This is a genomic window from Aeromonas sp. MTB, assembly GCF_056632455.1.
This window is the reverse complement of record NZ_CP147026.1, coordinates 617,844-731,803: the sequence shown is the minus strand read 5'-3', so window position 1 is coordinate 731,803 and position 113,960 is coordinate 617,844. Positions and strand designations below refer to the sequence as shown.

The following is a 113,960-nucleotide window of genomic DNA, read 5'->3' as shown; positions in this document are numbered from 1 at the left end:
CGGATTGGAGGCGACATAGCGCTCCCACCAGCTGGCCAGCTCGCCGAGACCGCGCTCGACCCGGTTGCGCAGCAACAGGAAGTCGAACGCCGCGCGGAACTTGGGATGCTCCATGGCGCGCTCGGGGTGCTTGCCCTGACGACGGGTCAGCCGCTGTTGCAGTGCCCAGATGTCGCGGACATCTGTGGTGAAACGGCGGGGAACGGCGATGATCCGCACCTGATTGTCCAGCACCTCGTTGATCGCCAGCATGAAGGCGTCATACCAGGGCAGGCCGCTCTCGTTCTCCAGCACCCGACCACGGGCCTCGACGCAGCCCCACAGCAGGGTGGCGTAGAGGAAGGCCGGGGTGACGCGTTTATCTTCACGAACGCGGGTATCGGTATCGATCAGTGCCTGCTCGATAAACTGTTCGTAGGGCGAGTTGCCGTGCGGGGTAAACAACGCCGCTACTTGCGGGAAGAGCTGTTGGAACAGGCCATACTCGCGCAGCAGTTTGTAGGTCGCCAGACCGTCGCCAGCCAGGAACAGCTTGAGGGTCTCCTCAAACAGGCGGGCAGCCGGGATGTCTTGCAGCAGTGGCGCCAGCTCCTTGATGGGGGCGGCGGTACGCGGGCTGATGGTCATATCCAGCTTGGCGGCAAAGCGCACGGCGCGAAGCATCCGCACCGGATCTTCACGATAACGGGTCTCGGGATCGCCGATCAGCTCAAGCTTGCGCTCGGCCAGATCTTCCAGACCCCCTTCGAAATCGTGCAGGGTGAAATCTTTGGCGCTGTAGTAGAGGGCGTTGACGGTAAAGTCGCGGCGCTCGGCATCCTCTTCGATGGTGCCGTAGACGTTGTCGCGCAGCAGCATGCCTTCATCAGACTGGGCCGACACATGTTTGCTGGTATTGACCTGATGGTGGTGACCCCGGAAGGTGGCCACTTCGATCACGTCACGACCAAAGACAATGTGGGCCAGGCGGAAACGACGGCCAATCAGGCGGCAGTTGCTGAACAGCGCCTTGATCTGCTCCGGCGTCGCATCGGTTGCGATGTCGAAATCCTTGGGCGTCTTCCCGAGCAGCAGATCCCGGACTCCGCCGCCGACCAGGTAGGCCTCATAGCCCCCTTTGTTCAGGCGATAGAGCACCTTGAGTGCATTCTCGCTGATCTCTTTGCGCGAAATAGGGTGCTGATCACGGCTTAAGGTACGACGTTGACCGGCGACACGGGCTGGAATGGGGGATTCCACCGACTGCTCGCCGTCTTCCTTGCCGAGCACCTTGCGGCAAAAGTTTGCGATCTGGGAAAAAATGGTACACCTCTTCATGACTTCTAAATTGACGGGAGGCCAAAAAATAGCGGCCTATCATAGCTCACGCCTAACCAAATGAAAAACCGTGCTGACAATTGATCCCGTTTGAAACGGATCATCCCGGTAAAATCACAATCAACAGCGGCAATTTACGCTCAATCAAACAAAAATCACCTGGTCGACTCAGCAATCCGCGAGTGGGATCTTCTCGCTGGCTGGCATCCGTTCGAGCTGCCAGTTAGCAATGCCCCATTCGATGATCTCGTCGATCCGGCTTGCCATCAGCTCGGGCGGCGGGCACTGGCCGAGGAAGTGCAGTGCCTGCCACAGGGCCGGTCGCACCTCATCGAGCGCCAGCGCCGGCGCATGGTTCTGCTTGGAGAGCTTGTTGCCATCTGCCAGCACTGCCAGCGGCAAATGCACCCAGTCTGGCACCGCTGCCCCCAGGGTCTGATAAAGGGCAATCTGGCGCACCGTGGGCTCCAGCAGATCGGCGCCGCGCACTATCTCGGTGATGCCGCTGTCCATATCATCCACCACCACCGCCAGGTTGTAGGCGTAGAGCCCGTCGCGGCGACGGATAATGAAATCCTCCTCGGCGAGCGCCGCCGGTACCGCGATATGGCCCTGCAAGCGATCATCGAAGTGGTAGACCGGATGGTGCTGGCGCAGCCGGGCGGCGCAACCTTCGGCCGCAAGCCCCAGCGTGCGGCAGTGGCCGCTGTAGAGACCGCCCGCGGCCATGATTTCGCGCCGGGTGCAATGGCACCAGTAGAGATCCCCCGCCCGATAGAGCTGGTCGATGATCTCGTCATAACGGCCATGGCGCGCGCTCTGGAACATCACCTCCCCATCCCACTCGAGGCCATATGCCTCAAGGGTCTTGAGGATCAGGGCCGCAGCCCCCGCCATCTCCCGCGGCGGATCGATATCTTCGATGCGAACCAACCAGCGTCCCTGCTGCGCTCTGGCCTGCAAAAAGCTGCCGAGGGCGGCGATCAGCGAACCGAAATGAAGCGGGCCTGAGGGTGAGGGGGCAAAGCGGCCGACATAGGGGCGCACAAGGGGTGAGGACGGGGAATTCACTGGCATGACTGTTCGGGTAAGCGATTCATTGAGGCTGCATTCTGGGGCGCGACCGCCAAAAGCTCAATAAAAAAGGGAGCCCGCGAGCTCCCTTTTTCATATACCAGAGGGTCGGGATCAACCGGCCATCTGTTTTTCCTTGATCTCGGCCAGCGTCTTGCAATCGACACAGAGGTCGGCAGTCGGACGGGCTTCCAGACGACGGATACCGATCTCGATACCGCAGTGTTCGCAGTAACCGAAATCATCGTCTTCAAGCAGCTGCAAGGTCTTCTCGATCTTCTTGATCAGCTTGCGTTCACGGTCGCGGGTACGCAGTTCAAGAGCGAACTCTTCTTCTTGCGCGGCACGATCCACGGGATCCGGGAAGTTGGCAGCCTCGTCTTTCATATGGTCGACGGTACGATCAACTTCCTGCATCAGTTGGTTGCGCCAGGCACCCAGGATCTTGCGAAAATGCGCCTTTTGTTGGTCATTCATGTACTCCTCACCCGGCTTTTCCTGGTAAGGCGCGACACCCGCAATGGCCAGGGGGCCCAGAGATTTCCTGTTTTCGCCTGTTGGCATGCCCTGTCTCCTAATTCAGCACGCTACCCGTGCCATCCATAAATTGAGGGCGACATCTATAGCAGAAGGGTAACGGGTAAGCAAACGAGCCGTACCAATAATGTTACCCACTCCAATATTTATGCACTCCCCTCGGGTAACAGGTGACCAGATTCAAACGGGATAAACCCTTGAGCCACCATGCCTTGCACCCCAACATGGGGCCGATAGCATAAAATTTCAACCCCCGCCGCGATTGCCTGCTCAATTAGCAGACTATAGTGCGGATCTATATGGGTTGCAGGGCGCATCCGGCTTATTCCGGAGTGCAGCACCATAAAGAGCAGTACGGCCCTGTGGCCCGCCGCTTTCATCGCCATCAACTCGCGCAAATGCTTGGCACCACGGGCGGTGACCGCATCGGGGAAGTAGCCCATACCCGGATGTTCACGTTCGTCGAGCAGGGTGACCGATTTTACCTCGATGTAACAATTGCCCTTCTCGTCATCTTCCAGCAGCAGATCGATGCGACTGTTCTCTTCGCCATACTTCACCTCGGTGCGCAACCGGCTGTAACCCGCCAGCGGAGCGATAGCCTCCTGCTCGATCAACTCTCGGGCGATCTGGTTGGCGCGCGCCGTGTTGACGCAGATAAAGTGGCCCGCCGGGCTCTCGGCGATCTCCCAGCTGTTGGGCAGCTTGCGCTTGGGGTTATCGGAGGTGGAGTACCAGACCCGGGTGCCCGGATCGGCACAACCGGTCATGGCACCGGTATTGGCGCAGTGGATAGTGATGACCTCGCCGTTATCGAGTTGCACATCGGTCAGAAAGCGCTTGTAGCGGGCCACCAGCTGGCCCGATTGCAGGGGGGGATCAAAGATCACGGGTTAGCCCTCCGCGCATCTTCTTTTACCCGGGCGCGCAGCGGCCAGCAGGCAAGCGGCTCGTAGCGCACCCCGTCCGGGGTCGAGATGGATTGATAGAGACAGAACTCATCGGCCTGCAGCAGAAAATTTGGGACAGGCAGGATGGCAGGCGCCTTGACCGCCTTGCGCGACAGGGTGACATGGGGGCGATAACCCTGCTCGCCATTGCCAAGACGCAACTTCTCGCCGTGGCGGCGCAGCGCCTTTGCCAGCACGGTCAGCTCGTTGGGCCACTCCTTCGGGCCAATCCAGGCAGCCTTGGCCCGGCTGAACCAGCCGGTCTCATCCAGCCTGATGGAGAGCGGCGGACAGTGCTGGCGCTCTACGGCGGCGATCAGGCGGCGGGTGGTCAACTCGTCAGCCTCACCCAGAAATGCCAGGGTCAGGTGGAGGTTGGCTTGCGGCACCGGCTGACCGGGCCAGGGCTGCTGATCGCGCCAGGCGATGAGCTCGGGGGCGAGCTCCTTGACGGGCAGGGCAAAGAAGAGTTTGGCCATGTGGTGATAATGCCTTTTTCACGCTCATTGGATGGGCCCATTCTATGGCAGCCATCCGGCCATGTCTCGCCACCCTCCCACCCGAGTGACCATCTGCGCACATCCACTCACGGTGGCGCGGGTGGCTGTGGCAGAATAGGCGCCGTTTTACCGGTTGCCACAGAAGGTGCTCATCGCTTTGTCCCAGCTCCCCATCGTTTCGGTATTACCCGAACTCTTTGCCGCCCTCGACAGCCACACCAGCGTGATCCTGCAGGCGCCCCCCGGCGCGGGCAAATCGACCCTGCTGCCGCTGGAGCTGGTGCGTCAGAACCGGCTGCCCGGCCGCATCATCATGCTGGAGCCAAGGCGCCTCGCGGCGCGCAATATCGCCAGCTTTCTGGCGCGCCAGCTGGGGGAGAAGGTGGGCGAGCGCATCGGCCTGCGGGTGCGTGGCGAGAGCCGCACCAGCTCAGCGACCCGGCTCGAGATCGTCACCGAAGGGGTGCTGACCCGGATGTTGCAGCAGGATCCCGAGCTTACTGGCGTTTCGCTGGTGATCTTCGATGAGTTCCACGAACGCAGTCTGCACGCCGATACCGCGCTGGCCTTCGCTATCGAGAGCCAGCAGGGATTGCGCGATGACCTCAAGCTCCTGGTGATGTCCGCCACTCTGGATGGCATGGCACTCGAGACCTTGCTGCCGGATGCCCCTGTGGTTCGCTCCGAGGGGCGTGGTTTCCCCATCGACTACCACTACCGCCCCGCCAATCGCCAGCAGTGGCTGGAGCCGCAGGTCGGCGCCGTGGTACTCGAAGCGCTGGCTGAGCAAGATGGCAGCCTGCTGGTCTTTCTGCCCGGACAGGGTGAGATCGAGCGGCTGGCACAATGGTTGGCAGACAAACTGCCGGACGACGTGACCCTCGCCCCCCTCTACGGTCGCCTCGACATGGCGGCGCAGCAAGCGGCCATCGAACCGGCGCCTGCCGGCCGCCGTAAGCTGGTGCTCACCACCAATGTGGCGGAGACCTCCCTCACCATCGAAGGGGTCTCTGTCGTTATCGACAGCGGGCTGGAACGACGGGCCTCCTATGATCTGAAAAGCGGTGTCACCCGACTGGAAACCCGCCAGATAGCCAAATCCTCCGCCACCCAGCGGGCAGGTCGTGCTGGCCGTCTCGGCCCCGGCGTCTGCTACCGGCTCTGGAGCAGCGAGGTGCAGGAGCGGCTCGCCGAGCAGAGCCCGCCAGATATTCTCACTCAGGAGCTGACCGGCCTGCTGCTGGACGCCGCCCAGTGGGGGGCAAAGGTGGAAGATCTGCCGCTGCTGGACATGCCGCCGGCTGCGGCCGTCGCCAGCGCCCAGCAGCTGCTGGTGGCCCTTGGCGCCATGAAGCCGGAGGGTGAGCAACAACTCACTCCCGCTGGCCGCACCATGGCCGCCTTCGGTACTCACCCTCGCCTCGCTCGCATGCTGCTGCGCGCCCGCGAGCTGGAAGCTGAAGGTCTGACAGGGATTGTCGCCGATGCCGCTTATCTGGTGGCGTTGCAGGAAGAAGATCTGCGAGGAGCGGAGCGCCTCTCTGTGCTGTTCCACCGCCGTCAAAGTGCCCTGCGTCAGGGTGCGGCCCGCTGGTTTGAACGGCTTGGCGCCCGCCCTGCCAGTGCGCAGGGTCAGTGGCTGGGGCTACTCTGTGCCCTCGCCTGGCCGGATCGCATCGGCAAACTGCGCAGCGGCAGTCGCTATCAACTCAGTGGTGGGGTGAGCTGCGATCTGGTAGAAGGTCATCCCTGTCAGGGACAAGCCGCCCTTATCGCCATCGAGATGGGGCAGAACGATCGCGGCAGCCGCATCTTTATCGCCGAACCGGTCGATCTGGACGAGCTGGTACGCCTGCTGCCGGAACTGGTGAGCGAGCGCCAGTGGTTCGACTGGGATGAACGGGAAGAGCGGGTGCGCGCCGAACGCCAGCAGGTGATCGGCGAGCTGGTGCTGAGCCAGCGACCGCTAACCGAACTCTCTGACGAGCAGAAAGGGCGCTGCCTGCTGCAAGGCATTCGCCGCAAGGGGCTGCATGTACTGCCTTGGGACGAGAGCAGCGAAGGGCTGCTGGCCCGCCTGCGCTGCGCCCGCGACTGGCTGCCCGATGAGGGGTGGCCCGCGATGGATGACGAGAGCCTGCTGGCAACGCTGGAACAGTGGCTGCTGCCAGCGGTGAGCGGTATGACCCGGCTGGAGCAGCTGAAGAGGCTCTATATGAGCGACATCTTGCGCCAATCCCTGCCCTGGCCGTTGCCCAAACGGCTGGACGAGGCGCTGCCGAGCCACTTTGCGGCGCCCACCGGCAGCCGGGTGCGGATCCGCTATCAACCGGGGCAGGCACCGGTGATCCCGGTGCGCATTCAGGAGATGTTCGGTCAAGGTTCGACCCCCTGCGTGGCCGATGGCCGGGTGCCGCTGGTGGTGGAGCTGCTCTCCCCCGCCCAGCGACCGCTGCAGATCACTGCCGATCTGGCTGCTTTCTGGGCTGGCTCCTACGAACAGGTGAAGAAAGAGATGAAGGGGCGCTATCCCCGCCACTACTGGCCGGATAATCCGCTGGAGGCGATGCCGACCAAGGTCACCAAGAAGAAGATGGGCATCTAGGTTCGACGGGTTAATCCCGCTCGGGCGTTCGCGAATGCGACATAACAAGTAGAAAGGAAAGCAAAGAGGATTTATGGCAACCCAACGACGCAAGCGTGCCCCCAAGAAGGCTGCGCCCAAACGCACCATCTGGCGCAAGCTGTTCTGGCTTGGCTTCAAGCTCTCCCTGGTGGTGGCGGCCTTTATGGTGGTGTTTGGCATCTACCTCGATACCAAGGTGCGCGAGCGCTTCGATGGCGAGAAGTGGCAGCTGCCGGTGATGGTCTATAGCCGCCCGCTGGAGCTCTACCCCAGCCAGCGCCTGTCGCGGGACCAGATGCTGCGCGAGCTCAACATGCTGAGCTACAAGCAGGTGCGCCAGCCTCACACGCCGGGTGAATACACCATCAACGGCAACCGCATCGAGCTGATTCGCCGTCCGTTCGAGTTCTATGACGGCGCCGACGGAGCCCGCGGCCTGCGCCTCACCTTCAACGGCCCGCGCCTTGAGGGGATCCAGTCGCTGGAGAACCAGCGCCAGCTCGGTTACGCCCAGATGGACCCTGTGCTGCTCGATCGCCTCAATACCGAAGATCGGGAAGATCGCCTGCTGGTGCGTATCGCCGAAGTGCCCGACAGCCTGCTGGTGACCCTGCTCACCACCGAAGATCGCGACTTCTACCAGCATGGCGGCGTCTCGCCAGTGGCCATCATGCGCGCCATGTTCGCCAACCTGATCGCGGGTCGTACCGTGCAGGGGGGCAGTACCCTGACCCAGCAGCTGGCCAAAAACTTCTTCCTGACCCGTGAACGCAGCCTGTGGCGAAAACTGCAGGAAGCCTATATGGCGGTGCTGATCGACTATCGCTACAGCAAGGACGAGATCCTGGAGTCTTACCTCAACGAGGTCTATCTGGGGCAGAACTTCTCGCAAGGGGTCTATGGTTTCGGGCTTGCCTCCTACTTCTACTTCGGCATTCCGGTCAACGAGCTGGATATCGATCAGGTCGCCCTGCTGGTCGGTCTGGTGAAAGGCCCCTCCTATTACGATCCCTGGCGCTTCCCGGAGCGGGCCAAGACCCGCCGTGATCTGGTGCTGAAGCTGCTGATGGATCACGGCAGCCTGACCCAGGCCGAATATGAGCTGGCCAGCCGCCAGCCCCTCGGCATCATCGCCCGCGGCCAGATGAGCTATGGCCGCACCCCGGCCTTTATGGGACTGCTCAAGCGAGAGATCCAGAGCCGCTTCGGCGCCGATCTGCTCAAGCAGTCCGGCCTCAAGATCTTCACCAGCCTCGACCCCATCGCCCAGCATGCGGCCGAGCGGGCGGTCGAATCGGGCCTCGCCGATATCGAGAAACTGCGCGGCAAGAAAAAGCTGGAGGCGGCCATGGTGGTCTCCGACTGGCACAAGGGCGAAGTGGTGGCGCTGGTGGGTGGCCGCGATCCCCGCTACGCCGGGTTCAACCGGGCGCTGGATGCCCGCCGCCAGATCGGCTCGCTGGTGAAACCGGCAGTCTACCTCACCGGTCTCTCCAACGGCCTGACCCTGGCGACCCCGCTCAAAGATCAGCCGATCCGCATTCGCGGTCAGGATGGTCAGGTCTGGACGCCGCAAAACTACGATCGCAAGTTCCGCCAGAGCGTGCCGCTGATGGATGCGCTGGCCAGCTCACTCAACGTACCGACCGTCAATCTGGGTCTGCAGGTGGGGCTGGAAAAAGTGGTCGATACCCTGCACAAGCTGGGAGTCCAGCAGGAGATCCAGCCCTATCCGTCGCTGGTGCTGGGGGCGGTTGCCCTCTCCCCGCTGGAGGTGAACCAGATGTATCTGCCCATCGCCAATCAGGGACTGACCCAGCCGCTGTCGGCCATTCGCGCCGTGGTGAACGGAGATGGCAGCCTGCTCTATCAGCATGATCAGACCGCCAAGCGGGTCACCGACCAGCAAGCAAGCTGGCTGACCCTGTTCGCCATGACCAAGACGGTGAGTCAGGGCACGGCCCGCGCCCTCAGTGCCAAGTTCCCCGGCGCCACCATGGCGGCCAAGACCGGCACCACCAACGAGCTGCGCGACTCCTGGTTTGCCGGGATGGACAACAACGAGCTGGTCAGTATCTGGGTCGGTCGCGACGACAACACCCCGGCGGGTTTGACCGGTGCCAGCGGTGCCCTGCAGCTCTTTAGCGGCTACATGAGCCAGCGCGGCGTCAACAGTCTGGGGCTGAAGATGCCGGAAGGGGTCACCTGGGCCAACTTCTCCCGCGCCAGCGGCACCCGCGTCACCAGCGACTGCCCGGGCAGCCTGCAGGTGCCGGCCAAGGCATCCACCATGGGCTCCCCGGCCGGTTGCGCCAGCAGTGCGACGCCACGCAGTGCGCTGGATGACTGGTTCGGCGGTTTCTTCAACTAGATCAACGACACGGGCAGCGCAGGCTGCCCGTTCACTATGCTGCTGACAAGGAAACACCATGACCTTTCCGCTGTTTGACGCCATCCACCATGTGGCCATCATCGCCAGCGATTACCCACGCTCGCGCCACTTCTACCACGAGGTGCTGGGGCTGCCCATCATCGCCGAGACCCTGCGCGAAGCGCGCCAGTCGTGGAAACTGGATCTGGCCCTGCCGGACGGCAGCCAGCTGGAGCTGTTCAGCTTCCCCTCGCCTCCCGAGCGCCCCTCCAGGCCCGAGGCGTGCGGCCTGCGCCATCTCGCCTTTCGGGTCAGCGATCTTGACCGGGTCATCGCCCACCTACTGACCCATCGGGTCGAGGTAGAGCCGGTACGGGTGGACGAGCTGACCGGCAAACGCTTTACCTTCTTCGCCGACCCCGACGGCCTGCCGCTGGAGCTCTACGAAGCGCCGCGCTGAGCCTGAGTCGGTCAAACAGTCGGCCAAACAAAAAGCCGCCCGGCGAAACCGGGCGGCTTTTGTTATTGCTTCAGATTATCAGGCGGTAGTCAGCATAACGACAGCCAGCGCCATCACCATCATGCCAGCCCAGCCGATGGGCTTGAGCCGCTCACCGAAGAAGAGCAAACCGCCCAGCGCCGTACCGACGATGCCGATAGCTCCCCAGGTGGCGTAGGCAACAGCCAGGTCAATCTGACCGCCACTTACCGCTTCCGAGAGCAGGGTAAAGGCGCCGAGTACCAGCATGATCCCCAGGAATCCCCACCCCTTGTAACGAAAACCCTTGGAGCGGTTGATGGCCATGTTGGCGCCGATATCGATCAGTGCGGCACCCAGTACAATCACAAACGGACTCATGCTGTGGCCTCCGCTTCTACTGACTTGTCTGCGGGCTCATCATGGGTCTCCCCCATGGTCACCATAACAATCCCCACTATCGCGAGAGCCAGGCCAATCAGCTCCTGAACGGTCACATCGTAACCAAGGAACATGACCGACACTATGGTGATCAAGGTGATCCCGAGCCCCTCCCAGAGCGCAAACGCAATACCAATGGAGATTGTTTTGGCGGCTTTCGCCAGCAACCAGTACGAGAAACCGATCAACAGCCACATCGGGATGTAATTCATCCAGCCTGCCCCCTGCTCGGGGATCATGGCCATGCTGGAGGTACCGGCGACCTCGGTCACGATGGCGCCGGTCAAAAACAGCCGGGCCAGAAACATACGACTTAATAACATATAAGATGCCTTTGTTGCTTCGACGGGAGAGATGGTAAACGGGGATAAGCAACTCGCGACAATCGCTCAGCGTCGATTATTCCGACGCCACAGGTTTGCCTTGCCTTGGTTTGGCACGCTAAGGTGATGGTGAAAAACTCTGCCATGGCCTGTAAAACATGAAGCTATATCAGATAGAACTCTTTGTAGAGTCAGCCAATAGTGGCTCTATTGCCAACACCGCCCGTCGCCTCGGCAAAAGCCGCAGCGCCGTCAGCACCTCCATCGCGGCGCTGGAAGTTGAGCTTGGCGTCGAACTTTTTGAACGAGGTGCCAATCAGAGTCGTCTGACCGAGATCGGCGAGCTGGTGCTTGATGATTGCACTCGCCTGCTGCAGGCAGCCAACAGCCTGCAGCAGAAGTGCAAACATTACGCCTCGGGGGCCGAAGTGGCGCTGCGGGTCGCCCGCGATGACGCGATTCCCGAACCGGTGTGGCGCGAAATGCTGGCCGCCTTGCACAGCCAGTTTCCCGGCACCAGTATCTCGCTGGTGCTTGCCTCTCCGCCTGAACTGCCGGCGCTGGTGGAAGAGGGATTCGTCGATGCCGCCTTTGGCCTTATCACCGAGGATCAGGAACGCAGCGGCCTCAATATCGACGTGCTCAACCCGATCCGCACCCTGATGGTGGTGGCACCCAGCCATCCGCTGGCCGGACTGAAGCGGGTCAAACAGCAAGATCTGACCGATCACACCCAGGTCACCCTCTCGTATGTAGATGAATTTTCAGTAAAAAGCCTGCTACCTGTGGGAGGCCAGCATATCGGCCTCTCCAGCTTCGAGTTGATGCGCAATGCGGTGCTGGACGGACTGGGCTGGGCAGTGCTCCCCTCGCCGCTGATCCAGAGTCAGCTGCGACAAGGCTCCCTGCTGACCCTGAAACACAAGTTCAGCCTGCAGTGGCGGGATTACGGGGTCTATCTGGCGGAAAACGCCTATCACGGCAAGGTGTTGGCCTGGTTGAAGAAGTCGATCCAGGGGTATCTGGAACCTTTCGAGTAGCGATAAAGAGGCGGAGCCAGCTCACGATATCTACTTATCCTGATGATCCGAGCGGATGTGATCGTGCATACTGTTCACATACTCATTGAGCGCCGGAGGCGTAACCGATATGAGCAGTGCCCAAGACAAGGACGATATCTTGCTGGACGACGACATCATCGAACTCGATGATGAGGAGGTCGTGGTCCCCAAGGCACTCAACCCATGGCAAGTGCTGATCGTGGATGATGAGCCGGATATCCATCATGCCACCCGCCTGGCCCTCTCCAACATTCACTACAAATCCCGTCCGCTGGAGCTGCTCAATGCCTACAGCGGCGCCGAAGCTGGCCGCATGCTGGAGGCCAATCCCAGGATTGCACTGATCCTGCTCGATGTAGTGATGGAGACCGAAGACGCAGGTCTGCGGCTGGTGCACCGGATCCGCAACGAAATGCATAACTCGCTGGTGCGGATCGTGCTGCGTACCGGCCAACCCGGCCAAGCCCCCGAGCAGCGGGTGATCCTCGATTACGACATCAATGACTACAAGACCAAGACCGAGCTGACGGTACAAAAGCTCTACACCACTGTCATCGCATCCCTGCGCTCATACGAAACCCTCAGTGCCATCGACAAGAGCCGTCAAGGGCTCGGCAAAATTCTGGAAGGGGCGGGCGATCTCTACCATCTTCATTCACTCAAGGAGTTTGCCTCCGGCGTGCTGAAACAGATCAGCGCCATTCTCGATGTGGGCACCGAAGGGGCTATCTGCGCCGAGCGCCGTCCCGGCGAACAGGGGCTGGAGATCCTCGCCGCCACCGGCGACTACGAGACTCTGCTGGATGATGGCAAGATCACCGACTTCCCCACCCTCAATGACTCGGTCATGAAGGCACTGGCGGCGCGCTGCAACCGCTTTGAACACCCGCAGGACTCCCTCTATATCGCCGCCCAGAATGGTCGCGAGTTCGTGTTGAGTTTTACCCCGACCCAGCCTCTCGATCCCCTCGAGTGCGATCTGCTGGATGTCTTCTGTCAGCGCATCTCGGCGGCCTACGACAACCTCTATCTCTACAACCAGTTGCTGCGCGCGCAGGAGGCCACCGTGGTGGCGCTGGCGGCGCTGGCGGAGTTTCGCGACTCCGATACCGGCGAGCATGTCTTGCGGGTGCAGAAACTCTCGGATGCCATCGTGGCCGAATTGAAGCAGATGGCGGCCTATCCCGAGCAGCTGACCCCGGAGTTTGTCGAAATGATCGGCATGGCCTCCATCCTGCACGATGTGGGCAAGGTGGGCACCCCGGACCATATCCTGCACAAGCCCGGACGTTTCGACCCGGAAGAGCGGGCCATCATGGAGCAGCACGCCGGTATCGGCGCCAATATCCTGCACAAGGCGGGTGAAATGGTGGAGGGAACCAGCTACCTCTCTCTCGGCGCCGAAATCGCTCGGGGCCACCATGAACACTTCGATGGCAAGGGCTACCCGCAGCAGCTGGCTGGTCAGCAGATCCCGCTGTCGGCGCGGATTGTGGCGGTAGTCGATGTATTCGATGCCCTGCTCAGCAAGCGTCCCTACAAGGAGCCCTGGACGCTGGCGCAGACCATGGAGTATATCCAGTCCCGCTCCGGCACCCAGTTTGACCCTCATGTCGTAACAGCCCTGTCGCGACTGGTCAACGAGTCGAGACTCCCCTACTCGCTCTGACCCCCTTTGCTCGCAACTCCACATGCCCTGCCGGTGACCAAGGTCAGCGGCAGGGCATCAAAACAGCCGTTTTGTTGCATCCCGCACACATCAAAGTGCCGCAAAGCGGAAACATCCCCCTTCTTTGTTAGCGATAGCCGCTGAAATATGGTCATTTAACATCACATCGCTATAATATCGGCCTGCAAACCTGATACTAACAACGAAGGAATTATCATGAGCCTGAACCTGGTACCGGCCGGCAAGAGCCTGCCCGACGATATCTATGTCATCATCGAAATCCCGCAGAATGCCGACCCGATCAAATACGAAGTCGACAAGGACAGCGGTGCTATTTTCGTCGATCGCTTCATGTCTACCCCGATGTTCTATCCGTGCAACTACGGCTACGTGAACGCGACCCTCTCTCTGGATGGTGACCCCGTCGACGTACTGGTTCCGACCCCCTACCCGCTGCTGGCTGGTTCCGTCATTCGCTGCCGCCCGGTTGGCGTGCTGAAGATGACCGACGAATCTGGCGAAGATGCCAAGATCGTTGCTGTACCTCACTCCAAGCTGACCAAGCAGTACGACCACATCCAGGATGTAAACGATCTGCCGGAACTGCTGAAAGCCCAGATCCAGCACTTCTTCGAGCGCTACAAAGAGCTGGAAGCGGGCAAATGGGTCAAGGTGGAAGGCTGGGGCGACAAGGCGGCTGCCGAAGCCGAGATCAAGACCTCTGCCGAGCGTTACGCTGCCAAGTAAGCGTCACCCGGTATGAAAAAGGCGCCTTATGGCGCCTTTTTTGTCGGTGTTTGCGGCAGCTGACCGGCCGCATCTCCGGCAGGATTGCCCTGAATGTATATTTCACGACCATCTTTCTGGTAAGGACGATAGTAATCACCGCCACAGCGATAGCCGCCGCCAGGCTGGCTCATCAGCTCGCAGTTGACCGGCAACACCTCCAGCCACTTGATGGCCTGCTGGTAGCGCAGCCACTCCTGCCATTCGTGTTCGCGCGCCAGCTGGTCACGCAGAGCAAAGGTATCCGCAATGGACATCCCCTTGTTGACGATCACCTGACCCGCCATGGCTGGCAGGCTGAGCAGCCCAAACAGCACTATGATCCAAGGCTTCATAACCCCTCCAGAGTGACTTAATTTCACAATTAAATTAAAAGTCACATCAATCTGTTATCCAGATCACAAAACGAAACATCACCAAAGTGGTGCCGGCTCACCTAGTTGTTAATTATCGTCCACGGCAGGAAGCACCACCATGAAGCTGACCCCCGCGCTGTTGCTCAGCCTCACTCTCTGCACCACTCTTGGTGCTACAAGCAACGCCAGCGAAATCAACATGAGCTGGCAGTGGCAATCCACCGATGGCCAGCGCAAGCACTTCCAGCTGACCACCGACGATCAGGTGATGGCCGCCAGTCGCCACGAGATGAGCCTGCTGAAGGCCTCTCTCACCAATCCGCTGGAGACCCTTTACGCCTACATCAGCCCGCGGCTCTACAACAGCATCAACCTGATCAATCAGAGCAGCCCCGAGACAGCTACCAAATTTCGCAATCTGGAGCAGGCCTTCACCCTGCGGGACGACAGCATGGAGTCGATGCTGTTCTGGCAAGCCTACCAGCAGTATCAGGAGGATGCCTTCTACCAGATGAGGGTGATCCCCTGCGTCCATCCGGCCAATCGCAAACTGCCTTGCGTGCGACCCGATTACTCCCAGCTCTTCTACCACTTCAAGGGGCATCTCAAGCCGCTGGCGCAGCAGTTTGCCGCCAAGGATCTCGCCACCAGCGTCAGCCTGCTGCAGGAGTGGCTGAACGCCATCCCCACCCAGCCGGAGCAGCTGGATCACTTCGCGCCGCCGCTACAGGCACTGCAGGATAACAAGGCCGACAGCGACGAGAAGGCGCTGCTGATGGCCAGTCTGCTTGCGGAGCTGGCGCCGCAATATGTGCTCAGCATCATCTATCCGGATATCAGCATCGGCAGCGTCTCCCCTGCCTGGCTGGCCATTACGGCAGACAGCGGCGTACCCGGTGATGTGGTGGTGATCAACAATCAGCGCCATGTGTTGCTGACCGGCTCGTCCCTGCTGGCCCAGCAGATGACCATGGCCAAGATCCCCCTCATCAGCGAGTCGCTCTACTGACGCAGACAGCTCAGACCAGCAGCCAATTCATTGATTTTTATCGATGTCATGCCATCCTAGCCGCCCTTGCCAGCCAACCCCCTGACTGGCGGGGCGCCGACGCTTCTGAATTGCGATCTTATTTAACACTTTTTAAACAGATCCGATCAGTTTAGGATGAAGCTCGCCCATTCCCTCAATCCGAAACTCGTTATAACATAACAAATGGAGTGTCATCAGGATGAAACATCTCGTACTTACTTTGGCGCTGCTGCCATCTCTGGTCTTTGCTCACAACTTCAAGGATGGCAACCCGGTGCCGCTGGTCAATGTCAGCGACAAGGGTGAGCTGGTACTGAATGGCAAGGATATCGGCTACCAGCCGTGGCAGAGCACCTCGCTCACCGGCAAGGTGTTCCTGATCCAGCATATTGCCGGTCGCTCCAGTGCCAAGGAGCTGAACGCCCCGATGATCGAGGCGATCAAGGCCGCCAAGTTGCCGCAAGACAAGTACCAGACCGTTACCGTCATCAACAGCAATGACGCCATCTGGGGCACATCCGGCTTCGTGAAGAGCAGTGCCGAGGACAGCAAGAAAGAGTTCCCCTGGTCCGCCATGGTGCTGGATGCCAAGGGCATGGCGCGCAACGCCTGGGATCTGACGCCGGAAAGCTCGGCGATCATCCTGCTGGATAAAGAGGGCAAGGTGCTGTTTGCCAAAGATGGCCAGCTCGATGCCAACAACATTGCTACCGTGATGGGGCTCATCAAGTCCCATCTCTAAGTCAGAGAGAAAGGGCGCTGATGGCGCCCTTTCCATAAGGGTCTATGGGTCGTATCAAGCTGAAAATCTGGATCTTGCTGCTGGGCTGGTTATGGCTGCAGCCTGCCCTTGCCCGGCACCAGTTTGAATCCGCCCTGCCCGGCCACGACGACCATCACTGCCTGGTCTGCGCCCTCCATCTGGATGGCAAACAGGCCATCACCGCTCCCCCCTATTGTTTCCCCGGTTCGACCTCTGTTCTGCCTGCAGTTGCAACCATGCAGCGCTCGGCGGATACCGCCACGCTTCACAGCTATGCCATCCGTGCGCCGCCCGCCTCTGCTTTTCTCTATCCCTTCGTTTAATTTCGTTATTTGTTTTGAAAAAGGATTAAAGATGAAAGCAGTTACTCTGTTGCTGGCCGCAGCGGCCTTTGGCGCACACGCAAATCACGACGAACACGAGAGCCACAGCCACGGCGCCCACGAGCATGGCCACGGCCACCTCAATCTGGTGGTCGATGGCGACCAGCTGATGATCGAGCTGCAGGCACCCGCAGCCGATCTGGTAGGCTTCGAGCACGCCGCCAAGAGCGATGAAGAGAAGGCGCAATATGCCAAAGCGGTCGCCCGCCTCCAGCAGCCTGACGCCCTGTTCCGCTTCGACCCGGCCGCTGGCTGCAAACTGACCCAGCAGGAGCTGCAAGCCGCCAAAGAAGAGCATGATCACGACCATGACCATGACCATGACCATGACCATGACAAGGCTGCCAGCGACAAACATGAAGACCAGCATGATCATGACGAAGCGGGTCACGCCGACACCGGCCACGCTGATCTCGGAGCCATGTACACTTACACCTGCGCCACGCCAGCCAAACTGACCGGCCTTGAGGCGACCCTGTTCAGCGTCTATCCGAGCCTTGAGAAGCTGAGCGTGCAGGGCATCCTGCCCACTGGCCAGACCGCTGGCGAGCTGACCCCGTCCGCCAACAAGCTGAGCTGGTAACGCCATGAAAAAAGCCGTGGTTGAGATCCGCGATCTGGCCTTTGCCTGGCCAGGTGGCGACGCTGTACTCGATCTGCCCGCCCTCACTATCTGCGAGGGTGAGCGGGTCTTTATCAAGGGCCCGTCGGGCTCTGGCAAGTCGACCCTGCTCGGGTTGCTGGCCGGGATCCAGACCGCCAACCACGGCACCCTGGAGGTGCTGGGCCAACCATTGGCCCGGCTCTCTGGCCGTGCCCGTGACCACTTCCGGGCGGCCAATCTGGGTTATATCTTCCAGCAGTTCAATCTGCTGCCCTTTCTCTCGGTGCAGGACAACGTGACCGCTGCCCTCACCTTTTCGCCCGCCAAACGGGCCCGCCTGCAAGGGAGTCCGGAGCAGGAGGCGCGCCGTCTGCTGGCGGAGCTGCAACTGCCGGATGACGCACTGCATCGCCCCGTTCATGCCCTCAGCATTGGCCAGCAGCAGCGGGTGGCTGCCGCACGGGCGCTGATCGGCTCGCCGCCACTGGTGATCGCCGACGAGCCCACCTCGGCCCTCGACACCGACAACCGGGCCGCCTTTATCAAGCTGTTGTTCGAGGAGTGCGACAAGCAGGGCTCGACCCTGATCTTCGTCAGCCACGACCCTTATCTCGAACCCCTGTTCCCGCGGGTCGAAAACCTGCAACAGCTCAACCGGAGGGCATCATGCTAAAGCTCGCCCTGCAAAGTCTCTGGGCCCGCCGCCTCACCGCCGGGCTCACCCTGCTGGCCGTTGCCATCAGCGTCACCCTGTTGCTCGGGGTGGAGCGGGTGCGCACCCAGGCCCGTGAAAGTTTCTCCAACACCGTCTCGGGGACCGATCTCATCGTCGGCGCCCGCTCCGGTCAGGTGAATCTGCTGCTCTACTCGGTGTTTCGCATCGGCAACCCCACCAACAACGTGGGGTGGGACTCTTATCAAGCCATCAAACAGAAACCGGGCGTCGCCTGGACCATCCCGCTCTCCCTTGGTGACTCCCACAAGGAATTTCGGGTGCTCGGCACCAATGGCGACTACTTCACTCACCTGAAGTACGGTCAGCAACAGTCGCTGCAACTGCGGGAAGGTCGGCCATTCGACACGCCGTTTGAAGCGGTACTCGGGGCTCAGGTGGCCGAGAAGCTCGGCTATCACCTCGACCAATCCATCGTCATCGCCCACGGCGCTGGCAACACCTCGTTCAGCCAGCACGACAATCTGCCGTTCAAGGTGGTGGGCATTCTGGCGCCGACCGGCACGCCCATCGATCGCACCATCCATGTGCCGCTGGCGGGGATAGAGGCGATCCATCTGGGCTGGGATACCGGCCGCCACAGCAAGAACGTGACGCCGAAGCAGGCACTGGCGCAGGATCTCACCCCGAAAACCATCACCGCCTTTATGGTGGGGCTGAGCAACCGGATCCTGGCGTTCCAGCTACAACGTAGCGTCAACACCTATCCCAAAGAGCCGTTGATGGCGATCCTGCCGGGGGCCGCCCTGCAGGAGCTGTGGAGCCTGATGAGCGTGGCGGAAACCGCCCTCTCGGTCATCGCCGGTTTCGTGGTGGTGGCTGGCCTGATCGGCATGCTGACCACATTGCTGGCGGGGCTTAACGAGCGGCGCCGGGAGCTCGCCATATTGCGATCCCTCGGTGCGGGCCCTGCCCACCTGTTCCTGCTGCTGGCGCTGGAAGCCATGGCGCTGACCACGGTCGGCATCGCTCTCGGGGTCGCAGTGCTCTATCTGGGGCAGGGGCTTGCCTCGCCCTGGCTGCTCAGCCACTATGGCCTGCAACTGAGCCTGGGGCTGCCGAGCACCTACGAGTGGCAACTGCTGGGGGTGGTCTGGCTGGCAGGCATGATGATCGGCCTGCTCCCTGCTGCCCGCGCTTACCGCTACAGCCTGAGCGATGGCATGAGCATTCGCGTCTAGCGAGACGCCCAAAAATAGAAACAGAAGGACAGATGATGAAGTGGAAAATTGTGGCGCTGCTCGCCAGCCTGCTGGTGCTGCCCGCCCTGGCCGCCGATTACAAGACCATCGACTGGGATGTGCTCATCCCGGAAGGGGAGAAACTGCTGCCACCGCCCCAGGTCAATCACGAAGATCCCATGTCGGTTCCGCAACCGGTGGGTGGGGTGAACAAGAAGCTGGACAACCAGGATGTGCGCATTCCGGGCTTCGTGGTGCCGCTGGAGGGGGATGCCAAGAAGATCACCGCCTTCCTGCTGGTGCCCTACTTCGGCGCCTGCATCCACGTGCCGCCGCCCCCCACCAATCAGGTGATCTATGTGAGCTACCCCAAGGGTGCGCCGGTGGATGATCTGTGGGATGCCATCTGGGTGAAAGGCAAGATGCGCACGGTCAGCTCCAGTCACGAGATGGCCACCGCCTCCTACTCGATGGAAGCGGTCGAGGTGAGCGTCTACGAGGAGTAATCCTCCCATTGCAAAAAAAGCGGCCTCCACGGAGGCCGCTTTGTTATCTTGGCATCCCGGTTGGAGTAACATTCAGCTCCAGAACCTGTGCGAATGGAGTCAGCATGGCAGACCTCCCCCCCCCGAAAAAAGAGAGTTCGATCCTGAGCAGCCAGGAGCAGACCCTGCGTCTGGCCCGCAGTCGCGGCATCGACGGCATGCTCACCCGCAACACCGACAGCACCTTCGAACAGCGCGCCACCTTTCGCCATCTGGCGGATCAGGCCGCCCGCCAGCGCAATCTGGAAGCCATCATGGTGATGGCCTCCCGCCACTGCGAAGAGACCGCGGCTGGCGGCGAGATGGACAGCGACTGGCTGACCCGCTTCCTGCAACTGGCGGAAGATATCAGCATGGTGCCGATGCAACAGCTGTGGGGGCGGATCTTCGCGCTGGAAGTCGCCACGCCGGGCCGCTTCTCCATCCGGGCGCTCGCCACCCTCAAAGAGATGACCCAGCGCGAGGCCCAGCTGTTTCAGCGCATCTGTTCACTGACTTGCCACTACACCGGCAGCGACGAGCAGCGACTGCTGCTGGGGCTGCACAAGGGGGCCACCCTGCTGAGTCGCGCCAAGGCAACCCGCCTCAGCCTTGGCAAATACCGACTGCCCTACAACGCCCTGCTGCAACTGTTTGAGCTGGGGCTGCTGCATCGCGCCGAGCTGGAGTCCGGCCCGCTGCCCGCCGATGGGGTCGAGCTGGAGTTCGGCAACCAGCGCTGGCGGCTGCAGTGCAAGCAGAACAACATCACCCTGCTCTACTACCGCCTCACCCCGGTGGGCAACGAGCTCGCCCAACTGCTGCAAGAGTCGCCGCTGGAGGAGTACCTGCAGGATCTGAAAACCGTGCTGGTGCAGGGTCTCCAGATTGAAGTGATGCAGCTCGTCAGCCCCCCCTCCTCACCCGCTTCCGACCCTCTCCCCTGATCTCTGGCGGGGCAGCGGATGCCCCGTCGGTTCATGGCTCCTTCGCATCCAGCTGCTGACTTCCAGCTTATGGGCTTGTCCAGAATAGGTTGCAAATTGCAGATGCCGCAGAGGCACACCCCGTCAGATCCGTTGCATATTGCAAACAACCACGCGCTTTTCCTCTCCAAAACTCGCTAATAACACATCAATCATTAGTTTTTGCCAGCTGGCCCGCCCTTTGCACATGTCTTGGTGCAGATCAAAATTTAACCACCACAGCTCGGGAGCAAGGCCATGAGAATCAATCAACCGGTTACCCAAAGAGAACGTCTCTATCCAGACCACCAGAGCCTCATCTCCACCACGGATCTGGAGAGCCGCATCACCTACGCCAACGATGAGTTCTGCGATATTGCAGGCTTCTCGCTCGACGAGCTGAAGGGGGAACACCACAATCTGGTGCGCCATCCTGACATGCCGAAACAGGCCTTTGCCGATCTGTGGGGTCACATCAGGGATGGCAAGAGCTGGATGGGGCCGGTGAAAAATCGCTGCAAGAATGGCGATCACTACTGGGTCAGCGCCTTTGTCACCCCCATCAAGGATGCCAGCGGCCGGGTGGTGGAGTATCAGTCTGTGCGCACCGCCCCGAGCGAGGAGATCAAACAGCGGGCCGAGAAGGTCTATGCCGACCTTCGCAACAACAAGCTGCCGCTGGCGCTCAAGTTGCCCACCTTCTCCCATACCCTGGCCATCAACCTCTGTCTGCTGCTGAGCCTGCTCGCCATGTTTGCCCTGGGCTACAACCACGACATGAACTGGCAACTGGCGCTGGCCGCCCTGCCGCTGGCGATAGCGGCCATCACCCTGAATGCCCTCTCCCGCCGCCTCGGCAAGCTCAACAAGATGGCCCGCAGCCGCTTTGACAACCCGCTGATGCAGCTGCTCTACACCAACAAGGTGGACAATATCGCCGCCATCGAACTCTCGATGGTGATGAATCAGGCCGAGTTCAACGCCGTGCTGGCCCGCACCCAGCAGACCTGCAGCAAGATCCTGCAGGCCGCCGAGGGGGATCTGCGCAACGCCGAATCCATCACCGACAACCTGCAACAGCAGCAGGCCGAAACCAATCAGGTAGCGACCGCCGTGACCGAGATGTCGGAATCCATTCGCGAGGTGTCACAAAGTTCGACTGACTCCTCCAGCCTGCTGGATGAGACCGCCGTACTGTTCAAAAGTGGCAACAGCAGCGTGGCCGAAACCGTGGCCGCCGTGGCGGGCATGAACAGTGAACTGATCACCTCCAAGAGCGTGATCAGTGCGCTGGTCGGCCACTGCCGCGATATCGACGGCATCCTCGATGTGATCAACAACATCGCCAACCAGACCAACCTGCTGGCCCTCAACGCCGCCATCGAAGCGGCCCGGGCTGGCGAAGCGGGTCGCGGCTTCTCGGTAGTAGCCGACGAGATCCGCACCCTCGCCATCAAGACCCAATCCTCGACCAGCGAGATCCAGAAGATGATCACCGAGCTGCAAAACAGCTCTGGCGAGGCTGAGCAAGCGATGGAGAAGGGCTGCCAACTTGCCGACAGTTGCCAGCAGAAGGCCACCGCGACCGGCAACATTCTCCAGCAGATCAACAACATGTTGCAGCAGGTCGCCTCCGGCAGCAGCCAGATTGCCCAGGCGGTGCAGGAGCAGTCCCACGTTACCGCCGAGATCAACCGCAACGTGCTCAGCATCAAGACCCTGGCTGATGACTCCAGCGTCGGCAGCCAGCACGCCGTGCACGGCATCACCCAGCTGGTAAACCAGTTGAGCGATCTCGACCGGCTGGTACGCCAGTTCCAGAAGTGCGCTCCGGCAAGCCAGAGCCGCTACGAAGTGGCCACCACCCGCGCAGTGCCGGTTCGCCAAGCCAGATAACCACGACCCAAACAATCACCGCAGAAAAACCCTATGGGCCTTTGGGCCCATAGGGTTTTTTAGTGTCCGCCAACAAGAGGACGACATCCTCGCTTCACTGTCCGATTTTCCCCTGCACTGATGACCGCCGCTGTTGCGCGGTCATCTCACCGCCCGTTACTGATTAATTTGTTGATCTTGCTCAGAAAACCGCCCGCTTGTACTTCTCACCCCAGCCCCGTTCGGTAACATAGCCGCTTGGCAACCCCTTGTCGGAGTCAGCCATGAGCCAAGCCAGTTCCAAATCGCAGGTAAAAAGCAGCAGACTGGAGGCTGGAATTCAGGGGCGGTAGCGTGGTTTTTGTCGGTTGGCGCAGAGCTTGGCGAAGCCCAGCAGACAAGCATTCTCAGCTCAACCAGAGCGGGATAAACATGTATTGGCCCGAATGGTAAAACAAATGTGCAGATACGTTTCGCGGTAAACGTTGGGCTTCATTTCGTGTAGGTTGGCGCAGAGCGTAGCGAAGCCCAACAGACGAGCATTATTACGCCAACCAGAGCGGGATAATCATGGATCGGGTCGATCGGTAAGACAAATGTTCAGATACGTTTCGCGGTAAACGTTGGGCTTCACTTCGTTCAGCACCAACCTACGATTTTTAGCCCAACATACGAGATCAATACAGAGGTGAAATTTGAGTTTCGAGGATTTTGTAGATGTACTTAGCTCAGTGGCATCGCTTGTAGCGATTGTATCAGTCCTTATCGCTTGGTATCGAAGTAGACTTCAGCCATTGAAAATAAAAAGAGTCTTGGTGCATAAAAAGAAAGATTCTACGACATTTTTCCTCTACTTTATTAACCGCCAAGCGTATCCAGTCAAAGTTAAGAACCTTAAATGCTTCACGAAAGTGACGTTTCAAGTATCACAGAAGAATAATTATTGCCCCGAAATAGTACAGATGTTGGATTACAATGATTTTTTATTCCAAACTCAAGATGAACATGAAATAGATGCTTATGCAGACAGCTCGATAAAGATAGATTATGATAAGCCAATTAGCGTCGATTCAGATAAGCTTGTGATTTCAACTCAAACATCTCACGGTTATCACTTATTGAAAGTACGTAACATTGACATTGTTCATATAGGTACTGGCTCGGTTAGCTATCGAGTACCTTTTGAAGAAACGTTCGACAGCAAGATTAAAGCAAGGATATACCATGTATTTGCTATAGCACGATTTTATATCCGCAATATTTTCACAAAAGAGCGCTAAAAAATGTTCAAGAGTTATTTTAGTGTTCAACTTATAAAATTCTAGTTATTACCTAACACAGGCCTCAAACCGATGTCCTGTTTGCGATACTTTAGCCAGTATGTTCGAGTAGTGCAGTGTATTCGGACTATCGCGAATAAACCCGCCACCACATAAGCAAAGATCGGAAGCCCCCCTTTCGGCGTTAATATCGGCTTCGGTGAGGTGGGTCAAGGGTCAAGGGTCAAGGGTCAACATAAAGGTGGGTGTCCCAGAATTTACTGTCCCAGATTTCACTTCAACATTTTTCGTTGTCACTCCCTTAACCAAACGTTATATGTCAGAGCAAACTGAAGGAATAAAATGGCACGCCTAGCACCAAAAACTGATGTGTTGAGAGCACTCTTCGCTAGATCTGGAAATCAATGTGCCTTTCCAGGTTGCACTCAGCCATTGATCAATGACAAGAATAAATTCATTGCACAAGTTTGTCATATTGAAGCTGCCTCGGAGGGTGGGGAACGATTTAATCCAGATGGAAATGACGAGCATAGAAGAAGCTACGAAAACCTACTGATTTTATGCTATCCACATCATATTGAAACTGATGATATTGAAGAGTATCCAGTAGACAGGCTCTTACAGATAAAAAGAGAGCATGAGCAGTTATTTCTTAAGTCTGACTTCAAAATTGATGAGTCGGAACTTACAAAGCTCTCTTATGAAATGGGAAAATATTGGTCTGACATAGAACGCCTTAATAAATTTGATCACATATTTTCAGATAGCGGATTAGCGATGGATGTAAATGGCAGGAATAGTTTCTTTGATGTGATCGCTAGTGCTTATGATGCTGTTAATGGTATTGAGTTCCTTCTAGAGTCATTTCATAAGAGTGATGAGGAACTAAAATCAGACTTTGCAGCACTCTTAATTAAAAAGGGTATACCTCCTGAGTTGTTCAGTGATATTCCATATTATGAAAATCCTTTTGAAAACAGGAATTGGGAATCACATAATCTCGAAACACCAAACTGGCTTCAGCGGCTCAGAATTGATCTTGTTCATATTGAGGTTAAATTTTTAGAAGAGTATTTAAAAACTCATAGCGATGATCTCCATGCTAAAGCCAGATTCGAAAAGGCGAAAAAGGTGCTAAAAGAATATGCTGAGACTGCAATGCATGTTGACTAAAGGTATAACAAGGGGCCAATGCCCCCTTGTTTATCAAAAATGCGTCCAAACAATAGACCTTAATCGATCAACCCCCGCAGCCTTAAAGCAGTAATCAATTCCTCCACCAGATCTTCCACCGCTTTATCGGCATTAAGCAGATGGATTTCTGGATTTTCCGGTGCCTCATAGGCGGAGTCGATACCGGTAAAATTCGTAATTTCCCCCGCCCGCGCCTTTTTATAGAGCCCCTTGGGGTCGCGCTCTTCACAGATGGCGAGCGGCGCATCGACAAAGACTTCGACAAACTCCCCTTCGCCCAAGAGATTGCGTACCAGCGCCCGCTCGGCACGAAATGGCGAGATAAAAGCGGTGAGCACGATCAGGCCCGCATCCACCATCAGTTTTGCCACTTCGCCGACCCGGCGGATATTCTCCTGACGGGCTGCGTCATCAAAGCCCAAATCGCCGCACAGGCCGTGACGCACATTGTCCCCATCCAGCAGATAGGTGTGCTTGCCTTGCGCCGCCAGCGCCTGCTCCAGCGCCCCCGCCAGGGTGGATTTGCCCGCCCCCGACAGCCCGGTAAACCAGATCACCCGCGGTTTTTGCCCTTTAAGCTCGGCCCGGCTCTGTTTGTCCACGGCATGCTTGTGCCACACGATATTGCTCATCCAACACTCCTTGATTGGCACTTACGCCTCAAAACTTAAACGGTCCGGCACCACGGGGAGCCGCCTCGGGCTATCAGCCGACAACGTACTGGTGCCATGGCATTGCTCACCCAACCCCCCTTGACTGGCGCTCACGTCTTAAAACGGAAACAGCAGGGGCACCATCACAATCACCCCGAGGCTATAGGCCAGCGAGACCGGCAGGGCCAGCTTGAGGTAGTCCGGCATCTTGTAGTTGCCCGCGGCATAGACCATCAGGTTGGTCTGGTAGCCGTAGGGCAGGATAAAGCTGGAGCTCGCCCCGAACAGCACCGCCAGAATAAACGGCATGGTCGAGACATCCATGCTGAGCGCCAGCTGGTAACCCATGGGGAAAGCCAGCGCGGCGGCCGCGTTGTTGCTCATCAGCTCGGTCAGCACTAGGGTAAACACATAAATACCGATAAAGGCGATGATGGGGCTGGCACCATTGAACTCCCCCATCAGCCAGTCGGCGATAAGCTTGGCCAGTCCGCTCTTTTCCAGCTGATCGGCGATGGCGAGCGCCCCACCCACCACCAGCCAGATATCCAGCGGAAAGCGGCGGCGGATCTCGTCCAGGGTCAGAATGCGGGTGAGCAGCAGCGCCACCAGCATCAGCAGCAAGCCCTTGAACAGCGGCACCAGATCAAACACCGAGAGCGCCAACCCCCCGAGAAAACCCAGCACCACGGCGGCGCTGCGCTTGCCATCGAGGCGGGTGGAGGCTTCCAGCCCGCTCACCACCACAAACTCCCGTCCCAGCGATTTGTTGCGGGCAAACTGGGGGCCGGGGGCCAGCAGCAGAGTGTCCCCTGCGTGCAGCTCAATCTGGCCGAGACCGCCGGTAAGCTGGGTTTCGCCGCGGCGCACCGCCAGCACCACCGCATCGAAGTGGGTGCGAAACTCGGCATCCTTGATGGTCTGACCCACCAGCCGCGAGCTGTGGCTGACGATCACCTCCACCAGATGCTGGCCGTTGAGGCGGTGCTGGCCGTAGAGATCCAGCCCCTTCATCTCCTGCAACACGCCGACACTCTCCACATCGCCGCAAAACAGCAGCACGTCCCCTTCGTGCAGTTCATGTTCCGGCTGCACCGGGCAGATCACCTGATCGCCGCGAATGATTTCCGCCAGATAGAGGCTTTTCAGGCTGCGCAGGCCGTTCTCCTTGACGCTGCGCCCCGCCAGCGGTGAACCGGCGCCCACCTTGGCTTCGAGAAAATAGCCGGATTCGCGGCTCATCTCGGTGTCCTGCTCCGGCAGGTGACGTGCAAACAGCAGCACGGCCACCAGACCGGTCAGCAGGGTGCCCGCTCCCACCATAAAGAAGTCGAACATGCCGAGCGGCGGCGCCCCCATCTTGATGAGGAAGCTGTTGACGATCAGGTTGGTGGAAGTGCCGATCAGGGTCAGCACCCCGCCAAAGGTGGCCGCGAAGCACATGGGCAGCAGCAGCCGTGACGGCGCATGGTTGGGGTTGCGTTTGACCGCCCCCAGCATGGAGGCTACCACGGCGGTGTTGTTGACGAAGGCAGACAGGAAGGCGGTGGAGAACCACACCTTCACCAGCACCTTGTTGAATGAACCCGTACCCACCAGATTGGCGAACCAGCTCATGATGCGGGTTTTCTCCACCGCTAGCGACACCAGCAGCAACAGCACCAACGTCAGCAGGGCACTGTTGGTGTAGCCCGCCACCACGGCATTGATATCCGCCAGCCCGCTCAGGTAGGTGATGAGCACGGCGCCCGAGAAGAGCAGCGCCGGGCGGAGTTTGCCCTGGATCAGCAGGGCCACGAGAGCAGCCAGCAGACCCAGCACCAGGAATTGTTGCCAGGTCATGGGCTTACTCCTTGCTTGTGTCGTTACCGATGGCAAGGGCTTGCCAGTGCGGGAAGTGCTTGCGCACCAGGGCGTTGAGCTCGATTTCGAACTCGCTGTAGTGCCCTTTTGCCACTTTCGCGGCCAAGCCCTCGACTATCATGCCCGCGCCGACGGTGACATTGGTCAGCCGGTCAATCAGGATAAAGCTGCCGGTATCGCGGATCTCCTGATACGGGTCGAACGCCACCGGATCGGTGAGGCTCAGCTCGCACAGGCCGATCTCGTTGAGCTTGAGCTCGCTTGCAGGCAACTCGTCCAGCTTGTTGATCTCGACGCGGTGGCGGATAGCCTCCACCTGACCGCGACTCTTCTTGGTGGCCAGTTTGACGTCGTAGACCCGACCCGGTTGCAGGGACTCCTCCCCCATCCAGACGATATGGGCCAGCACATTCTGGGTCACTTGCGGCTGCTTGGCGGCATCCACCAGCAGGTCGCCGCGGCTGATGTCGATCTCGTCGGCGAAGGTGACGGTGATGGCCTGACCCGGCAGAGCGTACTCCAGATCGCCGTCGAAGGTGACGATGCGGGTCACTGTGCTCTCCTTGCCCGATGGCAGCACCGCCAGCTTGTCGCCGACCCGCAGGATGCCGGAAGCGAGCGTCCCCGCGAAGCCGCGAAAATCGAGGTTGGGGCGGTTCACATACTGCACCGGCAGGCGCACCGGGTGGCGCTCCAGCTCGCGCTCAACCTCGGCAGACTCCAACAGAGCAAGCAGGGTTTCGCCCTGATACCAAGCCAGCTTGTCGCTCTGGTTGACCACGTTGTCGCCGTCCAGCGCCGAGACCGGCACGATATGGATGGTGTCGACGCTGAGCTTTTTGGCGAACTCGCGGTAATCGGCGCTGATGCGCTCAAACACCTCCTGACTGAACTCCACCAGATCCATCTTGTTCACCGCCACCACGAACTGCTTGATGCCAAGCAGGCTCGCAATAAAGCTGTGGCGACGGGTCTGATCCAGCACCCCTTTGCGGGCGTCGATCAGAATGATGGCCAGATCGCAGGTGGAAGCGCCGGTCGCCATATTGCGGGTGTACTGCTCATGGCCCGGTGTATCCGAGATGATAAATTTGCGCTTGGCGGTGGAGAAATAGCGGTAGGCCACGTCGATGGTGATGCCCTGCTCGCGCTCCGCTTGCAGGCCGTCTACCAGCAGTGCCAGGTCCAGCTTCTCGCCGGTGGTGCCGAGCTTCTGGCTGTCGGACTCCAGCGCTTTGAGCTGATCTTCATAAATCTGCTGGGAGTCGTGCAGCAGGCGACCGATAAGGGTGCTCTTGCCGTCATCCACGCTGCCGCAGGTGAGAAAACGCAGCAGACTCTTGTGCTGCTGGGCGTGCAGGTAGGCTTCGATGCCCTGTTCGGTGATGGCGGTCTGAATATGGCTGTTCATGCTGACGACTCCTTAGAAATATCCCTGACGCTTCTTCTGCTCCATGGAGCCGGCCTGATCGTGGTCAATCAGCCGCCCTTGCCGCTCGCTCGAGGTGGTGAGCAGCATCTCTTCAATAATTTCCGGCAAGGTGGTGGCATCGGATTCGATGGCCCCGGTGAGCGGATAGCAGCCGAGAGTGCGGAAACGCACCAGCTCCTGCTTCACCTCATCCTCGGCGGTGAGCGGCATGCGATCGTCATCCACCATGATCTTGATGCCGTTGCGCTCCACCACCGGACGGTAAGCGGCGAAGTAGAGCGGCACTATGTCGATGTTCTCGAGATAGATGTATTGCCAGATATCCAGCTCGGTCCAGTTGGAGAGCGGGAACACCCGGATGCTCTCCCCCTTGTTGACCTGGCTGTTGTAGACCCGCCACAGCTCCGGGCGCTGGTTCTTCGGATCCCAGCGGTGGGACTTGTCACGGAAGGAGTAGACCCGCTCCTTGGCGCGGGACTTCTCCTCGTCCCGGCGGGCGCCACCGAAGGCGGCGTCGAAGCCGTATTTGTTGAGCGCCTGCTTGAGCCCCTCGGTCTTCATGATGTCGGTGTGCTTGCCGCTGCCGTGCACGAAGGGGTTGATACCCATGGCGAGCCCCTCCGGGTTCTTGTGGACGATAAGATCCAGCCCGTACTTTTTGGCGGTCTCATCGCGGAACTTGATCATCTCCTTGAACTTCCAGTCGGTGTCGACGTGGAGCAAGGGGAACGGGATCTTGCCCGGATAGAAGGCCTTGCGGGCCAGATGCAGCATGACGGAGGAGTCCTTGCCGATGGAGTACATCATCACCGGGTTTTCAAATTCGGCAGCCACCTCGCGGATGATATGGATGCTCTCGGCTTCCAGCTGCTGCAAGTGCGTCAATCTTTCACGGTCCATGTTGGTCCTCGGGTCATTGCTTATGCGCCTGCTCAAGGCGCTGGGTGGTTCAGTGCGCGGCCGCGCTGGCAGCCGCATCAAATATCTCTTTCCGGGTCAGGCCAGCTGCACCAGCTTGAGGTCACAGCCATCGAGATCCGGGTTAGCGCGCTGCAGCTCGCCGCCTAGCTCTCCAAACCAGGCGAGCCGATCGCGCAGGGCGACCACTTCACCGATGACGATAAGCGACGGGCTCACCGCCTGTTTGGCCAGCTCGGCCAGATCAGCCAAGGTGCCGGTCAGCACCCGCTGGCGGGATGTGGTGCCGCGCTCGATGATGGCGATGGGGGTGGCTTGGCTTCGGCCGTGCTCCACCAGCTGCTGCTGGATATGCTCGGAGCGCATCAGCCCCATGTAGATGACCAGGGTCTGACTGGTGGCGGCGAGCTGCTGCCAGTCGGGCTCCTTGCCATCGATCTGGCAGTGGCCGGTAATAAAGACGGCGCTCTGGGCATAATCACGGTGAGTGAGCGGAATACCGGCATAGGCGGTGGCACCGGCAGCGGCCGTGATGCCGGGTACCACCGAGAAGGGGATGCCTTCATCGGCCAGCACTTCCAGCTCCTCGCCACCCCGGCCAAACATGAAGGGATCGCCCCCTTTAAGCCGCACCACCCGATTGCCCGCCTTGGCGTATTCCACCAGCAGGCGATTGGTCTCCTCCTGCGGCACGCTGTGGGCGCCCGCCTTCTTGCCGACCGACACCAAAGTGGCGTCGCGGCGAACCAGATCGAGGATTTCGGCGGAGACCAGCTGGTCGTAGAGCACCACTTCGGCCTGTTGAATCTGTTGCAGCGCCTTGAGGGTCAAGAGGCCCGGATCGCCGGGGCCCGCACCGACCAGCACCACCTCGCCCACTTCGCTTTTCGCCTGATCGAGGCCATCGCTCAGCCACTGCTCGGCACCGTGCCAATCCTCTTTTTCAATCAGGCTGGCGAGGGTGTTGGAGGCAAAGGCGCGCTCCCAGAAGCGGCGGCGATCGGAAATGGAAGAGAGCACCCGCTTGGCCTTGTCACGGACCCGGCCGGAGAGCTCGGTCAGCCCGCCGAGATGGCGCGGCAGCAGGCTCTCCAGCCGCTCGCGCAGCAGGCGCACCAGCACCGGCGCCTTGCCACCGCTGGAGACCGCCACCATCAGCGGCGAGCGATCGATGATCGAGGGGAAGATAAAACTGGAGCGCTTGGGGTCATCCACCACGTTGACGAATAGACCCAGCTGGTTGGCACTCTGATAGACGAGGGCGTTGACTTCGAGATTGTCTGTAGCGGCAACGACCAGGATCTGGCCTGCCAGATGAGCCGGGGTGAAGCGCTCCGCCAGATGGGTGAAACGACCGGTGAATTCCGAAAATTCCGGTTCAAGCTCCGGGGAGACCAGGGTCAGCCGGGCACCGGCTGCCAGCAGCAGGCGCGCCTTGCGCAGGGCAACCTCGCCCCCGCCCACCAGCAGTACCGGGCGGCCTTCCAACTTGGCAAACATAGGTAAATAATCCATTTCGGCCCATCCCTCGGAACACGACTAATATGGGGCGACTATAGGCAGGGCAGCTTATCCCTCAAAATAATAAAAAATGCTTTTTAATGCGTTTTGGTAATTAGCAAAGCCGATTCATGACAAAGGCGTACAAAGTCACTTGTGGTACCTGACGCCAGACCATAGGCTAGGGACTGTGTTTCATAAGGAGCTAAATGATGAATGAATCATTGATTGTGCTAGGGATTTTTGTGTTCCTGGTGCTCGCCACTCTGAGCGCGGGTATCAAGATAGTGCCCCAGGGCTACAACTGGACGGTAGAGCGCTTCGGCCGCTACACCCGCACCCTGACCCCGGGTCTCAACCTGCTGATCCCCTACGTGGATCGGGTCGGCCACAAGATCATCATGATGGAGCAGGTGCTGGACATCCCGGCACAAGAGGTGATCTCCCGCGACAACGCCAACGTCACCATCGACGCCATCAGCTTTGTGCAGGTAGTGGATGCCCGCAAAGCGGGTTATGAGGTCAACGATCTCACCAGCGCCATCCGCAATCTCACCATGACCAATATGCGGACTGTGCTCGGCGCCATGGAGCTGGACGAGATGCTCTCCCAGCGCGACACCATCAACGAGAAACTGCTGCGCACCATGGATGCCGCCACCGCCCCCTGGGGCATCAAGGTGACCCGCATCGAGATTAAAGATGTGCGCCCGCCGCTGGCGCTGGTCGAAGCGATGAACGCCCAGATGAAGGCCGAGCGCCAGAAACGGGCCGAGGTACTGGAAGCCGAAGGGGTGCGCCAGTCCAAAATCCTGAAAGCGGAAGGGGAGAAGCAGTCCCAGATCCTCAAAGCCGAAGGTGAGCGTCAGGCCGCCTTCCTCGCCGCCGAAGCGCGGGAGCGGGCAGCCGAGGCGGAAGCCAAGGCGACCCACATGGTTTCCCAAGCAATTGCGGAAGGAGACCTGCAGGCCATCAACTACTTCGTGGCCCAGAAATATACCGAGGCACTGGCCCGCATCGGTGAAGGCCCCAATAGCAAGATCATAATGATGCCGCTGGAAGCGGGCAGCCTGATTGGCTCTGTGGCTGGCATGGCCGAGCTGTTCAACAAAGATGGCAAGGGCAGCAAGTCATGACAGCCCTGTTAGAGGGGCTGACCCACTGGCACTGGCTGGGGCTCGGCTTCATTCTGCTGGCCATCGAGGTGCTCGGCTCGGTGGGCTTTTTGCTCTGGACCGGCATCGCCGCGCTGGAAGTGGGCCTGCTGCTGCTGATCTGGCCCTTTGGCTGGCAGGCGCAGTTGCTGCTGTTTGCGGTGCAATCCCTGCTCACCACCTGGGTCTGGTGGCGCTGGCAGCACCAGCGTGACAACTCGGGTCAGGATGCCGCCAGCACCATCAACGAGCGGATGCAGAGCTATATGGGCCGCGAGCTGACCCTGCTGGATGATGTCACCCAAGGCACCAGTCGGGTGCATCTGGACGATACGGTCTGGACGGTGCGCTGCGACGAGTCGCTGCCTGCGGGCAGCAAGGTCAGGGTGGTAGGGGCCGACTCCCATATCCTGCTGGTTGAACCCCGCAACTGACGCAACTCTGCCATCGAGTCATAAAAAAGCCCGCGATCGCTCGCGGGCTTTTGTCTCTCTGGCTGCCACTCAGGTACGCAGCCGATCGAGCTGACTGGCGAGCGCCGTGGCCGCTTGCTCCAGCGCTTCGCTCAGTTGATGGCTGGAGGTGGCCTCCTGCCCGATCACGTTGGCGGTATCACCAATTCGCATCAGGTTCTGGTTGATGGTATCGCTCACCGCACTCTGCTGCTCGGCGGCGGTGGCCACCTGACTGATGTGGTCGTGGATCTGCTGGATCTGGGCCACCACCCGATTGAGCGCCTCAAACGCCTGCTCGGTGCCCTGCACCGTGGTGGTGGAACGCTCGATGCCAGTATTCATCAGACGCTGGCTGCTGCTCACTTCGGTCTGCAGGCTACCAATCAACTGGCCAATCTCGTCGGTCGATTCACGAGTCTTGTTGGCCAGCGCCCGCACCTCGTCCGCCACCACCGCAAAGCCACGCCCCATGTCCCCTGCCCGCGCCGCCTCGATGGCGGCATTGAGGGCCAGTAGATTGGTCTGCTCGGCAATGGCGCGGATCACATCGAGGATCCTGCTGATATTGGTGCTGCGCTGGGCCACCAGCGCCACCGCTTTATCCGCCTCATGCATATCGCCGACCAGAGTATGGATCTCGTTGCGGGCATTGCTGAGGGTCTGCTGGGCGGTATTGATGTGGTGGGTCGCCGCTTCCGACTCCTGCGCCGCCTGCTCGGCATAACCCGCCACGCTGACTGCCGTGGTGCTCATCTGGTGCATGGCGCTCACCACGCTCTCCAGCTCCAGATTCTGCTCGTCCAGACTGCTGCGCATGGTGTCGGCGGTATGTTTCATCTCCCGCGCCTGCTGGTAGACCTGCTGACCGATCCCCTTGCTCATTTGCACCATGCCCCGCAGCTTGCCGAGGAAGGCATTGAGCTGGGAACCCAGATCGATCAGCTCCTGATGGGTGTCGATCTCCATCTGCTGGGTCAGGTCCCCCTCGTTGCTGGAGAGATGGCCCACATGGCGGCTGATAAGGGAAAGCGGCGCTGTGATGGTCTGGATAAACCAGACCAGCAACCCCAACACCAACAGGGTAATCCCGCCCATGGCGATGATCTGCTGCCGCTGCGCATCCACCAGCAGGGTGCCCAGTTCATTGCTGATGGCGTGTGCCTTGCTCAGCGCCAGCGCCTTGGGCACCTTGATCATCAACCACCACTGGGTATTGGCTGCTTCAACCCGAATGGGCTGATGAAGAATGAAGTCACTGTCGCTGCTGACCGGCCGACCGTCAGGCAGGGTCAGGCCCACCTCCTTGAGTGGACGGCCCAGCTTGTCGGCATAGCGGTTGCTGCCCACAATCAGCCCCATCTTGCTGACCAGGGTCACATCCGCCTTGTTGTCATAGAGGCTCTTGCCAAGGTTTTCAGCCAGTTGCTGGAAGATGGGCAGGTTCATATCCACCCCGGCCAGCCCGACAAACTTGCCGTCACGCAGCACGGGCACCGTGAGACTGGTCATCAGCATCTTGTTTCCCGGACTGATTTCGTAAAGGTAAGGCTCCATCAGGCAGGGCTGACGGGTATCGCGACCACAGAGATACCACTCGCTGTTGCGAATGCCGAACTCGTTGAGGGAGGTATCAAACTTGGCCTCGCTGGCGGCGGCGTCCACCGCTTGCTGGGCGATGGCCCCTCCCTGATCCTTGGTGAAATAGACCTCCAGACTCCCCTTGCCCGCCACCGAGTGGCTGGCCCCGCCCAGCCAGTTGCCATCCTCACCATCATAGCCGTCCGGTTCAAACTGGGCGTAGATGGAGCTGATCCCGCTCGCCTGCTGCAGGCTGCTGCCGAGCAAGTACTCCACTTGGGGCCGAGACAACCGCAGTTCCGGCTTGGCCATCCCGGCTTCAATCTGGGCGGTCACGGTCAGGGGGATCTGATAGGAGTTCTGCATCAGCGAGGCAATCTGGATGGCATAGCGCTCTGCCTGATACTGCAGGCTGCGGGAGACCTCCTCTTCCAGTGCATCGCTGGTCTGGGTCATCACCATGTTGCGAAGGGAACTGAACGAGGCCGATTGCAACAGGGTCATGGCCAGCCCGGTCAGCAGAAACAGCCCCATAGTAAGGCACAACAGCTTGAACTTGAGGGAACGTTGCTTCATGCGACAACTCCTTATGGCAGAATAACAACGAATTACTTGAGTATATTCGCCCACTTGCGCTTCACCCCATTTGTTGATGGGTTTGTGGCAGGCTTCTGGTTATAATTTTTGCCTTCCCGAGCGTTGATGGAACAGTCGCAATGAGCAATGCACTGAGCAGTGTCCCGCCGGTAGTCGATATGGACTACCCCTTTCCGGCCAAACCTCTTCCCTTGAGTGCCGAGCAGAGAATGACCTTGACCACAGAAATCAAGGCGCTGCTCAAGGAGCGCAAGGCGGTACTGGTTGCCCACTACTACACGGATCCCGAGATCCAGGCGCTGGCCGAAGCCACCGGCGGTTTCGTCGGTGACTCGCTGGAGATGGCCCGCTTTGGCCGCGATCACGAGGCGCAGACTCTGATTGTCGCCGGGGTGCGCTTCATGGGGGAAACCTCCAAGATCCTGAGCCCTCACAAACGGGTGCTGATGCCGACGCTGGAGGCCGAATGCTCCCTCGATCTGGGCTGCCCCATCGAGCAGTTCTCCGCCTTCTGCGATGCCAATCCCGACCATACCGTGGTGGTCTACGCCAATACCTCGGCCGCCGTTAAAGCACGGGCGGACTGGGTCGTGACCTCCAGCATCGCGCTCGAGATCGTCGAGCACCTCGACAGCCAAGGTCACAAGATCATCTGGGGCCCGGATCGTCATCTGGGTGCCTATATCGAGAAGAAGACCGGGGCGCAAATGCTGCGCTGGCAAGGCCACTGCATCGTCCACGACGAGTTCAAGGCCCGCGCCCTGCGCGAGCTGAAAGAGCAGAATCCGGACGCCGCCGTGCTGGTTCATCCGGAATCCCCCGCCTCGGTGATCGAGCTGGCCGATGCGGTGGGCTCCACCAGCCAGCTGATCAAGGCGGCCAAGGAGCTGCCCCAACAAAAACTGATTGTGGCGACCGATCGGGGCATCTTCTACAAGATGCAGCAGGCCTGTCCGGAGAAAGAGATGGTGGAAGCACCGACCGGTGGCGATGGCGCCACCTGTCGCAGCTGCGCCCACTGCCCCTGGATGGCGATGAACGGTCTGGTGGCGATCAAGGAGGCTCTCACCGACGGTGCCGAGCGCCACGAGATCCATGTCGATGAAGTGCTGCGGGTAAAGGCCCTCATCCCGCTCGACCGGATGCTCAATTTCGCCGCAGAACTCAAGCTCAAGACTCAGGGCAACGCCTGATTGCCGCCGTCACGAGATGCAAAGAGGGCTCCCGCGGGAGCCCTCTTTATTTATCTGAACCTCATCCTGATCAGATGATCACGGTAGAGAGACTGTGCTCATCATCCGGCGCAACGGTCACCCCCGCCTCGCCAGCGATAGCCGCTTCGACGCAGAGCATGGTGCGATAGCCATCGTCGCTCATGTCGGCCATGGCGGTGGCCCCTTCCAGCCAGGGGGTCCAGACCACCACGCTGTCGTGGTTACCGCTCACTACCCGGGTCTCGCGCTCACCATCCTGCACGCTCACCAGCGCCTCTGGCTGCCAGTAGACCCGATCCAGCGGCCCGTTCAGGGTCAATGCACCCTGCTGCTTGGCATCCTGCCCGGTCAGCTTGTCGGCATAGGGCTCACCCAGACCGCTCACGCTCACCGCTTCCGGTGCGCTGATATGCAAATAGGTGTGCAGCGCACCGCTGTAAGTCAGCGGCTGGCTACCGGTGTTGCGAGTGGTCAGCACCAGCGAAAGCTCTTTGCCAACCAGCACGTCCAGTTCCAGCTCGAAGGGGTGATCCCACAGGGCGCGGGTCGCATCGCTGTCGCGCAGGGAGAGATGCACCAGGGTGCCATCAGCGTGATCGGAGACCCCGTCCAGTATCCAGAGGGTGGTGCGGGCAAAACCGTGGGAGGGCTTGCCGCTACCAACGCGGGCGGGCACCGGGCCAAACCAGGGCCAGCAGATCGGGATACCACCACGAACAGGCTTGCTGCCATCCAGCACCGCCTTGTCACTCAGCCAGATGGAGGCCGGCTCGCCATGACGCTGATAGCTCAGCACATGGGCGCCAAACAGGCTGATCTCGGCCTTGGCATAGTCGTTATTAATGGTGAGAACCGGCAGACCGGCCGCATTGTTGGCAAGCTTGCAATTGGCTGTCAGGGGACGAATGGATTGCATGTGGACTCCTGTCATCAGGGGAAACCGAAAAACAAAAAGGCGGCCAATGGCCGCCTTTTTCAAGCTACGCGATTGCGCATCCCAAATTACTTGGAGATGTGAGCGATCAGGTCCAGAACTTTGCTGGAGTAGCCCATTTCGTTGTCGTACCAGGATACAACTTTAACGAATTTGTCGTTCAGCTGGATACCGGCCTTGGCGTCGAATACGGAGGTCTGACGCTCACCCAGGAAGTCGGTAGATACAACTTCGTCTTCGGTGTAGCCCAGAACGCCTTTCATAGCGCCTTCGGAAGCAGCTTTCATCGCTTCGCAGATTTCTGCGTAGGTGGCAGCTTTCTTCAGGTTAACGGTCAGGTCAACAACAGACACGTCCGGAGTCGGAACACGGAAAGCCATACCGGTCAGCAGGCCTTTCAGTTCCGGGATAACTACGCCAACAGCTTTGGCAGCACCGGTAGAGGACGGGATGATGTTCTGAGCCGCACCGCGGCCACCGCGCCAGTCTTTGGCAGACGGACCATCAACGGTCTTCTGGGTAGCAGTGGTAGCGTGAACGGTGGTCATCAGGCCAGACTCGATACCGAAGGTATCGTTCAGAACCTTGGCGATCGGTGCCAGGCAGTTGGTGGTGCAGGAAGCGTTGGAAACGATGTCCTGGCCAGCGTAGGTAGCGTCGTTAACACCCATTACGAACATCGGGGTAGCGTCTTTGGACGGGCCAGTCAGTACAACTTTCTTGGCACCAGCAGCGATGTGCTTACGAGCAGTCTCGTCGGTCAGGAACAGACCGGTAGCTTCAGCAACAACGTCAACACCGATTTCGCCCCACTTCAGGTTGGCCGGGTCACGCTCAGCGGTAACACGTACGGTTTTGCCGTTTACAACCAGGTTGCCGTCTTTAACTTCAACGGTACCGTTGAAACGACCGTGAGTTGAATCGTACTTCAGCATGTAAGCCATGTAGTCAACATCGATCAGGTCGTTGATACCAACAACTTCGATGTCTGCACGCTCGCAAGCCAGACGGAATACGAAACGACCGATACGGCCAAAACCGTTAATACCTACTTTGATAGTCATATTTAGTTACCTAACTGTTCAGTAGTCAAAGAAAATTCCGTTTGTAAATTTACTAGAACTCTCCGGTGAGTCAACCAACATTCTGTCTGAAATTGCGCTATATCATGAAAAACTGTGAAATTAATTTTCTGTTTATGTAACTGATTACCACGTTTTGACGAAAAAAGTGCCAGATCGTGGCATCGCGCAGATATCAACAATAGTGCCTACTCGGTCACACAACCATTCACAGAGATATGTAAAAATGTGCGCGGTTTAGCATGGCCAAAGAGCCACTGTTCAAGTACCACCCCATAAAAATCAAACAAAATAGTATAGATAGAATCCACAGCGGGAATTCTCAAACTATGACCACCCTGATTGAACAGCTGGCTGCCGCAAAAGGTATCGCCAGCGAGTATGTCGATGCCTGGGGCCACCCGGCCCAGGTATCAGAAGAGAGCAAGGCCGCCATGCTGGGCGCCATGGGCTACCGCGTCGATGACGAGGCCGCACTGGTGCAGCAGTTGGAAGAGGAGCATCGTCAGCACTGGCTGCGGGCGCTGGATCCTGTGATGGTGGTTCGCACCGGCGACGCCGTTACCCTTGAGGTTCGCCTCCCCATCGAATTCGTCAACGACGCCCTCACCTGGCAGCTCCAGCAGGAGCAGGGTGCTGTGCTGTCCGGTCAATTCACCCCCATCGAGGGTGAGCTGGTCGGCGTGGCCGAATTTGAAGAGATGGAGTGCCAGGCCTATCGCGTCACTCTGGATATGGCCCCGGAGCTGGGTTATCACCAACTGGTGCTGCTGGAAGAGGGCAATGACGAGCCGCTGGCCACCATGCGCCTCATCGTTGCCCCCAAGGCCTGCTACAAGCAGGCGCCGATTGCCGATGGCCGCAAGGTGTGGGGCCCGAGCGTGCAGCTCTACTGCCTGCGCAGCCGCCACAACTGGGGTATTGGTGATTTCAGCGATCTGGGCCAGCTGGTCGAGAAAGCCGCCGCCTGGGGTGCCAACTTCGTCGGCCTCAACCCTATCCACGCCCTCTATCCGGCCAATCCGGAGAGCGCCAGTCCCTACAGCCCCTCTTCCCGTCGCTGGCTCAACGTGGCCTATATCAATGTGGAAGCGGTGCCCGAATTCCAGCAGAGCGATCGCCTGAAAGCGGAAGTGGCAAGTCCTGCCTTCCAGCAACATCTGGCCGATCTGCGCGCCAAAGAGAACGTCGATTACACCGGCGTGATCCAGACCAAACTCGGCATGCTGCGTCAGGTGTTCGATGAAGCCACCCTGAGCGCCGAGCGTCAGGCCGCCTTTGATGCCTTCGTGGCCGCCGGTGGCGACAGCCTGCAACAGCAGGCAGCATTTGATGCCCTGCAGGCCCACTTCTATGCCAAAGGCGAAAATGCCTGGGGCTGGCCGGTATGGCCGCAGGAGCTGCGCGATTACCACAATCCTGCCGTTGCCGCCTGGATGGCCGCGCACCCGCAAGATGTCAACTTCTACCTCTATCTGCAGTTCCTGGCTGACGAACAACTTGCGCAAGCCGATGCCCGCGCCAAGGCTGCCGGCATGGTGATGGGGATCTATCGGGATCTGGCGGTGGGCGTATCCGAAGGCTCCACCGAGATCTGGGCCAACCAGGATCTCTACTGCCCGAAAGCCTCGGTCGGTGCGCCGCCCGATATTCTCGGCCCGCTCGGTCAGAACTGGGGCCTGCCCCCGATGAACCCGAACAAGCTGTTTGAAGCGGCCTATCAGCCGATGGTGGACTTGTTCCGTGCCAACATGCGCTCATGCGGCGCACTGCGTATCGACCACGTGATGGCCTTGCTGCGCCTGTGGTGGGTACCGCCCGGAGCATCCGCCGCCAAGGGCGCCTACATCTACTATCCGGTCAACGATCTGCTGGGCATTCTGGCCCTCGAATCCCACCGCAATCAGTGCCTGCTGATCGGCGAGGATCTGGGCACCGTGCCGGAGGGGATCGATGTGACTCTGAAAGAGAACGGCGTCCACTCCTACAAGGTGTTCTTCTTCGAGCGCTCCAAGGAAGATGGCGGCTTTATCTCCCCGGCGCACTACACCGAGCAGGCGATGTCGGCCCTGACCACCCACGACATGCCGACCCTCAAGGGCTTCTGGCATTGCGACGATTTGGCGCTCGGCCGTCAACTGGGTCTGTATCCGGATGAAGATGTGTTGAAGACTCTGTATGCTGATCGCCACCAGGCCAAACAGCGGATCCTCGACAGCTTGCATGCCCACAAGGTCATCTCTGACAACATCAGTCATGACGTGAACTGGGTCGGCATGAACACCGAGCTCAACCACGGTCTGCAAATCCACATGTCCCGCGGCAGCTGCGCCCTGTTCAGTACCCAGCTGGAAGATTGGCTGGAGATGGACAAGCCGGTCAACGTACCGGGCACCAGTTACGAATACCCCAACTGGCGCCGCAAGCTCTCCGCTGATCTGGAAGATATTTTTGCCAATGAGGCACTCAAGGCACTGGCTGGCAAGATGAGCCAAGCCCGTGATGAGGCCAGTCGTTGAGACGCTGTCTCCCACAGCGCTCTCACCTAAATCCACTCCGGCTTCGGCCGGAGTGGATGCTCTGTCATGAAAGGAAATCTCGATGCTCGTTGAACGTTTGGTTGCTGCCCGCTGTTCCGATCCCTTCTCTCACTTAGGCCTGCAGGCCAATCCGGATGGGCCCGGCCTCAAACTGACCGCCTGGTTGCCTGATGCCCTCGAAGTCCGCGTCAAGGATCTCAAGTCGGGCAAAGTCGTTGCCACCCTGGCGCCCACCGATGAATCGGGTCTTTTTGAAACTGTTTTCACCCGCCGCAAAAACTCCTTCCCCTATCAGCTGATCGCCAGCTACCAAGATGCCACCACCGAGGTCATCGACCCCTATCAGTTTCAGGATGCCGCCTGGGCAGGCCTGGCCGAACTAACCGCCCAGCCGGAAAACCTCTATCACACCCTTGGCGCCCAGCTGCGCACCGTGGAGCATCTTGGCCAGCAGGTGGAGGGGGTGCGTTTTGCGGTCTATGCGCCGAGCGCCACCGCCGTGAGCCTCATCGGCGATTTCAACTTCTGGGATGGCCGCCGCCACCCGATGCAGCGCAGCCTCTGCGGTCACTGGGTGCTGTTTGTGCCGGGCCTCAAGGCCGGTGATCGCTACAAGTTCGAGCTCAAGGACCCCATGGGCAACCGGCTGCCCCACAAGAGCGACCCGGTCGGCTTTTACTGCGAGCAGTATCCGTCGTTCGCCTCCGTGGTCTATGACCACGCCCAGTACCAGTGGCAGGATGCCGAGTGGATTGCCAGCCAGCACAACGACAAGCGTGAGCAACCCCTATCCATCTATGAGCTGCACGTCGGCTCCTGGAAGCGCCACCCCAACGGCGACAGCCTGAGCTGGCGCGAGCTGGCAGTGGAGCTGGTCGCCTACGTCAAGGAGATGGAGTACACCCACATCGAGCTGCTGCCGGTCTCCGAGCACCCCTTCAGCGGCTCCTGGGGCTACCAGCCGGTGGGCATGTTCTCCCCCACCAGCCGCTACGGCACCGCCGATGATTTCAAATACTTCGTCGACCAGTGCCACCAGGCAGGCATCGGCATCATTCTGGACTGGGTACCCGCCCACTTCCCGTCCGATGCCCACGGACTGGCCCGTTTCGACGGCACCCCGCTCTACGAATATGAAGATCCGCGCCGTGGCTGGCACCCGGACTGGAACTCCTACATCTACGACTTTGGCCGCGACACAGTGCGCCAGTTCCTGGTGGCGAGCGCCCTGTTCTGGCTAGACAAGTTCCACATCGACGGCCTGCGGGTGGATGCGGTTGCCTCCATGCTCTATCTCGACTATTCCCGCAACGCCGGTGAGTGGGTACCGAACGTCGATGGCGGCAACCACAACTACGAGGCGATCAGTCTGCTCAAGTGGACCAACGAGGAGGTCTACGGCAAGTATCCCCACGCCATGACCATAGCCGAAGAGTCCACCGCCTTTGCCGGCGTCTCCCGCCCCACCTTCCTCGGCGGCCTCGGCTTTGGCTTCAAGTGGAATATGGGCTGGATGCACGACACCCTCACCTACATGCAGAAAGAGCCGATCCACCGCCGCTACCACCACAACGACATGACCTTCTCCATGGTTTACCACTATGACGAAAACTTCATCCTGTCGCTCTCCCACGACGAGGTAGTGCACGGCAAGCACTCCATGCTCTACAAGATGCCGGGCGACGAGTGGCAGCAGGCTGCCAACCTGCGCGCCTATATGGGCTTCATGTACGCCCACCCGGGCAAGAAGCTCAATTTCATGGGCACCGAAATCGCCCAGAGCAACGAGTGGAACCACGATGCCCAGCTGCCATGGCATCTGCTGCAATATCCCAAGCATGCCGGTCAACAGCGGCTGATCCACGATCTCAACCACCTCTACCGTCATGAGCCTGCCTTGTATCAGGCCGATTATGAGCAGACCGGCTTCCGCTGGCTGGATCACAACGATGCCGACAACAGCATCTTTGCCTGGCTGCGAGCGGACAAAGAGGGCAAGCAGGCTATTGTGGTGGCTTGCAACTTCACCCCGGTGCCCCGTCTCGAATATCGGATCGGCGTCCCTGCGGCGGGCCACTATCGGGTGGTGCTCAACACCGACAGCGAGTATTACTGGGGTAGTAACTATGATGTAGGTCTGGTGTTCGCTGCCGAACCGACCCCCTGGCAGGGGATGGCACACAGCATAGTGCTGGATCTGCCGCCGCTGGCGACCTTGTTTATCAAACAGGAGTCTTGATGCTTGTAATGGAAAAAGGGGTGGGCCACCCGCTGGGGGCCCGCCTTGACGAGAACGGTTGCCACTTCTGCGTCTGGGCCCCCCAGTCGGACAAGGTGGAGATCTGCCTGTACGACGAGCAGGAGCAGGAGCTGATGCGGCTGGAGTTGCCCGGCCGCCGTGGCCAGTATCGCTTTGGCTACGTGCGCGGCGTAAAGGCCGGTCAGCGCTACGGCTATCGGGTCTATGGCACCCCGCAGGAGGGGATGCTGTTCGATCCGCAAAAACTGCTGATTGACCCCTACGCCAAGGCGCTCAGTCGTCCCACCTACTGGGATGAAGCCCTCTATCAGGGGGACAGTGCCGGGATGATTGCCAAGTCGGTGGTAGTGGATGACCGTTTTGACTGGCAAGGGGTTGGCAAACCCGGGATCAGTCCGGCCCGCACCATTATCTACGAGACCCACGTCAAGGGCTTTACCAAGCAGCATCCGGGGATCCCCAAAGCGCTGCAGGGCACCTACCTTGGCATCTGTCACCCGCTGGTTATCGAGCACATGAAGAGCCTCGGTATCACCTCGGTGCAGCTGATGCCGGTGGCTGCCTTCATGTCGGAACCGCGACTGGAGCAGCTGGGACTCACCAACTACTGGGGCTACAACCCCATCGCCTTCTTCGCCCCGGAGCCGCGTTACAGCACCCGAGCAGACGAGGCGGTGACCGAGTTCAAGACCATGGTGCGCGAGCTGCACCGGGCCGGGCTCGAGGTGATCCTGGATGTGGTCTACAACCACACTGCCGCCTCTGGCTTCGACGGCCCCACCCTCTCGTTCAAGGGCTTTGACAACGCCGGTTACTACGCCTTCGAAGCGGGCCCCCACGGCCCGGACTACACCCGTCACGCCAACGTGACCGGTTGTGGCAACAGCGTCAATCTGGATCACCCCAACACCCTGCGGCTGGTGCTCGATGCTCTGCGCTACTGGGTCACCGAGATGCAGGTGGACGGCTTCCGTTTCGATCTGGCGGTGACGCTGGCGCGGGAAGCGGGGGAGTTCGAGCCCATGGGCGCCTTCTTCAAGGCCGTGATGGCCGACCCAGTGCTGTCACAGGTCAAGCTCATCGCCGAACCCTGGGACATCGGCCCCTTCGGCTACCGGCTGGGTCAATTTCCGAGCCAGTGGCAGGAGATCAACGACCGCTACCGCGACACGGTGCGCGCCTTCTGGCGCGGTGATGCGGGCAAGATGGGGGACTTTGCCACCCGCTTGGTAGGCTCGCGGGATATTTTCCCGAAGAACTGGCGCTCCCCCCACACCAGCGTCAACTACCTCTGCTATCACGACGGTTTCACCCTGGAGGATCTGGTCTCCTACAACCAGCGCCACAATCAGGCCAATGGTGAAGACAATCGGGATGGCCACGGCAACAACCTCTCCTATAACCACGGGGTAGAGGGGCCAACCCTGGATCCGCGGGTCAACAGCCTGCGCCAGCAGCAGAAGCGCAATCTGATTGCCACCCTGCTGCTGTCGCAAGGGACACCGCACTTCCTCGCCGGCGACGAGATGGGCCGCAGCCAGCTTGGCAACAACAACGCCTACTGCCAGGACAACCAGATCAGCTGGGTCAACTGGCAGTGGCGACCGGAGGATGAGCGGCTGTTCGCCTTCACCCAGCAGATGATGGCGCTGCGGGCGGAGTCCTGCGTCTTCTCCAACCTGCAACTGAGCGACGACAGCTGGAATGGCACCCCGTCCAGCTGCCATCAGGTCAACTGGTATCACCCGGACGGCCACCAGCTCACCGATCAGGATTGGCACGCCCCCATGGGGCAGGCGTTCGCCATGGATATCGGCATGATCAACTGTGTCGGCGAGCGCTGGTACGTGCTGTTCAACGCCAGCGACTACGATATCCAGTTCCGCCTGCCGCCGCCGGGGGAAGGGCTGGAGTGGATCCAGACCATCGACACTGCCACCAACGATGGCCTCCCCTTCCTGCCCGATGACATCAAACGGCAGGTGGCAGTCGGCCGGGCCCACTCCCTCAAACTGCTGGAGCGGGTGGCACTGGCCAGCACGGCGGAGGATGCCCAGCCACCGCAGCAGGAAATTATCCCTGCATCCGGTGAGGAGATGGTTGCCACCTCGATCACAGATACAGGCAAAGCATAAGAGGCATGCTGGAGTCAGCTTTACGGAGCCGCTATGCTGGGCTCCGGTATGGATGGCAAGGAGTCGGTATGAGCAGTAACAATCCGGAACAGTGGCGCAGCAAACTGACCGCCGAGCAGTTTCACGTCTGCTGGGAGAAGGGCACCGAGCGCCCCTACAGCGGCGCCCTGCTCCACAATCGCAAGAGCGGCGACTACCTCTGTGTCTGCTGCAAGAGCGTGCTGTTTCACTCAGGAGCCAAGTTTGATTCCGGCTGCGGCTGGCCCTCGTTCGACAAGGCCATCGAGGGGACGGTGGAGTACACCGAGGACAACAGCCACGGCATGAAGCGAGTGGAGATCACCTGCCGCCAGTGCGGCTCTCACCTCGGTCACGTCTTCCCCGACGGACCGACCGAGACCGGCCAGCGCTACTGCGTCAACAGCCTGAGTCTGGATTTCGATCCCGACGCTTAAGCGACTTACCCATTGCAATAAAAACGGCGCCTCCATCACGGAGGCGCCGTTTTTATCGGGATTTCACCGGCTTCACGCCAGCAGGATAGCAGCCATCACCAACAGGGCCGCGATGGCCGGCACCGGCAACTTCAACACCCGCAGCAGATAAAAGCCGATGGCCGCCAGCGCCAGATCGGTCGGCGCCAGCACCGCACTCTGCCACACCGGCGGATAGAGGGCCGCCAACAACAAGCCCACCACGGCAGCATTGATGCCGGTGACGGCCCCCGCCAGACGGGCCCGGGCCAGCCACTGTTGCCAGCAGGGGCCCACCGCCCAGAGCAGCAGAAAGCCGGGAGCAAAGAGCGCCAGGGTCGCCGACACTGCACCGAGCAGTGGCGTCCCTGGCAACAACTGGGCACCAAGATAGGTGGCAAGGGTAAACATGGGGCCCGGCACCAACTGCGCCAGACTGTAACCGGTCAGAAACTGCTGCTCGTTGAGAGTGTGGCCCACGCTCTCTTGCAGCAGCGGCAGCACCACATGGCCACCGCCAAACACCAGACTGCCGGCGCGATAGAAGTCAGCAACCAGCTGGCCAAGCGGGCTGCCGAGCAGCGGCAGGCCGATAAAAAGGATGCCAAACAGCAACAGGGTCGGCCAATGAGGCTGACTGCTGGCGGCAGAAGGCAACTCGGCGGAGGCAGGGCGACTACCCGCCCCGCACTGGCTGCGGGCGCAGATCAGCGCCGCTCCCGCCAGCATCAACAGTTGAGTCAGCAGACCGGGCTGCCACCAGAGTGCAGCAGCGGTCACCACCATGATCCCCTGGGTCATTCCAGTGGCACAGAACTGACGACTCATGGTGAGCACTGCATCGGCCACCACGATGAGCGCCAACAGCTTGAGGCCGTGCAGCGCCGCATCAAGCCACAGATTGCTGCCCAGCTGACCGATACCGATCGCAGCCGCCAGTAGCAGAAGAAATGAGGGAAGCGTGAAGCCAACAAAAGCAGAGAGCGCCCCACCCAGACCGGCGCGATGACGACCGATGGCGAAACCAAGCTGGCTGGAGGCGGGTCCCGGCAGCAGCTGGCACAGCGCCAGCAAGCGGGCAAATTCGGCCTGTGTGAGCCAACCGAGCCGCTGGACGAAGGCGCGCTGGAAATAACCGATATGAGCGGCCGGACCACCAAAACTGATGCATCCCAGCCATAAAAACTGAATAAATACCTGTCCCACGCTCTTCTCCCTCATCTCTCTTCTCCCGATGGAGAGGGGATATTATGACAGCGCGATGATCGTTTTATGACAATCAGGCTGATTCGGCCGACACCATTGGCACATCACCCGGCAGATAGCAGCGTCCCGCCAGCCAGCAGGCGATGGACTGACGGCTGGCGTCGAAATGGGGCTCGGGCAACTCGCGCGGATCGCACCAGACCCAGCCTTCGCACTTCTCCGGCTCCAGCAGCTGCGGTTCGCCATCGGCCCGGGCATGCAGCGTCACCGAGATATAGTGCAGCCCGCTCTCGCGCCAGGTCTCCAGATTGTTGGTCACCGCCACCACCTCGGGCCCGTGGATCTCAAGTCCCGTCTCCTCGGCCACCTCGCGGATCGCCGCCGACTCGAAGCTCTCCCCCAACTCCAGATGACCACCCGGGATCGACCAGTAGGGGGCATGGCTCCCTTTGCGTTTGCCAAGCAGCACCTGGCCTTGGGCGTTGGTCAGGATGACGCCGACCCCGACGCGGGGATAGAGAGTGGACATGAAAACGCTCCTTCAATCAGGCAATAAAACGGCCCCACCATAGGCCCAAGGAGGGCACAGGGCAAGCCCTGGCTGCACGGCACCTGCGGCCGTCAGTGGCCCCCCCCCTTGCCCCTTAACCGGTTATCACTGATGCTGGGGAGTGAAGCCCGGATGGAGAGGTCATCCCCATCCTCCCAGTCCCCCATCACCCCGAGGAGTCCGCCATGAAAAAATTGCTCCCCCTGTGCGCCCTGCTGCTCACGGCTTGCCAAACCACGCCGCCCCCCAACTCGCTCGCCATCGATGATGCTGACGCCTGGCAGGCCATTTGCAAAGATGGCACCCGGGTTCGCGCCGTGGTAGCAGAGGGGATCTGTGGGGATCATCGCGGGGTAGCCATGTGGACGAATAAGCCAAGAGCTGAACGGATGGCAGAAGAAGCCGCCAAATAGTGTGATCCAGGCACCATAAAATGACACTACCGACCAATTGGCCGGATTTTTTTCGCGATCTCGCCAGCACTTTGCCACCTTGTTCATGGTGCGCTCAGTTTTCTGTTCCCATACTGGCCCTACAGTTCCAAAAGAGGAGAGACAAGATGCAAACATCCATCGTCGGGCTCTCCATTCTGTGGGGGCTAGCCAGTTTTGGTGTTCAGGGGGATTTCATCGAGAGCCGTGATTCCGTTGCGCCATCCTGGCAAGCCGAATCCAGAGTGGAGATGGAGGGTTATCTGATTGAATCGCTTGGCGAAGATCGCTGGCTGTTCGACAACGGCAGCGAGAGCCTGTTGGTCTCCCTGCCCGAGGGGCAGTGGGTGCCGACCGGCGAGCGGCTGCGGGTCAGCGGCGAACCGCAGCAGGAGCAGAGCGGCTGGCTGCTGCAGGTGGAAGACATCAGCCAGGTCAGCGTCTGACCACAGCAGTCGCCATTCCCCGTCAGCGCGACAGCTAATCCAGACCCGATAACCACGACCGAATAACCAAGAGCAAATAACAAAAGAGGAGGCCACTGGCCTCCTCTTTCTGTTTCTATAAGCGGTTTGCGCGGGCTCAACCCAGATGGTTGAGCGGCAGCGCCGTCTTGTGCTTGATGCGGCGCAGCACGAAGCTGGAGCGCACCCCGGTCACCCCCGGAATATGGGTCAGCTTGTCCAGCAGGAAGTGCTGGTAGTGCTCCATGTCGCGCACCACCACCTTGAGCTGGTAGTCGGCATCATTGCCGGTGATGAGGTCACACTCCAGCACTTCGGGCAGTTCGCTGATGGCGCGATCGAAGTTTTCGAACCGCTCGGGCGTGTGTCTGTCCATGGAGATGTGAATGTAGGCGGTGAGGGTGAGGCCAAGCTGGCGGGCGTTGAGCAGAGTAACGTGGGTGTCGATGAGACCGGCATCCTCCAGCGCCTTGACCCGGCGGGAGCAGGGGGACGGCGAGAGCCCGACCAGCTCGGCCAGTTCCAGATTGCTGATGCGGCCATTCTCCTGCATCAGCTCGAGAATATGTCTGTCTATGCGATCAAGTTTCAGCATTTACCCTTCCTCGTTGCAATGACTAATCCACTTTTCCTAGATTAAGGGTGAACTATTGCAAAAACAACCGAAATAAGTGGTTACTTTGCAACCACTCACCGGCATGGGAGGGATACTATGATTACATCTTCCGGTGGCAAAGCAGATACCTGACCGGGTCTCTGCGGTGAAGGACCTTACCGGGTCAAGAGCCCCATCAGCCGTCTTACCTTATCGGGAAACGACGGGCTGGAACGAGAGAACCCCCTCCCCGAAGGCAACAAAGCAGGCATCCCGGCGCCTGCTTTGTTGTTTTTGGGCGTTTGATGAAATCAGAGCGCGGGCGGCGTGATGCGATAGAGGCAGCGATGCGCCCCCTCCAGCAGATATTGCTCCCGCTCCACCGTCGCCGGCGCCAGCAGCTGGCGAAACAGCGCCAGCTCGCTGCGACAGAAACCGCGGCAGGTACGCGCTGCCGCACAGATGGGGCAGTGGCTCTCCCACAGCAGCCAGCTACCATCCTCTTCGCGGAGGATCTCCGCCATGTAGCCCTCGCGAGTGCGCAGCTCCTTGAGCGCCGCCAGCCGGCCAGATAGACCATGGGACCCCAGCGCCTCCTGATAGCGAGCAAGCATTTGCTGCTCCCGCTGCTGGATCAGCCGTTCCATCCCCTCCTCACCAAACAGCTCGCGCACGTTGTCGATCAACTGCACGGTCAGATCGCTATGGCTATCAGGGAAGCGCTGCCAGGCCTGCTCGGTGAGCTGCCACAGCCGCACGGGACGACCGCGCCCACGCGCCTCGTCGCTGAATGTGACCCACCCCTCCTGCTCGAGCGTGAGCAGGTGCTGGCGGGCGCCCATGGAGGTCATCTGCAACTGCTCCCCCAGCGCAGCGGCGCTCTGCGGGCCATGGCTCTTGAGCAGAAACAGGATCTTGTCGGTGCTTGCGTTCATGATCTCATTATGGGGAGCGCCCTTTATTAAATCAACAATTCACTTTACTTAATGCCGTCTATGAACCAGCATAAATAAACCAATAACTTTACTTAATGGGTGCAGCATGGAGAAACACGGGCACAAAAATCCCCTCTGGGTGCTGATCATGACGGTCACGCTGGCAGTTGCAGGTTTCAGTCTCCCCTCCCCGGTGTTGGCACCTTTGCTGCTGGATCCGGCCCACGGCATGCTGACGCCGGATGCCTCCGACTGGAGCCGCAAGGTGTGGCTGGGGGTCATCATGGGGCTCTATCCCCTGTTCCAGCTGGTGGGCAGTCCCTGGCTCGGTCGCCTCTCCGACCGCTATGGCCGCAAGCCACTGCTGTTGCTCTCGCTGGCGGGGGTTCTGGCAGGCTATGCCCTGATGGCGTTAGGTATCGCCTGGCGCTCCATGTCATTGTTACTACTGGGGAGGGCTCTTGCAGGCCTATTCAGCGGTAATGTGGCAATCGTGCAAGCAATGGCAGCTGACCTGAGTACGACCCAGACCAAAGCGAGCAACTTCGCCAAAATCAGCATGGGGATCAATTTGGGCTGGGTGGTAGGACCGATGCTCGGTGGCTACGCCGCGGTGATCTCGGGGGATTACAGTCTGGCCGCCTGGCTGGCCGTCGTGATGACCCTGCTCAACCTGCTGCTGGTCTACTGGCTGATCCCCTATCGTCCACCGGTGGCGGCCGCCCGGCAGGCCCCGACCCTCTCCAGCCGCCAGCTATTGCTGCAACCGGCCCTGCTCCCCTACTTCGCGCTTACCCTGATCAGCTATGGCGCGGTGCAGCTCTACTTCACCTACTTCAATCTCTGGCTGGTGGAGCAGCGATCTTGGGATCCAGCCCAGTTGGCGCAAGCGGGTGTGCTGGTGAGCTTATCCATGATGGCGGGCTCCTGGCTGAGTGGCCGATTTGCTCGCCACTGGCGCGGCAGCACCCTCGGCATCGTCGGCCATCTAGTGATGGCGAGCGGTATGCTGCTCTTTATCCTGCCCGTGCACTGGTGGGGGCTGGCACTCACCTTCGTTCCGGCCGGCATCGGCATGAGCCTAGGAGGGCTGGCAATTTCTGTGGCGATCTCCAACCGTAGCCATGCCGAACAGCAGGGGCAAGCAATAGGGCTCTATCGTGGACTGACGGTTAGCAGCTCAATCCTGGCAGCCGTAGTGGGCAGTCTGGTGCTGCTGGCCGGTACCGAGTGGCCCTTCTATCTCGCCACCCTCTGCTCCCTTGCCAGTGCCGCCGGTTTCTATCTGCTGCGCCGCCGTGCCGACCGTCGTCAACAGCTGGCCAGCTGCACCTGAGCCACGAAGGGATCACAGTTCGGCGCTTCGGCCGCGGGCAAGACTTGCATCGGGGCGCCGGGTCTGGGACGGTAAGGCTCTTTGCGGATTTGTTCGATGCTGGAGGAGCTATGAGTGAGTACAAGGCCATCGCGCTCGATATGGATGGCACCCTGCTGACCCGGGATCACAAGATCTCGTCGGCCACCCGAGCCGCCCTGGCGCAAGCCCGCGCCCACGGCATCAAGGTGCTGCTGGTCACGGGGCGCCACTACATGACGGCGCGTCCCTTCCACCACGAGCTGGCACTCGATACCCCCCTCATCTGCAGCAATGGCGCCTATCTCTATGATCCGGTGCAGAACCGGATCCTCAGCGGCGACCCGCTGGCGGCCGCCCCGCTTACCGAGCTGCTAGCCGCGGTCGAGGCACAGCAGATGGGCGCCCTGTTCCACCTGAGCGAGGGCATTGGCTACATCGGCTGTGAAGAGCATGTCACCCGCATCCGCCACTGGTCGGCCAATCAGCCGGATCACCTCAAGATCGCCCTCCACCCGGTCGAGGAGCTGGCAGGCTGGCTCGACAACCCGGTCTGGAAGCTGGAGCTATTCAATCAGGATCCGGCACGCCTGCACACCTTTATGGGCGAGGTGGTCGAGCAGATGCCCTTTACCCGTGACTGGGCGGCCCCCTATGCGGTGGAGCTGGTACAGCCCGGTTGCAGCAAGGGCAACCGGCTTGCCCAGTGGGCTGCCAGCGAAGGGATTGCGATGGAGCAGGTGGTGGCGTTTGGTGACAACAACAACGACATCAGCATGTTCGAGCAAGTTGGGCTGGCGGTGGCAATGGGCAATGCGGCCCCGCAGATCCAGAGCCATGCCCATCGGGTCACGGCCGACCACAACGAAGATGGTATCGCACTGGCGTTGCAGCGCTGGGTACTGCCCTGATCTGACAGGATGCAACATGGCCAGCACACGGGCTGGCCATGAAGAGAGGGATTAACCGCCGAAGGAGAACTGGATCACCCGATCCGGATAACGCAGACGGTTGTACTCCCGGCGCAGGGATTCGTAGTGGCGAATGGCCCGATCGCGCTTGGCGCGGTAGTAGTCGCGCTGTTCAGTGTTGGTTTCGTTACGGATGCTGCGTTCAAGCGTATCGATATCCCGCTCGGTACGCTCCAGCTCATCGCTGATCTCCCGCATGCGGGCAGCCAGTTTGTACTCTTCATAGCCACGCTGATACTGCTTGAGGAAGCTGGCGTCATTGGGGCATACCCCCAGATAAGCCTGCCCCTCCTTGCCCTTGCTGTAAGCCAGCTCGGGAATGCAGTAGAGCTCCAGCCCCTTGTCGTAGCCCCGTTTCCACTCGGCTTCATCCACTTTGAGGCCATATTCGCTGCAAGACGAAACGTAATCGCGGGTCGCCTGACGGGTTTTGCCTTCCGATCCATCCTGATAACCCAGGTTGTACCAGCTCATGGTGCGGCACTCATCTTCTGACAGGGCACTGCATCCCGCCAGCAATACCGGCAGGGTCAGCAACAGGATTTTGGGGGACATGGACAGACTCCGGAAAAGATAGTGAGCGGCATTCTAGAGAGGATAAAAGGCCATAACAAGGGATGCGCTCCCGTGCGGTCTGGCGCGGTTTATTTGATGTTTTTGTCACTATTCAACGCCGTGCCAGACGGGCGGCCAACCCGCTTTCCTTGTTATCAGGTGCAAGGTAAACTGCGCCATCTTTTAACTGGCGCGCAACAAAAACAATGAAAGTCCTGACCGTCGATTACCGCTCACCCGATGCGGCCCAACGCTTCACCGAATCCCTGCGAACCACCGGCTTTGGCGTGTTGACCAACCACCCCATTCCGAAAGAGCTGGTGCAGTCCATCTACGACAACTGGTATCGCTTCTTCATGAGCGAGCAGAAGCAGGATTTCCTGTTCAACCGCGAGACCCAGGATGGCTACTTCCCGCCGTCGGTCTCCGAGGTGGCCAAGGGCCATAGCCAGAAAGACATCAAGGAGTACTTCCACATCTACCCCTGGGGCCAGATGCCGGAAGAGCTGAAAGAGCAGGCGATGGAGTACTACCGTCTCGCCAACGGTCTGGCCACCGAGTTGCTGGGCTGGGTCGAGCAGTACACCCCGGCCGATATCGCCGCCAACTACAGCTGCCCCCTCTCCTCAATGATCAAAGAGAGCCAGAAGACTCTGCTGCGGGTGCTGCACTATCCGCCGTTCGATGGCACCGAGGAGCCGGGCGCCATCCGCGCCGCCGCCCACGAGGATATCAACCTGCTCACCATTCTGCCCGCCGCCAACGAGCCGGGGCTGCAGGTGAAGGGCTCCGATGGCGAATGGATGGACGTGCCGTGCGACTTTGGCACCCTCATCATCAATATCGGCGACATGCTGCAGGAGGCCTCTCGCGGCTACTACCCCTCCACCACCCACCGCGTCATCAACCCGACCGGGGGCAGTGCCGCCAAGTCGCGCATCTCGCTGCCGCTGTTCCTCCATCCGCGCCCGGATGTGGTGCTCTCCGAGCGCCATACCGCCCACAGCTACCTGATGGAGCGGCTGCGGGAGCTGGGGGTGATCTAGTCCCCCGACGAACAGTTGTCAGAGACCAAACCGGAGCAATCTCGCTCCGGTTTTTATTTGGTGGCAGGATTGGGCAAAAAACAGAATTAAATTAGCCAATCATGCCAATAAATCGCATTTACACCTGATAACCGTCGTAGTGATTGCGCCGTGACCTCCGTAACATGAGCGCCATTCTGCCCTGCCAAGGGGCGCTCGATTGGAGTTCTTATGAAGCAGTCCCAATGGTCATCCCGACTCGGCTACATCCTCGCCGCAGCGGGTTCCGCGGTCGGTATCGGCGCAATCTGGAAATTCCCCTATGTCACCGCCGTCAACGGCGGCGGCGCCTTCCTGCTGGTCTTTCTGCTGTTCAGCTTCACCCTGGGGGTTGCGGTACTGATGGGGGAGACCCTGCTCGGCAGCATGAGCCGCCGCGGGGTAGTCGGTGCCCTCTCCGATCTGCTCGGCAAACAGTGGCGCTGGGTTGGGGTAATGGGGGTGCTCTCTACCCTGCTCATCTACTGCTTCTACAGCGTGGTGGGCGGCTGGACCCTGGGTTATACCGGCATGGCCATCTCAGGCCAGCTCAACCATGGCGATGCGGCGGCCCTCACCGCCCGCTTCAATGACTATGTCAGCGGCAACGTCTGGCCAATCCTCACTCACCTGCTGTTTGCCGCCCTCACCTGGATGGTGGTGCAAGGCGGCATTCAGAAAGGGGTGGAACGTACCCTGCGCTGGATGATGCCGGCCCTGTTCCTGATGATCCTGATGCTGGTCGCCTTTGGCCTCACCCTGCCCAATGCGATGGCGGGAGTACGTCACTTCCTGATGCCCGACTTCAGCAAGCTGGGGATGTCCGGCGTGCTCGATGCCATGGGGCTGGCCTTCTTCTCCCTCTCCATCGGTCTGGGCATTCACACCACCTACGGCGCCTATCTGCCGACCAGCAAAGGGGTTGGCCGCTCCAGCCTCTGGGTGGTACTGCTGGCCAGCATGGTGGCAGTACTGGCGGGGCTGATGATCTTCCCGGTGCTGGCCTCGACCGGGATCGACCCGGCCTCCGGCCCCGGTCTCACCTTTATGACCATGCCGGCGGTGTTTCAGCTGCTGCCCTTCGGTCAGGTACTTGAGGTGATCTTCTTCGCCCTGCTGGTCTTCGCGGCGCTCTCCTCGGCCATCTCCCTGCTGGAGCATTTGCAGTGCTTCCTGTGCGAGACCTGGGGCTGGTCACGCCGCACGGCCTGCAGCGCCATCACTGGATTCGTCATGGTTAGCGGTGTTCCGGTCAGCCTGTCGTTTGGCCCGCTGCAACACGCAACCCTGTTTGGCAAAACCATCTTCGAGCTGCTGGACTTTGTCACCTCCAACCTGATGATGCCGCTGTTCGGCCTGATGCTGACGCTGCTGCTGGGCTGGAAACTGGGGCGCAAGGCGCTGCCGCAGGGGATTGCCAGCCACTGGCATCACTTGCTGATGAACTGCTGGCGCTGGATTGCCCCCTTGCTGATCGGCGGGATCTTGATTCGCGGTCTGGTGTGACGGTTACTCTTCGCGGGTGGGCTCATCGGCCCGCCCCTGGGCCGCTCTGACGGCCTCCAGGGCATGCTGCCAGCGGGTGATCTCGGCATCATCCGTCCCCTTGGAGAAGACGATATAGAGACCGGCCTGATGAAGCAGAACACCACTACTGATGATGCTGCGCCGGGATAACCCCATCTTGTCGAGGGTGGCCTCCATCACCAGCTCAGCCATCGGCAAGGCATCGATCTTGCCCAGCATCAGCCGCTCTATCGCCTCCCCGACTGTCTTGTAGCGCACCAGATTGGTGTAGCCCTCATGGGTCAGCCGCACGTCATCGGCATTACCCAGCACGACCCCCACTCTGGGCAGATCCCGCAGCTGTGCCAGCGAGGTCAGCGGGTGGCGACTATCCGGTGCCTGATAGATAAAGACCCGATTGATAAAGAGCGGGCCAACCCATTTGAAATGGGACTCCCGCTCCGGGAGCCGCTGTACCACGAACAGTCCATAGCCGGGCTCGACCCGTGCCAGCGCCAGCGCCCGCTTGAGCGGGTAAATCCGCACCGGATAACGGGTGCCAAGCTCCTCCTGCACCTCATCGATCAGGCGAATGGCAAATCCGTCGAGCTTGCCGTCGCGGTATTCGGTAAAGGGGGGTAAGTCGTGACTCAGCAGGGTTAATCCAGGCTGCGCCGTCACACTCAGGCTGACCAGCAACCAGGGCAGCACCATCCATCTCATACGACATCCTGTCTCATCGTTGTTCCCGTCAGCGCCATGTAGCGGTCACTAGTTCCAGAAGAAGCTACGTCGATTATCGCCCAGTAAATAGCCACAAGGTAGAAAAGATGCTGCCCGGCGAGGTTCTCCCCCATTGAGTCGTACGTACAGCCAAAGTGATGACAGCGGCACACATAAAAAATTTTTGATTTTATGTGTCAATTATTCTTTCCATGGTTTAGGCTGTTTCCTCATTCATTAGTCAGGTTGCCACCTCATGTCTGCCATCCTCGTGCTGTTTGGTCGATTTTTTAGCTCGCAAGAGAGGTGACCTTGCACGCACAGTTTTTCTGAATGTTCATTGCAAAGGTCGCCTCAGGCGGCCTTTTTTATGGTCTGTCGTTTATTGCTACTCAGGAGTATTGCTTCGATGTCGTGTTACCCGGAGGTTGTATGAGCCAGGTTCAGTGGTCTTCCCGTCTCGGTCATGTGCTGGCCGCAGCAGGCACAGCGATTGGCCTTGGTGCCATCTGGAAGTTTCCCTATGTGACCGCCACCAATGGCGGTGGCGCCTTTCTGCTGGTGTTTCTGTTGTTCAGCTTCACCTTGGGGGTAGCGGTACAGGTCGGCGAAACCCTGCTCGGCAGCCATAGCCAGCGCGGGGTGCTCGGCGCTTTTCGCAAACTGGTGGGGCCGAACTGGCGCTGGATGGGGTATATGGGGATCGCATGCGGCTTCTTTATCTACAGCTTCTACAGCGTGGTCGGTGGCTGGACCGTGGGTTACGCCGCGCTGGCGATGGCTGGCAAGCTCAACCTGAGCGAGGGGAGCGCCCTCACCGCCCTGTTCAACGGCTATGTCAGCAACCCCTGGTGGCCGGTGCTGACCCATCTGATCTTCGCAGGCCTGACCTGGTGGTTCGTGCAGGGGGGTATTCAGAAAGGGGTTGAGCGGGCACTGCGCTGGATGATGCCCGCGCTCTTCATCATGATGTTGCTGCTGGTGGGGGTTGGTCTCTCCATGCCCGGCTCCATGGCGGGTGTGCGCCAGCTGCTGCTGCCGGACTTCTCCATGCTGACCGGCCAGAGCGTGCTGGACGCGCTGGGGCTGGCCTTCTTCTCCCTCTCCATCGGGCTCGGGGTACACACGACCTATGGCGCCTACCTGCCCAATAGCGAAGGGGTGCTGCGCTCCGGCGTCTGGGTGGTCACTCTGGCAAGCCTTATCTCGGTGCTGGCGGGCTTGATGATCTTCCCGGCGCTGGCCTCTACCGGCATCGACCCCACCGCAGGGCCAGGGCTCACCTTTATGACCATGCCCGCCGTTTTCAGCCATCTGCCGCTCGGTCAGGGGCTGGGGGTAGTCTTCTTCCTGTTGCTGCTGGTCGCCGCCCTCTCCTCCTCCATCTCCATGCTGGAGCATCTGGTGCGCTTCACCACCGAGGAGTGGGGCTGGTCACGCCGCGGCGCCTGCCGGGTACTGACCCTGCTTATCATGGCCTCCGGCATTCCGGTGAGCCTGTCGTTCGGCCCATGGAGCGATCTGACCCTGTTTGGCAAGACCATCTTCGAGCTGCTCGACTATCTGACCTCCAACCTGATGATGCCGCTGTTTGGTCTGGTAGTGACCCTGCTGCTGGGCTGGCGCCTGGGTGATGCCATTCTCCCTGTAGGCCTGTCACCCGCCCTGCGTCTGGCACTGCTCTGGTGCTGGCGCGTGGTGGCGCCGCTGCTGATCAGCGGGATCTTGATCCGCGGGATCATGTAGCACCTTGCGCATCTTTGAGGGCAGGCCTTGGCCTGCCCTTTTTATTGCTGGCGTTCATATGAGCAGCATCACGATGGACAGGAGTGAAGTCAGTGGCCGTCGAGCAATCTCGGAAGAGCAGGATGAAGAAGGATCGGAGTGGCAGAGTGGCACTATAAGAGGTGGTGCTCGGCTCGCCACAACGGCAACAGAAGAAGCTGGAGTACTGAATTGCGGGCAAAAAAATCCCCATTTGAGTGGGGACTTTCTCTGCAACTGAAGCTGATATCTCAGCTTCGCTTGCGAATATGGTGGTCGTTACTGGGATCGAACCAGTGACCCCCTCCTTGTAAGGGAGGTGCTCTCCCAGCTGAGCTAAACGACCTGGGATTCTTGAAATGATGGTGGGTCGTGCTGGATTCGAACCAGCGACCAATTGATTAAAAGTCAACTGCTCTACCGACTGAGCTAACGACCCATCTAATTCATTTTTTACAAACTGGTGGTCGTTACTGGGATCGAACCAGTGACCCCCTCCTTGTAAGGGAGGTGCTCTCCCAGCTGAGCTAAACGACCTGGGATTCTGAAATGATGGTGGGTCGTGCTGGATTCGAACCAGCGACCAATTGATTAAAAGTCAACTGCTCTACCGACTGAGCTAACGACCCATCTAAATCATTTTTTTAAACTTTTTACTGCAAATATGGTGGTCGTTACTGGGATCGAACCAGTGACCCCCTCCTTGTAAGGGAGGTGCTCTCCCAGCTGAGCTAAACGACCTGGGATTCTGAAATGATGGTGGGTCGTGCTGGATTCGAACCAGCGACCAATTGATTAAAAGTCAACTGCTCTACCGACTGAGCTAACGACCCATCTAAATCATTTTTTACAAACTGGTGGTCGTTACTGGGATCGAACCAGTGACCCCCTCCTTGTAAGGGAGGTGCTCTCCCAGCTGAGCTAAACGACCTGGGATTCTGAAATGATGGTGGGTCGTGCTGGATTCGAACCAGCGACCAATTGATTAAAAGTCAACTGCTCTACCGACTGAGCTAACGACCCATCTAAATCATTTTTTTACAAACTGGTGGTCGTTACTGGGATCGAACCAGTGACCCCCTCCTTGTAAGGGAGGTGCTCTCCCAGCTGAGCTAAACGACCTGGGATTCTTGAAATGATGGTGGGTCGTGCTGGATTCGAACCAGCGACCAATTGATTAAAAGTCAACTGCTCTACCGACTGAGCTAACGACCCATCTAAATCATTTTTTACAAACTGGTGGTCGTTACTGGGATCGAACCAGTGACCCCCTCCTTGTAAGGGAGGTGCTCTCCCAGCTGAGCTAAACGACCTGGGAATTCTGTCTCCACCGAGTGGAGAAAATGGTGGGTCGTGCTGGATTCGAACCAGCGACCAATTGATTAAAAGTCAACTGCTCTACCGACTGAGCTAACGACCCTCACCACGACCAGTTCCGACTGCATTACTGCTTCGGCTCTGACGGCGGCCTATATTACGGATTTAAATTTCCGGTGCAACAGAAAATTCGTAATTTAAATCCGTTTGCTCACTGTGCGTACAAATGCAGGCTGTTTTTACAGTAGCGTTACGAAAACAGTGACATACAGCAATGTTACAGCTTGGCCAGACTCTGTTTGGCCAACTGGGCCGGCGAGGTGTTGGGATAGCCCTTGATCACCTGCTCATAGAAGGATTTGGCTTCCGCCTTCTTGCCATCCAGCTGCGCCAGCATACCCAGCTTCAGCAGCGCATCGGCTCGCTTGGGGGATTTGCTGTATTTGTTGGCCACGGTCGAGAACTGGGCCGAGGCACCGGCTCTGTCACCCTTGTTGAACAGCAACTGGCCGAGCCAGTAGTGTGCATTGGGAACATAGCCCGAATTGGGGTACTGCTTGATAAAGCCCTGGAAAGCCGGAATGGCTTTGTCGTAGTTCTTCTCTTTGAGCACCATGTTGACCGCTGCGTCGTAGGCCTGGTTCTCATCCTGATTGGTTGAGTAATTGGCGGCAGCAGCCGGTGTGGCAGCAGCAGGGGCCGGGGCGGCTGGAGCAGCCTGCTGGCTGCTGGCAACCTTGTCGAGCTCCTGGTAGAGCTGACGCTGGCGCTCTTGCGACTGTTCCATCTGGTATGTCTGCTGCTCCAGCTGACCACGCAGCTCGGAAACCTCCCCTTGCAGGGAGTCGACCTGTTGCTGCAATTCAGCTTGCAGTCGCAGACGGGCATTGAGGGTGCGCTCCAGCAGGGCAACCCGATCTTCCAGGCTACCGGTGGGCACGATGGCGCCGTTGTTGCCACTAAGGACAACGCCACCACCCGAGTCACCGCCCAGATCGCTGACAGGAGCCGCAGCTTGCGCATTCAGAGCAACCATTACGGCCAGCGCAACGACAGCTTGCTTGTACACAGATTTCATTCGGATCAAACCTTAGCGTTTAGTACAGATAAAACGGCCAGCGCCATCGTCGCTCGCATATGCAGATTTCATTCGGATCAAACCTTGGCGTTTAGTGCAAATAAAACGGCCATCGAAATGGCCGCTTGCATATAAACGAACTTCGTTCGGTTTAAACCTTAGTAAACCAGAACCGCGCGGCGGTTTTTGGCAAAGGCATCCTCGGTGTGGGACATGTCCAGCGGCTTCTCTTCGCCATAGCTGACGATAGAGAGCTGCTCGGCCTGCACACCCAGGGTTTGCAGATACTTGGCAACAGCCTTGGCACGACGCTCGCCCAGGGCGATGTTGTACTCCGGAGTACCGCGCTCATCGGCGTGACCTTCGATCAGGACTTTAACGCTCGGGCGCTCGCGCAGGTAGCTGGCGTGGGCATCCAGCAGATCAGCGTACTGACCCTGGATATCGTAACCGTCGAACGGGAAGTAGATCACGTTGTCACGCTGCAGTGCTTCGAACTTCTGACGCATCTGCTCTTCCGGGGACAACATGCCGTTGGCGCCGCCGGTTTGTACACCGCCCATGCCGTCGGTCATACCTGATTCAGCGCCAGCGGCGTCGGAATCAGAAGAAGAACTACAAGCGGCCAGGGTGAACAGTGGCAGTGCGATGGCCAAACCCTTGAGCAGTTTATTGAGTTGCATGCTATTTCCTTAAACCTTTATAACAAAACAAAAAACAATTGGATTTTTATCAATTCAAGAAGGGCGACCAAGCTGGTGCACGAATTTCACCGCTACTGGTCGGAAGCACAGCCTTGAAGCGACCATCAGTCGACACCAATGCGAGACTCTTACGACCCTGATAGATGGTGGCATAAATGATCATGCTGCCATTGGGAGCCACACTTGGCGACTCATCCAGAGCACTCTGGGTAAGGACCAACAGGGCATTGTTTTCCATGTCCTGACGGGCAATACGATACTGTCCCTGAACACGGGTCACCATCACCATGATTTTGCCATCAGGAGTGATGGATGCACCCTGGTTGGATTCACCTTCCCAAGTCATCCGGCGAGTCATACCAGTCGCCAAATTTACGCTATAAATCTGGGGTTTGCCACCACGTTCAGAGGTGAACAACAAATTTTGCCCATCCGGCATCCAGGAGGGTTCGGTGTCGATCACACGGCTGGTTGTGACGCGGGTCAGCTGCTTGCTAGCGACATCAACCACATAGAGGTTCGGTGAACCATCTTTGGAGAGAACGATAGCCAGACGACGACCATCCGGAGACCACTCCGGCGCCCCGTTGATACCGCGGAAACTGGTGATCAGGCTGCGCTGCTGAGTGTAGATATCCTGCACGTAGATTTCGGACTTCTGGTTCTCGAAGCTCACGTAAGCCAGCTTGCTGCCATCCGGCGACCAGGCTGGAGACATCAAGGGCTCGCGGGAGCGCAGCAGGGTCTTCTCGTTGTAACCGTCGTAGTCAGAAATACGCAGCTGGTACGGGAACTGTGTACCCTGCTGTACGGAGACGTAAGCCAAACGGGTCAGGAAGGCACCGCGCTCGCCAGTCAGACGCTCATAGACGATATCTGAGATACGGTGGGCAAACTGGCGCATCTGGGCACCCGGGATGGTCGCCATGCGGCTATCCAGGATGTAACCGTTGCTCTCGCCGCCTTGCGCCTTGGCCAGCTGGCCTTTCAGCACATCAACCAGCTCGAAGTTGACCTTGTAGGTGCCGTCACCGACTGCCGAAATGGAACCCACCACCACGGCTTCAACCCCTTGGGAGGCCCAGGGAGCGAAGTTGATCTCGCTGCTGCTGCTCGGGGTTTGCGGCATCTGGCCACGGGCCAGCGGCTTGAACTTGCCGCTACGCATCAGGTCGTTGGAGACCACTTCCGCGATGTCCTGCGGCAACTGCCCGTTACCTTCCCACTTGAAGGGGGCGACAGCGATGGGGCGTGCGCTATCAATACCGCCGGTGATGACGATGTCCAGGGCCGCCTGGGCACTCTGGCCCAGCAACAAACAGCCAACCAAAGCAAAAAATACTTTTCTGATCATGGCTTAAATACTCGGTTCCAATATAGATGAGAGGTTAAATTCCTTTCTCGGCGAGAGGTTGCCAACCGGAGGCAAGCAACCTCGTTTTATCACGCTTAGATACTAGGTTCTAACTTCAGGTTAAATTCCTTCAACATCTCGAATGCCGCAGGATCCTTGGGCACAGGCAGTTGATTGGCTTTCAGAACAGCCGCCTTACCGGAACGACAGACCGCCGGGTCACCCTGGCCGTTATCTACCGATATGACAAAGCCACTGCTCGCAAGACGTACGCCGATAGTACATGTTTTGCCCCGCATGGTGGGATCCAAAATCATATACCGCTCAACGGTGGCCTTGATGAGCGCCGCATATTTGTCGACTTCGCCCTGGGCTGCTGCCGATGCCGCCTGACTGCGGGCATTGGCCTCAGCCGACAGCTGCTGCTGCATCATCTCTTCCATCTCTTTTTGCAGCTTGGCCTGCTCGGCGGCTTTACGCTTGCGCTCAGCCGCGATCTTGGCCTGCTTTTCGGCCTCTGCCTTGGCTTTCTTCTCTGCGTCAGCTTTTGCCTTTTTCTCAGCCTCTTCCTTGGCCTTCTTCTCGGCCTCGGCTTTGGCTTTTTTCTCTGCTTCTGCCTTGGCTTTCTTCTCGGCTTCGGCTTTGGCCTTCTTGTCAGCTTCCGCTTTCTTGGCCTTGGCTTCTGCCGCCTTTGCCTTCTCTTCGGCCTCTTTCTTCTCTTGTTCCTTTTTCTTCTTCAGCGCCAACGCCTTGCTCTCGGCTTCCGCCGCTTTACGCTCGGCTTCGGCCTTCTTGGCCTTCTGTTCTTCCAGCTTGCGGGCTTCCTCGGCTTTTTGGGCCTTCTCTTCCGCCTGCTTCTGCTCGGCAACCTTCTTCTGCTTCTCGGCCTCGGCCTTGCGAGTCGCCTCTTCGGCCTGCTTGCGCTTGGTCTCGGCGATGCGAAGCTGCTCCTGTTTCTGAGCCAGCTCGCGCTTGGCGAGATCCGTGTCTTCCTTATCCTTCTCTTTCTCTACCTTTTGAGGCTTGGGCTGAGATTTCTGCTGCTGGATCTGCTTGGCCTGTTCGTTGAGGAAGTTCTCATCGAGCATGACGGCATTGACGATCTGCCCCTTCGATTCGGGTCGTTTCGGTTTGCTGAAATCGAGCCCGACAAACAGGATGATGCCGATGATCAGGTGCAGCAGAAACGACGCGATGAGATAACCGGAAATACCACGCTTCACATCCATCTCCGTTAGTTCACCGGATCTGTCATCAGGCCAACCTGAGGCACACCCGCATTCTTGAGGGCCACCATCAACAGGATCACCTCTTCGTAGCGCACGGCCTTGTCACCCGCGACCACCACGGGGGCATTCTGGTTGATCGCCAGATAGCCCATGGCTTTTTCGGTGATGTATTGCTGCATCGCCTCTGGCGTGCCGCTTGGCACCGGCTCGTCATCGGCTTCGCCAGCCTTGATGACATACTCGCCTTCGGTATTGACGCTGACGATGAAGGGCGGCTTGGCATCTTCCGGCAACTGCTCGGACTCAGCCTGTGGCAGATCCACCTTGACCCCTTGCGTGATCACCGGCGTGACCGCCATAAAGATGATAAGCAGCACCAGCATGACGTCGATATAGGGAACCACGTTGATCTCGGCCACCTTCTTGCGCCGGATCCGCTGATAGGTTTGCATTACTGATCACCCTGCTGCTGTGCAATTTGACGGTTCAGAATGGTGGTGAACTCGTCCATGAAGTTGGCGTAGGCGTTCTCCAGCCGCTCGACCTTGTTGGAGAAGCGGTTGTAGAAGATAACCGCCGGGATAGCGGCAAACAGACCCATGGCGGTAGCGATCAGCGCTTCCGCGATACCCGGTGCCACCATCTGCAGGGTGGCCTGCTGCACCTGACCCAGGGCGATAAAGGCGTTCATGATCCCCCATACAGTACCGAACAGACCGATATAGGGGCTGATGGAACCGATGGTCGCCAGCACCGGCAAGTTGGATTCCAGATCATCCACCGCGCGGGAGAGGGAGACGCGCATGGCGCGGTAGGTACCATCCATCACCGCATCCTGACCACGGGCACCGGCCTTGAGCAAGCGGGCATACTCCTTGAAGCCGGAGTAGAAGATATCTTCCATGCCTTCGATATCATCGCGGCGGGAAGAGGACTCCTGATAGAGGCGATTGAGATCGACCCCTGACCAGAAGCGATCTTCAAACTGTTCCGATGCAAGATTGGCCGCCTTGATCGCCTTTGAACGCTGGATAATCAGCGCCCACGAGACAATAGACATGCTCATCAGGGTCATCATGACCAGTTTTACCAACAGGCTGGCTTGCCAAAACAGGCCAATAAACGAAATTTCAGCGTGCACTTAACAGCACTCCCTTGATTTTTTCAGGTATAGCTACAGGTTTCATTTGCGGATGACTGACACAGGCTATCTGTACCATGGCCTGGGTGATCAGTCGTCCATCAGCCGCCAGGATCTGCTGCGAAAAGCGCAGGGATGCGCGTTTCACTTCAATCACTTGCGTTAATACATTCAATAGTTCATTAAAACGGGCCGCCGAGCGGAAATCGATCTCAGTTCGGCTCACCACGAAGGCATATCCCTCCTGCAGCCAGACGTCCTGTTCGACCCCTTTGGCACGAAGAAACTCGGTGCGAGCACGTTCCATAAACTTGAGATAATTGGCGTTGTAGACGATGCCCCCGGCGTCGGTGTCTTCGTAGTAGACACGCACCGGAAACTCAAAGACTTCCCCCATAACAATCTGTGATCCATTCGACAGTCAGATGGGGGGCTATCATAGCGCAGGGCTGAATAGGAAAGAAGCAGGGGGAGACAGGGAAATCCTGCCTCCCCCCCGTTTTTTATGAAAGGAAATATGAATGTGTCAGCCAGAGGCCATACAACAAACTGGGCCAGGCGAGCCAGGGGTTGAATAGCACACGTCCGGGCAGGCTTTTCAGATGAAAGCCAAGCCCGTTAAGTACGCCACAACAGACGGCCCACATCAGCCAGGGAGCAAGCCAGAGACCATGCTCGCTGGTGTTGGCCGCGATCAGATTGGGGGCCTGTAAAATAGCGACGGCCAACAAGGCCGCCGCGAGTAACATCAACCCCTGCCACGGCTGCCGCTCCAGTGGAGCGGCCAGCCTGGCGAGTCGATCACTTGTTTTCATCGATCTGACGATCCATGTTCTCGGTGTGTTCCAGCCACAGCGCATTGATGATGCCAAATGCACAGGCCAGCAACAGTCCCAGGATCCAGGTGAAATACCACATTGTCAGCGCACCTCTTAATAGAGAGATTGTTGGTTATCTTCGATGTGCTTGTTGGTTACCCGGCCAAACATCTTGATGTAAGTCCAGATGGTGTAACCCAGCACAATCGGTACGAAGATCGCTGCAGCCACAGTCATCACCTGCAAGGTGTTGAAAGAGGCGGTAGCATCCCACATGGTCAGGCTCAGTGACGGCTCAAGGCTTGAGGGCATCACGAACGGGAACATGGAGAAACCGGCAGTGAGGATGACCCCGGCAATCGCCAGCGAGGAGCTGGTAAACGCCAGCCAGCCGATGTTCATGCGGGCAAACAGCGCAGTCAGCAGGCTCATGGCCAGGCCCAGTACAGGGGCAGCTACCATCCACGGATAGAGGGTGTAGTTGTTCATCCAGGCACCAGCCTGCAGGACAACTTCCTTGTTCATCGGGTTGGATACTGCGTCAGTCGCGGCAGCCTTGACGATGACATACCCTTCCATACCGCTTACCCACCAACCTGCGGCAGCAAACAGCACCAGGGTCAGCAGTGAGCAGATCATGGCGGCAGTGCGGGAACGTGCCAGCACTTCACCGTCGGTCTTCATCATCAACCAGGTTGCGCCCTGGGTGAGCAGCATGAACAGGCTCACCAGACCAGCCAGAATGCCGAACGGGTTAAGCAGACCAAAGAAGTTGCCGTGATAGGTCAACATCATGAACTGGTTAAACTCGAACGGAACGCCTTGCAGCAGGTTGCCAAAGGCCACACCAAAGACGATGGGCGGTACGGCGCTGCCGGCGAACAAGGCCCAGTCCCAGTTGCTGCGCCATTTGGCATCAGCACGCAGGGAGCGGTACTTGAAACCGACCGGACGCAGGAACAGCGCCATCAGCGTCAGGATCATGGCGATGTAGAAGCCGGAGAAGGTCGCGGCATACACCATCGGCCAGGCGGCGAACAAGGCACCACCGGCAGTGACCAGCCACACCTGGTTACCCTCCCAGTGCGGCCCCATGGTGTTGAGCATCACGCGGCGCTCGACATCTTTCTTGCCAACGAATGGGAGCAGTGCGCCTACCCCCATGTCGAAGCCGTCAGTGATGGCAAAACCGATCAGCAGTACGCCGACCAGAGCCCACCAGATGACACGCAGAGTTTCGTAATCAAACATGGTCGCTCTCCTTATGCCTTGATCTGTTCAAAGTGATACTTGCCAGTCTTCAGGCTGCTGGGGCCAAGACGGGCATACTTGAACATCAGGTACATCTCGATAACCAGAAGTACGGTATAGAACAGGCAGATACCGATCAGAGAGAACCAGATCTCGGCTGCAGGCAGGTTGGATGCAGAGAGGGAAGTCGGCAACACCTCTGCAATGGTCCACGGTTGGCGACCATACTCAGCGACAAACCAGCCAGCTTCGATCGCGATCCACGGCAGCGGGATACCCCACAGCAGACCCTTGAGCAGCCACTTGCGCTTGCCGATCTGGTGACGGGCACTGTCATAGAAGGCCATACCAATCAGCACCAGCATCAGCATGCCGACGGCAACCATGATGCGGAAGGCGAAGAACAGCGGCAGTACCTGCGGGATGGAGTCATCCACGGCGGCCTTAATCTGCTCGTCGGTAGCATCGGTCACGTTGCTGGTGTAGCGCTTGAGCAGCAGACCGTAGCCCAGATCCTGTTTCACTTCGTCGAAGCGAGCGCGGGTCTCGTCAGACTTGTCACCGGATTGCAGCTTAGTCAGCAGGTCGTAAGCGGTCATACCGTTACGAACGCGCAGTTCGTGCTCGCTCTTCAGATCCTTCAGACCGGTTACCTGACCGTCCAGAGAACGGGTCGCGATAATGCCCAGTGCATAGGGGATCTTGATGGCGTAGTCGGTGCGCATCTCTTCCTGATTCGGAATACCGAACAGGGTAAAGGCGGCCGGAGCAGGTTCAGTTTCCCACTCGGCTTCGATAGCGGCCAGTTTCACCTTCTGCACTTCACCGGTCTCGTAACCGGATTCGTCACCGAGGATCAGCACGGACACGATGGAAGCCATACCGAACGCGGCGGCAATGGCGAAGGAGCGACGGGCAAACGCCACATCACGATTCTTCAGCAGGTAGTAGGAGGAGATACCCAGCACAAACATGGCGCCACAGGTATAGCCAGCCGCCACAGTGTGGACGAACTTGACCTGAGCAACCGGGTTGAGCACCACGTCAGCGAAGCTCATCATCTCCATCCGCATGGATTCGAAGTTGAACTCTGCACCGACCGGGTTCTGCATCCAGCCGTTGGCGACCAGGATCCAGAGGGCTGAAAGGTTGGTACCCAGCGCCATCAACCAGGTGGCAGCCAGATGCTGATGCTTGCTCAGACGATCCCAACCAAAGAAGAACATACCGACGAAGGTGGACTCCAAAAAGAAGGCCATCAGCCCTTCGATAGCCAGCGGGGCCCCGAAGATATCGCCGACATAATGGGAGTAGTAAGCCCAGTTCGTCCCGAACTGGAACTCCATGGCCAGACCTGTGGTGACCCCCAAGGCAAAGTTGATACCAAACAACTTACCCCAGAATTTGGTCATGTCCCGGTAGATGGTGTTGTTGGTCATCACATAGACGGATTCCATGATCGCCAGGAGAAAGGCCATTCCCAGCGTCAGGGGTACAAACAAAAAGTGATAAAGGGCCGTCGCAGCGAACTGGAACCGCGATAGGTCTACCACATGCTCAGCAATCATGATGTTTCCTCACCGATTATTGGCACGGCTATTTTAAGTTTTAAGCACAAAGCTTCCGTTGGAGGTTAGCGAATGAGCCTTATTGGGACGTGTCACAACAAAACGCGTTCAGTAACCACTGGCATTAACAACAAGGCAATACGAGAACACAAATAAAGCTAATGTTTAACAATTCCAAAACAATCAGCCTAAATTTATTCTCGCCCATGATGACCGGGTTTTTATATCACCTTTATTTGATTGAAATCAATGTAAAAGGACCCGCCATACATGGCTTTGAAAGGCATTTTTAATCTATTTCACGATTATTGACGCGAGCCAGATCACAAAACACGACAAAGCGTAAAACATTGATTTAAATCAATTTAAGAATTTAACATCCCGCCGCTCGGTTTAATTTGAAAAGCGTGAATGACGCGCCTTTTTTCATGTTATCCGAGTCAGGCAATCTGATTCGAAAACTCAATTTAAAATTGCAAAGAATGCATACTCATGCGAACCAATTTCATCAACAAAGACATTAGATAAACTAATTTGAAGAGTGCAATTTTTCTTGTTTGCCGGGGTCGATTCGAACTCCTACAATGCGCCTCGCAGTGAGGGCATACCCTTGGATACAGGCCGGTTAATCCGGGTTCACGGTACGTATTCGACGATCAATTTGAACCTGTCTATTGGAATCGAAGATGAAAAAGTTTGTTGCTAAAACCATCCGTTACTACAAGCTTTCCTTTGTTCAGCTCTATCAACTGAACCGACTCTGAGAGCTCGCGACGGCTCACCTGTTTATTTTCCGGTCTGTGTCCAGACGCACTCACTGTCTGTGAACATCCATCCTGAATTGTCTTTGCCCACCGCATCCGCCGTGGGCTTTTTTTTTGCCCGGATAATAAAAAACCGCCTTTGACGGCGGTTTCATGTTCAAACGACTGTTTTTACTTCTCATCTGGTCTCTGAAGACCGAAATGAGCGTAGGCTCGTGTGGTCGCAATCCGTCCTCTGGGTGTACGTTGCAGATACCCTTGCTGGATCAGATAAGGCTCCAACACATCTTCGATAGTATCTTTCTCTTCCCCGATCGCAGCGGCCAGATTATCGAGACCCACCGGGCCCCCCATAAACTTGTCTATCACAGCCAACAATAACTTGCGGTCCATGAAGTCAAAACCTTCGTTATCGACATCAAGCATGTCCATGGCGCGAGCAGCAATGGGGCCGTCGATCCGGCCATCGGATTTCACCTGGGCAAAGTCGCGCACCCGCCTTAACAAACGGTTAGCAATCCGTGGCGTGCCGCGAGAGCGACGGGCGACCTCAATGGCACCATCTTCCGTCATGTCTAGCCCCAGACAACGGGCACTGCGGGAGACGATATCGGTCAGGTCCTTGACGTTGTAGAACTCCAGCCGCTGGACGATACCGAAGCGATCCCGCAGCGGGCTGGTGAGTGAACCGGCCCGAGTAGTGGCGCCAATCAGGGTGAAGGGAGGCAGATCCAGCTTGATGGAGCGAGCTGCGGGTCCCTCCCCGATCATGATGTCGAGCTGGTAATCCTCCATCGCTGGATAGAGCACCTCCTCCACCACCGGGCTGAGGCGATGGATCTCGTCGATGAACAGCACATCGTTCGGTTCGAGGTTGGTGAGCAGCGCGGCCAGATCCCCCGCTTTCTCCAGCACCGGGCCGGAGGTGGTCTTGATATTGACCCCCATCTCGTTGGCGACGATGTTGGCAAGGGTGGTCTTGCCCAAGCCCGGCGGGCCGAAGATCAACAGGTGATCGAGCGCTTCACCCCGCTGACGGGCCGCTTCGATAAAGATCTCCATCTGTTCGCAGACGGTATCCTGACCGGTGTAGTCAGCCAGCTTCTTGGGGCGGATAGCCCGGTCAATAATGTCATCCTCACGGGCGGCACTGGCCGAAATGAGGCGGTCTGCTTCAATCATCAACTACCTCATACCAGGCTACGCAGGGATTCACGGATGATATCTTCCACCGACATCCCCTCTTTGGCGATCTTGCTGACAATCTGACTCGCCTGCTGCGGTTTGTAACCTAGGGCCACCAGCGCACTGGCCGCCTCCTCGGTCACATCCGGTGCCCGCAATTCGGACTCACTGGCTGGCAAGGTGACCATGGCCGGGGAGAAGAGGTCGTGACTGACCCAGCCTTTGAGGCGATCCTTCATCTCCACCACCAGCCGCTCGGCGGTCTTCTTGCCGACTCCCGGCAGTTTGACCAAAGAGCTTATCTCTTCACGTTCGACACTCAGCACGAATTGGGTAGCAGTCATGCCGGAGAGAATAGCCAACGCCAGCTTGGGGCCGACTCCGTTGGTCTTGATCAGCTCGCGGAACAGCGCCCGCTCCTGTTTGTGGTTGAAACCATAGAGCAGTTGGGCATCTTCCCGCACCACGAAGTGAGTATGGATGGTCGCTTCCTTGCCGATCTCCGGCAAATCATAGAAGCAGCTCATCGGCATCTGCACCTCATAGCCAACCCCGCCCACTTCCAGCAGGACCTCGGGGGGCTGCTTTTCAATGACAATGCCTCTCAAGCGACCAATCACGGCTCTCTCCTCACCAATACAACTATTCGTAAATTGGCTCATAGCATAAAGAATAACTGGATAAGTATCCAGCATAGGGCAGCAACACCCTTGTGGTCAGAGAGGCTTTTTATCCAATTTTCCACCATGCTTGATCGGGTGCAGCCAGTGCACGGGATATTTCAGCGCCGCACCGGCCCCCGAGCGGGGGATAAACCACTACACTAAACCCGTTCGGAACCGAAACTGGTGCCAATGTCGATACCAAGGAAGGCCATCACATGAAAATTGTTACCACCTCCAATCTGGGTCTTGCCATATTGCTCGGCTGTACGCTGGGCATGGGGGTCGTTGGCTGGTATGGCAGCCAGCGGCTAGCCAATCTGCTCTCCTACGTACTGGGCGCCGCCTGGCAGACCGCCGACGGTGCCATGGAGGGCTCCATAGAGCTGGGCAACCAACAGCTACAGATTCAGAAGATGCAAAACGGAACCCCGCTCAATCGCGCCGAACTCGATGCTGCCAAGGCGGCGACCGATGATGCGCTGGCACGGGTCAGCCAGGGGCAGCTCATTGATGGTGCAGCCCTTGCCACCATGGAACAGCACAAGCAGGACTATCAACAGCAACAAGAGAAGCTGCTGGAGCTCTATCACGCGTATACAGAGGTAGATCAGGCACTGCATCATAACGCCGATCTGATGGCCCGCCTCTCGACCCAGCTGGAGGTGATCGGCGATGGCGCGGTCGAGGCGCTGACCCAATCCCCCGACCAGACCATCAGCTGGAACAGCGGCCTCTCCACCCGTTGGGAAGCGGCCGACGGGGGGATGGAGTCCAACATCGGCTTTTTGCGCCAGCTCTATGCACTGGAAAAGATGCGCAGACAAGGAGTCACAGAGGCGATCAAGGCCGAGCTGAAAGAGGCGACCGATTTCTACCACGAAGCGGTCGACAGCATGCTCGGCACCGGGCTGTTCGATATCGAGGGAACCGGCGAATTTGCCGGCAAGACACTGTCGGCAGAGTATCGCGCCCTGTTGGCCCGGCATCAGCAACTGATGGGACAGTGGGTCGATGCGCTCGGCAGCTATCAGACCCAGCAGTCCGTCTATGAGGTCAGTGCCGATGAGCTGCGACAACAGCTGGTTGCCATCGAGGAGAGCGGCGATGCCACCGTAGAGGATCAGGTGGCCCAGCTCAATGGCATCATCAGCCAGACCCGAACCCTGCTGCTGGGTGGCCTGTTGCTGAGCCTGATCATGGTCACCCTCTGCGGCTTCTGGCTGACCCGCAAGCTGGTGACCCCGCTGCTGCAAGTAGACAAACGAATGCAGGATATCGCCGCCGGCGAGGGAGATCTCAACGCCCGCATCAACCTGCAACGGGATGACGAGATAGGCTCGCTGGCCAACAGCGTGGATCGTTTCATCGAGAAATTGCAGAAGATGATCAGCTCCACCATGGACAACAACCAACACATCAGCGAACACGTTCACACCTCGGTCAACCGGGTGGAGGCAATCAGCCAAAGCAGCCGCCAAACCGCCGAACATGCACTGGCCCTGCACCACGACAGTGAACAGATGGTGCAAGTCGCCACCGGTATCTCGGACAACTGCAGCATGGCGGCCCACAATGCCAATGAGGTGCGCCAGCTGACCACCGAGAGCAGCCAGTATGTCGCCTCCGCCAGCGCGGGCATGCAACGGGTGGTACAAGAGGTGAGCGAGTGTGCCATCGCCATCAACTCCCTCAAGGAGCAGGCGGGTCAGATTGGCCAGATCATCTCCACCATCAGCGGCATCTCGGAACAGACCAACCTTCTGGCCCTCAATGCAGCCATCGAAGCGGCCCGCGCGGGGGAGATGGGGCGTGGCTTTGCGGTGGTCGCAGACGAGGTGCGCACCCTGGCCAATCGCACCGCAACATCGAGCGCCGAAATTAGCCAGGTGATCAGCAGCATCCAGCAGCAGACCGAGACCGCCTACCTGATGATGCAGCGCAACCTCAAGACGGTAGAGTCCGGCATGCAAGACTCCGAGAACACCAAGCAGATCCTGTTCAAGGTGGAAGGCGCCATCGACCAGCTGGCCGACATGGTGCAGCAGGTGGCCGTGGCTACCGGGCAACTGTCACACACCCTGAGCCACTCCTCTGACAAGGTCTCCGGCATTAGTCTGCAAGCCAGAACCGGCGAACAGGAAGCGCAGGAGTGTCTGCAACTCGCCTCCTCGCTCCATCAAGCCAGCCTGCTGCAGCAGCGCCTGCTCTCCCAGTTCAGAGTCTGAGCCCCTCCAATAGTAAAGATGCCACTCATATGAGTGGCATCTTTTTGTTACCGGTCGCTCATTCCTGCCGCCTTAACTTCCTCAACGTCCTATGGCCAGTTGAACAGCCAGGCTCAGCATGATGATGCCAACCAGCAGATCGATCCCCTGCTGCACCCGGCCGCGGGCCAACCAGGGCGCCAGTGCCGCCGCCCCCAGCGCCAGCGAGTAGAACCACACCAACGAGGCCAGCATGGCCCCCGCAGCAAAGGCCGGACGCAGGGACTCGCTCACCTGACTGCCAAGGGAGCCGAGCAGCATCAGGGTATCGAGATAGACGTGAGGATTGAGCAGCGTAACTCCCAGTGTCATCGCCAACACGCTTTTGACCCCCATCTGCTGAGCAGAATCGGCAACTCCCTCCCCTTTACCGCGCCAGGCACTGAGCAGGGAACGGCCACCAAACCAGCCGAGAAACAGCACACCACCCCAGGTGAGTAGCGCCATGCCGAGGGGGCTGGCGGCCAGCAGATTGGCTCCGCCAAATACGCCGATAGCAATCAGGGTGAGATCGCAGAGGCTGCAGAGCGTGGCCGTCAACAGATGGTGATTGCGATGGATGCCCCGGCTCAGCACAAAGGCATTCTGGGCGCCGATGGGGATGATCATGGCCAGACCGATGGTGAAGCCTTGTAGTGTCGTTGCGAGCATCATGGAGAGTACCGTTCGAAATGATGAATGAGCGGCACTATAGCGATGGTGGTTCCTTCTTAGAAATTCATTGATTTACTGATTGATTCATTTTGCTAATAAAAACCGGCATACCCAGCCGCTGTTCCAGCCCTTGTCAATTACCGGATCTGACAATTGTGACCCTCAGAGTGCGGCAGGAGAATCTGTTGCGCCTGTGGGCTCAGCCTACTGCAGCAATCTGGGGAAGTTGGTAACCACAACTTGCTCCAAATTGGGTAGCAACAGCCCCGTACTAACCCCTTTGGCAATGGCCTGATAGCGGTTCATGGAGCCGGTTTTGCGGGTGACCTGATTGAGATGGTAATTGACCGTGCGCTCCGTGATCCCGAGGATGCAGGCGATCTCGCTAGAGGTCTTCCCTTCGCTGGCCCAGAACAGGCACTCGGTCTCGCGCTCGGTCAAGGGGTCTTTACCCGCACTGTCCATCATGCTGAAACGCACCACCCGAATGGCCGCCTCGAAGATGTAATTGGACATCCAGGAGAGGATCGGCGAGGACTCCAGCAGCAGGTCGCTCGAGGCCCGCTCGGAGGTGATGAAGGAGAGAATACCGTTCTCCCCGGCTGCACCGTGCAGAGGGAAGGAGATGCCGTTACGCAACCCGAACTCGGCTGCCAACCCCATCACGTCCATGGTTCCCTCTTGCAAAAAACTGGCCCGCTCATCGAGGCGGTTCCAGTAAATGGGCAACGTCTGCTTGCGTGCCAGCCGGATCACCGGATCGCACGCCAGCATGTTGTTTTCGGTATAGGCCTGCACCCAGGAATCGGGGCACTGGTTGAACAGCACCACCTTGGGCCTTTGCATCGACATCGGCAGGATCAGGGCGAAGCGATAGTAGTCATAGCCCATCCCGAGCGTAAAGCGACCGATCAGTTCGGCCAGACGATTGCCGTCCGTCACCGAAGTGAAATGTTCGAGGTACTCAAGCAGTTGGTCTCTGTTCATATGAAAGCCCCCTTGGCCAGACATGTGATTATAACGGCGAATAGCAAGATAGAGGGTCCATAATGTTGGTTTTTAAAGGAAAATTGAGAGAACATCCACGAAACGAGGTGGAGAATGAACTCTATCGCTTTCGAAATCGCGTCTTTTCCGACCGGCTAGGCTGGGATGTCGAGTCTCATCGGGGCCTGGAGCGTGACAGCTTCGACACGCCAGACACCCATTGGGTTCTGATCGAGGACGAACAAGGGCTGTGTGGCTGTATTCGTCTGCTCAACTGTGCCGATGCCTATATGCTGCCCACCATCTTCCCCACCGCCCTTGCCGGTGAAAGCGCGCCACGCACCCCCGATGTCTGGGAACTCACCCGTCTGGCTATCGATGCCCAGCGCGCACCGCGCATGAGCAATGGCGTCAGCGAACTCACTTGCGTCATCTTCCGCGAGGTCTATGCCTTCGCCCATGCCCACGGGATCCGGGAGCTGGTCGCCGTCGTCAGCCTGCCGGTGGAGCGCATCTTCCGCCGACTTGGCCTGCCCATCGAGCGGCTCGGTCATCGGCAGGCGGTCGATCTGGGGGCGGTAAGGGGCGTTGGCATCCGCTTCAATCTGGATGAGCGCTTCGCGCAGGCGGTCTCCCAACCGCTGCTGGGCCATTATCAAACCAGCCATTATCCACTGCAGCAACCGTCACCGGTGTTAGCAGTTCACTCATAAAAAATCCCGGGAAAACAGACCCGGGATAAAGATGTCGCTACGATCTGCGCAGGGCTACCCCATGCGGCACCAGAGAGTATCCTCCCTCAATGGCCTGACCACTACTGTCAAAAATCACAGCGCAACGCCCCTTCCGCCGCCCATTGTTGTCCCCTGCCGAGTGACGTAGAGTCAGCCCTTGGGCAACGGAAGGGGGAGAAGATGAAAGAGCTGGACTACAAACTGCTGCGGGCGCTGGATGCAGTACTGCAGGAGCAGAACTTCGATCGGGCGGCCAAGTCGCTCCATATCACCCAGTCGGCCATCTCCCAGCGGATCAAGCAGCTGGAGCAGCAATTTGCCGAGCCGCTGCTCATTCGCAGCCAACCGCTGCAGGCCACGCCACTCGGCCAGAAGCTGCTGGCCCACTATCGGCAAGTACATCAGCTTGAGCTCGAACTGGCGGGGGAGCTGGCTCCCGATGAACCGCAGGGGCCAATCCGGATCAGCATCGCAGTGAACGCCGACAGCCTGGCCACTTGGTTTTTGCCCGCCATTGCCCCCTTGTTGAAACAGCACCCCATCGAACTCAACCTGCTGGTCGATGACGAGAGCCGTACCCTCGACAAGGTCCGCGAGGGTCAGGCCTTTGGTGCGGTCAGCCTGCATCCCCAGCCGCTGGCGGGTTGCTGCGTCGACGAACTCGGTGAGATGAACTATCTGCTTACCGCCAGTCCCGCCTTCGTAGCCCGCCACTTCCCTCGCGGCCTGACTCGTGAGGCGCTGGCCAAGGCACCGGCGGTGGCGTTCGATCAGCGCGATGACATGCATGTGAGCTTTATGAGGGAACACTTCGGGCTGGAGCCGGGCGGTTATCCCTGCCATACGGTCCACTCGTCAGAGGCCTTCGTCGCCATGGCCGAACAGGGGTTGGCCTACTGTCTCATCCCCGAATTGCAGATAAGAGGCCAGCTGGCAGGCGGGTCACTACTCAACCTCAGTCCCGACCACGTCCTGACGGAACGCCTCTACTGGCACCGCTGGGTACTGGAAAAAGGGGTTCACAAGCAGCTCTCCCAACGCCTTATCGACCATGCCAGATCGCAGTTGAAACCACGCTGAGCAGGCCATTCACCTTGGCTTTGCAGGGCTAAAAACGTATAGTGCTGGGCGATCCTTCATCAGGTCTCCACCCAGGTTTTCACTTCAGGTTCCTCACTTATGTTCCAAGACAATCCGCTGCTGGCCCAGCTCAAGCAACAAATCCGCGAAAACATCCCGAAGAAAGAGGGTGTGATCCGCGCCTCGGACCGGGGCTTCGGCTTTCTGGAAGTCGATGAGAAGACCAGCTATTTCGTGCCGCCTCCCTACATGAAGAAGGTGATGCACGGTGACCGGGTGACCGCCCTGATCCGCACCGAAAAAGAGAAGGAAGTGGCCGAGCCGGATACCCTGCTGGAGCAGTCCGTCACCCGCTTCGTGGCCCGGGTCAAGATGTTCCGTGACCGCCTCAACGTGGTTGCCGACCATCCGCTGATCAAGGATGCCATCAAGGCCCGCGTCAAGAAGGGTCTGGATGAGAAAGAGTTCAAGGAAGGTGACTGGGTGGTGGCTACCCTCAAGCGCCACGCGCTGGTCGACGGCAACTTCTCGGCCGAGATCATCCAGAAGATCGCCGCCCAGGAAGATCACAATGTGCCCTGGTGGGTGGTGCTGGCACGCCACAATCTGGCCCAGGTCGAGCCGGCTGACTTGCCGGAGTGGAAGGTGATCGAAGAAGAAGATCTGCCCCGTCGTGACCTGACCAAGGTGCCCTTCTTCACCATCGACGGTGCCAAGACCAAGGATATGGACGATGCGCTGGCCATCACCAAGCTGGACAACGGCTGGGAGCTGCTGGTCGCCATCGCTGACCCGACCGCCTATGTGGCCGAAGGCAGCGAGCTGGACAAAGAGGCCGCCCAGCGCGCCTTTACCGTCTACATGCCGGGCCGCAACGTGCCGATGATCCCGCGCACCCTCTCCGATGAGCTCTGCTCCCTGAAAGAGGGCGAGGAGCGCAACACCCTGTGCGCCCGTCTGCTGATCGCCGAAGATGGTCTGCTGCTGGAGGAGACCGAGTTCTTCGCCGCCCGCATCTGCTCCCACGCCCGTCTCAACTACGACGACGTCTCCGACTGGGCCGAGCATGGCAAAGAGCTGTCTATCGACGCAGGCGTACTGGCCCAGCTGCCGCTGATGAAGGCGATGACCGAAGCACGCATCGCGTGGCGCACCGAGCATGCGCTGGTATTCCCGGATCGTCCCGACTACGACTTCGAGCTGGGCGAGAATGGCGAAGTGCTAGCTATCCACGTTGAGCCGCGCCGCATCGCCAACCGCATGGTGGAAGAGTCGATGATCGCCGCCAACATCTGCGCCGGTCGCGTGCTGGGCAAGAGCGTCGGTTACGGTATCTTCAACGTTCACACCGGCTTTGACGAAGAGTCCCTCGACGGCGCCATCGACCTGCTGAAGAGTGCCGAAGCCCCGTTCGAGCGCGACGAGATCGCCAGCCTCTCCGGCTTCTGTGCCCTGCGCCGCTGGATCGACAACCTCGACACCCGCTGGCTGGATGGCAAGATCCGCCGCTTCCAGAGCTATGCGCTGATGTCCTCCGAGCCGGGCGCCCACTATGGTTTGGGTCTGGATGCCTACGCCACCTGGACCTCCCCGATCCGTAAATACGGCGATATGGTCAACCATCGTCTGCTCAAAGCGGTCATCGCCGGCAAGACCCCAGGTGAGCGCCCGAGTCAGGAGCTCACCGAGCACCTGACCGCCTGCCGCCGCCTGCACCGCATGGTGGAGCGTGACATCGGCGACTGGCTCTATGTTCGCTACCTGAAAGCCGCGGCTGGCACCGATCAGGTATTCAACGCCGAGATCATCGACGTGATGCGTGCCGGTCTCAAGCTGCGTCTGCAGGAGAACGGCGCCGTGGTCTTCCTGCCTGCCCGCCATATTCTCGACAACAAGGATCGACTGGAGTGCAACTGGGACAACGGCCGCGTCTATCTGGACAAGACCGAAGTGGTCTACGAGCTCGGCCAGATCATCGAGGTGAAGCTGACCGAAGCGGTGGAAGAGACCCGCTCCCTTATCGCCAAACCGGCGGTAGATCTGGTACCGGGTCCGGCACCGGAAGCCCCGGCGACCGAGAGTGCGCCAGCCGATAGCAGTGAAACGACCGCTGAGACTGCCCCCAAGGCAGAATAAGCCACGTAGAATCATCTGATCTGCCCGAGAGCCCGCCATCGTGCGGGCTCTTTTTTGCCCGGCATCCCGCCCTACAAGCTGCCATATATACTGTTATGGCACACAGTTCTATCCACGATTGGCAGAGAACGCAGTGAATGTCTCCACCAGCAGGGCTGAAAGCAACCGTTATGTGCACTGCCTCTCCTTTCTGACATATTAATCAAGGAGAAATATGTCTATACTCGCTTGGGTACAATCCAAGGGATATTGGTATGCAGGAATGGGACCCGGAACACTTCACCAACTTCGCTCAGTTATGCGAAGTGAGCCTCGCCACCATCCGTGAAAAGACCGATGCCGAACGCCTCTACCTCTGGCTGAAAGCCCCCGAACCGCAACTCTACAGCTTTCAGCTCGATCACGGGCTGACCACGCTTGATCTCGCCCATCTCGGTCAACTGACCCTGCCCCACCACCTGATCGACAAGGCGATGGAGAAGGGACAACTGGTGATCGAGCAGCTCCAAGCACCGCCTGATCCCGGCGAAAATGTGGAGCCCGCCCAGCCGCAGTTACGCGCCTGTTTCCCTCTCAAGCGTCACATGAAACTGGAAGGGGTCATCTATCTGGAGACCCGCCGCCGCATCGATCGCCTCTCCTCCCACCAGCGTCAGGGCATCCAGCTCCTTATCCACTATCTGACTGCCGAGCTCAGCAATCACCTGCTCTCCAGCCAGGTCAATCAGGAGCGGGACCAGCGGCTCCATACCCAGACCGATCTGGTACAGAGTCAGGCACTGCAAGGATCCTTCCTCACCATGTTGCAGGCGCTGCACATGGTCAGCGTCACCCTCTCCCGCAGTCGCAGCGAGAACGATCTGCTGCGGGATGCCGTGCTGCTGGCCCGCAAGGAGCTGCAATTCGATCGGGTCGCCATCTTCCTGATCGAACCCGATGGCAAAACCATGCGCGGCACCTGGGGCACCAGCGAGGACGGTGAGCTGATGGATGAACACAACTTCATCAGCCCCATTCCGGATCACCCCACGGTGCAAGAGGCGCTCAGGCGCAAGGATTACGTGCTGGTGATGGAAGATACCCCCCTCTACTACGAGAAGCAGCAGGTGGGCCGTGGCTGGAACGCCATGATATCGCTGTGGGATGGCACCACCCCCATCGGCTGGATCGCCGCCGACAACCTGCTCTGGCACCGTCCGCTCAAGGCCTATCAGAGCGAGATCTTCAAACAGTACGCCGCCATTCTGTCACAACTGCTGATCCGCCAGCGTACTCAGGAGCAGTTGGAAACCCTCAACCGCCAGCTGGAGGCCCGGGTCGCCGAACGCACCATGCAGCTGGCCGAGACCAACCGTGCGCTGGAAGAGGCCAATCACCGCCTCTCCCTGCTGTCGCTGGAAGATCCCCTCACCGGCATCGCCAACAGGCGCCAGTGGGACATCACCATGCAGCGGGAGTGGGAGTGGGCACGGCGCACCCAGAACCTGCTGGCGGTATTGATGATCGACGTCGACGAGTTCAAGGCCTACAACGACCACTTCGGCCATGCCAAGGGGGATTTCTGCTTGCAACAGGTGGCCCATGTGCTGCGGGATGCTGAACGGCGCTGCACCAATCTGGTCGCCCGTTACGGCGGGGAAGAGTTCGTCATTCTGCTCTGCGCCCCCCAACCCGGTGAGGCCGAACAGCTGGCCGGACGGATCCACGATGGTCTTGCCCGCTTGAAAATGCCCCATCCCGCCTCGCGGGTTGCTGATTTCATTACGGTTAGCATAGGCTTTAGCTATCTGGTTCCCTCCCTGGACGGAGCATGGCAGACCCTGACCGAACAGGCTGACCAGGCGCTCTACCACGCCAAGTCACAAGGGAGGGCCCGCACTCTGGCCTATCGGTGATCCCATGCTGTTGCGTCGCTACCCCATCTTCAATCGTCGCCTGGCTCTGGTGGCCTACGGCATCGACTATCAGCTCAGCTCACCGGCCGAATGGCCTTCACTGGCGCAACATTGCCGCCTGCTGGCGCAGGGGCGTCAATATCTGGTGCCCTTCACCCACGAACAGCTCGATGAACAGCGTCCCATGCTGCTGGATCAGGACGCGATCCCGCTGGTTGAAGCCTCCAGCGAACGCCAGCCCAACTCGTTCCCGGTGCTGGAGCAGTGGCGTGACAGCCGGCGCAGACTGGCGGTGCATGGCGCCAACCGGGATCCGCGCTGGCTCGGCGCCAGCCGCCTGCTGGTGTACTGGATGGGGGAAGAGGGGATCTGCCAGCCCACCGAACACAAGCGGATGGCGCTGAACATCGAGACCTGGGCGGATTTTCTCCCGCTGCGGGAGGCCGGGGTCGACTTCTTTGCCGGCGGTTTTCTCGCCCGTCCGGAGCTGGTCAATCAGCGGGCCAACCAGCCCGATATGGCGCTGGTACAGCAGATCCTCCAGCTCATCTGCCACGAAGAGTTCTCCTTCGCCCAGGTAGCCCGCCTGCTGGAGCAGGATGCCTGGCTGCCCGGCCTGCTGCTCACCTACGTCAACGCCCCCGGCTTCGATCATGCCGCCCCCATCACCTCGGTACCCCGCGCCCTCTCCTATCTGGGGGAGCAGGAGATCCGTAAGTTCGTGCTGATCAACGGTCTGGCCCGGGTGAGCCAGCACATGCCGGAGGCCTGCACCCGCATGGCCATCGCCCGCGGCCGCTTCTGCGAGTTGATTGCCCTCACCGCCCTCGGTAAAGCGGAGGCAAGCTGGGCCTTTCTGGTGGGACTGGTGCTCGATGGTTCCCTGCTGTCGGAGCCGCTGATGGCCCACCTGCCCAAGAGCGTGCAGCGCGCCATCGAACTGCACGAAGGGCCACTCTTTCATCTGTTTCAGCTGGTCAGCACCTATGAACAGGGCAACTGGGCCCTGCTGGAACAGCTTGCCCCCAAATATCAACTCGATCCGGCCCAGCTCACCCCCGTCTATTTTCAGTCACAAATGTGGGGGCAAGCGTTTCTCACCAGCTAGGTGATGGCGAGGCGGGGAGCCACTGGCTAGAATGGGCTCCCTTTTTTCAGAGACAGACCCCGCACCATGACGCTTTCCGGATTCCAAGGCCTGGTCTTTGACCTTGATGGCACCCTGGTCGACTCCATGCCGCTGCACCTCGCCGCCTGGGAGCACACCGCCCGCGAGTTTGGCTTTCGCTTCGATGCCGACTGGTTCTATGAACTGGGTGGCATGCCGAGCCGCAAGATAGCCCTGCTGGTCGCACAGGAGCAGCAGATCCCCCTCGATCCCCTCGAAGTCACCCGCTGCAAGACCGCCCACTATGTGGCCAACCTGCACAAGGCGACCGTCTTTCCGGCCATGCAGGCACTGGTCGAGCGCTATCATGGCGTCATCCCGATGGGGATCGGCACCGGCTCGCCCAGCGTCAACGCCGAAGCGGTGCTACGCAACACCGGGCTGGATCGCTACTTCTCTGTGGTGGTCACCGCAGACGATGTGGAGCTGCACAAGCCCAATCCGGACACCTTCCTGCTGGTCGCCAGCAAGCTGGGGGTCGAGCCATCAGGCTGTCTGGTGTTTGAAGATACCGGTATCGGGGTACAGGCCGGAGAAGCAGCGGGTATGCAGACCTGCATGGTCAAAGAGGGTCAACCGGTCGGCATAACGGCGTAGTGCGGAAAAAAATATCGCCCTGCAAGGGGCGATAACCGGAACCGGCTCTCATACGGGACATGAATGAAAAATGAGAGCAGGCTCCGTCAGCCGCTGACGCAGGGCGCGTCAACGGGGAGTGCGGGGCAGACGATTACTCGTTGTTGCCACCGCCCTGATTGTCGTCATATCGACCCGGCGCGCCGTGGGGGCGCGGCGCCATGGAGACACGTGGCTTGCGAGCACGCTGGATATTCACCTGCGGACGGCCGGTGTGCATGGCGATGGTGGAGATCTTGGCCTTGTAGACCAGCTGCTGGTTACCATGAGCATCGGTCAGCAGCACGCTGTACTGGTCGAACCCGCTGATGGTGCCTTCCAGCTTGATGCCGCTCACCAGAAAAATAGCGACCTGACTGCGGTTCTTGCGCAACCAGTTGAGGGCAGAATCTTGCCCGTTCCCGAGGGAGAAGGCTTGCTCAATCGTGGAGTAGCTGGGGGATTCAGTTGTCATAAATTATTGTCCCGCGGAAAAAAAGTGGCGTTTGATTGTGCTAAATGGGCACTGGCTTGTCAAAGTCATTCTCACTCCCGCCAGCAATAGCGCCCTCCGGGGGCTGGTCGCTGACCAGCACAACTGCGATAATCGCCAGCTCTGGCTCTACCACGGGCCTTATCTGGGGTTTTATCTTGCATCCGGCTTCACACCAACACCACACCACCTATGTCCATGATGCTACTGCCTGTGAAGAGTGTGACCTGCTGATACCGGCCACACCGCTCGAGGTGGGACAGGCCAGCTGCTGCCCCCGTTGCGGACACACCCTGAGTCGCCACCTGCCACAGCAGGAGTTGCGGCCGATCTCCTACGGGTTCGCGGCACTTATCATGTTCGTGCTCGCCAATGCCTTTACCTTTATGTCCTTCTCGGCCAAAGGGGTGGGCCAGGAGATGACCTTTTTGCAGAGTATCACCACCCTGGTGGATGAGGGCTATCTGTTTCTCGGCGCGGTACTGAGCCTGACCCTGATCGGCCTGCCGCTGGTCTATATGGGATCCATCATGCTGGTGCTGTGGCGGGTCGATAAAGATCTGCACAGCAATGCCCTGCGCTCCCTCGGCCGTCTGCTCTGCCGGATCAAACCCTGGCTGATGGTGGATGTCTTTCTGGTGGGGGTGCTCATCTCGCTGGTCAAGCTGATGGGGATGGCCGACATCAAGATGGGGCTGTCATTCTGGGCTTTCGTCGGTTACACCGTGCTGCTCATCAAGATGATCTCCTCACTGGATCAGATGTGGCTGTGGCAGCGGCTGTTCGGCCCAACCGAGTCACGGGATATCGACCCGGAAGCGGGCGCGCTGGAGTCCGGTCTGGTGGGCTGCCATATCTGTGGCGCCCTGAGCGAGGTGGGTAGCCACAGCTGCTCCCGCTGCGGCGGCAAGCTGCATGCCCGCAAGCGGGGCGGCCTGAACCGTACCTGGGCGCTGCTGTTTACCTCCGCCATTCTCTACATTCCGGCCAACGTCTATCCCATCATGGATACGGTGTTTCTCGGTGATGACAGCCCCTCCACCATCCTCGGCGGTGTGGTGCTGCTCTGGGCCATGGGCTCCTACCCCATAGCGGCGGTGATCTTTTTCGCCAGCGTGGTGGTGCCGCTGGTGAAAATACTGGCGCTATTCTGGCTTTGCTATATGGTGCAGCGCGGCAATGTCACCTCCCCCCTCGGCAAGCTCAAACTCTATCGCATGACCGAATTTGTCGGACGCTGGTCGATGATCGACGTCTTCGTGGTGGCCATTCTGGCGGGCCTGATCCGGCTCGACAATCTGATGACCATCTATCCCGGCCCTGCGGCCGTCGCATTTGCAGGTGTGGTGCTGATCACCATGGTCGCCGCCATGAGTTTCGACTCCCGCCTGATCTGGGATTTACAACAAGGAGAACGCGAACGTGAGTGAGCGTAAAAAAAGGTGGAAACCGGGCTCTGACTTTCTGAGCTCTGCCGCCGCAATCTGGATGGTGCCCCTGCTGGCGCTGTTCATCGGTCTCTGGATGCTGTTCCAGCACTGGTACTCTCAGGGCCCGAGTTTCACCCTGACTGTCGCCACTGCCGAGGGCATAGTCGCTGGCAAGACGGTGATCCGCTCCCGCGAAGTGGACGTCGGCCGCATCGAGGCCGTCGAGCTGAGCGATGACTATAGCCATGCCGTGCTGAAAGGACGGCTGACCAATGCCGCCTCCGGCATGCTGCGCGGTGACAGCCAGTTCTGGGTGGTCAAGCCCAGAGTGGGCCGTGAAGGGGTATCGGGTCTGAGCACCCTGCTCTCCGGCGCCTATATCGAGCTCGCCCCCGGCAAGAAAGGTCGGGCGCGGGACGAGTACGCCATGCTCGACAAACCGCCGCTCGCCTCCCTCGATGCCAAGGGGCTGCGTCTCACCCTCAGTAGTCGCGACACCCGCGCGCTGGGGGAAGGCTCCCCCATCAACTATCAGGGCTTCACCATAGGTCAGGTGGAAGAGGCGAAGTTCCTGCCGGAAAAGAGTGAGATGCAGTATCAAATCTTCATCCACGCCCCCTACGACATTCTGGTGAGCAGCAACTCCCGCTTCTGGATGACCCCGGGCTTCGAGGTCTCCATGAGCAGCGAGGGGATGAAGGTGAAGATGGATTCGCTGGAGAGCCTGATCGATGGCGGCATTACCATGGGTCTGCCACCCGGCTGGGCGCCTGGCGAGCCGGTCAAACAGATGGAAGGGTTCACCCTGTTCCAGGATGAGGCGAGCGTGCTGGCCGGTAGTCTGGATCAGTTCATCGACTACGTCTTCCTGTTCGATGACAACGTGGGTGGCCTGCACCCGGGCGCGGCGGTGCAGTATCGCGGTATCCGGGTCGGTACCGTCATCTCCGCCCCCTACCTCATCGAGGACAAGGGCGTGCAGATCTTCAAGAGCCGCCAGATCCCGGTGCTGGCTCGCATCGAGGTGCAGCGCCTCTCCCACCGCTATGCCAAGGCGGAGAAGGATCAATGGCGTGCCCTGTTCGGCAAGCAGTTCAAGGAGGGGTTGCGTGCCAGCCTCAAGACCTCAAGCCTGCTGACCGGCGGCAAGATCATCGACCTCAACTTCTATCCGGACGCGCCACGTTTCGAACAGGCCAAGCTGGCCGGTTATCAGGTCTTCCCCACCGTGCAGGGCGGGCTGGATCAGATCGAGCGCAAGGTGAACCTCATCCTCGACAAGTTTGTCGACATGGACATGGCGACCACCCTGACCAAGGTCAACGGGTCACTGACCACCCTGGATGGCACCCTGAAGAACATCAGTGCAGTCAGCGCCAACCTGAACAAGCTCACTGCCAAGGATTCCACCCAGCAGCTGCCCGCCTCGCTCAACGAGAGCCTCAAGCAGTTGCAGGAGACCTTGCAGGCCTATGACGCCCAATCGCAGACCAATCAGGATCTGCGTCAGTCGGTGCAGACCCTCAATCAGTTGATGCGCGAACTGCAGCCGCTGGTGCACTCCCTCAACGAGCAGCCCAGCTCGCTGATCTTCGATCGCGCGCATCCATCGGACCCTGAGCCCAAGCGAGGCAAACAATGAAAAAAGAGATCCTGACGCTGGCCCTGCTGGGCCTGCTGGCGGGTTGCAGCAGCCAGCCAAGCCTGCACTACTACTCGCTCGATGCAGACAGCCAGCAACCCGTGACGGCCCCGGCCCAACCGCAGCACCAGCTGGTGCTGCGCCCGGTGGCGCTGGCCAGCCAGCTCGACCGGATCAGTCTGGTCTATCAGCTGGAAGGACAAGAGCTCCACTTCACCGAATACCATCGCTGGGCCGGTGCGCTGGACGATCAGCTCAACCAGCTCACCCTCAATGGCCTCTCCACCCGCCTGCCGGGCTGGGTGGTGCGGCAGGATGGCGCCCGCAAGGGGCCGGTGCTGACCATTCTGGTGGAGCGCTTTCAGGGCCGTCATGACGGCAGCGCCGTGCTGAGCGGTCGCTGGCGCCTGCTGGCGGAAGATGGCACCGTGCAGCGCGATGCCCCCTTCCGTCAGGAGCGAGTACTGCCGGCCGATGGCTACAACGCACTGGTGAACGAGCTGGGTCAGGGCTGGCAACAGCTGCTCGACCAGATCGCCGCCGAGGTGCGCCAGAGCGCCAGCTAATCGCCCATCCGCCGATTGCAGAGATAAAAAAACGACGCCAGCTGGCGTCGTTTTTTTATGGGCAAGAGTCGGGGGCGACTCATGCCTTAGCAGGCAGGCTCAAGCGGGCAACCGCTTCGACGTGCATGGAGTGCGGGAACATATCGACCGGTTGCACCTCATCCAGCACGAAGCCCTGCTTGACCAGCCAGGCAAGGTCGCGGGCCAGGGTCTGCGGGTTGCAGGAGACATAGACCAGACGACGGGGCGCCATGGCGACCAGGGTCTGCAATACGGCCTTGTCACAGCCTTTGCGGGGCGGATCCATCACCACCACATCAGCGGTCACACCTTGGGCGTGCAGCTCGGGCATCAGCTGCTCGGCCTTGCCGACGTGGAATTCGGTGTGCTCGATACCGTTGAGGGCAGCGTTGCGGCGGGCATCGCTGATGGCGCTCTCCACCGACTCGATCCCCACCACCTTGGCGGCCTTGCCAGCCAGGAACAGGGAGATGGTGCCGATACCACAATAGATGTCGAACACTGTCTCGTTACCGGTCAGCTCGGCATACTCGAGGGCGCTGGAGTAGAGCACATCGGTCTGGGTCGGGTTGTTCTGGAAGAAGGAGAGCGGCGAGATCTCGAACTCGAGCTCATGGATCTTGTCGCGGATCACCCCTTCGCCGAGCAGCACCCGGTTGGTCGCGCCCAGAATGCGGTTGGTGCGCTCATCGTTGATGTTCTGCACCAAGGTAGTAACCGGCAGATCGCTTAAGCTCGCCAACAGTTCGGCTTCGAACGGCAGCACCTCACCCAAAGTGACCAGCACCACCATCAGCTCGCCGCTCTTGAAGCCCTTGCGGGTCATCAGGTTGCGCACGCAGCCGCTGTGGTTCACTTCGTCATAGGCAGCGATGTCATGCGCGCGCATCCAGTTGCGTACCCGGGCGTTCAGCTCCACGTGCAGCGGATCCTGCACCGCACAGTCATCGGCGGTAATGAGATCGTGGGAGTGCTTGCGATAAAAACCGATCTCGGCACCGGCGTCACAGCCACGCACCGCATATTGCGCCTTGTTGCGATAGGCGAACGGGCTTTCCATGCCAAGGATATCCTTGACCGGGGTGTCACCCAGCCCGACCTGTTCCAGTGCGCTCTGCACCAAGGCCTGCTTGAGCTTGAGCTGGGCCGGATAGGCCAGCGGACGTACCTGACAGCCACCGCACTCGGTGTTGGGGCAGAAATCGGCCACCCGATCTGTTGAAGGTTGGAGCAGCTCGGCAACCTTGCCGTGCAGATAGTTCGGCTTGACCTCGGTCAGCTCCACCTGCGCCTGCTCACCGGGCAGCAGACCTTCGACAAACAGGGGGCGATCGAACAGGCGTCCTTTGCCATCTCCTTTGTCGGTCAGTTCCAGGATCTCGATCTGGTGTTGATGTCCCACTAACGGCATGAGCGGCTCCAAAAGTACTAAAAAATGGGGGTGATGGACGCGGCAGAGCCATGCCCATCGAGAAAAGGTGGCAGAGTTTAGCGGAGATCCGGCCAAATTGCAGGCATAAAAAGCCTGCTTGTTGCAATGGTCATTACTCCTGGCCATCTGCCGGGCGTGGCCACCTTTCGGGTTGCGGCAAATTTAGCCCTTGGGCCATAACGCCCAGCCTGTTAAAATTCCGCCCTTGAAATTATCCTGGGCCCCGCGCCCGTTCTAGCTAAGGTCTACCGCGATGCGTACCAGCCAATATCTGCTTTCCACTCTCAAGGAAACCCCCTCCGACGCTGAAGTTGTCAGCCACCAGCTGATGCTGCGCGCCGGGATGATCCGTAAACTGGCCTCCGGCATGTATGCCTGGTTGCCAACCGGTCTGCGGGTACTGAAGAAAATCGAGAACATTGTTCGCGAAGAGATGAACAATGCTGGTGCCGTCGAAGTCTCCATGCCGGTGGTACAACCCGCCGAGCTGTGGCAGGAGTCCGGCCGCTGGGATGACTACGGTCCCGAGCTGTGCCGTCTGACCGACCGTCACAACCGTCCCTTCGTGCTGGGCCCGACCCACGAAGAGGTGATCACTGCGCTGGTACGTTACGAAGTGAACAGCTACAAGCAGCTGCCGCTCAACCTCTACCAGATCCAGACCAAGTTCCGCGACGAAGTACGCCCCCGTTTCGGTGTGATGCGTGGCCGCGAATTCCTGATGAAGGATGCCTACTCCTTCCACATCGACAAGGAATCTCTGGTCGATACCTACGAGAAGATGCACGCTGCCTACTGCAAGGCGTTCACCCGCATGGGCCTGAACTTCCGTCCGGTGCAGGCCGATACCGGCTCCATCGGTGGTACCGGTTCCCACGAATTCCAGGTGCTGGCGGAGAGCGGTGAAGACTTGATCGCCTTCTCCGACAGCTCCGATTACGCCGCCAACATCGAGATGGCCGAAGCACTGGCGCCGGCCGGCGAGCGCGCTGCAGCCACCGCAGCCCTGACCAAGGTTGCCACCCCGAACGTCCACACCATTGACGAAGTGGCTGCCTTCCTGAACGTGGCGCCGACTGCCATCGCCAAGACCCTGCTGGTACTGGCAGAGGAAGATGAGCACGGCAAGCAGGCCGTCATCGCGCTGGTACTGCGTGGCGACCACGAACTGAACGAAATCAAGGCAGAGAAACTGGCTGGCGTGGCCAACCCGCTGACCTTCGCCAACGACGAGCAGATTAAAGCTGCCGCCGGTTGCGATGCAGGTTCCATCGGCCCGGTCGGCTTTGCCGGTCGCATCATTGTCGATCGCAGCGCCGCCCATCTGGCGGACTTCGTCTGCGGCGCCAACGAGACCGGCTTCCACCTGACCGGTGCCAACTGGGATCGCGACATCGCTTCTTACGAAGTTGCCGACCTGCGCAACGTGGTGGAAGGCGACCCGAGCCCGTGCGGCCAGGGCAAGCTGCTGCTCAAGCGCGGTATCGAAGTGGGCCACATCTTCCAGCTGGGTACCAAGTACTCCGAAGCGATGAAGGCGAGCGTGCTGAACGAAGCTGGCAAGTCCGTCACCATGGAGATGGGTTGCTACGGTATCGGGGTTTCCCGTCTGGTAGCTGCCGCCATCGAGCAGAACAACGACCAGTACGGCATCATCTGGCCGGACGCCATCGCTCCGTTCGAAGTGGCCATCGTGCCGATGAACATGCACAAGTCCGAACGCGTGGCCGAGCAGGCACAACAGTTCTACGCCGAGCTGAAAGCCGCTGGTGTGGACGTGCTGTTCGACGACCGTAAAGAGCGCCCGGGCGTGATGTTCGCCGACATGGAGCTGCTGGGCATCCCGCACGCCATCGTCATCGGCGATCGCGGTCTGGACAACGGCGTGGTGGAGTACAAGTGCCGCCGCACCGGCGAGAAGCAGGAAGTGGCCATCAGCGACATCATCGCCATGCTCAAGGCCAAGCTGGGCCGTTAATTCCGCCCCCTTACCTGAATAGAAAAGCGCGCCGTTTGGCGCGCTTTTTGTTTCTGTATGTTCTGACGACGGCAACCGGATGAAGGGTTGCCTCAGGGATTGCGACCGATAAAGAGGTCGGTCACGTGGCAGCTGCTTCTGGCTTCCAGTGCGTCGAGCATATAGGCCGCCGCATCTTCCGGAGTCATGAAGCCGCTCGGGTCCACGTGATCCGAGTTGTCCCAGAATTCGCTGCGGATCCCGCTCGGGTAGAGGTTGACCAGCCGCAACGGCGAGCCTTTCAGCTCGGCGCGCAAGGATTCGAGAAAGCCACGCCCCCCCCATTTGGAGGCGCAGTAGAGGCTCTCGTTGGCCTTGCCCACCTGCGCAGCGGAGGAGAGCACATTGGCCAGCACTCCGCCTTTCTCCCCGATAAGCCGCACCGTCTGCTGGGCCACCAGAATGGTGGAGATGAGATTGCTCTCCACCACCCGGCGGATCTGCTCGGCGGTGTAGACACCGACCGGGCCAAACTCGCCCACCCCGGCGCAGTGGATCACCATGTCGGGCTGCCCGCCCCACTCCACCGCAGCGGCGAAGGCAACGTCGACCTCTTCATGGTGCGCCAGATCGGCGGCGATGCCGATTACCGCGCTGCCGAGCAGTTGCTCCTGCTCCTGCAGTCGCTGATAACGGCGCCCCATCATGGAGACCTTATGGCCCCGCTCAACCAGTCCGATGGTCAGCGCCCGGCCAAGACCGGAACCGGCACCTGTCACTATGATGTGGCCCATGATTGCTCCTCGCCGTCAGTCGACGGTCAGATTAGAAAGTGAATTCGCCGCCCATGAACCAGCCATCGACAGACTGGTCGATATTGGCGAAGTCGACCTTGGCTTCACGCCAGCCGGCACGCAGCTTGATCGGCATGGAAGAGAACTTGTAGGAACCACCCAGACGGTAGTCATAGTTGTCCGCATCGTGAGTGCGCAGATCGCCGAAGAAGGCGATGCCGGTGCCCGGGATCTTCACTTCGCTGCCGGCATAGGCCATCAGGGTATCTTCGTCATAACCCTTGCGACCGAAGTAGACCTGCTCGCCATCGTAGTGACGACCGGTCATACCCAGATCGATCTTGAACAGATCGTTGTTGAACAGACGGTAGTAGAGGCTCAGATCGTAGGCGGTCAGATCGTTCTTGAAGTTACCGCCGGAGGAGCTGAAATCGGAGACTTCAAACTTGGCGTTCGGCAGGAAGATGATGCCGTGTTCCAGTTGCAGATAGCCGTTCCAGTTGTAGCTGTCGTCATAGCTGCCATCAGCACTGGTGCCATAAGCCTGACCACTGCCCTTGGCGGCCCATACGTCGGCACCGGCGGCAAAACGCCAGTCGTCAGCGGCCATGGCACTCTGGCTGCACAGAGCCAGCACAAAACCGGCAATCAGCGTCTTTTTCATTACGTCACTTCCTCTTGCATACATGGAAAAGAGCACTATTTTACTCGGTGCAGCCAAAATACCCAGCGTCAATCCTGAACAAACGACGACAAATGTCAGTGCTTCATATGCTTCATCTCGGCCATCGGCTCAATCGGCTTCACCGGCAGTGACAGATCCAGCTTCTGACCATCATCCATGGTGAGGGTGAGCGGGAAAGGAGTCTGCTCGGAGAGCGTGCCCACCTCGAACAGCATGATGTGCAGGCTGCCCGGTTTCAGCACCGCTTCGCCCCTGGCCGGGATCTCGATATTCTCGACCTGACGCATCTTCATCACACCATTTTCGTGCAGATGAGTGTGCAGCTCGGCACGCCCCGCCGCCGCAGAAGCGGCCGCCACCAGCTTGACCGGCTGGTCGGCGTCATTCTTCAGCACCATAAAGGCGGCAGTGTTGGGGGAGCCCGGCGGCAACAGGCGCACATAACCGTCGACAGCCTCGACCTTGGCCAGTGCAGGCGCCGTCATACCCAGAACCAGCAGAGAATAAAACGCACGTTTAAACATGGTTGAAATCCTTTTATGATGTTGTTAAACGGCGCCAAGGTTACCCCAGCAGCAACCTTTTTTGCACCTTTCAATAACAAGGATTTAGACATGGCCCCCATTCTCATTGCCGAGCAGCAGGATGGCTTGCTCACCCTGACCCTCAACCGCCCCGACAAGCGCAACGCTCTCAATACCGAGCTCTATAAGCAACTGGTGGCAGCGCTGGGAGAGGCGGCAGCCGATGAGGAGGTGCATGTCCTGTTGTTGCAGGGGCAGCAGGATTGCTTTACCGCGGGCAATGATCTGGCCGACTTTATGGGCAAAAGCTCGCTGGAGCCCGACGACCCCATACTGCAGTTCCTCCACACCCTTGCCGATTTCCCCAAACCCGTGATCGCCGCTGTTGCAGGTCCTGCAGTAGGGATAGGCACCACCATTCTGCTGCACTGCGATCTGGTCTATCTGGGGAATAACGCCCGCTTGCAGCTTCCTTTCGTCGAGCTGGGGCTTGTGCCGGAGTTCGCCTCCAGCCTGCTGCTGCCACGTCTAGTGGGACACCTCAAGGCGGCCGAGCTGTTGCTGCTGGCCGAGGCAATTGATGCCGAGGAGGCGCTGCGGCTCGGGCTGGCCAACAAGGTGGTGGCGGCCGATGGAGTGCTCTCCCTTGCCCGCGAGCAGGGGCTGAAGCTGGCGGCCAAACCGCCCAGAGCGCTGCAAAAGAGCAAGGCGCTGCTGAAACAGGAGCTTAAACAGGCGGTGCACTTTGTCATCGATCTGGAGGCGCGCGCCTTCGCCCAGGCACTGCAAGGGGAAGAGGCACAGCAGCGGATCGCCCAGAAACTCAAACGGCGAGGCTGAGCTGCCGCTCAACGCCGGTCAGTTGAGGCGAAAACGGCCGATCAGCTCGCAGCCCTGCACCTTGTCCTGTAACTGGATCAGCCGGGCAATTTCCGGATTGGGGTGACGCTTGAGAAACGCGAGCAGGGCTCCACGGCAGCAACCCAGCTCGCTGATCAGTGCCTCGCACTCCCGGTTCGGGCACTGCGGCACCAGCGCAGTCACCAGCTCGGAGGCAAGCTTCAGGTAGCGCAGCTCATAAGTCGGCTCATCCATCGCCCGCCAGAAGTCGGCCAGCCGGTGGCAGGTGGCGACTCGCATGGTGGCCAGTTCGGTCAACTCGACCTGAGTCATCTCGTAAACATCCCCCAGCGCCTGCTGATAAAAGCAGATCGCCGCCCCCAGCGAACCGGCCTGCCAGGCACGCTCCGCCTCCAGCATGTATCGTTGCCAACTTTGCGGTGTCATTTCGCTCTCCCGAGTCCGTCATGGTGGGAGTGTTATCATGGCTAATTGAGAATAAATATCAACCAGAGGGTTAGTGCAGGATCTCTGCGCAACCTTGGCAAACCCGGCGCCCGACCTTATGATCCTGCCCTTCCCCCCTTCTTTGGAGCACACCACAATGCGACCTCGCCTCCCGCAGATGCTGGGCTGCTCCCTGCTCTGCGTGCCCCGCATGCTGGTCTGGATCTATTAGCTGCGCTCAAGCGAACGCAACCCATCCGATCCATTTAGCAAAGGAGTACCAGCATGAACACCTGCCAACACTGGTCGCAGGTCGAATACCTGCACCTGACGGTGACCAACCCCAATATCTCCCTCAAAGGGCAGCACAGCTACTACTCGGGTGCCTGGGATGGCCCCTTCGAAGAGGTGGCAGTGCGCTACCTCCATGGCGATCCCTTCAGCCGCAGCCCGGAGACCGGCTGGGAGCCGCTCTGGCATATCGACCGGCTTCATATCGGCGACTATGTGCAGATTGCCGCCGGAGTGAAGATCATCATGGGGGGCAACCACACCCATAACACCGCCTTCATCAGCACCTATCCGTTCGCCGATCTGGCGGCGCTCCAGCGCAGCTACCGCCCCGCTGGCGATACCCGCATCGGCAACGATGTCTGGATCGGCATGGAGGCGATGATCATGCCCGGCGTCACCATCGGCGACGGCGCCATCATCGCCGCCCGCTCACTGGTCAATCAGGATGTGCCGCCCTATGCCATGGTGGCTGGCACCCCGGCCAGGGTGGTGCGGATGCGCTTTGGCGAGGAGGAGATTGCCCGGCTACAGGCCCTCGCCTGGTGGGATTGGCCGGATCAACAGGTCAACGATCTGCTACCGCTGATCCAGCAAGGTGACGTCGCCCTGCTTGAACAGGCGGCTGCCCGCTGGGCGGAGCGCCATGAGTGACCACCGCTAACCAGTAGCTGACAGCATAAGGGCGACCCCGGGGTCGCCCTCTTTTATCTCCGGCATGCTCTGGACGCCGTCATCGCCTATCCACTCACTGCGCGCTTTTGGACTGGTTGAGGCTGCACTGCTTGCCGGGATAACCGGGTAGCTCCTTGGCATCGCTGCCGCAGGCTAGCCGTTTGGCCTGTTGCAGGCGGGCCGCCAGATTGGCGCTGTCCACCGGCATCCATTGCATCTGCTTGCCGAGCCAGCTGGCCCAGGCAAACTCGACGAAATAGACCTGTTTATCCTTGCGAAAGTAGCCCGCATTCTGCAGCAGTCCGGCGAGGGTGCGATAGGGATAATCAGGCAGCTTGTCGATACGGGTCGGCAACTGCTCCGGGGTCAGCGGCTGTCCCTTCTCATCCTTGAGCCAGGCCCAGTGGTTGTTCTGCATCTGACTCCAGAAGTTGGCTTTGTCCTGCAGACGGCCAATCACCTTGACCCGCGCATCCTTGACGCCCTGCTGCCACAGCGCCTTGGTGAGATGGTGGCGGTCCACCAGCCAGTAGCTGCCATCCGGCGCAATCACCACGGGGATCTCTTTCTTTTTCATCAACTTGTCTAGCTGCTTTGCGCTCATGCCAGCCAATGTGGCCTGGGTCTCATCGACCTGGATCTGGCCGACGCCCCCCTGAGTCGGGTGCAAGGCATCGATGCCGATCTCGCACCAGTTGCCCACCGCCGTGTCGCTCTGGCACGGGGCCAACGCCCAGGCTCCCTGGCTCAACACACAGGCCAGCAATAACCATGCTTTCATCGTTTGACACTCCTCACCACATTGAACTGCACAGACGCCGGGAACGCTCTTCTACCCCGATTGGGAGTGAGAGTCGAATGCTGGCGGTCAGACCAGCAAACGGGATATCATGATTTCCCATCTGTCGGCGATATTTTCTCGCCGAGTTTTCTCCCCGCTTCACACTATTTGAAGGATCCGACCCATGAAAGGATGGAGCCCCTTGCTGGCCCTGCTGGGCTGTGCTGCTGTCCAGGCTGCCGATATTCCCGCCGGAACACAACTCGCCGCCAAGCAGATTGTCGTTCGCCACCTCAAGGATGAACCTGCGAGCCTGAGCCCGCTCAAGCTGGTCGGCCTGCCGGAGTTGCAGGTACTGCGGGATCTGTTCGAGGGGCTGCTGACCCAGGGGCCGGATGGCAAACCGGTTGCCGGGGTGGCGGCCAGCTGGGAGAACAAGGGCAACCAGTTCTTTACCTTCCATCTGCGCCCGGATGCACGCTGGTCCAACGGCGATCCGGTCAAGGCCGGCGACTTCGTCTACGGCTGGCGCAAGCTGGTCGACCCGAAAGAGGCTGCCACCTTCGCCTGGTTTGCCCAACTGGCCCGTTTCGACAAGGTGGACGAGATAGTCGCTGGCAAATTGCCTGCCAGCGAGCTGGGGGTCAAGGCCCTCGATGACCACACCCTGCAGGTGACCCTCTCCCAGCCGGTGCCCTACTTCCTGAACCTGCTGAGCCACCCCAGCCTGTCGCCGCTCCATCAGGCCAGCATCGAGCAGTACGGCAGCCAGTGGACCCAACCCGGCAAACTGGTGGGCAACGGTGCCTTTGTGCTGAACAATCGGGTGGTCAACGAGAAGCTGGAGCTGACCCCCAACCCTTATTACTGGGATCGGGCCCATACCGTATTGACCAAGGTGATCTTCATGCCGATCAATCAGGAGAGCGCGGCCACCAACCGCTATCTGGCGGGAGATCTGCACATCACCGAATCCTTCCCCAAGGAGCAGTACGACAAACTGAAGCAGCAGATCCCGAATGAGGTCTACACCCCGGATCAGCTCGGCACCTACTACTACGCCTTCAATACCCGTCAGGCACCACTGAACGATGTGCGGGTGCGCAAGGCGCTCTCCTACACCATCGACCGCGCCCTGATCGCCGACAAGGTGCTCGGCACTGGCGAGAAACCGGCTTATCACTTCACTCCGGATGTAACCGCCAGCTTTACCCCGGCCGCCAACCTGCTCTCCACCAGCAGCCAACCGGAGCTGGACAGCAAGGCCAAGGCCCTGCTCAAGGAGGCCGGTTACGGCCCGGACAAGCCGCTCAAGCTGACCCTGCTCTACAACACCGCGGAAATTCACAAGAAGATGGCACTGGCGATTGCCAGCATGTGGAAGCAGAAGCTGGGTGCCGAGGTCGAGCTGACCAATCAGGAGTGGAAAACCTATCTCGACAGCCGCCAGAGCGGTCAGTTCGAGGTGATCCGCTCCTCCTGGGTCGCCGATTACAACGACCCTTCTGCGTTCCTTGGCCTGTGGGGCTCTCGTCACAGCGGCAATATGGCTGGCTTTGCCAATGCCCGTTATGACCAGCTGCTGGCAGAGGCGGCCAGCACTCAGGATGCCGCCAGCCGCAGCAAGCTGTTTGGCGAGGCTGAGGCGATCCTGCTGGATCAAGCCCCCATCGCCCCCATCTACCAGTACACCAATGCCCGACTCATCAAGCCATGGCTCAAGGGCTACCCCATCAACAACCCGGAAGATGTGGCCTACAGCCGCCAGCTGTACCTGATCAAACACTGAGACCGGCCACAACGATGCGAGGCCCCGCAGGGCCTCGCTATTGATACTGTTCACACCTCGATTTCCAGCCTAAAATGCCGCCCCTTCTGTTCAATTAATCTTCAATACCCAGTCAGACATGCGTTATTTGATACTGCTCTCGTTGTTGTGGACCCTGCCTGCGCAGGCCAATAGCGAATCCCAATGCCAGCAAGAGTTTGTCGGCTGGATGCTGCATCAGCAGCAACAGTTCAGCGATCGCAAGTCTGACAAGATGGAACGGCGCCGGGCCGAGCGGGCCATCGAGTTGGCTCGTCAGGAGTACGACAAGCAGACCAGCTTTTGCAAGACGATGGAGCTGGTGCGCAGCTACAAAGATAGCGATCCGCGCTTTAAACCGAGAAGCGGCGAAGTTCACGATTTCACACCGGCCAGCTGACCCTCACTTCATCAATTCATTGTGTTGATTAATTGACCCAAGCCAAGTTCGGGGCACTGAAGAGCCTTAGAATGATTAACTGAGAACGACAATAAAAAATATATTTATCAGTTATTTGGCTTTTTCAGGAACGACACATGACCAAACTCCATCAGGAGGGGGAGATACACTTCCCCGACAACATCGCACTCATCTCGACCACGGATCCCGCCAGTCATATTACCTATGCCAACCAGCATTTCTGTGATGTGGCCGGGTATGGTGCGGCCGAAATGGAAGGGGTACCCCACAATCTGGTGCGACACCCCGACATGCCCAAGGCGGCCTTCGCCGACATGTGGCAGCGGCTGCGACAGGGCAAAAGCTGGATGGGGCTGGTCAAGAACCGCGCCAAAAGCGGTCAGTTCTATTGGGTAAACGCTTACGTCACCCCGATCCTCAATGCGCAGAAGGAGATCGTCGAGTTCCAGTCGGTGCGCACCAAACCCGCCGCCAGCGATGTGGCCTGGGCCGAGCAGCTCTATGGCCTGCTGCGCAGCGGCAAGGCGCTTCCCTGGCTGAGCCGCTTTCACATTGAACCGGGTCGGCTGACCCTCTGGCTCTCCGTTTCTGCCTTGCTCACCACCCTTGCTACCTTTGCCACCGGCAACCTGTTATGGCTGCTGCCCACCGCCTTGTTACTGTTGGCACAGGCAACCCACGGCTGGCGATTGCAGCAACGGCTGGCTCATCTGCTCACCCTTGCCGATCAAGACAAGGGAACCCACCTCTGTCAGGTACTCTACACCCGACGGCGCGACACCTTGGCGGCCGTCGAACTGGCCCTACGGATGAAGCAGGCCGAGCTCAAGGCCGTGGTCGGGCGCAGCGCCGACACTAACCAGCAGATCCTGCAGGCAGCCGAAGATGACCGGGGCAATATCCAGACCATTGATACTCATCTGCAGCAGCAGCGCGCCCACAGCGAGCAGCTGGCGACCGCCATCACCGAGCTGAGCCACTCCATTCGGGATGTGGCCCACAGTGCCCATGAGGCAAGCAATCTGGTCATAGAGGTACAGCAGGTCTCCGACGAGGGGATGCAAGCATTGGCGACCACCCGCTCCGCCGTCAACCAACTCCATCAGGAGCTGGATGCCAACCACGCAGTGCTGGCCCAGCTCACCAGCGACAGCCAGAAGATCAGCGGTATTCTGGAGGTGATCAGTCAAATCGCCGACCAGACCAACCTGCTCGCCCTCAATGCGGCCATCGAGGCCGCCCGGGCGGGCGAACAGGGGCGCGGCTTTGCCGTGGTGGCGGATGAAGTGAGGGCGCTGGCCCAGAAGACCCGTGCCTCGACCAGCGAGATCCACGAGATGATCCAGGCGCTGCAACAGACCACCCGGCAGCTGTCGGACGGGATGACGCAAGGGGCGCAGACCTCGGTGCGCTGCCAGCAGCACGCGGGCACCACCGCCGACGTGCTCACCCAGATCAACCGGATGTTGGGGCAGGTGACCCGCACCAGCGACGAAATCGCCCAGGCGGTGAGTCAGCAGGCCGACGTGACGGCGACCCTCGATGAAGGGGTACACCAGATCCACCAGCTGGCCAGCCACACCGCCGACAACAGCAGGCAGGCCCTCGATGGCATCACCCTGCTGGTAGAGCGGCTGCAGGACCTCTCGCGGCTGATCAACCAGTTCAGATATTGAAGCGACAGTAATAAAAAAAGCGCGTCAACTGACGCGCTTTTTGGCTGCTCTTGCCTTGGCACAACTGGCTTATTCGGCCGTCTCGCTGCTGGCAAACTCCGGCACCTTGGCCATGGCATCCAGCACCACCTGAATATCCGCTCCCGGTTTGCAGGCGTTCTCGCTCAGGTGACGGCGCCAGGCGCGGGCCCCCTGCATATTCTGGAACAGCCCCAGCATGTGGCGGGTCATGTGAGAGAGGTAGTTGCCCTTGGCCAGCTCTTGCTCGATATAGGGCAGCATCATCCGCACCACCTCATGGCGGCTCGGCACGGCATTGTTCTGGCCGAACACCAGATTGTCCACCTGCGCCAGAATGTAGGGGTTCTGATAGGCTTCACGCCCCATCATCACGCCATCGACGTGTTGCAGGTGCTCGAGAGTCTGCTCCATGGAGGTGACACCGCCGTTGAGGGCGATGGTCAGCTCCGGGTAATCCTGCTTGACCCGATAGACGCGGGGATAATCGAGCGGCGGGATCTCACGGTTCTCCTTGGGACTCAGGCCGCTCAGCCACGCCTTGCGGGCATGGACGATAAAGGTGTCGCAACCGGCATCGCGCACCTGTTCGATGAAAGCCTGCAAAAACTCGTAAGAGTCCTGATCGTCGATACCGATACGGGTCTTCACTGTCACCGGAATATCGACCACATCGCGCATCGCCTTGACGCAGTCTGCCACCAGCGCCGGTTCACCCATCAAGCAGGCGCCAAAGCGGCCGTTCTGCACCCGATCGGAGGGGCAACCGACGTTGATGTTCACCTCGTCATAGCCGCGCTCCTCGGCCAGCTTGGCACAGCGCGCCAGATCGGCCGGATTGCTGCCCCCCAGCTGCAGGGAGATGGGGTGCTCCTGCTCGCTGTAACCCAGATAATCACCCTTGCCGTGGATGATGGCGCCGGTGGTCACCATTTCGGTATAGAGCAAGGTCTGGCGGCTCATCAGTCGGTGAAAGTAACGGCAATGCCGATCAGTCCAGTCCAGCATGGGGGCGATGGAAAAACGCTGCGCCTGCATAAAAATCATCCGGGTTGGCTAAAGAAAGGGGCGGATTTTATCACAACGTGAAGCAGCCCCAGAAAATGAATTTTGTCGCCGCGCCATGCGAGGCCCTGTGATAGTATCCGGCTAATAGAAAGGGTATCTGCGCGATCATGAATCAAGACCAACTTTTACAACGAGCCGAGCGACTCTGTATACAGCGAGGGATCCGCTTCACCCCGACCCGGCGTCAGGTATTTCGCCTGCTGGCGGCACACGGCAACGCCATCAGCGCCTATGATTTGTTGGCCCAGCTGCAACAAACCGAAGCCAATGCCAAGCCGCCAACCGTCTATCGGGCACTCGATTTTTTGCTCGAACAGGGCTTTGCTCACAAGGTGGAATCTCTCAACGCGTTTATCTTCTGCTGCCACTTCGATCACGCTCACCCGATGCAGTTGTTGATCTGCGACGAGTGCGGGGATGTGGTCGAGCTTCACGATACGGCGATCGATAGCGCGTTTTCCGAGCAGGCCCACTTGCATGGTTTTACTATTACCAATAAGACGATAGAGGCACATGGCCAATGTGCCCGTTGTACGCCCACTGTAGGAAGTCATCATGAAGGCTGATTTTGTAAATCCGTTCCTGCTATCCCTGCTCAATGTGCTCTCGACCATGGCACAGCTGGAACTCAAACCGGGCAAACCGAAACGCAAGATGGATGAGCTGGCGCGCGGCGACGTCTCCGGCCTGATCGGCATGGTCGGCCCGCAGACCCGTGGCTCCCTCTCCATCAGCTTCGAGAAGGGGTTGGCGCTGGAGATCATGCGCCGCATGTTGGGGGAAGCTCCCGCCTCCATCAACGAAGAGGTGACCGACATGGTCGGTGAAATCACCAACATGGTGACCGGCGGTGCAAAGCGGATGCTGGGCGAGAAGGGCTACGAGTTTGACATGGCGACCCCCATCATCGTCTCCGGTCCCAACCACACCATTACCCACCGTGCCGATGGCACCAAGATCATGATGCCGTTCGAATCGGATTTCGGTCGCGCCACTATCGAAATCTGCTTCGAGTAACCCTATGTGGAAAGCACTGAAATGGATTTTCATCTGCTGGGCGCTGCTGTTGGTCCTGTCGGACATTCAGATCAGCACCTCCCTCTACAAGTACGAAGATAACCGGGTGCTCATCAACTTCCCGCGCTGGGAAGCCAAGCAGCCCTGGGGCACTTTCGAATGGCATGCCGGGCGCATTCAGACCCACTGGTATGGTCTGGATGGCAAGCCCAAACCGGAAGGCCCGCGCATCTAGTTCGCCTGCTTGAAGACCCATACCAAGAGGCCAGCATCAGCTGGCCTCTTTTGTTATGCGAACGGGTAAATCACCTGTTTACGCGGCCTCGGCAGCCAGATCGCCGACCGGCCGCACCAGCATGCCAAGCACACAAGCCAGCAGGGTTGGCATCAGCCAGGCGAGCCCCTTGTCAAACAGCGGCAGGAACGCAAACGCCTCCATCTTCATGCCGGCAGCCCCCAGTCCATCGAGACAGCCAAACAGGAAGGCCACCGCCAGCACGCAGCGGAACGCCAGACGCGGGCGACCAAAGTAGCTCTTGAGGAAGGTGACCAGCACCAGCGCGATGGCAACCGGATAGATGGCCACCAGCACCGGGATGGAGAGGCCGATCAGCTCGCTCAGCCCCACATTGGCCACCACTGCACAGAGCGCCCCCAGCAGCATGACCCAGTTGCGATAGGCCCAACCTGTCAGGCCATGGAAGTAGTCGGCACCGGCACAGAGCAGGCCGACCGCACTGGTAAAACAGGCCAGGGTGATGATGGCAGCCAGAATAAACTGACCCGGTTGACCAAACAGACTCAGGACGTAAGCATTGACGATGGCGCCGCCGTTGCTGATATCGCTCGCCACCCCACCGGCGCTGTTGCCTAGCTGAAAGAGCGAGACATACACCGCCGACAACCCGACTGCCGAGATCGAGCCTGCAATGGTCAGATATTTGAACTGGCTGCGATAATCCTCGATCCCCTTCTGGCGCAGCAACCCGATGATCAGGGCTCCAAACATCAGGGAGGCCAGGGTGTCCATGGTGTTGTACCCCTCCAGCATTCCTTTGGTCAGGGCTGCATCTATGTACTCACCGCTGGCATCAGGCATGGTGCCCTGCGGCGTCATAAAGACCCCGACCGCCAGAATAAGCAGCATCGCCATCAGGGCTGGGGTCAGATACTTGCCGACCGCATCGAGCAGCTTGCCCCGATCGAGCGCCACCAGGATAACTAGCGCAAAGAAACTCAGGGTGTAGATCAGCAACCCCTCATGACCGGCATCGCCAAGCCACGGCTTGAGCCCCATCTCGTAGGCGACCAGACCGGTGCGGGGAATGGCAAAGGCGGGCCCCATGATGATATAGATGGCGATGGCCAGCGCCGTCGCAGCCCCGGCGGGCAGATAGCGGGTCATTCCGGTCCAGCCACTCGCGCCGCCCCCCGAACTCCCCTTGGCCACTGCAATCAGGGTGATCAGCGGCAAGCCCACCGCCGTCAGCAAAAAGCCGCACATGGCGGCCAGCAGATGCTCACCAGCCATAAAACCGGCCAGCGGCGGAAAAATGATATTGCCAGCCCCCAGATAGAAGGCAAACGTCATAAACCCCAATCCGAATACGTCGGACAACTTCAATGATTTCGTCAAACTCAACCTCATCTGCCTTATCAGCTTGTTATTGATTGCACCCACTGCCTGGCAGATAACCGGTAACAATACCTCTCGCCCCACACGGCCCGCGGACCGGATGAGGCGCACCACCTTTAGCATAAAGAAGAGGAGTTCGATCTCAATCACCAATTAATATCTTGAAACAATTTACCGCTGTGGAATTAATCGCCGAACAACTCGGCGCTCCATAAACAGGTGTCGCATGTGGCGTATGGGAGGTGAGAAGGGGGAAACGGGTTATAGCGGCCAAATACGGCTGCTCAGATGCTATCTGCGTACAGTGACAATTACGGCAGCAAAGCGAGGCGAGAAGCGAGGCTCACAGAAAACAAAAGAGCCTGCACGGGGCAGGCTCTTGGCAATATCACATCGGGTGTGATCAGGCAGCTTCGGCAGCCATCTCGGCCGGACGCACCATCACGCCAACTACGCAGGCCAGCAGGGTCGGCATCAGCCAGGCGAGGCCCTTGTCGAACAGCGGCAGGAAGGCAAACGCATCCATCTTCATACCGGCAGCACCCAGACCATCCAGGCACCCGAACAGGAAGGCAACCATCAACACGCCACGGAACACCAGACGGGGACGGCCGAAATAACCCTTCAGGAAGGTGACCAGCACCAGCGCCACGGCAACCGGATAGATGGCAACCAGCACCGGAATGGAGAGGCTGATCAGCTGGCTCAGGCCCACGTTGGCCACCACGGCACAGATAACGCCCAGCAACACCACCAGCTTCTTGTAAGCCATGCCGGTCAGATTGTGGAAGAAATCGGAACAGGCGGAGATCAAACCGACTGCAGTGGTAAAGCACGCCAGAGTGATGATGGCCGCCAGAATGAACTGACCCGGCTGACCAAACAGACTCAGTACGTAGGCGTTGACGATGGCACCACCGTTGCTGACATCGGTCGCCACACCGGCGGCAGTGTTACCCAGCTGGAACAGGGAGACGTACACCACGCTCAGACCAACGGCAGAGATAAGGCCGGCAATGGCCAGATACTTGAACTGGCTCTTGTAATCGTTGATGCCTTTCTGGCGCAGCAGATCGACGATCAGGGCACCAAACATCAGGGACGCCAGGGTGTCCATGGTGTTGTAGCCTTCCAGGATCCCTTTCACGAAGGGGCTGTTCTGATAGTCACCGGACGCATCAGGCATGGAGCCTTGCGGTGCTACGAATACACCGATCGCCAGAGTCAGCAGCAGCAGCATCAGTACCGGAGTCAGGTATTTGCCGATGGCGTCCATCAGCTTGCCCTGGTTCATGGAGACCAGAATGGCCACACCAAAGAAGATCACGGTATAGGCCGCCAGACCCGCCTGCCCCATGTCACCGATGAACGGCTTGAGGCCCATTTCGTAGGCAACCAGACCGGTACGGGGCGCGGCAAAGGCCGGGCCGATGATGATATAGATGGCAACGGCCAGCGCAGTCGCGACACCGGCAGGCAGCAGTTTGGTCATGCCAGCCCAACCGTTACCGGCTTTCGCCACGGCCAGAATGGTTACCAGAGGCAGGCCCACGGCAGTGACCAGGAAGCCAAACATCGCCAGGGAGAGGTGCTCACCAGCCATGTAACCGGCCAACGGCGGGAAAATGATGTTACCGGCGCCCAGATAGAAGGCGAAGGTCATAAACCCTAATCCGAGTACATCGGACAATGTGAGTGATTTCGTCAAGTTCAACCTCGTCTGTCTTGTAAATTATTGCTTGTTATAGTTTTTATCGGTCGCTGACCGGGTGTGTTCAGGGGGTATAAAAAAAGAGCCCCGCATGTTTTTTCATCGCAACCAGTGGTTTTAGCTGGTCTGGAGCGGGCGCTCGATCTGGAACCAGCATAATGGCGTGAAAAAATAGTTCAAGACGAAATTTACATCTTCAAATAGAAGGGGTTGGTCAGTTGGATATATCTGTCGGAATAGACCCCATCAGCAGAATGGATCACAATTTCACCCCTCTCACACCTGTTTAATCCTCTGCCAAGTAGCAATAAAACACGATTTGCCTCTTTACCCTCTCTGGTGATAACAGCTGTATAACAAATGCCATGCAGATCATAATTCGCCGAAATGCATAAAATTTCATCGGCCATCGCCGTCGGCAGCACCAGCGCCACCTGCCCGTTCGGGCTCAGCAAACGATCGCAGGCCGCCAGTAATGCGGGGCTGTCGAGGGCACCGGTATGGCGGGCCAGCGCCCGCGCCGGATCGCTAAATGACTGGCCTGCCACGAAATAGGGAGGGTTGGAGACGACAAGATCGTAAGGGTCAGCCTGATAATCCTGAATGGCACTCTCTATGACGGTCACCCGATCGGCCCAGGGAGAGGCAGCCGCATTCTCCCGCGCCTGACTGGCCGCATTAATATCCAGCTCGACCGCATCAAGACGGCAGTCAGATCTGCTGCGCTGGGCCAGCATCAGGGCAATCAGACCGCTACCGGTGCCGATATCGAGCACTCGACGCGCCTGTTCGACCGGCGCCCAGGCACCGAGCAAAATGCCATCGGTGCCCACCTTCATGGCGCAGCGATCGTGATTGATATGGAACTGTTTGAAGGTAAATCCGCGACTACGTCCCATCTGGCCCCCGTCATCTGCAAAAATGGTGGGCGATTATAGCGGCTAAGACACACTCACCAATAGGAGCCGACGAGATAATCGCCTATAATCTGCCGTTTCCTTAATGACCGAGTATTGCCATGAGCCAGTCCTTTGATGATTTCGACCTGCACCCAGCCCTCAACCGGGCCTTGGCCGAGATGGGATTCACCCGCCCCACCACCATCCAGCAGATGGTGCTGGAGCCAGCCCTGGACGGCCGCGATATTCTGGCATCCGCACCGACCGGTACCGGCAAGACAGCCTCTTTCCTGCTGCCGGCACTCCAGCACCTGCTGGACTTCCCGCGCCGCAAGCCGGGCCCCTGCCGCATGCTGATCCTGACCCCGACCCGCGAGCTGGCGCTGCAGGTGACCGCCCACGCCAAGGCGCTGGCGGCTCACACCAACCTCAGCATCGAGACCATCATCGGCGGAGTCAGCCATGAAGAGCAGCTGCCTGCCCTGACCAAGACCACCGACATCGTGGTCGCCACCCCGGGCCGTCTGCTCGAGTACATCGAGAAAGAGGAGTTCGAGAGCCACGACATCGAAGTGCTGGTGCTGGATGAAGCGGACCGCATGCTGGACATGGGCTTTATCAAGGATGTGAACCGCATCGTGGCCGAAGCGCGCTACCGCAAGCACACCATGCTCTTCTCCGCCACCCTGGAAGGGGCCGGCCTTGAGAAGTTCGCCAACGAGATCCTCAAGGATCCGGTGGAGCTGCACGCCGAGCCGCCCCGCAGCGAACGTCGCCCCATCACCCAGTGGATCCATCTGGCTGATGACGCCGCCCACAAGCTGGCGCTGCTGACCCATATCCTGAAAGATCCGGAAACCCAGAAGGCGATCATCTTCGTCAAGACTCGCGAGCGTCTGGCGGAGCTCTCCGGCCAGTTGCAGGCGGCAGGTATCTCCTGCGCCTGGATCCGTGGCGAGATGGAGCAGAGCAAGCGTATCGAGTCGATCCGCAAGTTCCACGAAGGGGAGGTACCCTTCCTGATCGCCACCGACGTTGCCGCCCGCGGCATCGACCTGCCGAACGTCAGCCATGTCATCAACTACGACATGCCCTACGGCGCCGATGTCTACGTCCACCGGATCGGCCGTACCGGCCGCGCTGGCAACCGTGGCTGCGCCATCAGCCTGGTGGAAGCCCACGACATGGCGATGGTCGCCAAGATCGAGCGCTACACCGAGGAGCGCCTCAAGCGCCGGGTGATCGACGAGCTGCGCCCGAAACACAAGGAAGCGCGGGTACCGGTGAAGAAGAAAAAGCCGGTCGACAAGAAGAAGTCCGCCAAGAAGAAAAAGAAGAAGTGATCGCCTGGCGATAAAGAGAAGGGCCATCCCGCGGGATGGCCCTTCTGCATTCTGAATCACTCTGACGAGTGGTTATGCCGCCACTCTGCGCATTCCCATATGGGGGATATCATCTTCGAGATAGCTTTCCCCTTCCGCCACAAAACCGTGTTGGCCGTAGAAGCCTTGCAGATGAGCCTGTGCCCCCAGCCAGATGCTGTGAGTCGGCCAGCGCGCCTCGCACGCCTTGACCGCCTCGCCGATCAGCTTATGACCGAGACCACCGCCACGCGCCTTGGGTGAGGTCACCACCCGGCCGATGGCGGCGCCGCTCTCATCGCCGATGCCGGGCGCCATAATCCGCGCGTAAGCAGCAAGCTGGTCGCCCTGATACCCGAGCAGGTGCCAGACCCCTTCGCGGCGATCCAGCCCGTCCAGATCCTGAAAGGGGCAGGTCTGCTCCACCACGAACACCTCGGCCCGCAGCGCCAGCAACTCATACAACTCGTCAGTGGTCAGTTCAGACCAGGGTTTCAGGATCCAGTTCATCGGCAACTCCTTATCAGTTCGGCCTGCCAGCATAATCGTGGCGCCAGCGCCCTGCATTAACCTTTGTTAAGTTCTTTCAGCCGTTTGCGAATGCGGCTCAGACTGACTGGCTGGCGTAATGCCGAGACGGGCTCTATGAAAGGTCTGAAATCTGGTGGCAACACAGCCCCTCATGGCGCCTCGGCGACACTATTCCTTGTTCAGCGCTCTCAACCGCTTGCGAATGCGGCTCAGGCTGATGGGAGTAATGCCGAGATAGGCGGCGATCTGGTGATCCGGCACTCTGGCATCGAGTGCTGGAAAGCTGTCGAGAAAGTGCTGATAACGCGCCTGCGGGCTGCCGGTCAGCAGCAACTGCTCCTTCTCCTCCTTGATGCGCAGCTGCACCTCCAGCAGGTGCTGATACCAGCGCGGCCAACCGGGCAGCTGGCGCAAGTCGGCCAGACTGAACAGCTGCAGACGACAGGGCTCCAGCGCCTCCACGCTGTAGCGGGCAGGCTCGCCACTGAGCAGGTGGTGAAAGTCGAGAAACTCGTCCCCCTCCCAATAGAACTCCTTGATGTACTCGCGGCCATCCTCCAGCACCAGTTTGGCCCGCAGCAGCCCCTGCTCCACCCTGACCAGCAGATCCGGGCTGTCACCGGCGTGCCAGAGGCAGCTTTTCGGGCTGAGGGTCAGCGGGCGGGCAAAAGAGAGGAGGCGCGCGGCCTCCTCTCTATCTGCGACCTGTGCCCAATCGAAGGGGGGTCTGTCAGTCAGCATGATCAAGCACGGCGCTGGCGCACGGCTTCAAACAGGCAGACGCCGGTCGCCACCGAGACGTTGAGGCTGGATACCGCCCCCGCCATCGGGATGCTAACCAGCTCGTCGCAGTGCTCGCGGGTCAAACGGCGCATCCCCTTGCCCTCGGCACCCATCACCAGCGCCATCGGGCCGGTCAGTTTGGCCTGATAGAGGTCGTGATCGGCCTCGCCAGCGGTGCCAACAATCCAGACGCCGCGCTCCTGCAATTCGCGCAGGGTGCGGGCCAGGTTGGTGACCTGAATGAGCGGCACCACTTCGGCCGCGCCACAGGCAACCTTGCGCACGATCGGGGTCAGGCCGGTGGCCTTGTCCCGCGGCACGATGACAGCATGAGCCCCGGCAGCATCGGCGCTGCGCAGGCAGGCGCCGAGATTGTGCGGATCGGTCACGCCATCCAGCACCAGCAGGAAGGGCTGGCTCTGTTGTGCCGCCAACTCGTCCAGCAGGCTGGCCAGATCGTGCTCGGCGAGCTTCGGCGCCTCTTTCACCCGGGCCATGATGCCCTGGTGATTGTTGCCTTCCGCTTTGTCATCAAGGGTCTTGCGGTTCACGCTCTGCACCTTGAGGCCGAGGGATTCCAGCTCGGTCAGCAGGGGTTGCAGCCGGTCGTCATCCCGCCCCTTGAGGGCCCACACTTCGATGAAGCGCTCCGGGGTGCGCTCCAGCAGCGCGGATACAGCGTGAATGCCGTAGATCAGTTCAGTACTCATTTAGTGCTCTTGGCCTTATCGCGAGCCTTTTTGCTCGGTCGTCTGTTGCTCGGTTTGGCGCGGCCACCCTTGTCGGATTTGCCGTGATCCTTGCCCTCTTTACGTTTTTCGTGGCGCTGGGCGCTCTTGGCCTTCTCTTTCTTGATCTCGGCCTGCTTGCGCGCCATCTCTTTGGCGTTCTTGCCGGTGGCCTTGAGCGGCTCTTCCACCATCACGAAGTCGATCTTGCGATCATCCAGATTGACGCCCATCACCTTGACCCGCACCTTGTCGCCCAGACGGTAGCGACGGCGGAAGTTCTCGCCAATCAGCTGCATGTGCAGGGGATCAAACTGGTAGTAGTCGTTGGTAAGGGTGCTGACGTGCACCAGACCATCGATGTGGATCTCCGCCAGACGGACGAAGAAGCCAAAGCCGGTGACGCTGGCGATGACGCCGTCAAACTCGTCACCCACGTGATCCAGCATGTACTCGCACTTGAGCCAGTCGGCCACATCGCGGGTCGCATCGTCGGCACGGCGCTCGGTCATGGAGCAGTGCTCGCCCATCGGGTCCACTTCTTCCAGCTGGTAGTGATAACCACCGCTCGGGGTCCACTTGTGGCGCAGGTTGCCCTGCTGCTCCTTGGCAGTCTGGTACTTGATCGCCCGGTGCAGGATGAGGTCGGGATAACGACGGATTGGCGAGGTGAAGTGCGCGTAGGACTTCAACGCCAGACCGAAGTGACCGATGTTGTCGGCCTGATAGATGGCCTGACGCATGGAGCGAAGCAGCATGGTGGAGAGCAGCTCCGCATCCGGGCGTCCCTCAAACTTGGCGGCCAGCTCGGCAAAGTCTTTCGGCTCGGGCTCCAGGCCCCCCTTGAGCTCCAGGCCCAGCTCGGCCAGGAAATCGCGGAAACCGGTCAGACGCTCTTCGCCAGGACGATCGTGTACCCGGAACAGGGCAAAGGCTTCGTTCTTCTCGATATAACGAGCAGCAGCCACGTTCGCCTGGATCATGCACTCTTCGATGATCTTGTGGGCGTCGTTGCGCACCAGCGGCACGATGCGGTCGATTTTGCGCTGGGCGTTGAAGATGAAGCGGGTCTCCTCACTCTCGAACTCCACCGCGCCGCGCTGATGACGGGCATGCTTGAGCGCCTTGTAGAGGTTGTTGAGCTCCTCGATATGGCCCACCAGCGGATCATACTGCTGGCGCAGCTTGGGATCGCCATCGAGGATCGCGGCAACCTTGGTGTAGGTCAGACGGGCGTGAGAGTTCATTACCGCTTCGTAGAACTTGTAGCCGGACATGCGGCCAGCGGCGGAGATGGTCATCTCGCACACCATGCAGAGGCGGTCAACTTGCGGGTTCAGGGAACACAAGCCGTTGGAGAGCACCTCAGGCAGCATGGGCACCACGAACTCGGGGAAGTAGACGGAGTTGCCACGCTGATACGCTTCGGCATCCAGCGCCGTGCCGGGCTTCACGTAAGCGGAGACGTCAGCAATGGCAACCCACAGACGCCAGCCGCCACCGCGCTTGGCTTCACAGAAGACGGCGTCATCGAAATCGCGGGCATCTTCGCCGTCGATGGTAACCAGCGGCAGGGCGCGCAGGTCGATGCGGCCCTCTTTGGCTTTCTCAGGCACCTGCTCGCCGAGACCGGCAACCTCTTTGGTCACCTCTTCCGGCCAGGTGTGCGGGATACCGTGGGTACGCAGGGCAATTTCGATCTCCATGCCCGGCGCCATGTTCTCGCCCAGCACTTCCAGTACGGTGCCGACGGCATTGATGCGGGAGGTGGCACGCTGATTGATCCGCACAACCACGACCTGGCTCTGACGAGCCCCTTTGTTCTCCCCTTCCGGGATGATGATGTCCTGGCCGATACGGCTGTCATCCGGCACCACGAAACCAACGCCATTCTCGACGAAGTAACGGCCGACAATGTCTGCCTCACGGGACTTGAGCAGGCGCACCAGACGCGCTTCCTGACGACCCTTGCGGTCAATCTCGGTCGGCTGCACCAGCACGTAATCGCCATGCATCAGGCGTTGCATCTCTCGGTTGTTCAGATACAGATCCGGACCACCACCTTCCGGACGCAGAAAACCGAAGCCATCCTTGTGGCCGATTACATAACCTTTGACCAGATTCAGGCGATCCGGCAGGGCATAACATTGGTTGCGAGTGAATACCAGTTGTCCATCACGCTCCATGGCGCGCAGACGACGACGCAAGGCTTCCAACGGCTCTTCATCTTTCAGCTTGAGGACCTTGGCCAACTCTTCACGGGACATGGGCTTTTCATGGCCCTTGATGAGTTCCAGGATCAACTCTCGACTGGCGATGGGGTTATCGTATTTTTCGGCCTCGCGTTCGAGGAAAGGATCTTTTTGAGACATAAGCAGGCCTTAGGGTAGGTGGTAACGGTGCCATTATATCGGAGGGGGGGGCGAATGGCATCCATCGGCTGCCTTTTGGCCAATCTCTCTGTCATACTATCTTCAGTTCGCTGGCATGATGAGACACAGAACTCATGAGTAAGGACACATTTGCCCAATCCGCCGCCTATCTCAAACAGGCGGTTCCCTTGATGATCAAGTACCAGATCCCCACGACGCCGGACAATTACCACCTGTGGTACAACTATGTCTCGGCCAGCATGCCCGAGCTCAACCAGGCGATCGATCAGGCTGTCAAAATGCAGGGAACCTGCTCGCTCACCACCTGCGAGCGCCTCTATCACCAGTATCTGGCCGCTCAGGACGAGAAGCAGATGGAGGCGATGAAACTGAGCCTCGCCGCCATGGCCAACGAGCTAGGCCACTCCATGCAGGACGCCATCTCCGATACCGGCATGTTTCAGGAGATGCTCGACAAGAGTTTTGACAAGCTCAGCCGCATTGATGACGAGGGCTTCAGCCTGGAAGACACCATGGGGATCCTGCGGGAGCTGGTGCGCGAATCGCGGGATGTGCGCATGTCCACCATGCACTTTCGCAACCAGCTCAGCAATGCGGAGAAAGAGATCAAGGAGCTGCGGGCGGCGCTCAACGAGACGCGCAAGCTGGCCAACGAGGATGCCCTCACCAACCTGCTCAACCGCCGCGCCTTCGATCTGGAGCTGGAGGGGTTGATCCGCAGCCAGCACCCCTTCTCGCTGATCCTTGCTGATATCGATCGCTTCAAGAACTTCAACGACGAATATGGGCACCTGCTCGGCGATCAGGTGCTACGCGCCTTCAGCAAACGGCTGCGCGATGCCTGCAAGGAGGGGGTCACCGCCTATCGGCTGGGTGGGGAGGAGTTCGCCATGCTGGTCCCCCATCGCTCGCTGGCGCTGGCCAGACAGATGGCGGAGAGCATGCGCCGCGCCATCGAGCGGATGTCGATTCTGGATCGCAAATCGGGCCGCCGCATCGACCACATCACAGCCTCGTTTGGCGTGGGCGAGTTCAACGGTCAGGAGAGCGCAGACTGTCTGGTCGAACGTACCGACAAGCTGCTCTACAAGGCCAAGGAGCTGGGACGCAACCGGGTGATGCCGCTCCCTTCCTGATTTAGTCCCCTGCCCGACCGCAATGCCAATGTAAAAAGCCAGTCAGATCAACTGACTGGCTTTTTGGTCTCTCTTGCTCCGACAGGGGCTGTTCATTCCAGCCCCAGTGGAACTCTGCTCAGTGTGAAGGATTACTCCTGCACCTCGCTGACACCTTCGACTTTCACATCAACACGGCGATCCGGAGCCAGGCAGACGATCAGCTCACGCTTGGACTTGCTGACACAGCTGTCGCCGGTAACCGGTGAGGATTTACCACGACCTTCCACATTGATCTTGGCGGCCGGAATCCCTTTACCAACCAGATAGTTGGCAACGGTCTGGGCACGCTGTTCGGAGAGCTTCTGGTTGTAGGCATCGGAACCGATACGGTCGGTGTGGCCAATTACGGTTGCCACGCCATCTTTGGGTCGCGCCTCTTCAATCTGGCTATAGAGGCTATCCAATGCCTGACTGGCCTCTGGCTTAAGGGTCGCCTTGTTGAAGTCAAACAGCACATCGGAGCTCAGGGTGAACTGCTTCTCAACCATCACAGGTGCAGGAGCAGGTTCCGGAGCCGGGGCGGGCGCCACAGGGGCAACCTGACCAAAGCGATAAACCGCTGCCAGTGAGAGCAGGCCGTTATCCATTCTCAGACCGGTATCATCGCGGCTGCCATACGGGGTGGTGTACTGGTACTCCAGGCGAGCGGCCCAGTCGAGATTGAACGCATACTCGGCACCCAGTGCACCGACCATGACAAAGCGGCTGTCATCTTTGTAGACATCGCTCTTGGTATCAGCCCAGCCATAACCGCCACCAACACGACCATACAGATCCAGATTATCGGTAACCGGGAAGCCCAGTTTCAGGGTCAGTTGAGCCAGCTGTGCTTTTACTTCATCACTGAAAGCGCCTGCCGCCGTAGTGGCATCGTATTTGTAATTGCCCAGATAGTCGTAACCCAGCTCCAGTCCCAGATTCTTGTTGATCTGATAACCGCCAAACACGCCTGCACCCAAGGCATCGTTGGTCTCATTGCCAAGGGTCAGGGCATTGCTTTCATCAATGCCGTAGAAGTTGGACCAACCCAGTTTGGCACCGCCATACCAGGTGTTGTCCTGACCGGCAGCCTGGGCATTGGCCGCCAGCAAGCCGGTAACCAGCAAGGTAATCAATGATTTTTTCATGTTTGAGCCTCTGCAACTTTATGTAGGAGGAGGTTGATTGATATCACCTCGTCTTATAGGTGCAACCACCCAAAAGCGATCGCAGCATATCAACGTTAGCCTATTTTCAAGTCACTGATATCAATTAACAAAAAACACTCTAACGCAACCACGTTACAAAAACAGCAACAAACGTTTGTTATTTGAACTGAATGTGACGCAAAAAGACGCACAGATGAGGGCAGATAGGAGAAAAAGGGCCAGCAACATGCTGGCCCGAAGAGATATCAGTGACGAACAAACTCGTAGTGCTGATCGATAAAGTCAGCAACACGCTGGCTCAGTACCTTGTGCACCGTCTTGGTCGGATGCACCTGATCCCAGAACATATGCTCATCGCAGTTAAGAGTCGCAGCTCGCCCTTTTGCCTGCCCGCTCACCACCGCCTGCGCCAGGATCGGGTTACCGGCAATAGCCACTCTTTCGGAGACACTCAAAGCCGGGGTCGCAGCCAC

At 59.3% G+C, this 113,960-nt stretch carries 106 protein-coding genes and 12 tRNA genes (2 of these 118 cut by a window edge); 52 read left to right on the top strand and 66 right to left on the bottom strand.

Annotated features, from left to right (window positions below; genetic code table 11):
• The 5 genes from pcnB to thpR form a co-directional block, all read right to left on the bottom strand.
• Window positions 1-1,317: the 5' portion of a polynucleotide adenylyltransferase PcnB gene (gene pcnB, locus WBR25_RS03515; protein ID WP_005335642.1), read on the bottom strand. The gene continues 150 nt to the left of window position 1, outside the view; only the first 1,317 of its 1,467 coding nucleotides appear in the window; the start codon lies at window positions 1,315-1,317; the stop codon falls past the left edge of the window.
• 168 nt (window positions 1,318-1,485) lie between these two features.
• Complete coding sequence (gene gluQRS / locus WBR25_RS03510) at window positions 1,486-2,394, bottom strand: tRNA glutamyl-Q(34) synthetase GluQRS (RefSeq protein WP_479749413.1); 909 nt, start codon at window positions 2,392-2,394, stop codon at window positions 1,486-1,488.
• A gap of 111 nt (window positions 2,395-2,505) precedes the next feature.
• On the bottom strand, window positions 2,506-2,955 hold the full coding sequence (gene dksA, locus WBR25_RS03505) for an RNA polymerase-binding protein DksA (RefSeq protein ID WP_005335644.1): 450 nt from the start codon (window positions 2,953-2,955) through the stop codon (window positions 2,506-2,508).
• A gap of 119 nt (window positions 2,956-3,074) precedes the next feature.
• The gene (gene sfsA, locus WBR25_RS03500; RefSeq protein WP_047437797.1) at window positions 3,075-3,818 is read right to left on the bottom strand and encodes a DNA/RNA nuclease SfsA; all 744 of its coding nucleotides are present in this window, start codon (window positions 3,816-3,818) and stop codon (window positions 3,075-3,077) included.
• On the bottom strand, window positions 3,815-4,357 hold the full coding sequence (gene thpR / locus WBR25_RS03495; RefSeq protein WP_479749412.1) for an RNA 2',3'-cyclic phosphodiesterase: 543 nt from the start codon (window positions 4,355-4,357) through the stop codon (window positions 3,815-3,817). The genes sfsA and thpR overlap by 4 nt, the downstream gene beginning before the upstream one ends.
• A gap of 178 nt (window positions 4,358-4,535) precedes the next feature.
• Here thpR and hrpB point away from each other — a divergent pair, with 178 nt between their 5' ends.
• The 3 genes from hrpB to gloA2 all read left to right on the top strand — a co-directional run bounded on the left by hrpB (window position 4,536) and on the right by gloA2 (window position 9,835).
• Entirely contained in the window at window positions 4,536-6,983 is a 2,448-nt protein-coding gene (gene hrpB, locus WBR25_RS03490; RefSeq protein ID WP_479749411.1) for an ATP-dependent helicase HrpB, read from the top strand.
• A 73-nt stretch (window positions 6,984-7,056) separates the two neighbouring features.
• Complete coding sequence (mrcB, locus tag WBR25_RS03485) at window positions 7,057-9,375, top strand: penicillin-binding protein 1B (RefSeq protein ID WP_042052390.1); 2,319 nt, start codon at window positions 7,057-7,059, stop codon at window positions 9,373-9,375.
• A 58-nt stretch (window positions 9,376-9,433) separates the two neighbouring features.
• Complete coding sequence (gene gloA2, locus WBR25_RS03480) at window positions 9,434-9,835, top strand: SMU1112c/YaeR family gloxylase I-like metalloprotein (protein WP_069554920.1); 402 nt, start codon at window positions 9,434-9,436, stop codon at window positions 9,833-9,835.
• Between the two features lie 78 nt (window positions 9,836-9,913).
• On the opposite strand, the gene WBR25_RS03475 is transcribed toward gloA2, so the two are convergent.
• Window positions 9,914-10,234, bottom strand: coding sequence for an SMR family transporter (locus tag WBR25_RS03475; RefSeq protein WP_005335659.1), 321 nt, complete (start codon window positions 10,232-10,234; stop codon window positions 9,914-9,916).
• Window positions 10,231-10,617, bottom strand: coding sequence for a DMT family transporter (locus WBR25_RS03470; protein WP_005335660.1), 387 nt, complete (start codon window positions 10,615-10,617; stop codon window positions 10,231-10,233). The genes WBR25_RS03475 and WBR25_RS03470 overlap by 4 nt, the downstream gene beginning before the upstream one ends.
• Window positions 10,618-10,775: 158 nt before the next feature.
• On the opposite strand from WBR25_RS03470, the gene WBR25_RS03465 reads away from it, so the two are divergent.
• The 3 genes from WBR25_RS03465 to ppa all read left to right on the top strand — a co-directional run bounded on the left by WBR25_RS03465 (window position 10,776) and on the right by ppa (window position 14,094).
• Entirely contained in the window at window positions 10,776-11,657 is an 882-nt protein-coding gene (locus WBR25_RS03465; protein ID WP_005362906.1) for a LysR family transcriptional regulator, read from the top strand.
• A gap of 109 nt (window positions 11,658-11,766) precedes the next feature.
• Window positions 11,767-13,347: a DUF3369 domain-containing protein gene (locus tag WBR25_RS03460; protein ID WP_101529634.1), complete on the top strand. Its 1,581-nt coding sequence runs from the start codon at window positions 11,767-11,769 to the stop codon at window positions 13,345-13,347.
• Between the two features lie 216 nt (window positions 13,348-13,563).
• Window positions 13,564-14,094 (top strand): inorganic diphosphatase, encoded by a 531-nt coding sequence (ppa, locus tag WBR25_RS03455; RefSeq protein WP_005335667.1) that lies wholly within the window; start codon window positions 13,564-13,566, stop codon window positions 14,092-14,094.
• A 26-nt stretch (window positions 14,095-14,120) separates the two neighbouring features.
• Here ppa and WBR25_RS03450 read toward each other — a convergent pair whose 3' ends face one another.
• Window positions 14,121-14,468, bottom strand: coding sequence for a hypothetical protein (locus WBR25_RS03450; protein ID WP_076492509.1), 348 nt, complete (start codon window positions 14,466-14,468; stop codon window positions 14,121-14,123).
• 139 nt (window positions 14,469-14,607) lie between these two features.
• Here WBR25_RS03450 and WBR25_RS03445 point away from each other — a divergent pair, with 139 nt between their 5' ends.
• The 11 genes from WBR25_RS03445 (at window position 14,608) to WBR25_RS03395 (ending at window position 25,000) form a co-directional block, all read left to right on the top strand.
• Entirely contained in the window at window positions 14,608-15,498 is an 891-nt protein-coding gene (locus tag WBR25_RS03445) for a hypothetical protein (protein WP_043821720.1), read from the top strand.
• Window positions 15,499-15,718: 220 nt separating this feature from the next.
• Window positions 15,719-16,261: a YtfJ family protein gene (locus tag WBR25_RS03440; protein WP_005343253.1), complete on the top strand. Its 543-nt coding sequence runs from the start codon at window positions 15,719-15,721 to the stop codon at window positions 16,259-16,261.
• Between the two features lie 44 nt (window positions 16,262-16,305).
• Window positions 16,306-16,605: a hypothetical protein gene (locus WBR25_RS03435; RefSeq protein ID WP_479749410.1), complete on the top strand. Its 300-nt coding sequence runs from the start codon at window positions 16,306-16,308 to the stop codon at window positions 16,603-16,605.
• 31 nt (window positions 16,606-16,636) lie between these two features.
• Entirely contained in the window at window positions 16,637-17,248 is a 612-nt protein-coding gene (locus WBR25_RS03430) for a DUF2796 domain-containing protein (protein WP_479749409.1), read from the top strand.
• Between the two features lie 4 nt (window positions 17,249-17,252).
• The gene (locus WBR25_RS03425) at window positions 17,253-17,942 is read left to right on the top strand and encodes an ABC transporter ATP-binding protein (RefSeq protein WP_479749408.1); all 690 of its coding nucleotides are present in this window, start codon (window positions 17,253-17,255) and stop codon (window positions 17,940-17,942) included.
• Window positions 17,936-19,183 (top strand): ABC transporter permease, encoded by a 1,248-nt coding sequence (locus WBR25_RS03420; RefSeq protein ID WP_479749407.1) that lies wholly within the window; start codon window positions 17,936-17,938, stop codon window positions 19,181-19,183. The genes WBR25_RS03425 and WBR25_RS03420 overlap by 7 nt, the downstream gene beginning before the upstream one ends.
• A gap of 32 nt (window positions 19,184-19,215) precedes the next feature.
• Window positions 19,216-19,689: a DUF3299 domain-containing protein gene (locus tag WBR25_RS03415; RefSeq protein ID WP_026034852.1), complete on the top strand. Its 474-nt coding sequence runs from the start codon at window positions 19,216-19,218 to the stop codon at window positions 19,687-19,689.
• Between the two features lie 104 nt (window positions 19,690-19,793).
• Window positions 19,794-20,654: a TIGR03899 family protein gene (locus WBR25_RS03410; protein ID WP_479749406.1), complete on the top strand. Its 861-nt coding sequence runs from the start codon at window positions 19,794-19,796 to the stop codon at window positions 20,652-20,654.
• 276 nt (window positions 20,655-20,930) lie between these two features.
• Complete coding sequence (locus WBR25_RS03405) at window positions 20,931-22,568, top strand: methyl-accepting chemotaxis protein (protein ID WP_479749405.1); 1,638 nt, start codon at window positions 20,931-20,933, stop codon at window positions 22,566-22,568.
• Between the two features lie 674 nt (window positions 22,569-23,242).
• The gene (locus WBR25_RS03400) at window positions 23,243-23,827 is read left to right on the top strand and encodes a hypothetical protein (RefSeq protein WP_323969420.1); all 585 of its coding nucleotides are present in this window, start codon (window positions 23,243-23,245) and stop codon (window positions 23,825-23,827) included.
• A gap of 342 nt (window positions 23,828-24,169) precedes the next feature.
• Window positions 24,170-25,000, top strand: a complete 831-nt coding sequence (locus WBR25_RS03395; RefSeq protein WP_479749404.1) for a hypothetical protein — start codon at window positions 24,170-24,172, stop codon at window positions 24,998-25,000.
• Window positions 25,001-25,059: 59 nt separating this feature from the next.
• Here WBR25_RS03395 and cysC read toward each other — a convergent pair whose 3' ends face one another.
• The 5 genes from cysC to cysG form a co-directional block, all read right to left on the bottom strand.
• Window positions 25,060-25,653, bottom strand: coding sequence for an adenylyl-sulfate kinase (cysC, locus tag WBR25_RS03390; RefSeq protein ID WP_479749403.1), 594 nt, complete (start codon window positions 25,651-25,653; stop codon window positions 25,060-25,062).
• Window positions 25,654-25,791: 138 nt separating this feature from the next.
• Window positions 25,792-27,516, bottom strand: coding sequence for an SLC13 family permease (locus tag WBR25_RS03385; RefSeq protein WP_479749402.1), 1,725 nt, complete (start codon window positions 27,514-27,516; stop codon window positions 25,792-25,794).
• Window positions 27,517-27,520: 4 nt separating this feature from the next.
• Window positions 27,521-28,948, bottom strand: coding sequence for a sulfate adenylyltransferase subunit CysN (cysN, locus tag WBR25_RS03380; protein ID WP_479749401.1), 1,428 nt, complete (start codon window positions 28,946-28,948; stop codon window positions 27,521-27,523).
• A 12-nt stretch (window positions 28,949-28,960) separates the two neighbouring features.
• Window positions 28,961-29,893: a sulfate adenylyltransferase subunit CysD gene (gene cysD, locus WBR25_RS03375; protein WP_339357185.1), complete on the bottom strand. Its 933-nt coding sequence runs from the start codon at window positions 29,891-29,893 to the stop codon at window positions 28,961-28,963.
• A gap of 72 nt (window positions 29,894-29,965) precedes the next feature.
• Window positions 29,966-31,402: a siroheme synthase CysG gene (gene cysG / locus WBR25_RS03370; protein ID WP_479749400.1), complete on the bottom strand. Its 1,437-nt coding sequence runs from the start codon at window positions 31,400-31,402 to the stop codon at window positions 29,966-29,968.
• 197 nt (window positions 31,403-31,599) lie between these two features.
• Between cysG and WBR25_RS03365 the strand changes: the two genes are divergently transcribed.
• Window positions 31,600-32,523, top strand: coding sequence for an SPFH domain-containing protein (locus tag WBR25_RS03365; protein ID WP_005335703.1), 924 nt, complete (start codon window positions 31,600-31,602; stop codon window positions 32,521-32,523).
• The gene (locus WBR25_RS03360; RefSeq protein WP_201911765.1) at window positions 32,520-32,975 is read left to right on the top strand and encodes an NfeD family protein; all 456 of its coding nucleotides are present in this window, start codon (window positions 32,520-32,522) and stop codon (window positions 32,973-32,975) included. The genes WBR25_RS03365 and WBR25_RS03360 overlap by 4 nt, the downstream gene beginning before the upstream one ends.
• Before the next feature lie 69 nt (window positions 32,976-33,044).
• Here the strand turns inward: WBR25_RS03360 and WBR25_RS03355 are convergent, their stop codons facing one another.
• On the bottom strand, window positions 33,045-35,150 hold the full coding sequence (locus WBR25_RS03355) for a methyl-accepting chemotaxis protein (protein ID WP_479749399.1): 2,106 nt from the start codon (window positions 35,148-35,150) through the stop codon (window positions 33,045-33,047).
• Window positions 35,151-35,290: 140 nt separating this feature from the next.
• On the opposite strand from WBR25_RS03355, the gene nadA reads away from it, so the two are divergent.
• Complete coding sequence (gene nadA / locus WBR25_RS03350; RefSeq protein WP_479749398.1) at window positions 35,291-36,364, top strand: quinolinate synthase NadA; 1,074 nt, start codon at window positions 35,291-35,293, stop codon at window positions 36,362-36,364.
• Between the two features lie 70 nt (window positions 36,365-36,434).
• Here the strand turns inward: nadA and WBR25_RS03345 are convergent, their stop codons facing one another.
• Window positions 36,435-37,301: a D-hexose-6-phosphate mutarotase gene (locus tag WBR25_RS03345; protein ID WP_479749397.1), complete on the bottom strand. Its 867-nt coding sequence runs from the start codon at window positions 37,299-37,301 to the stop codon at window positions 36,435-36,437.
• 86 nt (window positions 37,302-37,387) lie between these two features.
• The gene (gene gap, locus WBR25_RS03340) at window positions 37,388-38,383 is read right to left on the bottom strand and encodes a type I glyceraldehyde-3-phosphate dehydrogenase (protein WP_139739792.1); all 996 of its coding nucleotides are present in this window, start codon (window positions 38,381-38,383) and stop codon (window positions 37,388-37,390) included.
• Between the two features lie 347 nt (window positions 38,384-38,730).
• On the opposite strand from gap, the gene malQ reads away from it, so the two are divergent.
• From malQ to msrB, 4 genes are all read left to right on the top strand, one after another.
• Window positions 38,731-40,920 (top strand): 4-alpha-glucanotransferase, encoded by a 2,190-nt coding sequence (malQ, locus tag WBR25_RS03335; RefSeq protein WP_182963247.1) that lies wholly within the window; start codon window positions 38,731-38,733, stop codon window positions 40,918-40,920.
• An 82-nt stretch (window positions 40,921-41,002) separates the two neighbouring features.
• Entirely contained in the window at window positions 41,003-43,180 is a 2,178-nt protein-coding gene (gene glgB, locus WBR25_RS03330) for a 1,4-alpha-glucan branching protein GlgB (protein ID WP_047439608.1), read from the top strand.
• A complete protein-coding gene (gene glgX, locus WBR25_RS03325; RefSeq protein ID WP_479749396.1) occupies window positions 43,180-45,336 on the top strand; it encodes a glycogen debranching protein GlgX in 2,157 nt (718 codons plus the stop codon). The genes glgB and glgX overlap by 1 nt, the downstream gene beginning before the upstream one ends.
• A gap of 68 nt (window positions 45,337-45,404) precedes the next feature.
• A complete protein-coding gene (gene msrB, locus WBR25_RS03320) occupies window positions 45,405-45,791 on the top strand; it encodes a peptide-methionine (R)-S-oxide reductase MsrB (protein WP_040068248.1) in 387 nt (128 codons plus the stop codon).
• A 72-nt stretch (window positions 45,792-45,863) separates the two neighbouring features.
• Here the strand turns inward: msrB and chrA are convergent, their stop codons facing one another.
• Together chrA and WBR25_RS03310 are read right to left on the bottom strand one after the other, a co-directional pair.
• Window positions 45,864-47,015 (bottom strand): chromate efflux transporter, encoded by a 1,152-nt coding sequence (gene chrA, locus WBR25_RS03315; RefSeq protein ID WP_479749395.1) that lies wholly within the window; start codon window positions 47,013-47,015, stop codon window positions 45,864-45,866.
• A 73-nt stretch (window positions 47,016-47,088) separates the two neighbouring features.
• A complete protein-coding gene (locus WBR25_RS03310; protein ID WP_021229584.1) occupies window positions 47,089-47,544 on the bottom strand; it encodes a nucleotide triphosphate diphosphatase NUDT15 in 456 nt (151 codons plus the stop codon).
• A 206-nt stretch (window positions 47,545-47,750) separates the two neighbouring features.
• On the opposite strand from WBR25_RS03310, the gene WBR25_RS03305 reads away from it, so the two are divergent.
• Both WBR25_RS03305 and WBR25_RS03300 read left to right on the top strand, forming a co-directional pair.
• A complete protein-coding gene (locus WBR25_RS03305) occupies window positions 47,751-47,978 on the top strand; it encodes a hypothetical protein (RefSeq protein ID WP_005335715.1) in 228 nt (75 codons plus the stop codon).
• A gap of 146 nt (window positions 47,979-48,124) precedes the next feature.
• Complete coding sequence (locus tag WBR25_RS03300; RefSeq protein WP_005343224.1) at window positions 48,125-48,442, top strand: hypothetical protein; 318 nt, start codon at window positions 48,125-48,127, stop codon at window positions 48,440-48,442.
• A 136-nt stretch (window positions 48,443-48,578) separates the two neighbouring features.
• Here WBR25_RS03300 and WBR25_RS03295 read toward each other — a convergent pair whose 3' ends face one another.
• Both WBR25_RS03295 and WBR25_RS03290 read right to left on the bottom strand, forming a co-directional pair.
• Complete coding sequence (locus WBR25_RS03295) at window positions 48,579-49,055, bottom strand: Lrp/AsnC family transcriptional regulator (RefSeq protein WP_005304871.1); 477 nt, start codon at window positions 49,053-49,055, stop codon at window positions 48,579-48,581.
• A 311-nt stretch (window positions 49,056-49,366) separates the two neighbouring features.
• On the bottom strand, window positions 49,367-49,990 hold the full coding sequence (locus WBR25_RS03290; protein ID WP_123172359.1) for a helix-turn-helix transcriptional regulator: 624 nt from the start codon (window positions 49,988-49,990) through the stop codon (window positions 49,367-49,369).
• Between the two features lie 106 nt (window positions 49,991-50,096).
• On the opposite strand from WBR25_RS03290, the gene WBR25_RS03285 reads away from it, so the two are divergent.
• Both WBR25_RS03285 and WBR25_RS03280 read left to right on the top strand, forming a co-directional pair.
• Entirely contained in the window at window positions 50,097-51,326 is a 1,230-nt protein-coding gene (locus tag WBR25_RS03285; RefSeq protein ID WP_227341403.1) for an MFS transporter, read from the top strand.
• Window positions 51,327-51,436: 110 nt separating this feature from the next.
• Window positions 51,437-52,255 carry a Cof-type HAD-IIB family hydrolase gene (locus tag WBR25_RS03280; RefSeq protein WP_111900214.1) on the top strand — a complete coding sequence of 273 codons (819 nt, stop codon included), beginning with the start codon at window positions 51,437-51,439 and terminating at the stop codon, window positions 52,253-52,255.
• 51 nt (window positions 52,256-52,306) lie between these two features.
• On the opposite strand, the gene WBR25_RS03275 is transcribed toward WBR25_RS03280, so the two are convergent.
• Complete coding sequence (locus WBR25_RS03275) at window positions 52,307-52,870, bottom strand: DUF2799 domain-containing protein (RefSeq protein ID WP_069554893.1); 564 nt, start codon at window positions 52,868-52,870, stop codon at window positions 52,307-52,309.
• A 206-nt stretch (window positions 52,871-53,076) separates the two neighbouring features.
• On the opposite strand from WBR25_RS03275, the gene WBR25_RS03270 reads away from it, so the two are divergent.
• Together WBR25_RS03270 and WBR25_RS03265 are read left to right on the top strand one after the other, a co-directional pair.
• On the top strand, window positions 53,077-53,916 hold the full coding sequence (locus tag WBR25_RS03270; protein ID WP_479749394.1) for an isopenicillin N synthase family dioxygenase: 840 nt from the start codon (window positions 53,077-53,079) through the stop codon (window positions 53,914-53,916).
• A gap of 210 nt (window positions 53,917-54,126) precedes the next feature.
• Complete coding sequence (locus WBR25_RS03265; protein ID WP_479749393.1) at window positions 54,127-55,440, top strand: sodium-dependent transporter; 1,314 nt, start codon at window positions 54,127-54,129, stop codon at window positions 55,438-55,440.
• A 3-nt stretch (window positions 55,441-55,443) separates the two neighbouring features.
• On the opposite strand, the gene WBR25_RS03260 is transcribed toward WBR25_RS03265, so the two are convergent.
• On the bottom strand, window positions 55,444-56,163 hold the full coding sequence (locus WBR25_RS03260) for a substrate-binding periplasmic protein (protein WP_479749392.1): 720 nt from the start codon (window positions 56,161-56,163) through the stop codon (window positions 55,444-55,446).
• Between the two features lie 432 nt (window positions 56,164-56,595).
• Here WBR25_RS03260 and WBR25_RS03255 point away from each other — a divergent pair, with 432 nt between their 5' ends.
• Window positions 56,596-57,909 carry a sodium-dependent transporter gene (locus WBR25_RS03255; protein ID WP_479749391.1) on the top strand — a complete coding sequence of 438 codons (1,314 nt, stop codon included), beginning with the start codon at window positions 56,596-56,598 and terminating at the stop codon, window positions 57,907-57,909.
• Window positions 57,910-58,197: 288 nt separating this feature from the next.
• Here the strand turns inward: WBR25_RS03255 and WBR25_RS03250 are convergent.
• From WBR25_RS03250 to ruvA, 25 genes are all read right to left on the bottom strand, one after another.
• Window positions 58,198-58,273: transfer RNA gene (locus WBR25_RS03250), tRNA-Val, on the bottom strand.
• Between the two features lie 17 nt (window positions 58,274-58,290).
• Window positions 58,291-58,366, bottom strand: a tRNA-Lys gene (locus WBR25_RS03245).
• Between the two features lie 22 nt (window positions 58,367-58,388).
• Window positions 58,389-58,464, bottom strand: a tRNA-Val gene (locus tag WBR25_RS03240).
• A gap of 16 nt (window positions 58,465-58,480) precedes the next feature.
• Window positions 58,481-58,556 (bottom strand) — tRNA-Lys (locus tag WBR25_RS03235).
• 36 nt (window positions 58,557-58,592) lie between these two features.
• Window positions 58,593-58,668, bottom strand: a tRNA-Val gene (locus WBR25_RS03230).
• A 16-nt stretch (window positions 58,669-58,684) separates the two neighbouring features.
• Window positions 58,685-58,760 (bottom strand) — tRNA-Lys (locus tag WBR25_RS03225).
• A gap of 22 nt (window positions 58,761-58,782) precedes the next feature.
• A tRNA-Val gene (locus WBR25_RS03220) sits at window positions 58,783-58,858 on the bottom strand.
• Between the two features lie 16 nt (window positions 58,859-58,874).
• A tRNA-Lys gene (locus WBR25_RS03215) sits at window positions 58,875-58,950 on the bottom strand.
• A gap of 23 nt (window positions 58,951-58,973) precedes the next feature.
• A tRNA-Val gene (locus tag WBR25_RS03210) sits at window positions 58,974-59,049 on the bottom strand.
• Between the two features lie 17 nt (window positions 59,050-59,066).
• Window positions 59,067-59,142, bottom strand: a tRNA-Lys gene (locus tag WBR25_RS03205).
• Between the two features lie 22 nt (window positions 59,143-59,164).
• Window positions 59,165-59,240: transfer RNA gene (locus tag WBR25_RS03200), tRNA-Val, on the bottom strand.
• A gap of 31 nt (window positions 59,241-59,271) precedes the next feature.
• Window positions 59,272-59,347 (bottom strand) — tRNA-Lys (locus WBR25_RS03195).
• 174 nt (window positions 59,348-59,521) lie between these two features.
• On the bottom strand, window positions 59,522-60,322 hold the full coding sequence (ybgF, locus tag WBR25_RS03190) for a tol-pal system protein YbgF (RefSeq protein WP_064341673.1): 801 nt from the start codon (window positions 60,320-60,322) through the stop codon (window positions 59,522-59,524).
• A gap of 158 nt (window positions 60,323-60,480) precedes the next feature.
• On the bottom strand, window positions 60,481-61,005 hold the full coding sequence (gene pal, locus WBR25_RS03185; RefSeq protein WP_005304908.1) for a peptidoglycan-associated lipoprotein Pal: 525 nt from the start codon (window positions 61,003-61,005) through the stop codon (window positions 60,481-60,483).
• Between the two features lie 49 nt (window positions 61,006-61,054).
• Window positions 61,055-62,380, bottom strand: coding sequence for a Tol-Pal system beta propeller repeat protein TolB (tolB, locus tag WBR25_RS03180; RefSeq protein ID WP_005335728.1), 1,326 nt, complete (start codon window positions 62,378-62,380; stop codon window positions 61,055-61,057).
• A gap of 95 nt (window positions 62,381-62,475) precedes the next feature.
• On the bottom strand, window positions 62,476-63,609 hold the full coding sequence (gene tolA, locus WBR25_RS03175; protein ID WP_013723471.1) for a cell envelope integrity protein TolA: 1,134 nt from the start codon (window positions 63,607-63,609) through the stop codon (window positions 62,476-62,478).
• Window positions 63,610-63,614: 5 nt separating this feature from the next.
• Window positions 63,615-64,061 carry a protein TolR gene (tolR, locus tag WBR25_RS03170; RefSeq protein ID WP_005335733.1) on the bottom strand — a complete coding sequence of 149 codons (447 nt, stop codon included), beginning with the start codon at window positions 64,059-64,061 and terminating at the stop codon, window positions 63,615-63,617.
• Window positions 64,061-64,750 (bottom strand): protein TolQ, encoded by a 690-nt coding sequence (tolQ, locus tag WBR25_RS03165; protein WP_005335735.1) that lies wholly within the window; start codon window positions 64,748-64,750, stop codon window positions 64,061-64,063. Before tolQ ends, tolR begins: the two co-directional genes overlap by 1 nt.
• Window positions 64,740-65,147 (bottom strand): tol-pal system-associated acyl-CoA thioesterase, encoded by a 408-nt coding sequence (gene ybgC / locus WBR25_RS03160; protein ID WP_005335737.1) that lies wholly within the window; start codon window positions 65,145-65,147, stop codon window positions 64,740-64,742. Before ybgC ends, tolQ begins: the two co-directional genes overlap by 11 nt.
• Window positions 65,148-65,253: 106 nt before the next feature.
• A complete protein-coding gene (locus WBR25_RS03155; RefSeq protein ID WP_041202810.1) occupies window positions 65,254-65,565 on the bottom strand; it encodes a cyd operon YbgE family protein in 312 nt (103 codons plus the stop codon).
• Window positions 65,552-65,668, bottom strand: a complete 117-nt coding sequence (gene cydX, locus WBR25_RS03150; protein WP_005304933.1) for a cytochrome bd-I oxidase subunit CydX — start codon at window positions 65,666-65,668, stop codon at window positions 65,552-65,554. Before cydX ends, WBR25_RS03155 begins: the two co-directional genes overlap by 14 nt.
• 14 nt (window positions 65,669-65,682) lie before the next feature.
• A complete protein-coding gene (gene cydB, locus WBR25_RS03145) occupies window positions 65,683-66,819 on the bottom strand; it encodes a cytochrome d ubiquinol oxidase subunit II (protein ID WP_005335741.1) in 1,137 nt (378 codons plus the stop codon).
• Between the two features lie 11 nt (window positions 66,820-66,830).
• Complete coding sequence (locus tag WBR25_RS03140) at window positions 66,831-68,387, bottom strand: cytochrome ubiquinol oxidase subunit I (protein ID WP_005335743.1); 1,557 nt, start codon at window positions 68,385-68,387, stop codon at window positions 66,831-66,833.
• Window positions 68,388-69,322: 935 nt separating this feature from the next.
• Window positions 69,323-70,333 (bottom strand): Holliday junction branch migration DNA helicase RuvB, encoded by a 1,011-nt coding sequence (gene ruvB / locus WBR25_RS03135; protein ID WP_005335744.1) that lies wholly within the window; start codon window positions 70,331-70,333, stop codon window positions 69,323-69,325.
• 8 nt (window positions 70,334-70,341) lie between these two features.
• Window positions 70,342-70,956, bottom strand: coding sequence for a Holliday junction branch migration protein RuvA (gene ruvA, locus WBR25_RS03130; protein ID WP_479749390.1), 615 nt, complete (start codon window positions 70,954-70,956; stop codon window positions 70,342-70,344).
• A 260-nt stretch (window positions 70,957-71,216) separates the two neighbouring features.
• Here ruvA and WBR25_RS03125 point away from each other — a divergent pair, with 260 nt between their 5' ends.
• Window positions 71,217-73,226 (top strand): methyl-accepting chemotaxis protein, encoded by a 2,010-nt coding sequence (locus tag WBR25_RS03125; RefSeq protein WP_479749389.1) that lies wholly within the window; start codon window positions 71,217-71,219, stop codon window positions 73,224-73,226.
• Window positions 73,227-73,307: 81 nt separating this feature from the next.
• Here WBR25_RS03125 and lysE read toward each other — a convergent pair whose 3' ends face one another.
• A complete protein-coding gene (gene lysE, locus WBR25_RS03120) occupies window positions 73,308-73,916 on the bottom strand; it encodes an L-lysine exporter (RefSeq protein WP_227096670.1) in 609 nt (202 codons plus the stop codon).
• A 207-nt stretch (window positions 73,917-74,123) separates the two neighbouring features.
• Window positions 74,124-74,906, bottom strand: a complete 783-nt coding sequence (locus WBR25_RS03115) for a LuxR family transcriptional regulator (protein WP_005335753.1) — start codon at window positions 74,904-74,906, stop codon at window positions 74,124-74,126.
• A 62-nt stretch (window positions 74,907-74,968) separates the two neighbouring features.
• Here WBR25_RS03115 and WBR25_RS03110 point away from each other — a divergent pair, with 62 nt between their 5' ends.
• The 6 genes from WBR25_RS03110 (at window position 74,969) to WBR25_RS03085 (ending at window position 82,516) form a co-directional block, all read left to right on the top strand.
• Complete coding sequence (locus WBR25_RS03110) at window positions 74,969-75,619, top strand: acyl-homoserine-lactone synthase (RefSeq protein WP_479749388.1); 651 nt, start codon at window positions 74,969-74,971, stop codon at window positions 75,617-75,619.
• Window positions 75,620-75,820: 201 nt separating this feature from the next.
• A complete protein-coding gene (locus tag WBR25_RS03105; RefSeq protein ID WP_151287421.1) occupies window positions 75,821-76,720 on the top strand; it encodes a LysR family transcriptional regulator ArgP in 900 nt (299 codons plus the stop codon).
• 99 nt (window positions 76,721-76,819) lie between these two features.
• Window positions 76,820-78,856 carry an exoribonuclease II gene (locus WBR25_RS03100; RefSeq protein ID WP_247823474.1) on the top strand — a complete coding sequence of 679 codons (2,037 nt, stop codon included), beginning with the start codon at window positions 76,820-76,822 and terminating at the stop codon, window positions 78,854-78,856.
• 254 nt (window positions 78,857-79,110) lie between these two features.
• Window positions 79,111-80,751, top strand: a complete 1,641-nt coding sequence (locus tag WBR25_RS03095; RefSeq protein ID WP_479749387.1) for a sensor domain-containing diguanylate cyclase — start codon at window positions 79,111-79,113, stop codon at window positions 80,749-80,751.
• Window positions 80,752-80,755: 4 nt separating this feature from the next.
• A complete protein-coding gene (locus tag WBR25_RS03090; protein WP_005363003.1) occupies window positions 80,756-81,859 on the top strand; it encodes an EAL and HDOD domain-containing protein in 1,104 nt (367 codons plus the stop codon).
• A gap of 66 nt (window positions 81,860-81,925) precedes the next feature.
• Complete coding sequence (locus tag WBR25_RS03085) at window positions 81,926-82,516, top strand: HAD family hydrolase (protein WP_162519670.1); 591 nt, start codon at window positions 81,926-81,928, stop codon at window positions 82,514-82,516.
• Between the two features lie 133 nt (window positions 82,517-82,649).
• Here WBR25_RS03085 and hfq read toward each other — a convergent pair whose 3' ends face one another.
• A complete protein-coding gene (gene hfq, locus WBR25_RS03080) occupies window positions 82,650-83,009 on the bottom strand; it encodes an RNA chaperone Hfq (RefSeq protein WP_005335772.1) in 360 nt (119 codons plus the stop codon).
• Between the two features lie 176 nt (window positions 83,010-83,185).
• On the opposite strand from hfq, the gene WBR25_RS03075 reads away from it, so the two are divergent.
• Genes WBR25_RS03075 through WBR25_RS03065 form a run of 3 tightly spaced genes read left to right on the top strand, consistent with a single transcriptional unit; the run spans window position 83,186 to window position 86,665 of the window.
• On the top strand, window positions 83,186-84,457 hold the full coding sequence (locus WBR25_RS03075) for a paraquat-inducible protein A (RefSeq protein ID WP_139747113.1): 1,272 nt from the start codon (window positions 83,186-83,188) through the stop codon (window positions 84,455-84,457).
• Window positions 84,450-86,099 (top strand): intermembrane transport protein PqiB, encoded by a 1,650-nt coding sequence (pqiB, locus tag WBR25_RS03070; protein ID WP_005335774.1) that lies wholly within the window; start codon window positions 84,450-84,452, stop codon window positions 86,097-86,099. Before WBR25_RS03075 ends, pqiB begins: the two co-directional genes overlap by 8 nt.
• Window positions 86,096-86,665, top strand: coding sequence for a PqiC family protein (locus WBR25_RS03065; RefSeq protein WP_058056450.1), 570 nt, complete (start codon window positions 86,096-86,098; stop codon window positions 86,663-86,665). The genes pqiB and WBR25_RS03065 overlap by 4 nt, the downstream gene beginning before the upstream one ends.
• Window positions 86,666-86,744: 79 nt before the next feature.
• Here the strand turns inward: WBR25_RS03065 and rlmD are convergent, their stop codons facing one another.
• Window positions 86,745-88,097 (bottom strand): 23S rRNA (uracil(1939)-C(5))-methyltransferase RlmD, encoded by a 1,353-nt coding sequence (rlmD, locus tag WBR25_RS03060; RefSeq protein WP_058056451.1) that lies wholly within the window; start codon window positions 88,095-88,097, stop codon window positions 86,745-86,747.
• Between the two features lie 274 nt (window positions 88,098-88,371).
• Here rlmD and WBR25_RS03055 point away from each other — a divergent pair, with 274 nt between their 5' ends.
• Window positions 88,372-90,096: a proline--tRNA ligase gene (locus WBR25_RS03055; protein WP_075116001.1), complete on the top strand. Its 1,725-nt coding sequence runs from the start codon at window positions 88,372-88,374 to the stop codon at window positions 90,094-90,096.
• 92 nt (window positions 90,097-90,188) lie between these two features.
• Here the strand turns inward: WBR25_RS03055 and WBR25_RS03050 are convergent, their stop codons facing one another.
• The 3 genes from WBR25_RS03050 to WBR25_RS03040 all read right to left on the bottom strand — a co-directional run bounded on the left by WBR25_RS03050 (window position 90,189) and on the right by WBR25_RS03040 (window position 92,078).
• Window positions 90,189-90,869, bottom strand: a complete 681-nt coding sequence (locus tag WBR25_RS03050; protein ID WP_479749386.1) for an SDR family oxidoreductase — start codon at window positions 90,867-90,869, stop codon at window positions 90,189-90,191.
• A gap of 31 nt (window positions 90,870-90,900) precedes the next feature.
• On the bottom strand, window positions 90,901-91,533 hold the full coding sequence (locus tag WBR25_RS03045; RefSeq protein ID WP_194494967.1) for a TIGR04219 family outer membrane beta-barrel protein: 633 nt from the start codon (window positions 91,531-91,533) through the stop codon (window positions 90,901-90,903).
• Window positions 91,534-91,628: 95 nt separating this feature from the next.
• Window positions 91,629-92,078, bottom strand: a complete 450-nt coding sequence (locus tag WBR25_RS03040; protein WP_043820460.1) for a copper chaperone PCu(A)C — start codon at window positions 92,076-92,078, stop codon at window positions 91,629-91,631.
• Window positions 92,079-92,168: 90 nt separating this feature from the next.
• Here WBR25_RS03040 and WBR25_RS03035 point away from each other — a divergent pair, with 90 nt between their 5' ends.
• Window positions 92,169-92,918: an enoyl-CoA hydratase-related protein gene (locus WBR25_RS03035; protein WP_194494968.1), complete on the top strand. Its 750-nt coding sequence runs from the start codon at window positions 92,169-92,171 to the stop codon at window positions 92,916-92,918.
• Between the two features lie 18 nt (window positions 92,919-92,936).
• On the opposite strand, the gene WBR25_RS03030 is transcribed toward WBR25_RS03035, so the two are convergent.
• Window positions 92,937-93,365: a DUF2753 family protein gene (locus WBR25_RS03030; protein ID WP_005335785.1), complete on the bottom strand. Its 429-nt coding sequence runs from the start codon at window positions 93,363-93,365 to the stop codon at window positions 92,937-92,939.
• Between the two features lie 285 nt (window positions 93,366-93,650).
• Between WBR25_RS03030 and WBR25_RS03025 the strand changes: the two genes are divergently transcribed.
• On the top strand, window positions 93,651-94,310 hold the full coding sequence (locus tag WBR25_RS03025; RefSeq protein WP_416003994.1) for a CatB-related O-acetyltransferase: 660 nt from the start codon (window positions 93,651-93,653) through the stop codon (window positions 94,308-94,310).
• A gap of 94 nt (window positions 94,311-94,404) precedes the next feature.
• Here WBR25_RS03025 and WBR25_RS03020 read toward each other — a convergent pair whose 3' ends face one another.
• Window positions 94,405-95,112 carry a ParB-like protein gene (locus tag WBR25_RS03020; protein ID WP_371178475.1) on the bottom strand — a complete coding sequence of 236 codons (708 nt, stop codon included), beginning with the start codon at window positions 95,110-95,112 and terminating at the stop codon, window positions 94,405-94,407.
• Window positions 95,113-95,296: 184 nt separating this feature from the next.
• Here WBR25_RS03020 and WBR25_RS03015 point away from each other — a divergent pair, with 184 nt between their 5' ends.
• From WBR25_RS03015 to WBR25_RS03005, 3 genes are all read left to right on the top strand, one after another.
• Window positions 95,297-96,901 carry a peptide ABC transporter substrate-binding protein gene (locus tag WBR25_RS03015; RefSeq protein ID WP_479749385.1) on the top strand — a complete coding sequence of 535 codons (1,605 nt, stop codon included), beginning with the start codon at window positions 95,297-95,299 and terminating at the stop codon, window positions 96,899-96,901.
• Between the two features lie 118 nt (window positions 96,902-97,019).
• Window positions 97,020-97,319 carry a hypothetical protein gene (locus WBR25_RS03010; RefSeq protein ID WP_005335795.1) on the top strand — a complete coding sequence of 100 codons (300 nt, stop codon included), beginning with the start codon at window positions 97,020-97,022 and terminating at the stop codon, window positions 97,317-97,319.
• 137 nt (window positions 97,320-97,456) lie between these two features.
• On the top strand, window positions 97,457-99,016 hold the full coding sequence (locus tag WBR25_RS03005) for a methyl-accepting chemotaxis protein (RefSeq protein ID WP_479749384.1): 1,560 nt from the start codon (window positions 97,457-97,459) through the stop codon (window positions 99,014-99,016).
• Between the two features lie 69 nt (window positions 99,017-99,085).
• Here the strand turns inward: WBR25_RS03005 and dusA are convergent, their stop codons facing one another.
• Window positions 99,086-100,072 (bottom strand): tRNA dihydrouridine(20/20a) synthase DusA, encoded by a 987-nt coding sequence (dusA, locus tag WBR25_RS03000; RefSeq protein WP_123172337.1) that lies wholly within the window; start codon window positions 100,070-100,072, stop codon window positions 99,086-99,088.
• Window positions 100,073-100,209: 137 nt separating this feature from the next.
• Here dusA and zur point away from each other — a divergent pair, with 137 nt between their 5' ends.
• Genes zur through WBR25_RS02985 form a run of 3 tightly spaced genes read left to right on the top strand, consistent with a single transcriptional unit; the run spans window position 100,210 to window position 101,354 of the window.
• Entirely contained in the window at window positions 100,210-100,668 is a 459-nt protein-coding gene (gene zur / locus WBR25_RS02995; protein ID WP_005335805.1) for a zinc uptake transcriptional repressor Zur, read from the top strand.
• Window positions 100,658-101,119, top strand: coding sequence for a chemotaxis protein CheX (locus WBR25_RS02990; RefSeq protein ID WP_005343179.1), 462 nt, complete (start codon window positions 100,658-100,660; stop codon window positions 101,117-101,119). Before zur ends, WBR25_RS02990 begins: the two co-directional genes overlap by 11 nt.
• A gap of 4 nt (window positions 101,120-101,123) precedes the next feature.
• Window positions 101,124-101,354, top strand: a complete 231-nt coding sequence (locus tag WBR25_RS02985; RefSeq protein ID WP_479749383.1) for a hypothetical protein — start codon at window positions 101,124-101,126, stop codon at window positions 101,352-101,354.
• A gap of 78 nt (window positions 101,355-101,432) precedes the next feature.
• Here the strand turns inward: WBR25_RS02985 and brnQ (WBR25_RS02980) are convergent, their stop codons facing one another.
• From brnQ (WBR25_RS02980) to WBR25_RS02970, 3 genes are all read right to left on the bottom strand, one after another.
• Entirely contained in the window at window positions 101,433-102,767 is a 1,335-nt protein-coding gene (gene brnQ, locus WBR25_RS02980; RefSeq protein WP_479749382.1) for a branched-chain amino acid transport system II carrier protein, read from the bottom strand.
• Window positions 102,768-103,158: 391 nt separating this feature from the next.
• The gene (gene brnQ, locus WBR25_RS02975) at window positions 103,159-104,463 is read right to left on the bottom strand and encodes a branched-chain amino acid transport system II carrier protein (protein WP_265345332.1); all 1,305 of its coding nucleotides are present in this window, start codon (window positions 104,461-104,463) and stop codon (window positions 103,159-103,161) included.
• A gap of 191 nt (window positions 104,464-104,654) precedes the next feature.
• Window positions 104,655-105,365, bottom strand: coding sequence for a tRNA1(Val) (adenine(37)-N6)-methyltransferase (locus tag WBR25_RS02970; protein ID WP_201958239.1), 711 nt, complete (start codon window positions 105,363-105,365; stop codon window positions 104,655-104,657).
• A 119-nt stretch (window positions 105,366-105,484) separates the two neighbouring features.
• On the opposite strand from WBR25_RS02970, the gene srmB reads away from it, so the two are divergent.
• Entirely contained in the window at window positions 105,485-106,708 is a 1,224-nt protein-coding gene (srmB, locus tag WBR25_RS02965; RefSeq protein ID WP_005343175.1) for an ATP-dependent RNA helicase SrmB, read from the top strand.
• A 72-nt stretch (window positions 106,709-106,780) separates the two neighbouring features.
• Here srmB and WBR25_RS02960 read toward each other — a convergent pair whose 3' ends face one another.
• From WBR25_RS02960 to rnr, 4 genes are all read right to left on the bottom strand, one after another.
• A complete protein-coding gene (locus tag WBR25_RS02960) occupies window positions 106,781-107,236 on the bottom strand; it encodes a GNAT family N-acetyltransferase (protein ID WP_479749381.1) in 456 nt (151 codons plus the stop codon).
• A gap of 189 nt (window positions 107,237-107,425) precedes the next feature.
• Complete coding sequence (locus tag WBR25_RS02955) at window positions 107,426-107,998, bottom strand: Crp/Fnr family transcriptional regulator (protein ID WP_139741692.1); 573 nt, start codon at window positions 107,996-107,998, stop codon at window positions 107,426-107,428.
• Between the two features lie 2 nt (window positions 107,999-108,000).
• Window positions 108,001-108,750 (bottom strand): 23S rRNA (guanosine(2251)-2'-O)-methyltransferase RlmB, encoded by a 750-nt coding sequence (gene rlmB, locus WBR25_RS02950; RefSeq protein WP_019445734.1) that lies wholly within the window; start codon window positions 108,748-108,750, stop codon window positions 108,001-108,003.
• Window positions 108,747-111,140: a ribonuclease R gene (gene rnr, locus WBR25_RS02945; protein ID WP_005354835.1), complete on the bottom strand. Its 2,394-nt coding sequence runs from the start codon at window positions 111,138-111,140 to the stop codon at window positions 108,747-108,749. The genes rlmB and rnr overlap by 4 nt, the downstream gene beginning before the upstream one ends.
• Before the next feature lie 134 nt (window positions 111,141-111,274).
• Here rnr and WBR25_RS02940 point away from each other — a divergent pair, with 134 nt between their 5' ends.
• Window positions 111,275-112,297: a GGDEF domain-containing protein gene (locus tag WBR25_RS02940; RefSeq protein WP_019445736.1), complete on the top strand. Its 1,023-nt coding sequence runs from the start codon at window positions 111,275-111,277 to the stop codon at window positions 112,295-112,297.
• A 131-nt stretch (window positions 112,298-112,428) separates the two neighbouring features.
• Here the strand turns inward: WBR25_RS02940 and ompA are convergent, their stop codons facing one another.
• Together ompA and WBR25_RS02930 are read right to left on the bottom strand one after the other, a co-directional pair.
• A complete protein-coding gene (gene ompA / locus WBR25_RS02935; RefSeq protein WP_005335824.1) occupies window positions 112,429-113,466 on the bottom strand; it encodes a porin OmpA in 1,038 nt (345 codons plus the stop codon).
• Window positions 113,467-113,732: 266 nt separating this feature from the next.
• Window positions 113,733-113,960, bottom strand: partial view of an SGNH/GDSL hydrolase family protein gene (locus tag WBR25_RS02930; protein ID WP_047434505.1) — the 3' end only. It continues 810 nt past the right edge of the window; the window shows 228 of its 1,038 coding nt (coding positions 811-1,038); its start codon lies beyond the right edge, outside the window; its stop codon occupies window positions 113,733-113,735.

Coding starts and splice junctions, on each gene's coding strand:
- WBR25_RS02940 (WP_019445736.1), top strand. CDS start 111,275: ATGAGTAAGGACACATTTGCCCAATCCGCCGCCTATCTCAAACAGGCG.
- glgB (WP_047439608.1), top strand. CDS start 41,003: ATGCTCGTTGAACGTTTGGTTGCTGCCCGCTGTTCCGATCCCTTCTCT.
- WBR25_RS03255 (WP_479749391.1), top strand. CDS start 56,596: ATGAGCCAGGTTCAGTGGTCTTCCCGTCTCGGTCATGTGCTGGCCGCA.
- WBR25_RS03020 (WP_371178475.1), bottom strand. CDS start 95,112: ATGAAAGCATGGTTATTGCTGGCCTGTGTGTTGAGCCAGGGAGCCTGG.
- WBR25_RS03115 (WP_005335753.1), bottom strand. CDS start 74,906: ATGAACAGAGACCAACTGCTTGAGTACCTCGAACATTTCACTTCGGTG.
- rlmB (WP_019445734.1), bottom strand. CDS start 108,750: ATGAGTACTGAACTGATCTACGGCATTCACGCTGTATCCGCGCTGCTG.
- srmB (WP_005343175.1), top strand. CDS start 105,485: ATGAGCCAGTCCTTTGATGATTTCGACCTGCACCCAGCCCTCAACCGG.
- WBR25_RS03450 (WP_076492509.1), bottom strand. CDS start 14,468: ATGAAGCCTTGGATCATAGTGCTGTTTGGGCTGCTCAGCCTGCCAGCC.
- dksA (WP_005335644.1), bottom strand. CDS start 2,955: ATGCCAACAGGCGAAAACAGGAAATCTCTGGGCCCCCTGGCCATTGCG.
- rnr (WP_005354835.1), bottom strand. CDS start 111,140: ATGTCTCAAAAAGATCCTTTCCTCGAACGCGAGGCCGAAAAATACGAT.
- WBR25_RS03090 (WP_005363003.1), top strand. CDS start 80,756: ATGCTGTTGCGTCGCTACCCCATCTTCAATCGTCGCCTGGCTCTGGTG.
- ybgF (WP_064341673.1), bottom strand. CDS start 60,322: ATGAAATCTGTGTACAAGCAAGCTGTCGTTGCGCTGGCCGTAATGGTT.
- msrB (WP_040068248.1), top strand. CDS start 45,405: ATGAGCAGTAACAATCCGGAACAGTGGCGCAGCAAACTGACCGCCGAG.
- WBR25_RS03440 (WP_005343253.1), top strand. CDS start 15,719: ATGAAACATCTCGTACTTACTTTGGCGCTGCTGCCATCTCTGGTCTTT.
- WBR25_RS03305 (WP_005335715.1), top strand. CDS start 47,751: ATGAAAAAATTGCTCCCCCTGTGCGCCCTGCTGCTCACGGCTTGCCAA.
- WBR25_RS03280 (WP_111900214.1), top strand. CDS start 51,437: ATGAGTGAGTACAAGGCCATCGCGCTCGATATGGATGGCACCCTGCTG.
- WBR25_RS03065 (WP_058056450.1), top strand. CDS start 86,096: ATGAAAAAAGAGATCCTGACGCTGGCCCTGCTGGGCCTGCTGGCGGGT.
- WBR25_RS03365 (WP_005335703.1), top strand. CDS start 31,600: ATGAATGAATCATTGATTGTGCTAGGGATTTTTGTGTTCCTGGTGCTC.
- WBR25_RS02970 (WP_201958239.1), bottom strand. CDS start 105,365: ATGGGACGTAGTCGCGGATTTACCTTCAAACAGTTCCATATCAATCAC.
- WBR25_RS03410 (WP_479749406.1), top strand. CDS start 19,794: ATGGCAGACCTCCCCCCCCCGAAAAAAGAGAGTTCGATCCTGAGCAGC.
- gloA2 (WP_069554920.1), top strand. CDS start 9,434: ATGACCTTTCCGCTGTTTGACGCCATCCACCATGTGGCCATCATCGCC.
- WBR25_RS03275 (WP_069554893.1), bottom strand. CDS start 52,870: ATGTCCCCCAAAATCCTGTTGCTGACCCTGCCGGTATTGCTGGCGGGA.
- hfq (WP_005335772.1), bottom strand. CDS start 83,009: ATGACAACTGAATCCCCCAGCTACTCCACGATTGAGCAAGCCTTCTCC.
- ompA (WP_005335824.1), bottom strand. CDS start 113,466: ATGAAAAAATCATTGATTACCTTGCTGGTTACCGGCTTGCTGGCGGCC.
- WBR25_RS03460 (WP_101529634.1), top strand. CDS start 11,767: ATGAGCAGTGCCCAAGACAAGGACGATATCTTGCTGGACGACGACATC.
- glgX (WP_479749396.1), top strand. CDS start 43,180: ATGCTTGTAATGGAAAAAGGGGTGGGCCACCCGCTGGGGGCCCGCCTT.
- mrcB (WP_042052390.1), top strand. CDS start 7,057: ATGGCAACCCAACGACGCAAGCGTGCCCCCAAGAAGGCTGCGCCCAAA.
- WBR25_RS03030 (WP_005335785.1), bottom strand. CDS start 93,365: ATGACACCGCAAAGTTGGCAACGATACATGCTGGAGGCGGAGCGTGCC.
- WBR25_RS03155 (WP_041202810.1), bottom strand. CDS start 65,565: ATGAAAACAAGTGATCGACTCGCCAGGCTGGCCGCTCCACTGGAGCGG.
- gluQRS (WP_479749413.1), bottom strand. CDS start 2,394: ATGCCAGTGAATTCCCCGTCCTCACCCCTTGTGCGCCCCTATGTCGGC.
- cysC (WP_479749403.1), bottom strand. CDS start 25,653: ATGAGCAATATCGTGTGGCACAAGCATGCCGTGGACAAACAGAGCCGG.
- cydB (WP_005335741.1), bottom strand. CDS start 66,819: ATGTTTGATTACGAAACTCTGCGTGTCATCTGGTGGGCTCTGGTCGGC.
- WBR25_RS02955 (WP_139741692.1), bottom strand. CDS start 107,998: ATGCTGACTGACAGACCCCCCTTCGATTGGGCACAGGTCGCAGATAGA.
- WBR25_RS03470 (WP_005335660.1), bottom strand. CDS start 10,617: ATGTTATTAAGTCGTATGTTTCTGGCCCGGCTGTTTTTGACCGGCGCC.
- WBR25_RS03095 (WP_479749387.1), top strand. CDS start 79,111: ATGCAGGAATGGGACCCGGAACACTTCACCAACTTCGCTCAGTTATGC.
- WBR25_RS03010 (WP_005335795.1), top strand. CDS start 97,020: ATGCGTTATTTGATACTGCTCTCGTTGTTGTGGACCCTGCCTGCGCAG.
- WBR25_RS03345 (WP_479749397.1), bottom strand. CDS start 37,301: ATGCAATCCATTCGTCCCCTGACAGCCAATTGCAAGCTTGCCAACAAT.
- cydX (WP_005304933.1), bottom strand. CDS start 65,668: ATGTGGTATTTCACCTGGATCCTGGGACTGTTGCTGGCCTGTGCATTT.
- ruvB (WP_005335744.1), bottom strand. CDS start 70,333: ATGATTGAAGCAGACCGCCTCATTTCGGCCAGTGCCGCCCGTGAGGAT.
- WBR25_RS03105 (WP_151287421.1), top strand. CDS start 75,821: ATGAAAGAGCTGGACTACAAACTGCTGCGGGCGCTGGATGCAGTACTG.
- WBR25_RS03425 (WP_479749408.1), top strand. CDS start 17,253: ATGAAAAAAGCCGTGGTTGAGATCCGCGATCTGGCCTTTGCCTGGCCA.
- WBR25_RS03055 (WP_075116001.1), top strand. CDS start 88,372: ATGCGTACCAGCCAATATCTGCTTTCCACTCTCAAGGAAACCCCCTCC.
- WBR25_RS03005 (WP_479749384.1), top strand. CDS start 97,457: ATGACCAAACTCCATCAGGAGGGGGAGATACACTTCCCCGACAACATC.
- WBR25_RS03035 (WP_194494968.1), top strand. CDS start 92,169: ATGGCCCCCATTCTCATTGCCGAGCAGCAGGATGGCTTGCTCACCCTG.
- WBR25_RS03085 (WP_162519670.1), top strand. CDS start 81,926: ATGACGCTTTCCGGATTCCAAGGCCTGGTCTTTGACCTTGATGGCACC.
- WBR25_RS03125 (WP_479749389.1), top strand. CDS start 71,217: ATGAAAATTGTTACCACCTCCAATCTGGGTCTTGCCATATTGCTCGGC.
- nadA (WP_479749398.1), top strand. CDS start 35,291: ATGAGCAATGCACTGAGCAGTGTCCCGCCGGTAGTCGATATGGACTAC.
- WBR25_RS03015 (WP_479749385.1), top strand. CDS start 95,297: ATGAAAGGATGGAGCCCCTTGCTGGCCCTGCTGGGCTGTGCTGCTGTC.
- WBR25_RS03430 (WP_479749409.1), top strand. CDS start 16,637: ATGAAAGCAGTTACTCTGTTGCTGGCCGCAGCGGCCTTTGGCGCACAC.
- WBR25_RS02960 (WP_479749381.1), bottom strand. CDS start 107,236: ATGAACTGGATCCTGAAACCCTGGTCTGAACTGACCACTGACGAGTTG.
- WBR25_RS03045 (WP_194494967.1), bottom strand. CDS start 91,533: ATGAAAAAGACGCTGATTGCCGGTTTTGTGCTGGCTCTGTGCAGCCAG.
- WBR25_RS03310 (WP_021229584.1), bottom strand. CDS start 47,544: ATGTCCACTCTCTATCCCCGCGTCGGGGTCGGCGTCATCCTGACCAAC.
- WBR25_RS03265 (WP_479749393.1), top strand. CDS start 54,127: ATGAAGCAGTCCCAATGGTCATCCCGACTCGGCTACATCCTCGCCGCA.
- WBR25_RS03385 (WP_479749402.1), bottom strand. CDS start 27,516: ATGACCTGGCAACAATTCCTGGTGCTGGGTCTGCTGGCTGCTCTCGTG.
- WBR25_RS03040 (WP_043820460.1), bottom strand. CDS start 92,078: ATGTTTAAACGTGCGTTTTATTCTCTGCTGGTTCTGGGTATGACGGCG.
- WBR25_RS03100 (WP_247823474.1), top strand. CDS start 76,820: ATGTTCCAAGACAATCCGCTGCTGGCCCAGCTCAAGCAACAAATCCGC.
- cysG (WP_479749400.1), bottom strand. CDS start 31,402: ATGGATTATTTACCTATGTTTGCCAAGTTGGAAGGCCGCCCGGTACTG.
- brnQ (WP_479749382.1), bottom strand. CDS start 102,767: ATGAGGTTGAGTTTGACGAAATCATTGAAGTTGTCCGACGTATTCGGA.
- WBR25_RS03355 (WP_479749399.1), bottom strand. CDS start 35,150: ATGAAGCAACGTTCCCTCAAGTTCAAGCTGTTGTGCCTTACTATGGGG.
- WBR25_RS03475 (WP_005335659.1), bottom strand. CDS start 10,234: ATGAGTCCGTTTGTGATTGTACTGGGTGCCGCACTGATCGATATCGGC.
- tolR (WP_005335733.1), bottom strand. CDS start 64,061: ATGCAAACCTATCAGCGGATCCGGCGCAAGAAGGTGGCCGAGATCAAC.
- WBR25_RS03295 (WP_005304871.1), bottom strand. CDS start 49,055: ATGCTGAAACTTGATCGCATAGACAGACATATTCTCGAGCTGATGCAG.
- WBR25_RS02985 (WP_479749383.1), top strand. CDS start 101,124: ATGTGGAAAGCACTGAAATGGATTTTCATCTGCTGGGCGCTGCTGTTG.
- WBR25_RS03465 (WP_005362906.1), top strand. CDS start 10,776: ATGAAGCTATATCAGATAGAACTCTTTGTAGAGTCAGCCAATAGTGGC.
- tolB (WP_005335728.1), bottom strand. CDS start 62,380: ATGATCAGAAAAGTATTTTTTGCTTTGGTTGGCTGTTTGTTGCTGGGC.
- WBR25_RS03415 (WP_026034852.1), top strand. CDS start 19,216: ATGATGAAGTGGAAAATTGTGGCGCTGCTCGCCAGCCTGCTGGTGCTG.
- WBR25_RS03445 (WP_043821720.1), top strand. CDS start 14,608: ATGAAGCTGACCCCCGCGCTGTTGCTCAGCCTCACTCTCTGCACCACT.
- tolA (WP_013723471.1), bottom strand. CDS start 63,609: ATGGATGTGAAGCGTGGTATTTCCGGTTATCTCATCGCGTCGTTTCTG.
- ppa (WP_005335667.1), top strand. CDS start 13,564: ATGAGCCTGAACCTGGTACCGGCCGGCAAGAGCCTGCCCGACGATATC.
- WBR25_RS03360 (WP_201911765.1), top strand. CDS start 32,520: ATGACAGCCCTGTTAGAGGGGCTGACCCACTGGCACTGGCTGGGGCTC.
- WBR25_RS02990 (WP_005343179.1), top strand. CDS start 100,658: ATGAAGGCTGATTTTGTAAATCCGTTCCTGCTATCCCTGCTCAATGTG.
- ybgC (WP_005335737.1), bottom strand. CDS start 65,147: ATGGGGGAAGTCTTTGAGTTTCCGGTGCGTGTCTACTACGAAGACACC.
- WBR25_RS03260 (WP_479749392.1), bottom strand. CDS start 56,163: ATGAGATGGATGGTGCTGCCCTGGTTGCTGGTCAGCCTGAGTGTGACG.
- WBR25_RS03110 (WP_479749388.1), top strand. CDS start 74,969: ATGTTGGTTTTTAAAGGAAAATTGAGAGAACATCCACGAAACGAGGTG.
- WBR25_RS03270 (WP_479749394.1), top strand. CDS start 53,077: ATGAAAGTCCTGACCGTCGATTACCGCTCACCCGATGCGGCCCAACGC.
- WBR25_RS03300 (WP_005343224.1), top strand. CDS start 48,125: ATGCAAACATCCATCGTCGGGCTCTCCATTCTGTGGGGGCTAGCCAGT.
- WBR25_RS03435 (WP_479749410.1), top strand. CDS start 16,306: ATGGGTCGTATCAAGCTGAAAATCTGGATCTTGCTGCTGGGCTGGTTA.
- zur (WP_005335805.1), top strand. CDS start 100,210: ATGAATCAAGACCAACTTTTACAACGAGCCGAGCGACTCTGTATACAG.
- rlmD (WP_058056451.1), bottom strand. CDS start 88,097: ATGCCGTTAGTGGGACATCAACACCAGATCGAGATCCTGGAACTGACC.
- WBR25_RS03140 (WP_005335743.1), bottom strand. CDS start 68,387: ATGATTGCTGAGCATGTGGTAGACCTATCGCGGTTCCAGTTCGCTGCG.
- pal (WP_005304908.1), bottom strand. CDS start 61,005: ATGCAACTCAATAAACTGCTCAAGGGTTTGGCCATCGCACTGCCACTG.
- WBR25_RS03290 (WP_123172359.1), bottom strand. CDS start 49,990: ATGAACGCAAGCACCGACAAGATCCTGTTTCTGCTCAAGAGCCATGGC.
- lysE (WP_227096670.1), bottom strand. CDS start 73,916: ATGCTCGCAACGACACTACAAGGCTTCACCATCGGTCTGGCCATGATC.
- WBR25_RS03420 (WP_479749407.1), top strand. CDS start 17,936: ATGCTAAAGCTCGCCCTGCAAAGTCTCTGGGCCCGCCGCCTCACCGCC.
- malQ (WP_182963247.1), top strand. CDS start 38,731: ATGACCACCCTGATTGAACAGCTGGCTGCCGCAAAAGGTATCGCCAGC.
- WBR25_RS03395 (WP_479749404.1), top strand. CDS start 24,170: ATGGCACGCCTAGCACCAAAAACTGATGTGTTGAGAGCACTCTTCGCT.
- WBR25_RS03050 (WP_479749386.1), bottom strand. CDS start 90,869: ATGGGCCACATCATAGTGACAGGTGCCGGTTCCGGTCTTGGCCGGGCG.
- thpR (WP_479749412.1), bottom strand. CDS start 4,357: ATGGCCAAACTCTTCTTTGCCCTGCCCGTCAAGGAGCTCGCCCCCGAG.
- gap (WP_139739792.1), bottom strand. CDS start 38,383: ATGACTATCAAAGTAGGTATTAACGGTTTTGGCCGTATCGGTCGTTTC.
- cysN (WP_479749401.1), bottom strand. CDS start 28,948: ATGAACAGCCATATTCAGACCGCCATCACCGAACAGGGCATCGAAGCC.
- dusA (WP_123172337.1), bottom strand. CDS start 100,072: ATGCAGGCGCAGCGTTTTTCCATCGCCCCCATGCTGGACTGGACTGAT.
- WBR25_RS03285 (WP_227341403.1), top strand. CDS start 50,097: ATGGAGAAACACGGGCACAAAAATCCCCTCTGGGTGCTGATCATGACG.
- WBR25_RS03025 (WP_416003994.1), top strand. CDS start 93,651: ATGAACACCTGCCAACACTGGTCGCAGGTCGAATACCTGCACCTGACG.
- WBR25_RS03405 (WP_479749405.1), top strand. CDS start 20,931: ATGAGAATCAATCAACCGGTTACCCAAAGAGAACGTCTCTATCCAGAC.